This is a genomic window from Sphingomonas sp. Root710 (genome assembly GCF_001429065.1).
GTDB lineage: Bacteria > Pseudomonadota > Alphaproteobacteria > Sphingomonadales > Sphingomonadaceae > Rhizorhabdus.
In genome coordinates, this window is the sequence record NZ_LMIB01000015.1 from 168623 (window position 1) to 283706 (window position 115084).

The following is a 115084-nucleotide window of genomic DNA, read 5'->3' on the forward strand; positions in this document are numbered from 1 at the left end:
CCCAGGAGGCGCCCGCCGCGATCCCCGATCAGGTCGAGGCCTTCCCCGACAGCGGCAACACGATCGACACCGTGATCCCGTCAGAAGAGACCGGCGTCGCGGCCCCCGCGCGCACTGGTGACGCCGTCCTCGATCGCCTCAACGCGCTCGAAGCCAAGATCAGTGCGCTCGAAGCCCGCAACAGGCAGCTCGAAGAGGAAGCCGCCGCGACACAGACCCGCGTCGAAAAGGTCGAGGTCCGCGCGGCCCGCGCCGTCCAGGCCGGCCCCGCGCCGACCTTCGCCGATGTCGGCGGCAACTTCACCTTCAAGCCGCGCGGTACCTTCCAGATCGATTATGCCGGCTACAACCGCCGTGGGGCGGGCACCTATGACTATAACAGCGGCACCGATATCCGCCGCGGCCGCTTCGGCTTCGACGGCACCTTCTTCAAGCACTTCAAATATCGCATCGAAGGCGAGTTCGTGAAGGGCGCGACCAACCTGCTCGACGCCTATGTCAGCTATGGCGGCATCAAGAATTGGGTGTTCACCGTCGGTCAGCAGAAGGCCCCCTACGGCCTCGAAGCCAACACTTCGGACGCGTTCAACAGCTTCCTCGAGCGCGGCATGGCGAACGTCGCCTTCGGCGCGGTCGGCGCCGAACGCCGCGTCGGCGTGACCGCCGCCTATCAGACCGACAAGATCAATGCGACGGTCGGCCTGTTCGGCAGCGGCGAAGCGGTTCAGCGCAACGAATCGACGCCCGACGAAGGCTATGGCGTCAACGCCCGCGTCACCTGGGACCCGATCCTCGACACCGGCAAGGTCGTCCATGTCGGCGTCTCGGGCTTCAAGGCCGCAGGCTTCCCGGCGCACAGCATCTCCAGTCTGGGCGATCGTCCGGGCAGCCGCGTCGACGGCGGCCGTCTGGTCTCGATCAATATCACCGGCACCGCCCCCAATGGCGGCGTGCCCACGGGTGCCCGCAACGCCACCTATCTGGGCGCGGAAAGCGCGGTCGTGTTCGGTCCCTTCTCGGTGCAGGGCGAATATAGCAAGCTTAAGGTCGACCGTTACGGCGCTGCGCCGACGGTCAATTTCGACGGCTATTATGTCTTCGCCAGCTGGTTCCTCACCGGCGAGTCGCGCAGCTTCAAGAACGGCAATGTCGATCGGGTGAAGCCGTTCAGCGACTTTGCGCCGGGCGGCGGCTGGGGCGCGTTCGAAGTCCTGGCGCGCTACGATGTGCTCAATCTCACCGATGGCGATTTCCAGAGCATCGGCGGCGCCGCCGTCAACCGGAAGGGGCAGACCTGGACGCTGGGCCTCAACTGGTACCTCAACCCGAACGTCAAGTTCGTCGCCAACTATATCCGCTTCAAGGGTCAGAATTCGCCGCTGGTCTTCCCGGCGATCCCGGCCGCGGCGCTCAACGGTCCGAACACGACCGCCAAGGGCGATATCTTCGGCACGCGACTGCAGGTTGATTTCTAAGCGAAGTGCAGTGATGTGGGGGCCGGGCGTCGTCCGGCCCCTTTGTCGTGCGTACGCGTATCTCGAATAAGGTGGGCAAGATATGACAAGCAGGGCGATGGGCCGCCCGGCGATGCGGATATTGCCGGGCTTCGGATTGACCATGGGGCTGACCATCACCTGGCTCAGCCTCATCGTGCTCATTCCGCTGAGCGCGGTGTTCATTCGTTCCTTTGGCCAGGGTTTCGACCATTTCCTATCGGTCGCCTTCTCGGAGCGCGCGCTGGCGAGCTACCGCGTCACCTTTGGCGCGGCGGCGATCGCCGCGCTGGTCAACGCTGTGTTTGGCCTGCTGATCGCGTGGGTGCTGGTCCGCTACAGATTTCCGGGCCGCCAGCTGCTCAGCGCGGTGATCGACCTGCCCTTCGCGCTGCCCACCGCCGTCGCCGGCATCGCGCTCACCGCGATCTATGCCGATACCGGCTGGCTGGGTAAGCCGCTCGCCGATCTCGGCATCGCGGTAGCCTATCATCCGCAGGGCATCGTCGTCGCGATGACCTTTATCGGCCTGCCCTTCGTCGTCCGCACCGTCGAGCCGGTCCTCGCCGATCTCGGCCGCGATATCGAGGAGGCGGCGATCACGCTGGGCGCGCACCGGTCTCAGGTGTTCCGCCGCGTCGTCCTGCCGGAGATCACCCCCGCGCTCGTCACCGGCACCGCGCTCGCCTTCGCGCGCGGGGTCGGCGAATATGGCTCGGTGATCTTCATCGCCGGCAACATGCCGATGATCTCGGAAATCTCGCCGCTGCTGATCATCACCCAGCTCGAACAATATGATTATGAGGGCGCCGCCGCGATCGCGGTGGTGATGCTGCTCATCTCCTTCACGATGCTGCTGATCATCAACCGCATCCAGGAATATAACCGCAGGAAGGCCGGGCTATGAAACGCGCCGATCCGCTCCAGGCGCCCCGCCCTGTGATGCTTGGGCTGGTCGCCCTGGCCGTCGCCTATGTCGGCGTCATGCTGCTGCTGCCGCTCGCGGCGGTTTTCGTCGAGGCGCTGCGCAACGGCTGGGAAGCCGCCGAGGCCGCGATCGTCGAGCCCGACGCCTGGGCCGCGATCAAGCTCACCCTGCTGGTCGCGGGCATCTCGGTGCCGTGCAACCTGATCTTCGGCATCGCGTCGGCCTGGCTGATCGCCAAGCATGATTTCCGCGGCAAGGAATTCCTGCTGACGCTGATCGACCTGCCCTTCTCGGTCTCGCCGGTCGTCGCGGGCCTGATCTACATCCTGCTGTACGGCGCGCATGGCTGGTTCGGCCCCTGGCTGGAGGCGCACGACATCAGCATCGTCTTCGCGACCCCGGGCATCGTGCTGGCGACGATCTTCGTCACCTTCCCCTTCGTCACCCGCGAACTGGTGCCGCTGATGATCGCGCGAGGGCGCTCGGAAGAGGAAGCCGCGCTCTCGCTCGGCGCGAACGGCTGGCAGACCTTCATCCGCGTCACCCTGCCCAACATCCGCTGGGGCCTGCTCTACGGCGTGCTGCTCACCAATGCCCGGGCAATGGGCGAATTCGGCGCGGTCTCGGTCGTCTCGGGCCATATCCGGGGCGAGACCAACACCATGCCGCTCCACGTCGAAGTGCTGTACAACGAATATAATTTCGTCGCTGCCTTCGCCGTTGCGGCGCTTCTTGCGTTGCTTGCACTGGTAACGCTCGGCCTCAAGACCTACCTCGAATGGCGTCACCACGATGCCCTTGCTGCTTCGGGACACTGACCATGACGATCACGATCGACAATATCTCGCGCCGCTTCGGCCAGTATCCCGCGCTCGACGGGGTTTCGCTCGACCTGCCCGAAGGTGAATTCGTCGCGCTACTCGGACCATCGGGCTCGGGCAAGACCACGCTGCTCAGGATCATCGCCGGGCTCGAATATGCCGAGCAGGGCCACATCGCCTTCGGCAGGGAGGACGTCACCGACATGCCGGTGCAGGATCGCGGCATCGGCTTCGTCTTCCAGCAATATGCGCTGTTCCGCCACATGACGGTCGCGAAGAACATCGCCTTCGGGCTCGACGTACTGCCGCGCAAGCAACGCCCGTCCAAGGCCGACGTCACCGCCCGGGTCGATGAACTGCTCGAACTCGTCCAGCTCCCCGGCCTCGGCAGCCGCTATCCCTCGCAGCTCTCGGGCGGCCAGCGCCAGCGCGTCGCGCTTGCCCGTGCGCTCGCCCGCAATCCGCGCATCCTGCTGCTCGACGAACCCTTCGGCGCGCTCGACGCCAAGGTCCGCCGCGAGCTGCGCAGGGCGCTGCGTCAGATCCACGACCGGCTCGGCATCACCTCGATCTTCGTGACCCACGACCGCGAGGAGGCTTTCGCGCTTGCCGACCGGGTGGCGATCCTCAACCTCGGCAAGATCGAGCAGTTCGCCTCCCCCGCCGAGATCGAGCGCTCCCCCGCCAATGCCTTCGTCCGCGACTTCATCGCCGACGATGTCGAGGAGAAGCCCGCCCTGGCGCTCGCGGCCAGCCGGACAGCGTCGCTGGTCAACGGTTAGCTTGCCAAGCCTGTCCTACACCCGCGTCGGCGTCCTGATGGGCGTCGGCGCTTATACGCTGTGGGGCGTGCTGCCGCTCTATCTCAAGGCACTGCTGCCGCTGTCGTCGAGCGATATCCTCGCCCACCGCATCCTCTGGTCGCTGCTGCTGCTCGGCGCGATCAGCCTGCTCTACCAGCGCTGGCCCGAGGCGCGGGCGGCGATTACCGCACCGCGCACCGCGCTGGCGCTGGTCGTCTCGACCGTGCTGATCGCGGCCAACTGGCTGCTCTACATCCATGCCGTCAATAGCGGCCACGCGATTCAGGGCAGCCTGGGCTATTTCATCAACCCCCTGGTCAACATACTGCTGGGAATGATCTTCCTGCGCGAACGGCTCGGCAGGCCGGAGACGATCGCCGTCCTGTTCGCGGCGGCGGGGGTCGCCGCGCTCGCCATCGCGCAGCACGCCATTCCCTTCATTCCGCTGGTGATCGCGCTGACCTTCGGGCTCTACGGCCTCGTCCGCAAGATGATCGGGGTCGGCCCGGTCGAAGGGCTGCTCGTGGAGACGGGGCTGCTTGCGCCCTTCGCGCTCGGCTGGCTGCTGATGGGCGGCGATCCGCCCCCGGCCGGATCAGGGCCGCTGCCCGCACTCTGGCTGCTCGCGCTCGGCGGCATCATGACCACCGTGCCGCTGCTGCTGTTCAACGGCGCGGCACAGCGCATCCGCTATTCGACCCTCGGTCTGCTCCAATATATCGGTCCGACCATTACCCTGTTGATCGCGATCTGGGTGTTCGGCGAGCCGCTGCTGCCTATCCACATCCTCACCTTCGGCCTCATCTGGACCGGCCTGATCATCTACGCCACCGCCACCTGGCGCCGCGGCCGCGCGGCGGTGGTGGTGCCTGAATAAGCATTTCAGCAAAGCTGAAATGCGCGGTGCCAGCCCGCTCCCCCACCCAACCTCCCGATATCGTACACTGGATCGGGAGGTTGGGTGGGGGAGCGGGCTGGCACCGACTATCCGCGTGAGCGGATCAAATCAGAGAACCAACTTCCCCCGCACCAGCTCCGAATAATCCTTCTGGATCTGGCGGGTCATGTCGCCCACTTCGAAGTTCCACGGGCCCGCCGAACCGACCGGGACGATCTCCGCCGCCGAGCCGGTCAGGAAAAACTGCTCGAAGCTTTCCAGCTCTTCCGGCCAGATCGCACGTTCGATCACCTCGATACCGCGCTTGCGGGCGAGCTTGATCACCGTCTGGCGGGTGATGCCGTTCAGGAAGCAGTCCGGGGTCGGGGTGTGGATCACGCCGTCCTTGATGAAGAAGGCGTTCGCGCCGGTCGCCTCGGCCACCTGGCCGCGGAAATCGAACATCAGCGCGTCCTGGAAGCCGCGCGCCTCGGCATGATGCTTCGACATCGTCGCGATCATGTAGAGGCCCGCCGCCTTCGCCTGGACCGGCGCGGTGTACGGCGCGGGGCGGCGCCACGGCGCGATGTCGAGCTTCAGCCCGCCCGCGCCCGGATCGAGATACTGACCCCAATACCAGCAGGCGATCGCCATGTGCGGCTTGGTCCGCTGCGCCGACACGCCCATCTGCTCCGAACCGCGCCAGGCGACCGGGCGGACATAGGCGTCCTTCAGGTTGTTCGCCTTCATCGTCTCATAGCAGGCCGCGGTGATCTCCTCGACCGACCAGGGCAGGTCGAAGCCCAGCATCGCCGCGCTCTCGCGCAGGCGGCGGCTGTGCCAGTCGGCTTCGAAGATATTGCCATCATAGGCGCGCACGCCTTCGAACACCGACGAGGCGTAATGCATCGCATGGGTCAGGACATGGACCTTCGCATCGCGCCACGGAACGAGCTTGCCGTCGTGCCAGATAAAGCCGTCGCGATCGTCGTAGGTGGGTTCGTCAGCCATGTCGTAAGTTCCTGCTGCTGCGCGTGCCTATTTGTAATTTTTCGCCAAAGACCCGATAGCGGAGGACAGAATCAATCCTCCGGCCACGTTTCGGCGTTGCGTTCGGATAATCGCGATGGCAAATTACGTCAACATGGCTGTCCAAAATTCCTCCGACCCGTTTCGCGCCGCGTCGCCGCTGTTCCTGCGCGAGCCCGAGATACGCCGTGGCGCGGAGCTGCTCTATTTCGGCTATAGCCACATGTTGCGCGGCATCGACGAGGGGCTGGCGGAACAGGGCCTGGGCCGCGCCCACCATCGCGCGCTCTATTTCATCGCGCGCAACCCTGACATCCCCGTCAGCGATCTGCTCCGCATCCTCGGCATCACCAAGCAGTCGCTCGGCCGTGTCCTCAACGAGCTGAGCTCGCGCGGGATGATCGAGACCCGCCCGGGCCGCGAGGATCGCCGCCAGCGGCTGCTGCGCGTCACCGAGTCGGGCGCGGCGCTGGAGGCTTCGCTGTTCGAAGGGCTGCGCGAGCGGCTGTCGGCGGCCTATGCCCAGGCCGGGCAGAATGCGGTGACGGGTTTCTGGGCGGTGCTCGAAGGGCTGGTCCCGCCCGGCGAGAAGAACCAGATGCCGCACACGCGGAAATAGGGGTAACTATTCACCGCTCATCCTGAGTAGGGACTGAGCTTGGCGAAGGCCCGTATCGAAGGGCCCGGTGCGTCCTTCGAGACACCACTTCGACAAGCTCAGTGGTTCCTCAGGATGAACGGATATGAGTGATGCTTCATGATCGAAGGGCAAAGCGCGATGAGCACGGTCTACGACTTCTCGGCGAAAGCCATCGACGGCAGCGACGTGCCTCTCGACAGCTATCGCGGCAAGGTGCTGCTGATCGTCAACACCGCCTCCAAATGCGGCTTCACCCCGCAATATGAAGGGCTCGAAACCCTCCACGAACAGCTGTCGGACAAGGGTCTCACCATCCTCGGCTTCCCCTGCAACCAGTTCGGCGCGCAGGAGCCCGGTGACGAGGCCGAGATCGAGAGCTTCTGCAAGCTCACCTATGACGTGCAATTCCCGATGTTCGCCAAGGTCGAGGTCAACGGCCCCAACGCCCACCCGCTCTACGCCTGGCTGAAGAGCAATGCGAAGGGCATCCTCGGCACCGAGGGGATCAAGTGGAACTTCACCAAATTCCTGATCGATCGCGACGGCGGCATCGTCTGCCGCTATGCCCCGACGACGAAGCCCGAGGCGATCCGCGGCGACATCGAGGAACTGCTCGAAACCGCCTGACGGCGCCACGATCGGACTGATCTAAGTTAAAGAGATCATTTATTTTCCTGCGGCGCGGACCTGTGCCGCGGCTGGGCCGTTCCTGCTCCACACCGAGGAGGGCGACATGGCCGACAGCATCTACACGAAACGCAACCCGGGCCAGGGCGGCGAGACGCATCAGACGGCATCGGGCGATGACCAGCCGCCCCTGACCACCCAGCAGGGCGTCGTCGTCGCGGACGACCAGAACACGCTGCGCGTCGGCGATCGCGGCCCCGCGCTGCTCGAGGATTTCCACTTCCGGGAAAAGATCTTCCATTTCGATCATGAGCGCATTCCCGAGCGGGTCGTCCACGCGCGCGGCTATGGCGTCCATGGCCGCTTCACCCTGGCCAAGTCGCTGGCGAAATACACCACCGCGCGCGTGCTGAGCGATGTCGGGGCGGAAACCCCGATGTTCGTGCGCTTTTCCACCGTCGCGGGAAACAAGGGCTCGTCCGATCTCGCGCGCGACGTGCGCGGGTTCGCCGCCAAATTCTACACGCCCGAAGGCAATTGGGACATCGTCGGCAACAATATCCCGGTGTTCTTCATTCAGGATGCGATCAAATTTCCCGATCTGATCCATGCCGCCAAGCCCGCGCCCGACCGCGAATTCCCCCAGGCGCAGACCGCGCACGACAATTTCTGGGACTTCATCAGCCTGACGCCCGAAAGCATGCACATGGTCATGTGGACGATGTCGGACCGCGCGATCCCCCGCTCCTTCCGCTTCATGGAGGGGTTCGGCGTCCACAGCTTCCGGCTGATCAACGCGAAGGGCGAATCCACCTTCGTCAAATTCCACTTCAAGCCGCGGCTCGGCCTGCAATCGGTGATGTGGAACGAGGCCGTCAAGATCAACGGCGCCGACCCCGATTTCCACCGCCGTGACCTGTGGGACGCGATCGAGGCCGGGGCTCCGCCCGAATGGGATTTCGGCGTGCAGCTGTTCGACGAAGCCTTCGCTGAACAGTTCGAGTTCGACATCCTCGACCCCACCAAGATCATCCCGGAGGAACAGGTGCCGGTCGAGATCATCGGCAGCTTCGTGCTCGACGGCCTGGTCGACAATTTCTTCGCGGAAACCGAACAGGTCGCCTTCTGCACGCAGAATGTCGTCCCCGGCATCGGCTTCTCCAACGATCCGCTGCTCCAGGGCCGCAACTTCTCCTATCTCGATACCCAACTGAAGCGGCTGGGCTCGCCCAATTTCACTCATATCCCGATCAACGCGCCGCGCTGCCCGATCCACAATCATCAGCAGGACGGCCATATGGCGATGCGCAATCCGCGCGGCCGGGTGAATTACGAACCGAACAGCTGGGACGCTGGCCCGCGCGAGGATCCGAAGACGGGCTACCGCCATTTCGCGGCGGCCGAGGGCGGCCCCAAGGTCCAGCTGCGCCCCGAAAGCTTCGCCGATCATTACAGCCAGGCGCGGCAGTTCTTCGTCAGCCAGACGCCGATCGAACAGAAGCATATCGGCGACGCGCTGGTCTTCGAACTCAGCAAGTGCCAGCGGCCCGAGATCCGCGAGCGGATGGTCGCCCACCTGCTCAACATCCATCCCGATCTCGCCCAGACGGTGGCGGCCGGGCTGGGCCTGCCCAGGCTCCCCAAGGCGCATGATCCCGCCATCGCCCCGCTGACCGATCTGCCGCCGTCCGACGCGCTGTCGATCGCCAAGAACGGGCCGCAGCGGTTCGAGGGCCGCAAGCTCGGCATCCTCGTCAGCGACGGCGCCGACGCCGCGATCGTCGACGCGCTGATCGCCGCGGTCGGTGCGGAGAAGGGCGTCTACGAGATCATCGCCCCGCACATCACCGGCGCGACACTGTCCGACGGCGCCCTGCGCGTGGCGCATCAGAAGGTCGATGGCGGCCCGTCGGTGCTGTACGACGCCGTCGCGATCGTCCTGTCCGAAGCCGGCGCCGCGCTGCTCGCGCGCGACAAGACCGCAAAGGATTTCGTCTCCGACGCCTTCGCCCATTGCAAGTTCATCGCCTATACCGATCCGGCGAAGGCGCTGTTCGAAAAGGCCGGCATTGCGCCCGAGGACATGGACGAAGGCTTCATCCCCCTCGCCGAGAAGGGCGATGCGAAGACCTTCCTGAAGGCCTGCGCCCCCCTGCGCGTCTGGGACCGCGAACTGAAGGTCGACCTCGACGCCGCCGCCCCGCCGCCCGCCTGACGCACGCGCCGCGGCAGCGGAATTACAGCGGACCGGCATTCTGGCCCAGGCCGGGCCGGTCCGCCTGCGCAATGCCAGAGCTTCGTTTCGGCAAAGGCAGGAAATAGCGGTTTTTCGTGCCCCAAGGCGCGGCCGGCTCAATCTACCTGATCACCGGAGGCACGCGAAACCGCTATTGGCAGGCCGCTATTGGCCGGATGTCGATCCGCTCTAGTCGTTGGAACTTCCCGAAATAGAAAAACCGCCCTATAGAGCGTGAGAATAGGCAGCATGTCCTTGCCTTCATCGCCACATCATGTGGTCGAACATCTGGAGTCTATATGGCTGACATCGACGCGACCGACCTCACGACACTTACCGTCGACCTGCTGAGCGCCTATTTCGCCAGCAACAGCGTTCCGAGCGAGCAGCTTTCGAGTCTGATCCAGTCCACCCATGCCGCGCTGACCCAGATCAACAGTCCCGCGCCGCCCGAACCCGAAGTACCGGTGCATGTACCGGCGGTCGGCATCCGTAAAAGTCTTGCGTCGCGCGATCATATCATCAGCCTGATCGATGGTAAGCCGTACAAGACTTTGAAGCGCCACCTCGCAACCCACGGCATGACTCCCGCCGAATATCGCGAGCGCTACAAATTGCCTGCCGACTATCCGTTGGTGGCCCCTGCCTATTCCGAACGCCGCCGCGCCGTCGCCCAGAAGCTCGGGCTCGGACGTTCGCCGACGAAAGGCGCGCAGGCAAAGGCTGCGGCGACCAACGCTACGCCCGCCACGGCTGAAGCGCCCGCCAGCCCGGCCAAGCCCGGTCGCAAGCCCCGTGCGGCATCCGCCGCCGCCAAGCCGAAGCTGAAGCCGGCCGCGGCCGCCAAGGCCCCAGGCCGCAAGCCCCGCGCGGCGAAGGCCGACGGCGCCAAGGCAAACGGCACTGCGGCTTCGCCCGCCGCTGACGGCGCGCCGGAGATGTCCGGGAAGCGGAAGCTCTCCATCGCCGGCCCAAAGGCCGACGACGCTCCGGCCAAGCAGGCGGGACCGGGCCGGCCGAAAAAGTCCTAGTCGCCGCTTCGCCTATCGTACCGAACTGTTCCGGTCGCCTTATTCGCTGAAATTTGGCGCTAAGGCGTATCGGCATTCAGTTCAGACCGAGCCGAAAATGGTGATTTTTCGTGACCCGGAGCGCAGCGTACTCAGATGTACGCGAGCACCGGAAGCGCGGGAAAGCGCCATTTGCAGGCCGGTGTGGACTGAATGCCGATACGTCCAGCCTCGTCTTCAGTTGTCCAGCCAATCCGCTATGGTCTCGCCCCTATGCCCTTCCGGCGCCAGCGCGCCGCGAAGGGCTTCCAGCAGCGGCGGCAGCGCCTGCGTGAAGGCATAGGGCGGATTGACGATGAACAGGCCCGCTCCGTTATAGATGCCGGGCTGATCGGCATCATAGAGCCAATGCTCCACCGACAGGAATTTCGGGATGCCGAGCTTGCGCAACGCCTGCTTCCACCGTTGATGCGTCGCGCGGTCTTTCAGCGGATACCAGATCACCGTCACGCCATGCGCCCATTTGCGGTGCGCCGCGGCGAGGGTGGCGGTGATGCGGGCGCGCTCGTCGGTCTGCTCATAGGGCGGATCGACCAGCACCACGCCGCGCCCGGTGCGGGTCGGCAGCATCGCCAGCCAAAGCTCATAGGCATCGCGCTCATGCACGGCGGCAGGCGTACCGCGCATCGCGCCGCGCAGCGCACGGGCGTCCTCGGGATGCTTTTCATTGAGGATCAGCACATCCTGCGGGCGCAACAGCTGCGCCAGGAACTGTGGCGAGCCGGGGTAGAGGCGCGGCTCCGCCCCGGCATTCACCGCCCGCACGGCGGCGCGATAGTCGTCCAGCAAGGGGTTCGCGTCGGCAAAGGCCCGCACCACGCCCTGCGCGGCCTCGCCGGTGCGCTGGGCCTGCTCGCCGCCAAGGTCATACAGCCCGCAACCGGCATGGGTGTCGATCAGGGTCAACGCGCCCTCTTTTTGCTGCAAGGCCCGAACAAGGGCGATCAGCAGGCTGTGCTTCACGACATCGGCGCTGTTGCCGGCATGGAAGGAATGGCGATAATTCATGGAAAATCCAAAACCCTGTCGATGTGCCTTTAGACGCCGCCGCTGATCCTGCCCGGGCTGGAGACCTCCTCATACTGGCCCGGCGCGATCCCGGCGACAGTCCAGTCGCCGATCGACCAGCGCACCAGCCGCAGCGTGGGCAGGCCGACCGCCGCCGTCATCCGGCGCACCTGCCGGTTGCGCCCTTCGCGGATGGTGATTTTCAGCCAGCTGTCGGGAATGGACTTGCGCTCGCGTATCGGCGGATCGCGCTCCCACAGCTCCGGCGCGTCGATATGCGCGACCTCGGCCGGCAGGGTCATGGCATCCTTCAGCCGGACGCCCCGCCGCAGGCGCTCCAGCTCCGGCGCCTGCGGATCGCCTTCGACCTGCACCAGATAAGTCTTGGGCAGCTTGAAGCGCGGATCGGCAATGCGCGCCTGCAACCGCCCGTCATCGCATAACAGCAGCAGGCCCTCGCTATCCCGGTCGAGCCTCCCGGCGGGATAGACGCCCTTCACGTCGATGAAGTCCGACAATGTCGACCGGACCGTCGGCGATCCGCGATCGGTGAATTGCGACAAGACCCCGAAGGGTTTGTTGAACAGGAGCAGCCGAGCCATGCTGCCGCTCATATCGTCCAGCGGCCGATATGTCTTCCGGCGCATGCCGCCGCCGGATCGGCTGCGCAAACCGCTTTGCCAGCCCCCTTGTCAGACCCATCACGATCGTTGCCCTGATGGGGTTTGGACCCTAGAGCGGCGGATATGTCAAAGTCTCAAAGCACTGGCGGCGCCATCCAGGTCGATGGCCTGATCTACGACTGGCGCCTTCAACGAGAGCCGCATCTGTCCGATGACGAGGGCTGGAAGGGCATGACGATTTCGCTGATGCAACGCGATGCCAGACGCGAGGCGCTGGTGGAATTCCCGCCCCCCAAGCGGCTGTTGAAAGGCTTGCCCCGCGGCCGCCTCCAACTCGACGACGCGACGATCTCGCGCTGCGTGCGCGCAGCCTTGTCGGCGGGATGGGAACCGATGACGCGCGGGAAGCCGGTGACATTCGTGGTGGATTCAGAAGGGAACTGACGTGGCTGGCGCAGCTGCGCGCCGACACTCGACAGGCCACCGATAATACCGACGCCCAACTTGGCAAGGAATAGGCGCGCTACGACCAGCCCTCGCCGTTCATATCGGTTCCGGTAAACATCCGCTCCCGATGGAATCACCCGTTCAACCTGAGCGAAGCTGCTGATCGGCATTGCGCCCGAATAGCGGCCGCACCGCCGAAGCGTCACGCTTGTTATAATCCGCCATCGATAGGCGCAGCGGAAGTTAGCCGCTAAGCTTAACCGTGCCAGGAATGCTTTTTCTAACCCGCCGATCATCTTCAAGGTGACCGAAACAGGCGACGTTTTGTCAACGTTGCGTGACGAAGCAGGTTAGGCCAGAACATGCATCGCACATCAGGAACCGCCGCATGAAGCTGACACCCACTGAGCCGGATATCCGGACCATCGTTGACCGTATTGACCGCGGTGACATCGACCTTCAGCCAGATTTTCAGCGTCAGGAGGTTTGGGCCACCAAAAAGCAGAAGCGCTTGATTGATACGGTGTTGCGAGGATGGTCAATTCCGCCAGTTCATTTGGTGGAAACCAGTGACAAGCGACTTGAAGTTTTAGACGGTCAGCAGCGTTTGGCCGCGCTACGTGACTTCGTAAATAATCGCTTCTCGATAGACGGTCGCATCACGCCTGCCGACGACCGAGTAGAGGCTCTGCACGGAAGATTCTATCGGCAGTTAGACGACGTTACCCGGCGCGTTGTTGACCAATACCCGTTGCGCTGTTTTAGGATCACAGATTACTCACCCGAAGAACCAAATGAGCTATTTTACCGCCTGAATCAACCGACTATGCTCACTGCAGGGGAGCAGCGAAACGCCCTTTTTGGGCCAGCTAGACAGCAGCTCAAATCGTTGGTCAATAAATTTGTTGAATACGGCAACGACAGGGAGACGCTCGGATTTTCGAATTTACGACTCGCGTATGATGACGTTTTAGCGCGACTTCTTTTCTTCCTCGAAGCTGGCAACTTTGGCGCAAAAAGCACAGAGGGCCGTATTTCTGAGCGGTTTAGATCGCAAGAACCATTCAGCAATCAAGTACAGAGTAGAGCCGAAGGAGCGGTCATTTTTTTCTCAAATGCGCGTGAGCACGCCGAGCCGTTCCGCTATAATAAGGCTAGCTTGCTATCGTGGCTCTTATTTTTCAGCCGGTTCCACGATCACGCTGAGAATATTGACCTCTCGGTCATAGCCCGATTTATAGAAGCTTCACGCGGCCGTTACGGCGCGAGCTTCGTTAGTGAAGCCGTTGAGGTTTTCACGGATCGCGCGAGTTTAAGAGTTACTGACGTCAGCTCTGTAGTCTATCGCGATTTTGTTCTTTGCTATCTTTACCATTTTTTATGTAATGGCGAGGTACCCGAGAGCATAGATTTATCCATCATAAAAAATGTTGAAAATTTACTCAGTTCTGATGAGGAACTCAACTTCGAAGACGCACTTGGCGAAGTCATCGATATTGACACCTGGAGTCACTCACTGTGAGAGACGCCAAGGCAGCAGATTGGCTGCGACGACTTAAAAACAAGCAAGGTCGCTGGACAACGAAAATCCATCGCATTGCTTTGAAGGGCACTGCAAGCATAGGTGAATTGGAACTGCCGATCCAATCACCTTTAACAGTCTTGGCAGGAGCCAACGGAGTAGGAAAAACTACCATACTCAGGGCGATTTGGGCAGGGCTCGACCCGAGCGGTGCCGCTTCAATCATAGCATCGAGTAAGAAGCTTACTACCGGCTCTATCACAATAGATATAAGTGTTGCAGAAAATAACGAGGTCGCCGAAGCTCGTTTTAGCGAAGATGATATCATCCGAGAAAGCTCTAGTAGCGTTACTGTACAGCACATCGATAGTGCTGCATTCGTTGCTACCTATCAAGCGGCCTTCTGTGACTTTCAAAGTTCTGAGGAGATTGTAAACGGCGTCAGTCCTCGTGAACTAGGTGACGCCGAGCTTGCTGAAATAAGTTTCATCCTTAACAGGGATTATAGGCGAGTAGTTGCCTACGAAGTTGAGCTAGATACCGTCGTTCCATTCTTCGAGGTTGCTTACGGGAACGATACCTACGACAGTCGGACGATGGGTGCAGGAGAAATGGCCGCTTTGTATGTATGGTGGAGTGTACGGCGCGCTGAATCTAACTCAATCATCCTGATAGAAGAGCCGGAGGCTTATCTCTCTTATAATTGTCAAACTGCCTTAGCGAAGTCTCTTGTTAGGAGCATTGTCGATAACGGCATTGTTTGCATTGTTAGCTCGCACGCTGCCGCGTTTATATATCCCTTACCTAGGAATTGTGTACTTTTTCTATCTCGAGGTCAGGGCGGTTTAGCCCTTGTGGCCGACAGCCCGCCCCCCGTTTTATTGCAACAGCTTGGGATCGAACTGCCTATAAAGGCTGTTATGTTCGTTGAAGACTCCATAGGCCGCCTAACATGTCGCGCAATTTTAGAGCATCTCGATCCCCTTCTGTCTCGTCAGATTCATATCGAACAGAAAAATGGTGACGGCGATGTGATAGGCTCCTTGCGACCTTTGATGTCCGTTGAAGGTCCAATCTTGTTTATTGGCATGTTCGATGGCGACGTCAGGTCTAGCGTGCCAAAGGAGCTTTTGCCTCATAGCGCCTTCCTCCCTGGCGACTTACCGATGGAGCGCGCTTTTCGCGCGATTGTGTCCGATCCAGATTGCCCAGCCAGAAAGGATTATCCCAATTTGGAGACGATTTCTGCGGCGCTCGAAGGAAAGGACCATCATGACTGGTATGAAGAAACAGCAAAGGGTTTAGGTCTTTCTCGAGACCAGCTGTTTTTCGTGCTCTTTGAAGCTTGGTTCAAAATGCCGGGGAACGCTGAAGCGTGTTCGACGACGTACGATGAAGTACTTAAGGCTCTTCAGCCTGCCTGATCCCTTCGGGTTTAGCCGACGCAGTTAGCCAACGGATAGTGCCTGTATAATTGAAGTAAAGTTCATCAAGTCAAACCGGGGCTTGGAACTGCTGCTATCCACTAGACGGATTGCGTGAGGTTCAATCCATCCCATATTTGGTAAATTGCTAGGTAGCTAGGCTGCTGATAGCTCAGTCGTAGTCGATGCTTCGGTCGGCGCGATCTGTCCGCTTTCGCGACACACATGCCGAAAGCCGCTTTTTCGCAACCGGCCCAGAGGCAGACGCGAACCATCCTGGCTTCACCATTCTATGTACCTCATTTGTTCTTGCAATGTAGGGGCGATTACGTATTTCACAAACCATCTTCTCGTTGCGGGTGTGTGGCGCTATGAAGGCACCGCAAGCGAGGGATGTAGAATGTGGCCTAAATCGATGCGCGACTGGTTCGCTACATTTGGCCTGTGGTTTGGCGCGCTGATCATGGCAATCAAGGCAGCTAACGCAGACTTGTGGACGGGAATGCCCTCTTGGCTGACGGCGAACTGGTGGAGCTACGTACCGCTTGCCCTTATCTCGATCTACGTTGTCCTCGCGATCTGGCGGTTTTTTCGACCTGAAGCGGAGCCCGCAGTAGCCGAATATGGACCTTTTCTTGCGCCTCCCCCGAAACAAAATGAGCAACACCGCGCCTTGCAAGGGCTCCAAAACGTAAAAATGACTGCAGATAACGCCCTCTCAATGAACAACGATAGAGCGGTAGGTGCGGAACTGGCAAAAATGAGAGCAGTTCTCATGACAGCGAGCAAGCAATTCGGAATCCCGCAGATGCCCAATATTGGCGACGCCAAAGCAGAACTGCGATTTTCATCGCAGCTAATCGAGCAAGTGCTTCCTTATCTTATAGAAGGCCATCTTGATCACGCAAAAAATGAAGCGGAAGCTTACGTTAAGCCTTTCCGTGACGTGCAAGATCTAATCTAACTGGAGGTCACTCCGGCTTCCCCGGCTGCCCCGGCTCCGGCTTCTTCTCCACCAGCTTCTTGACCCTCTCGTCAAAGCGCGCCTCGTCGTCGTCGCAATCAAGGTCGCGCGCGGCTTCCTTGAACTTGTCGAGTTGGGATTGCTTTTCCGTCATCACAGCACCTTCTTGAGTCGGTTCCCGGCGGTCACTCGATAGATAAAGGGTCGCTTCTCGGTGTCGCAAACCTTTTTGATCTTATCATAGTTATGGGCAAGGCTCTTCATCTTGAAAAAGCCGATGGAACTCGCGCCGTGGAGATAGAAACAGCCGATCTTGTGCTGCTCAATAGCCTTCCTGGCCAATGCCTCGTTCTGCCACTTCGCGTCATGGCTACAAACGACCCAGCCCTTCTCTCCGACAATATGCAGCCATTCGTCATCGGGCATTTTATCAGGGAATCCCTCACCATCGTGAGAGCGCACTTCGAAAGGGCACTTCAACGTAATGAGGGCTTTCGGGAATTTCTTCCCAAAGCACCGATCAAAATACAGAGTTAGTCCCGCAGGTTCCTCCCGCCCTCCAAATCGACGCCTTCGAAGCGGAGAGCGGCCAGCACCGCCGAATTCGACACCCCGAAATCATCCGAGATGTCGTCAAGCTCTTCCCCTGCCTCCCAACGCCCCTTGAAAATCCAAGTCGCGACGCCCTCGATCGCTGGCGCGCCGAACTGAACGCGAGGGTCAATCATGATCTCACTGTCCATTCCAGCGACATGCCACCGAACGGCTAGGCCATCATCTTCGTATTCAAACTCTTGTAAGCGCCCTATAATGTCGGACCAAGCCAACTGCCCCGCGCGGGATGCGACAAGCAATTTTTTGTCACCCGCATCTGCTTCGAATTGGGCGTAATCCATCCAAAGGTCACGACCGTCCGTCTTGAACCGATGTTCGGCGAATGGGAATTCGGCCTCAAGCTGCTTGCTTACATACTCTCGGGCCGCCCGGATTTTTTGCAAGCTCACACCCGCTTTACGAAAAGTCGAAACGACGGCTACCTCGATCAGTTGTAGGTAGGAAAGGGCGTCGCCCTTATCCTTCGAACTGAGCGTACCCTTACGGTTGCTGGTTAGCGGCTTGTGCCAGCTTGCAACCGTCTGCGGCGTAATCCGAGCATAACGAGCCACTTCCCGAATCTTGTAATTCGGAATGAATAGGCGAGAGCGCCACAAATCGCTGGGGCGGACAGGCGCATTCACTGTTGCCGGAATCTCCTTCGGCCTTTGGTTATCCACCTGCTTCGATGTCGTCGTATCATGGATGGATTCGCTTGTGAATCGATCAAAACGAACGACATCTCATATTGGTGCCCGATCTTCGGTTCAGGTTTAGCGGTAAGCTGTTTGATAGGTCAGGCGCTTGCCAACGATGCCCTTGATCGCATTGTCAGCGCGGGCCTTGTCATCAATGCCGAGCTTGGCGCGGTTGCAGTACCGGAAGTCGAACTCGGCAAGGTAGCGGTGCAGATGCTGCTCGCCGCAATGCTGATAGACGCCCTTCATGCCGCGCTTGAAGATGGAGAACGAGCCTTCGACGGTGTTCGTGTAGACATCGCCCCGGCCATATTCGCCGATGGAGTGATTTACCGTTTCGTGGCTGGCGAAATCCTTGCCGAGCATCTTGTAGAGGCGGGCCTGATCGGTGATCAAACGGGCTTCCTTGGCAATGTTGGCTTTCACGATGGGCTCAACATAGGTGCTGATCATCTGATCGAAGTTGAACGACCGGATCTGGCCGCTGGCGCGATCAACAAGGCTGATGACCTTCATCTTGTGCGCGCCGCTCTGGCGGATGGGCTGACCCTTGAGAACGCCGATGTAGGTTTCGTCCACCTCGACCGCACCACCACCCGAACCGAACGGGACAGCAAGCTCGCCGGAGCGCAGGGCTTCACGGATGCGGTGGGCGAGAAACCAAGCCGAATTGTACTGCACTTCGAGGATGCGGCTAAGCTGGTGGGCGCTGATGCCCTTCTTGCTCGACATCATGAGGTGAACGGCCTGGAGCATCTTGTGGAGGGGGAGCTTGGCGTCCTCAAACACGGTGCCGACCTTGGCGGTGAACTGCTTACGGCACTCGCCACATTTCTTGAGGCCGTGGCGGACGATGCCCTCGGGGTTCTTCTTGCTGGGCTTCGAGCGGACGCCTTCCAGCTTGTACACCCGGCCACCGACAACGCCGCAGTGCGGGCAGACAATTCCATCGGCCCAGATCATCGCTTCGAGATATTCGAAGGCGGCGGCCTCATCGTGGAAACGGGGCTGAGAGAGAACGGACATTCGGTAGGCTCCTTATACCCCTGTTCCTAGCGTGTTCCGTTGGGTTTGTCAAATACGTAATCGCCAATGTAGGGTTCCAAATTCCAGCATCCCGGCCCCCTTCGCCAACCGCAGGCCGAATATGCCCCACCCTGTCACCAAAGCCACACAGCCCGACATCCTCGCCGCCGCCCCACGCTGCGGCGCGCGCACCCGATCCGGTCAGCCCTGCCGGTCGCCCGCCGTCAAAGGCAATGGCCGTTGCCGCATGCATGGCGGCAAGGGAAGCGGCGCGCCGCGCGGCAATCGCAATGCTTGGAAGCATGGCTGGCACTCCGTCCGGGTCGGGGCGATCGTCCGCTATGTGCGAGCGATGAACCCCTCCGCCATCGCCCGGTTCGCCGAGGCGGCGATGCCCGATGCTGTTCGGGACGTGCCGTCTATTCCCGCGGGCCCGACCGTCCAAAAAAGAAAAAACAAAAAAATGGCACATCAACCCCATGCACCCGAAATTTCCGCGAATGGATCGCAACTGGAGAACGCCCTGTCACCGCGTGGCATTCGTCCCGCCCCACGATCGACGCAGGCCTGTCGTCAATTGGCTCAGGGCGAGCCGAAAATGGTGGGGTTCGAGAACCGGCGCGCAGCGTACTCAAATGTACGTGAGCACCGGAAGCGCAGAAACACGCCATTTGCAGGCCGGCCTGGGCCAATTGGCGACAGGCCCCCAACGGGCAAAGAAAACTTGGTCTGCCCCCAAACTTCCTTGATTTGCGCAAAGCGGCGCCGGTCGCCATGTGGCATCCATGACATCCCTGCTTGATCCCGAAGCGCGCGGGCGCGTCATCCTGGTCGGCGCCGGTCCCGGCGACCCCGGCCTGTTGACCGTGCGCGCGGTCGAGGCGCTGCGCGTTGCCGATGTCGTCGTACATGACGGGCTGATCGACATGCGCGTGCTCGACCATGCGCCTGCGAGCGCGCAGCGCATCTCGGTCGCCAAGCAGCGCGACCGCCACACCCTGCCCCAGGAAGCGATCAACGCGCTGATCATCGCCCATGTGAAGGCGGGATCGGTCGTCGTCCGGCTCAAGGGCGGCGATCCGTTCGTCTTCGGGCGCGGCGGCGAGGAGGTCGAGGCGGTGCGCGCGGCGGGCCTGCCGGTCGAGGTCATACCCGGCGTCTCCTCGGCGCTCGGCTGCGCGGCGGAGGCGATGCTGCCGCTAACCCATCGTGACTGGTCGAGCGCGGTCAGCTTCGTCGCGGGCACCTGCAAGGGCCTGAACGAACAGAACTGGGCCGGCCTCGCGGGTCAGGGCCGCACGCTGGTCATCTATATGGGCGTCACCTGCTCCTCGGCGATCGCCGACAAGCTGATGGCGGACGGGGTCGCCCCCGACATGCCGGTCGCGGTGCTCGAACGCGGCACGCTCGACGGGTCGCGCGCGATGCGCACCCTGCTCGCCGATCTTGGCGACATGATCGTGCGCGAGAAGGTGGTCAGCCCCGCGATCATCGTGGTGGGTGAGGTCGTGCTGCTGTCCGATGCGGACGACCGCCTCGCCGCCTTCGCGGCGCAGGCCGAACGCCAGACGCCTGTGACGGCGGATAATATGGAAGACGAAGCGTGAAGATATTGACGGGGAATGATCTGGTGACCGGCGACGTCATCTGGTGGACCGGCGAGGGCTGGTCGCGCCATGTCGAGCATGCCGTCGACGTCGATCATCAGGGCGAGGCGATCGCCGCGCGCGAGGAAGCCGCGCGCCGCGTCAACAGCCCCTATGTCATCCAGGCCGAAATGACCGAAGCGGGCCCCCGCCCCGCCCATATCAAGGACCGCATCCGCGCGGTGGGCCCCACCGTGCGCGTCGACCTGGGCCTCAAACCCGCCGATCCCGCGATCGGCGAATGGGTGATCTGACATGTACCGCTACGACCAATATGACCAGGCGATCGTCGACGCGCGCGTCGAGGAATTCCGCGATCAGACCCGCCGCCGCCTCGCCGGCGAATTGTCGGAGGACCAGTTCAAGCCGCTGCGGCTGATGAACGGCCTCTATCTGCAGCTCCACGCCTATATGCTGCGCGTCGCCATCCCCTATGGCACGCTGTCGGGCAAGCAGATGCACATGCTCGCGCATATCGCCCGCACCTATGACAAGGATTACGGGCACTTCACCACGCGGCAGAACCTCCAGTATAACTGGATCAAGCTCGCCGACGCGCCCGATATCCTGGAAAAGCTCGCGACGGTCGAGATGCACGCCATCCAGACGAGCGGCAATTGCATCCGCAACATCTCGTCGGATCAATATGCCGGCGCCGCGGCCGACGAGATCGAGGATCCGCGCCCCTGGGCCGAGCTGCTGCGCCAGTGGAGCACCTTCCACCCCGAGTTCATCTTCCTGCCGCGCAAGTTCAAGATCGCGGTGATCGGCACGGAAGAGGACCGCTCGGCGATCCAGCTCCACGACATCGGGCTTCAGATCGTCCGCAACGATGCGGGTGAGGTCGGCTTCCGCGTCTATGTCGGCGGCGGCATGGGCCGCACCCCGATGATCGCGCCGGTGATCCGCGACTTCCTGCCCAAGGCGGAGCTGATCAGCTATCTCGAGGCCTGCCTGCGCGTCTACAACCGCTTCGGCCGCCGCGACAATATGTACAAGGCGCGGATCAAGATCCTCGTCCACGAACTCGGCGCCGACGAATATCGCCGCCAGGTCGAGGAGGAATTCCTCCACACCCGCACGCTGGGCCTCGACGCGCCGCAGGCCGAGGTCGATCGGATCGCCGCGGGCTTCGCGCCCCCGCCGTTCGAGACCGGCCTGTCCGACGAAATCAACCGCAGCGATCCCGATTTCGCCCCCCCCGAATTCTGGGCGTGGGTCGATCAGCAGGTCGCCGCGCACAAGGCGCCCGGCTATGCGATCGTCAATATCAGCCTGAAGCCGGTCGAGGGCATCCCCGGCGACGCCTCCTCGGACCAGATCGACCTGATGGCCGACCTCGCCGAAGCCTACAGCTTCGACGAACTGCGCATCACCCATGCCCAGAATGTCGTGCTGCCGCATGTGAAGAAGGCCGATCTCTACGCGATCTGGCAGAAGCTCGACGCCGCCGGCCTCGCCTCGGCCAATCTCGATCTGGTCGGCGACATCATCGCCTGCCCCGGTCTCGATTATTGCAGCCTCGCCAACGCCCGCTCGATCCCGCTCGCGCAGAAGATCGCGACCCGTTTCGGCGATCCGGCGCGGCAGCGCGACTTGGGCGAGCTGAAGATCAAGATCTCGGGCTGCATCAACGCCTGCGGCCATCACCATGCCGGGCATATCGGCATCCTCGGCGTCGACCGTAAGGGCGAGGAGAATTACCAACTCTCCTTCGGCGGATCGGGGGCGGAGGACGCCAGCCTCGCCAAGATCATCGGCCCCGGCTTTTCCGAGGACGGCGTCGTCGACGCGATCGAGAAGGCGGTGAATGTCTACACCGCGCAGCGTAGCGACGGGGAACGCTTCCTCGACACCTATCGCCGCATCGGCGACGCGCCGTTCAAGGAGGCGATCTATGGGTGAGTCGCCCTTCTTTGTCATCCCGGACTTGATCCGGGATCCCGCTTCTTCTTCGTCGCCCCTCTCTGCGTCATCCTCGCGAAAGCGGGGATCCACGGACGGCGGCACGTCGAGCCTCTTGTCCTCCGCAACCATGGATTCCCGCTTTCGCGGGAATGACGAAACGGCAGTCTGGAGCGCATTCCATGGGTGATCTGGTCCGGTTCCGCGACGACGAGGCGCATGAGGAGCCCGCGGTGACGCTCGACGGCTTCCTCAAACAATCGAACGCGACCGCGGTGCGGCTCGAGCCGACCGACGATCCGCGCGCGCTGATCCCCTATCTCGACCGGCTCTCGCTGATCGAGGTCAGCTTCCCCAAGTTCCGCGACGGGCGCGGCTTCTCGATCGGCAGCATCCTGCGCGAGGCGGGCTATGCCGGTGAGCTGCGCGCGGCGGGCGACATCCTCGTCGATCAGATCGTGCCGCTGCGCCGCTGCGGCTTCGACGCGATCCTGACCGAGGCGGAGATCGATCGCGACACGCTCGGCAAGCTCGCCGGGCTCTACGCCAATGTCTATCAGAAGACCGTCGACGGCCGCGCGCCGGTCTGGGCTCGCCGGCATGGCTGAGACCGCGCGCCGCATCGACCGGATCGACACCGCGCCCCGCTTCACCGCGGCGGATGTCGCGCGCCTCAACGCGCGCTTCGAAGGCGTCGGGACCGAGGATGTGATCCGCACCGTGCTGGCCGAGAAGCTGCTCGGCGAGGTCGCGGTGGTCTCGTCCTTCGGCGCCGAGTCCGCGGTGCTGCTCGATCTGGTCGCGCGCGCCGATCCGTCGACCCCGGTGCTGTTCCTCGAAACCGGCAAGATGTTCCCCGAGACGCTCGGCTATCGCGACCTGCTCGCCGAGCGGCTGGGGCTGACCGATCTGCGCAACATCACCCCCGATCCGGCGGTGATCGACGCGAAGGACGCGACCGGGCTGCGCTGGTCCTATGATCCCGACGGCTGCTGCGAGATCCGCAAGGTGATCCCGCTCGCCGCCGCGATGAAGGGCTTCGACGCGTCGATCACCGGCCGCAAGGGCTTCCAGGCCTCGACCCGCACCGGTATCCCGCGCTTCGAGCTCGACGGCGACCGCATCAAGTTCAACCCGCTCGCCGACTGGACCAAGGCCGATCTCGACGCCTGGTTCGAGAGCCGCGACCTGCCGCGGCATCCGCTCGAGGCGCAGGGCTATCTGTCGATCGGCTGCGCGCCGTGCACCAGCGTCGTCAAGCCGGGCGAGGATCCGCGCGCGGGCCGCTGGCGCGGCTGGGACAAGGTCGAATGCGGCATCCACGGCGAACCGATCGTCCGCCCGGGAGAGGAGCCGGTCTTCTGATCCTCAATAGAGGAGGAAGCTGCCGATCTTGTAGAGGATGTAGAAGGGCGCGACCATGATCGCGCTGACGAGAATCCCGTCCATCACCTGGTCCACGCGCTGCATGACCATCTCTCCCCCGGACGCGCCGCTTTCTGCGGCGTCATCGGGGCGTAACACATCACAAATCGGCGATGCTGTCACGCGGCTTATTCATAGTCGTCATGCCCGCCATAATATTCGTCGGCGAGGTCGGAGAATTTGGTGAACTTGGCCTCGAACTTCAGCGGGATCGTCCCGGTCGAACCATGGCGCTGTTTGGCGATGATCAGGTCGGCGCGGTTGTGGGCGCGCTCCATCTTGATCTTCCAGTCCTCGAACGCGGTCACCTCGACCGCGGTGTCGCCCGCCTCGATCGACGCCGCCTTGGGGCTCGTCAGGTTGAGGTAATATTCCTCGCGATAGACGAACCAGACCATGTCCGCGTCCTGCTCGATCGAGCCGGATTCGCGCAGGTCGGACAGGACGGGCTTCTTGTTCTCGCGCTGCTCGACCTGACGGCTGAGCTGCGACAGCGCGATCACCGGCACGCTCAGCTCCTTGGCGAGCTGCTTGAGGCCGCGGCTGATCTCGGAGATTTCCTGGACGCGGTTGGCGTCGGTGCTGCGCCCGGATCCCTGGAGCAGCTGGAGATAGTCGACGATGATCGCACCGATCCCCTTCTGCCGCTTGAGCCGCCGCGCGCGGGTGCGCAGCGCGGCGATGGTCAGGCCGGGCGTGTCGTCGATGTAGAGCGGCAGATTCTCCAGCTCCTGCGCAGCGCGCGCGAAGGAGGTGAACTCGGCATTGCTGATCTTGCCCATGCGCAACTGCTCGCCGCTGATCTCCGCCTGTTCGGCAAGGACGCGGGTCGCAAGCTGGTCGGCCGACATTTCGAGGCTGAAGAAGGCGACCGGCGCGCCGACCGACCGCTCGATCCCCGCCTCCTGATCGCGGACGTAGCGGTTCGCGACGTTGAACGCGATGTTGGTGGCGAGCGAGGTCTTGCCCATGCCGGGACGCCCGGCGAGGATGATAAGGTCCGAGGGATGGAGGCCGCCGATCTTGGCGTTGAGCCGTTCGAGCCCCGTCGTCAGACCCGCGACGTGCCCGCCCGAGTTGAGCGCCGCGCTCGCTGTCTCGATGACCATCTTGGTCGCCTGGGCGAAGCTCTTGACGCTGCCCTCCTCGCCGCCTTCCTCGGCGACGCGGTACAGCGCGACCTCGGCCTGCTCGATCTGGGTCTTGGGATTGACCTCCTCGGACGTGTCGAGCGCGGTTTCGACCATGCCGCGGCCGACGCCGACCAGCGCGCGCAGCAAAGCGAGATCGTAGATCTGGCTGGCGAAGTCGCGCGCGCCGATCAGCGCCGCGCCGCTACCGGTCAGCTGCGCCAGATAAGCGGGCCCGCCCAGCTCTCGCATCCCCGCGTCGCCCTCGAACAGCGGGCGCAGCGTCACCGGCGTCGCGAGCATGTTGCGGTCCATCAGCCGCAGTATGGCGTCGTAGATACGGCCGTGCAGCGGTTCGAAGAAATGTTCGGGCCGCAGCTTGATCTGGATGTCCTCGACCAGCCGGTTGTCGAGCATCATCGCACCGAGCAGCGCCGCCTCCGCCTCGACATTCTGAGGCAGGGACTGGGGTTCCGCCGCAGGGGCAGGATAGGCTCGGACCGGTTCAACCATAGCGCGATTATCCGCCCGGGATGCGCCAACCGCAAGCGGTGCAGGAAAAAGAAGGCGGGGACCGATCTGTGGATATTCCGCGCTTGCCACACTCACTGCAAGTGATCATATTGTAAGCATGCCTACAGATACGAGTCGGCGCGTGCCTTTCCTGATGCACGACATAGCGCGGCGATCGCGCTACTGGTTCGATGCGCGCGCTCGCTCGGCCGGGTCGACGCGCGCGCAGTGGCGCGTCCTGTTCAACTTGGCGCGCGTCGACGGTCCAACGCAAAGCGAACTGGCCGACCTGCTCGATGTCGAGCGGATCACATTGTGCCGCATGGTCGACCGGCTTGCCGAGGCAGGGCTCGTCGAGCGGCGCGCCGATCCGGCTGATCGCCGCGTCTGGCGGATTCACCTTACCGAACGCGCCGCTCCCGTGATCGACGAACTCACCCACATCGCCGATGAGATGGAAAACAACATCCTCGAGCCGCTCTCGATCGAAGAGCGCGCCACGCTGACGGATCTGCTGATCAAGGTCCGCAACAACATGCGGGACAGGGACGAGCTGCCCGAACAGATATCCGCGGGCGCCGGCCAATGAACGACATGAGCAGCATCACCGCCGAGGCGATGGCCGAGACTCCAGCGGCCGAGCAGCGCAAGCTCGGCCGGCTGGCGCTGATGTTCTCGGTTCCCGCCATGTTGCTGGCGGTCGGTCTCTATTTCTGGCTGACCGGCGGGCGGACTGTCTCCACCGACAACGCCCAGGTGAATGCCCATGTCGTCGAGATCAGCTCGGAGGTCGCGGGCCGGGTCGTCGATGTCTACGCCGTGGAAAACCAGACGGTGAAGAAGGGCGATCTTCTGTTCCGGGTCGATCCCGCCCCCTACCGGATTGCGTTGATGGAGGCGGAGGCCGCCGTCGGCAACGCCCAGCTGACAGTCGCGCAGCTTCAGAGCACCTATCACGCGAAGCAGGCCGATACGCAGAAGAGCGTTTCGGACGTCGGCCTGGCGCGCGACACCTTCCGCCGTCAGCAGGAGTTGCTGGCACGCGGCTTCACCACCCGCGCCAGCTATGACGCAGCGAAGGCGGGCCTCGCCGCCGCGGTGGCGCAGGAAGCCTCCGCCGCCTCCGAAGCCGAATCGGCGCGCGCGGTGCTGGGCACGTCAAAAGCAGGCGGGCATCCGCAGGTCGAGGCGGCGATGGCGGCGCGCGACAAGGCACGGCTCGATCTGGCACGCACCGAGATCCGCGCGCCGATCGACGGGATGATCAGCCAGGCCGAGAAGCTCCAGCCCGGCACGATGGCGATCCAGATGCTGCCGCTGGCCAATATCGTCAGCGACCATGGCTATTGGATCGACGCCAATTTCAAGGAGACGCAACTCGACAAGATCCGCATCGGCCAGCGCGCCGAGATCAAGGTCGATGCGCTTCCGGGACGCACGCTGAAGGGCCATGTGATCGGAATCAACGCGGGTACCGGCGGCCAATTCTCGCTGCTGCCGCCGCAGAATGCGACCGGCAACTGGGTGAAAGTCACCCAGCGCGTGCCTGTTCGTATCCAGATCGACGACAAGCTCGACCGGCCGCTCGTGGCCGGTTGGAGCGCCCATGTCACGGTGCATGTGGCCGCCGATTGAGTTCCTCCCCCCGAGGCAAACTGGAAGCATGCAGAATAAGTTCTGCATGCTTCATTTTTTTCGGGCGGCAGAGTGGCGCAAAGCGCCTCAACCTCACCCGTTGCCCTGACTGGGTTTGAACCCTAAGAGCGGAACGTCCATGTCCGATCCGCGCATCATCGCCATCGATCTCGACGAAAAGACGATCATCTGGCGCAATGCCGATGTCGAGCAGGAGCGGCGCGTCGCGATCTTCGACCTGCTCGAAGCCAATTATTTCAAGCCGCTGCGCGCTTATCCGGAAGATTATGCCGGCCCCTATCGCGTCAAACTGCGCGTCGAGGAAGGGCGGCTGGCGATCGACATCAACGCCGAAAGCGGCGAGTTGCTCGAAACGCTGATCCTCGGGCTCGGCAGCTTCCGCCGTCCGATCAAGGATTATTTCGCGATCTGCGACAGCTATTTCGCGGCGATCCGCACCTCGACCGCGCAGCAGATCGAGACCGTCGACATGGCCCGGCGCGGCATCCACAACGACGCCGCGCAGTTGCTCAAGGAGCGGCTGGAAAACAAGATCGACGTGGATTTCGATACCGCACGCCGCCTGTTCACCCTGATCTGCGTGCTGCACATCCGTGGCTGAGCCGGTCGACATGCGCGAAGTGGCGGGCCGCGTCCTGATCGACGCCGCACGCGATGCCGCCGTCCACGCCCATGCCCCCTATTCGCATTTCGGGGTCGGCGCGGCGGTGCTGCTGGAAGACGGGCAGATCGTCACCGGCGCCAATTTCGAGAATGCCAGCTACGGCCTATCGCTGTGCGCCGAGACGGTGGCGCTGGCGACCGCCAACAGCCAGGGCCATTTCCGCGATATCGTCGCGATCGGCGTGATCGGCGGCAAGCTGGGCAAGGATGGTTCGCTGGCAGGATCGGCGCTGGTCACGCCCTGCGGCCGTTGCCGCCAGATCATCAACGAGGCGGTCCAGCTGGGGGGCCGCGATATCGACATCTATTGCGGCTCGGCCGATGGAGAGGACTTCGCCCATTTCCAGGCGTCCGAATTGCTGCCACATGCATTCGGGCCCGCCGATCTGGGCATCAGATAATCGGGATCACTCCGGGATCATCCTAACCTCTTTACCCGCTCATCCTGAGGAGCCATTGAGCGAAGTCGAAATGGCGTCTCGAAGGATTCTCGCGTCCTTCGAGACAAGGCTTCGACAAGCTCAGCCTCTCCTCAGGATGAGCGGTTGAGGTCAGAGGGGAATAAGCGCGCAATGTCGATCATGTCGGACAAGTGGATTCGCGAGCAGGCGCAGAAGCATGGGATGATCGAGCCCTTCGTCGAGGCGCAGCGCCGCGACGGCTGCATCAGCTATGGCCTCTCCTCCTATGGCTATGATGCGCGGGTCTCGCCCGAGTTCAAGATTTTCACCAACGTCGATTCGGCGACGGTCGATCCCAAGAATTTCGCGCCGAACAGCTTCGTCGATCGCGAGACCGACGTCTGCGTGATCCCGCCGAACAGCTTCGCGCTGGCCCGCACGGTCGAATATTTCCGCGTGCCCCGCGACGTGCTGGTCATATGCCTCGGCAAGTCGACCTATGCGCGTTGCGGCATCATCGTGAACGTGACCCCGCTCGAGCCCGGCTGGGAGGGCCATGTCACGCTCGAATTCTCCAACACCACGCCGCTGCCCGCGAAAATCTACGCCAATGAGGGCGCGTGCCAGTTCCTGTTCCTGCAGGGCAACGAGCCCTGCGAGACCAGCTATGCCGACCGCGCCGGCAAATATATGGGCCAACAGGGCGTAACGCTGCCCAAGCTTTGAACGCCGGGGCGGCTACCAGGGTTTGAGCAGGTCAGCCCGCGCGTCTTCATATTGGCGCGCCAGTTGCGCGACCCGTTCGGCGGCGGGAACGATATCCTTGACCGCGCCGACGCCCTGACCCGCGCCCCAGATGTCGCGCCAGGCCTTGGCGTCGCTGCCGCCCATGTTCATCGCCGAAGGGTCGGATACCGGCAGATTGTCAGGATCGAGCCCTGACGCCGAGATCGACGCGCGCAGATAGTTGCCGTGGACCCCGGTAAAGAGGTTGGAATAGACGATGTCCGCGGCGCCGCTGTCCACCACCGCCTGTTTATAGGCCTCAGCCGCATTGGCCTCGTCGGTCGCGATGAAGGCCGAACCGGCATAGCCGAAGTCCGCGCCCAGCGCCTGCGCCGCCAGGATCGACCGGCCATGGGCGATCGCACCCGACAGCGCGATCGGTCCGTCGAACCAGGCGCGGGTTTCCTGCACCAGCGCAAAGGGCGATTCCACCCCGGCATGGCCGCCCGCCCCCGCCGCAACCAGGATCAGCCCGTCGGCGCCCTTTTCGATCGCCTTGCGGGCGAAGCGCTGGTTGATCACATCGTGGAAGACCAATCCGCCATAGCCGTGAATCGCATCGTTCACGTCGGGCCGCGCACCCAGCGAAGTGATGATCAGCGGCACCTTGTGGCGCACGCAGCTCTCCACGTCCGCCGCCAGCCGGTCGTTCGACTTGTGGACGATCTGGTTGACCGCGAAGGGCGCGGCCGGGCGATCGGGATGCTTCGCGTCATGCTCGGCCAGTTCGGTGGTGATCCGGTCGAGCCATTCGTCGAGCAGGCTTTGCGGCCGCGCGTTCAGCGCCGGGAAGGCGCCGATCACGCCCGCCTTGCACTGGGCGATCACCAGATCCGGGTTGGAAATGATGAACATCGGTGAGGCGATGAGCGGGAGACGGAGGCCTCGCCGCAACTGTGCCGGAATTGCCATGACTTGCTTCCCCTTTACCGCCGCTTGCCCTTATGGCGGATATTCGCCGGGCGGCCACGACGCCCCATCATAGGCCGCCCCTTGCCGCCGCCGCGCGCGCCGCGCGGCCCGCCCCGCATCGGCAGATGGCTGGCACCTTCCTCGAGCTCGAACCGCAGCGAGCCGCTGATAGGATTGGCCTCGACCAGCCGCAACCGCAACTTCATGCCCGAGGTGTAGCGCTCGCCGCTTTCCTCCCCCTCCAGCGCGCGCGCCGCCTCGTCATAGCGGAATCGCTCGGCGCCCAGGGTGGAAACCGGCACGAGCCCATCGCCGCCGAGACCTTCTACGGTCGCGAAGAAGCCGAAGGACTGGACACCGGTGATCCGCGTATCGAGGACATCGCCGATCTTGGTCGACAGGAAGGCCGCGACATAACGGTCGACCGTCTCGCGTTCGGCCTCCATCGCCCGGCGCTCGGCCTGGCTGATCAATTCGCCGATCGCGGTCATCCGCTCGGCCTCGTCCTGGGTCAGCGCGGTGCGGGCGGGGATGTCGGCGGACTTGCCCGGGCCGTTGAGCTTCGGCTTGCCGCCTTCCAGCCCATAGGCGCCCACCAGCGAGCGATGGACGAGCAGATCGGCATAGCGACGGATCGGGCTGGTGAAATGCGCATAGCTGCCCAGCGCCAGACCGAAATGGCCGGTGTTCGCCGGGGCATAATAAGCCTGGGTCTGGCTGCGAAGCACCTGTTCCATGATCTGTGGCTTCGCTGTCTCGTCGGTGACCTTGCTGATGATGTGGTTGAAGGTCGCCGGGCGGACGACCTGCCCCAGCGCGAATTCCATATCGAAGGTCGCCAGATAATCCTTGAGCGCGACCAGTTTCTCGCGGCTGGGCGGCTCATGATCGCGGTACATGACTGGGGCTTTCTTCGCCTCCAGCGCCTTGGCGGCGGCCACGTTGGCGGCGATCATATAATCCTCCACCAGCCGGTGGGCATCGAGCCGCTCGCGCGGCGCGACCGACAGGATGCGTCCCTTCTCGTCGAGCACCACGCGCCGTTCGGGCAGGTCGAGGTCGAGCGGCTCGCGCGCCTCGCGGGCCCTGAACAGCGCCTTCCAACAGGACCAGAGCGGTTTCAGCGCGCTATCGGTCAGCGGATGGTCGATCGTGCCGTCGATCGCCGCCTGCGCGTCCTCATAGGCGATATTGGCTGCGATACGGACCACCGCGCGGGTAAAACGCCATTTCGCCAACGTGCCGTCGGCCTTGACGGTCAGGTGGCAGACCATCGCCGCGCGATCGACGCCCTCTTTCAGCGAGCAGATATCGGCCGACAGCGCTTCGGGCAGCATCGGCACGACCCGGTCGGGGAAGTAGACGCTGTTGCCACGCTTCTTCGCTTCGCGGTCGAGCGCCGATCCTGGGCGGACATAGAAGGACACATCGGCGATCGCGACGATCGCCTGGAACCCGCCCGGATTGACGGGATCGTCATCGGGCGCGGCCCAGATCGCGTCGTCGTGATCGCGCGCGTCGGCGGGATCGATCGCCACGATCGGCAGGTCGCGCAGGTCCTCGCGCCCCTCGCCCAGATCGAGCCGGGGTACCAGCTCGGCCTCCTCGATCACCGCTTCGGGGAAGATGTCGGGAATGCCGAATTTGTGGATCGCGACCAGGCTGAAGGCGCGCGGCGCGAAGGGGTCGCCGAGCCGTTCGGTCACCCGCGCGGTGATACGCGGCGGACGGCCCGCCTTTTCGGCAAGCACCAGATCGCCCGCATCGGCGTCGCCGGCATCGGACACCAGCGTATCGCGCTTCTCGCGCTTGTCGACCGGGCGCAGCCACAGCTTGTCGCCCTCGCGATGGAGAACGCCGAGCATCAGCTCCTCGCCACGCGCGAGCTTCTTCATCGGATGAGCGATCCAGCCCTTGCCCGCCTCCTCGGTGCGGGCGAGGATCCGGTCGCCGACGCCCAGCGCCGGGCCCTTGCGGCCGCGCACTTCCTTGACGCGCAGTTGGGGCGGCGGGCCATTCTCGCCATGCCAGGTCTCGGGCACGGCCAGCGCCACGCCCTCATCGGTGATATCGGTCACGCGCAGCACCGTGACCTTGGGTATGCCGCCCATCTTGTGAAAGGCGCGGCCCCGCGCGCTGTCGATCAGGCCTTCGTCGGCCATGTCCTTGAGCAGCGCCTTGAGCGCTATCTTCTCATTGCCCTGCAAGCCGAAGGCGCGCGCGATTTCGCGCTTGCCCGCGGGCACGTCGGACTTGGCGATGAAATCGAGGATCTGCTCGCGGCTGGGCAGACCCGGTGAGGATGGACGGCGCATTTTCGACACATAGGGATGGGTGGCTCCCGAGTCACCTCCCCGAATTCCGGCCCGCCTTGATCCCGGTCAACGCTATTGCGATTGATTTGCACTAATAATAGCGCTAGCGCAGTTCGTACAGGGAGTCGTCGACGTGACCATGCACGGGACTTTGGATCGGAATATCGAGGCGGACGCCGACGCGCTGTTCTTCGCCGATCCCGCCATGGCGCATGCCGGGGCGCACGTCATCGCTGCGCCGAGCGCCGAGCCGCGGTCTGCCTATGGCGCGAACCAGCGGACCAACTGGGGTTCGATCGGCGCGATCCTGCTGGCGCATGTCGCGGCACTCTATGCGCTGGTCGTGTTCGACGTGATCCACGTCGCCCCGAAGAAAAAGCCGCTGGTCGTGGACCTGATCGCCGAGCCCCCGGCCCCGCCCGCCGAAAAGCCGAAGCCGCAGCCGGTGGTGGTCGAGAAGGTTCAGCCGATGGCGGTCGCCCCGCCGCCGATCGTGCAGGCCGTCGCGCCGCCCCCGCCGCCGATCGCGGTGACGACGGCGCCCCCACCCCCCAAGCCCGCGGCTGCACCTGCGCCGCCCGCCGGCCCCGTGACGGTCGGCAATCTCGACGAAAGGCTGCTGGAGGGCCGACCTCCGCGCTATCCGATGGAATCGCGCCGCAAGCGTGAGCAGGGCACCGTCGTCGTGCGGCTGCTGATCGGCGTCGATGGCCGGGTCGCGCAGATATCCATCGCGCAAAGCAGCGGGTTCGAGCGGCTCGATCAGGCGGCGGTCCAGGCGATCCGCGGCTGGCGCTGGCAGCCGGTTATCCGCGATGGTGCGCCGGTGGAGGTGCGCGGCCTCTATAGCATGCCCTTCACGCTGCAGGGCTGACCCCATGATGCTCGCCATTCCGGGCGTGCTCCAGGGCAGCACGCTCGATCATGTCCGTGCGCTGCTGCGCGATGCCGAATGGATCGACGGCAATGCGACTTCGGGCCATCAATCGGCGCTCGCCAAGAAGAACCGTCAGCTGCCGGAGGATTCCCCAGCCGCGCGCGAGGCGGGCAACATCATCCTCGACGCGTTAGGCGCGACGCCCCTGTTCATCGCCGGTGCGCTGCCGCTCAAGGTTTTTCCGCCCCTGTTCAACAGCTATGGCGAGGGCGACGGCTTCGGCACCCATGTCGACAACGCCATCCGCATCAAGCGCGGCAGCGACTTCCGTATCCGCTCCGACCTGTCGGCAACGCTGTTCCTGACCGATCCCGCCGATTATGACGGCGGCGAGCTGGTGGTGCAGGACACGCTGGGCACCCACGCGGTCAAACTCGCTGCCGGGGACATGATCCTCTATCCGGCATCGAGCCTCCACCACGTCACCCCCGTGACCCGCGGCGAGCGGGTCTGCTCGTTCTTCTGGATACAGAGCATGGTCCGCGACGACGGAGCGCGCCAGCAGTTGTTCGAGCTCGACAGCGCGATCCAGACGATCGCCGCCGATCGCGGCCAGGACGATGCCGCGATCATCCGGCTGACCGGGGTGTATCACAATCTATTGCGGCGCTGGGCCGACGCCTGACCACATCCGCCGTCATCCTGAACCAAGGGCGTGTCATCAGTTGACATTTGAATGCGTGAGAAATCGCGAATTTTAGCCGTCATGCTGAACTTGTTTCAGCATCCACTCCTCCTCGGGAGCGCCGGAGCAGGTGGCATGGTGGACCCTGAAACAAGTTCAGGGTGACGGTAACCTGTTGGAAGTCGTACCAATCTTCAACCAGCGACGCATTGACAGGCCCTTGTTTCAGCATGACGATCGATCGAAGTGACGAAAGCTTAAGCCGCGCGCCTTGCCCGGCGGGCCTTTTCGAGCTTCTTGAGCACCATGTCGCGCTTCAGGCGCGACAGGTGATCGATGAACAGCACGCCTTCGAGATGGTCCATCTCGTGTTGGAGGCAGGTGGCGAGGAGGCCTTCGAGCTTCTCCTCATGCTTCACGCCCTTCTCATCCAGCCAGCGGGCATGGATCACCGCGGGCCGCTCGACCTCGGCATATTGATCAGGGACCGACAGGCAGCCTTCATTATAGACCGACTGGTCCTCCGACGGATCGAACAGCTCGGGATTGACGAAAACGCGCGGGTTGCGGATCGGCTTGCCCTCCGCATCCTCTTCTTCCTGCAGGTCGATCACCAGCACGCGCTTCGGCACGCCGATCTGGATCGCAGCCAGGCCGATGCCCGGCGCGTCATACATCGTCTCGAACATGTCGTCGATCAACAGGCGCAACTCGTCATCGACCCCGTCGACGGGGGTCGAGATGGTGCGCAGCCGCGGATCGGGCGCCTCGAGAATGGGACGTATGGCCATAGACTTCAGCTAGGTAATCGGGCCCGAATCGTCAAGGTCGGGCGGTTTTGGCTCAGGCGACCGGCCGCCGCGCGCGCAACGCCTGCGCCAGCGTGCCTTCGTCGAGATAGTCGAGCTCACCGCCGACCGGCAGGCCATGCGCGAGCTGGGTCAACCGCACCGGCAAGCTTTCGAGCCGGTCGGCAATATAATGAGCGGTGGTCTGCCCCTCCAGCGTCGCGTTCATGGCCAGCACCACCTCGTCGACTCCGCCCGCCGCGACGCGGCCGATGAGCAGGTCTATCGATAGGTCCTCCGGCCGGACCCCCTCCAATGCGGAGAGCCGTCCGCCAAGCACATGGTAGCGCCCTGGGAACAGGCGCGAGCGATCGAGCGCCCAGAGATCGGCCACCTCCTCCACCACGCACAGCATCCGTGCGTCCCGGCGGGGGTCGTTGCAGATGCCACACGGATCACTGGTGTCGACATTGCCGCAGACATGACAGCTGGTGAGCTTTTCGTTCACCGCCTCCAGCGCGCGCAGCAGCGGGGCCATCGCGGCCTCGCGCTTCTTCAGCAGATGCAGCACTGCCCGCCGCGCCGAACGCGGGCCGAGACCCGGCAGTTTCGCCAAGGCCTGGGTGAGGGTTTCGATCTCCGGGGAAGCCATCCTTCATCGATATGGGCTTGCATAGTTCCATGGCAAGCGTTTCAGAGAGCATATGCGCATCGCCTTCATGGGAACCCCCGACTTCGCCGTACCGACGCTCGACGCGCTGGTCGCGGCTGGGCACGACGTAGCCGCCGTCTATTGCCAGCCGCCCCGCCCCGCCGGGCGCGGCAAGGCGCTGATGCCATCCCCCGTCCAGAAGCGCGCCGAGACGCTGGGGGTCGAGGTGCGCCATCCGGTCACGCTGCGCGATGCGGAGGCGCAGGCGGCCTTCGCCGCGCTCGGCCTCGATGTCGCGATCGTCGCGGCTTATGGCCTGATCCTGCCCCAAGCGATCCTCGACGCGCCGCGTCATGGCTGCCTCAACGTCCATGGCTCGATCCTGCCGCGCTGGCGCGGGGCGGCACCGGTGCAGCGCGCCATCCTGGCGGGGGACGATATAACCGGTGTCACCATCATGCAGATGGAGCGTGGTCTCGACACCGGGCCGATGCTCGCGAGGGTCGAAACGAGCATCGATCGCAAGACCGCGGGCGAGCTGACCGACGAGATCGCGCGCAGCGGCGCGGCACTGATGGTGGCGGTGCTCGCCGACCTGCCCGGCTATCCGCCGACGCCGCAGCCCGAAGCGGGCGTCACCTACGCCGCCAAGATCGACAAGGCCGAGAGCAAGATCAATTTCCATGAGCCCGCGGGACAGGTCGAACGCCAAGTGCGCGCCTTCAATCCAGCACCCGGCGCCTGGGTGCAATATCAGGGGGAGCGCATCCGCATCCTCGCCTGTGACGTCATCGACAGCCAGGGCCTCGCCGCGCCCGGCGAAGTCATCGACGACCGGCTGACGATCGAATGCATGCGCGGCGCGATCCGCCCTACCCGCGTGCAGCGCGCGGGCAGGGCGGCAATGGACGCGTCAGAGCTTCTGCGCGGCTTCGTGATCCCGCCCGGCGCGCATCTGGAATGACCCGCTTTCGCCTGACCATCGAGTTTGACGGACGACCCTATATGGGCTGGCAGCGCCAGGCGCATGGTCCCAGCGTCCAGCAGGCGATCGAGGAAGCCATCGCCATAGTGACCGGCGAAGAAGCGACTCTCCACGCGGCGGGCCGCACCGACGCGGGCGTTCATGGCAAGGCGATGGCTGCGCATGCCGAGATCGCCAAGCCGATCATGCCCTTCCGACTCATGGAAGCGCTCAACGCGCGGCTGCGCCCCAACCCGATCGCGGTCCTCGCCTGCGAAGCCGTGCCCGACGACTGGCACGCCCGCTTCTCCTGCATCGGGCGGCGCTATATCTACCGCATCGTCAACCGCCGCGCGCCGCTGACCTTCGAAGCCGGTCTCGCCTGGCAGGTCGCGGCCCCGCTCGACGCGGCGGCGATGCACGAGGCGGCGCAGCGCCTGGTCGGCGCGCATGATTTCACCACCTTCCGATCGGCGCACTGCCAGGCGCAGAGCCCGCTCAAGTCGCTCGACCGGCTCGATGTCCGTCGCGACGGCGAGGTGATCGAGGTCGAGGCGGCGGCGCGATCCTTTCTCCACCATCAGGTGCGGTCAATGGTCGGCTGTCTTGCGCTGGTGGGGCGCGGGAAATGGACCGCCGACGATCTATCCGATGCACTGGAAGCGGCGGACAGGAGCCGTCTCGGCCTGAACGCGCCGCCGGACGGGCTCTATTTCATGGAAGCGGTCTATCCGCTCTAGCGCCCCGCGCCGAACAGGCTCGACAACGACCGGTCGAGCATCATCAGCTGCCACAGCAGCCGTCCATAGTCCGAGCGTCCGCTCTGGTGCGCGGTGACGATCGCGTCGAGCGCCTTGCCATCGAACCAGCCGGTCTCCGCGAGCGCCGATCCCCGCCCGATACGCCGCGCTTCTTCGGCGAGCGGCCCGCGGAACCAGGCGCTGATCGGGGTGGAGAAGCCCATCTTCTTCCGAAACAGGATGTCGTCGGGCAGATAGCGGCGCATCGCCTGTTTCATCAGCCATTTGCCGGTGCCCCGCCGTACCCGCATCGCCGTTGGCAGGCGCGCGCCGAATTCGATCAGGCGATAGTCGAGCAGCGGTTCGCGTGCCTCCAGGCTGACCGCCATGCTGGTACGGTCGACCTTGGTGAGAATGTCGCCGGGCAGCCAGATCTTGAGGTCGGCATATTGCGCGCGATCGAGCCCGTCGCGCGCGGGCGCGGCGCGCATCGCGGCGATATAGCGGTCCTCGGCGCGGTGCCCCTGCAGGTCGCGGCGGGCGCGGTCAGAATAGAGGCGCTGGCGGAGCGGGCGCGGCGTGACGCCGACGGCATCGGCATAAGCCTCCTCACCCGAGCGGCCGAGCTCCTGAAAGGTGGTCTTGGCGCGCAGCATCTGCGGCGCCCAATCGAGCTTGGGATAGATGCGGCCCAGCGTCCCGAATATGCCCGCGCGCACGCCGAGCGGCAGAAGACGGCGGAGGCGCTCCTCGGCGTTGAAGAAGGTGAGCCGCCTGTAGCCCGCGAAGGCCTCGTCGGCGCCGTCCCCGGACAGCGCGACGGTGACCGTCTCGCGCGCCAGTTCGGAGACGCGGTAGGTCGGCAGCGCCGAGGCGTCGGCAAAGGGTTCGTCGAAGGCACGGACCAGCGTATCGATCAGGCCATAGTCGTCGGCGGAAACGACGCGGGTGCGATGATCGGTGGCGAAACGCGCGGAGACGGCAGCAGCGTAACGCGATTCGTCATAGTCGGGATGATCGAAGCCGATCGAGCAGGTCTTGACCGCCTTCGCGCTCGCCTCCGCCATCAGCGCGACGACGGCCGAGCTGTCGACCCCGCCTGAGAGGAAGGCCCCGAGCGGCACGTCGGCGATCATCCGCGAGGTGACCGCGGCGCGCATCTTGTCGATCAGCGCGTCTTCCAGCGCGGCTTCGGACCCGCGCTCACGATCCGCGAAGCTGACGTCCCACCATTGCACGGGCTGCGGCAGCGGATGGCCGCGCCGCAGCAGCAGGCTGTGCCCCGCGGGCAGCTTCTTCACCCCGGCGACGATGCTCGCGTCGTCGGGGACATAGCCAAGCCCCAGATAGTCGTCGACCGCGCTCAAATCGGGCGCGCGGCGAAGCAGGGGATGGACGAGCAGCGCCTTGAGTTCCGAACCGAAGACCAGGCTGCCGTCCGAAAGCTCCGCATAGAAGAGCGGCTTCACCCCCAGCCGGTCGCGCGCCAGGAACAGGCAATTCCGCCGCGCGTCATGGATCGCGAAGGTGAACATGCCGTTGAGCCGCGGCAGGCAATCGGGCCCCCAGCGCAGCCAGGCCTGGAGAATGACCTCGGTATCGCTATGGGTGTGGAAGCCGTGGCCGAGCGCTTCGAGTTCGGCGCGGACATCGAGGAAATTATAGATTTCGCCGTTGAAGATCAGGACGACCTGGCCGTCACCGCTCGCCATCGGCTGAACGCCGCCGGCCAGATCGATGATCGACAGGCGGCGATGACCGAAGCCGACCCCGGGCGCCGTCCAGACGCCGTCACCGTCGGGTCCGCGATGCGCGATCGCGTCGGCCATGGCGCGGACCCGCGCCTCGTCGACCGGCTTCGCGGTCTGTAGATGATAGATGCCAGTGATGCCGCACATGGGATCAGACGAAACCCATCATCATATCGAGCTTCGCCAATTGCGCGTCCCAGCCATAGCGTTCGATCATATGCGCCCGCGCTACCTGTCCCATGGCGTCGCCTTCTGCGGGGCTGGCGAGGAGATGGCTGACTGCATTGGCCATGTCATAGCCGTTGGCGACCATCAGGTGCACCCCCGGCGTGGCGTCTATTCCTTCGAATGCGGCAGGCGAGGCGACCACCGGCCGCGCCATCGCCATCGCCTCTAGCACCTTGTTCTGGACACCGCGCGCGATGTCCAGTGGCGCGACCACGACCGCCGCCGCGGCGATCCAGGGGCGGACATCGGGCACCTCGCCGGTGACGATGACGTTCTTGAGCCTGGCGAGCTCCTGCACCGCCGGGGTCGGGTCGCGGCCGACGATCGCGAACAGCGTCGCCGGGTGCTTGGCACGGATCGCCGGGAAGGTCCGTCGTGCGAAATAATCGACCGCATCGGCATTGGGCCGGTAATCCATCTGTCCGGTGAAGACGATCATCGGCTCGGCGCCGTCGACGCGCGGGAAACCGGCGGGATCGAATCGAACGGTGTCGATGCCGTTGTCGAGCGCGCGGACATGGTTGGCGGCGAGCCCGGCGCGCTGGCGGAACAGCGCCGCTTCCGCCTCGCTGACGAACAGGTTGATGTCGGCCCACAGGCCGATGTCCTTCTCATAGGCGGCGAGCAAGCGCGCCTCGCGGCGGTGGATCCAGCCCATCACCCCCTTCTCGGCGGCGCCATAAGCGGCGAACTTCTCCGAATCGATATCGACGAAGTCCATGATGAAGCGCCGCCCGGCGCGGTCGTCGGGCACGAACTGCGCCATCTGGCCCGAATAGGCGAAGATCGTGTCGACCGGCCGTTCGGCCAGCAGCTGATCGACCATCCGCATGATCCGCCGCGAGCCGAAGGCGGCGATCGACACGGGCTCACCGAGCATCAGCGCTTCGACACCGGCGCGCAGCTGCGACTTGCGCCGCACCTCGATATGCAGCGAGGCGAGCATCGGCAGCAATTCCTTGGCCGCCTTGCGGTCCTCCTCATGGTCGACGAAGCCGAGCAGATGGACGGGCCGGTGCCGGGCGAGATGCCGCAGGATGTGGAAGCTGCGGATGCGGTCGCCGCGGTCGGGCGGGAACGGGATGCGGTGCGCGAGGAAGATGATCTCGTTCATCAGCCGAGCCCCTTCGCGATCCAGGGGCCGATCCGGTTGGCGATGCCGAGCGGCAGCTTTTGCCACAGCGCGACCTGAAGCCGGTAACGCGGGCTGAGCGGGTTGATCTGGCGCGGTTCCTGCCCATCGGCGGTGCGGATTGCATAAGCCAGCGGCTCAGGCTCGAAACCCCAGTTCTTCTTGAAGGCGAAGGCCCCCGTGCCGAATTTCGAGCGACCGAAGTCGAAGGCCGTGCAGCCGCGCCCGCGCGCGTGGAGCATCAGCGCATAATACATCATGTCGTTGGCGCGCCACGTCCGCGCATCGCGCGTGCCGCCGCCCCAATAGGGCATCACCACGCCCTTGTGGTACAGGCTCAGCACGCTCGCCAGCGGCCGGCTGCCATGGCTGACCGTCAATATGTCGGCATCGTCGCCGAGCCGGTCCAACACCGCGTCGAACAGGCTGCGCGGGAAGACCGGGGTGCCGAGATTACGCACGCTTTCCGCGTAGACCGCATAATGATCGGCGCGATCCTGCTCGCTCCGTCCCGTGCGCACCGCCAGGCCGAAGCCTTGCGCCTTGCGTACCTCAGCACGTTGCTTGCGCGGGATCGCCAGCAGTTCGGCCTCGTCATCGGCGGCGAGCCGCCGGGAGAAACCTGCATAGGTCCCCTCCTCGACATGCCAGCCACCCGCCGACGGCAACGCGCCGCCGCGCAGTTCGAGCGACGGACAGCTCAGCCGCCCGGCCAGATTCCAGGCCGCATCGGCCAGCGCGTCGACCGTGAGCTGATCGTCACCGATCGGCCCGCCGCCAACTGCGAAGCCCGCCGAAGCCAGCGCACGGCCGAACAGCGGCGAATGGACTTCGGTCAGCGGCAGCAAGCCGCGCAAGCTGCCATCGCTACCCGCCACCAGATAATACGCGGTCTGGCCGCAACCCTGCTCGACCGCCTGGCTCCAGGCCGGTCTGTGGAAGGCGCTGCCCTGCCGATGTGCCGCGGCATAGGCGTCGATTGCCCGGACATGCGCGGCGTCGGAGAGATCAGCGCGGCGGATCGACAGCATCGATCAGGCGGCCCCCACGGCCTCGGCGGCGGCGACTGCGTCGACCCGCCCCCAGCGGAATTCGCCGATCACCCGTTCGAGCTTGCCTTCCATCGCGGCGAGCCGCGTATAATGGCGCAGCTTCGACTTCAGCGGCGCATTGGCGACGCGCGGCTGACCGGGGTCGATCTCCCACGGGTGGAAATAGAAGATTGCGGGCCGCTGCTCGGCATTGACCTGCCGGATAGCCCAGCGCGAGAAAGCGTAAGGAAACAGCCGGAAGAAACCCCCGCCGCCCGCCGCGATAGTGCGCCCGCGCAGCTTCGCGGTGGTGACGGGCAATTCGATCAGCGGGCTGTCGGCAAGCGGCCGGAAAGCGAAACGCGGTGCTTCGGGCCAGCCATAATGATCATGCGCCACCGGCGCGACGCTCGACGAATAGGCATAGCCCTCCTCGGCCAATATATCGTGCGCCCAGGGCGTCCGCTTGTCGATCGAGAAGCTCGGCGCACGATAGCCGGTAACCTTCTGGCCGCCCAGATCCTCCAGCACGGCGCGGGTGCGGCGCAGATCCTCACGGAACTGATCGGGGGTCATCGTGAAGACGCGGACATGGTCCCAGCCGTGGCTCGCGAGCTCATGGCCCGCATCGACGATCCGGCGGATCAATGCGGGGTAGCGCTCGGCGACCCAGCCAAGGGTGAAGAAGGTGCCCTTGGCGCCCGTCCGGCCGAACAGATCGATCACGGCGTCGCTGTTGCGTTCGACGCGCGGCGTCAGGCCTTCCCAGTCTTCCCGCCGGATCGTGCGTTCGAATGCGCCGACCTGGAACCAGTCCTCGATGTCGACCGACAGGCCGTTGATCACCATCGGTCGGTCAGGCCGCATCCTGATTGCCACCGCCCTGGGGCCCTTGCGGCGCGGGCGGATCGGTTTCGACCAGCTCGACGAGCAGCGACAAGGTGCGGCGGAGCATCGCCTCCTGCTCGGCGAGGCGAGCCTCCAGCTCGGCATTGCGCGCGGCATAATCGATGCTGTCGCCCTGCTGCGCCGGCGGCGCAGCCGGTGCAGGCGCCGGCGCCGCAACCGGCGGCGGCAGATCAGCCGGCGCGGGCTGGACCGGCGTAGGCGGCTCCGCCGCGAAGACAGGCTGCGGCGCTGGCGGCTCGGACGGCGGCTCGACGATACGCAAAGGCGGCGCCTGGGGTGCTGCCTCCGGCGGCACATAGCCGTCATAACGCGGGGGTTGTTCGATCGCCGGGGGCGGAATGTCTGCCGGTAGCGCCGCGAAGGGATCGGGCGGCGGCGTATAGCTGGTCGTGCTATAGTTGGCCGGCGCAACAACGTCGGGTTCGTCGTCGGCGGGCGCGTAGCGGTCATAGCTGGGCAGGCCCGGCGCAGGCGATGGCGCGGCAGGCGGCGCGGCAGGAGCGGCTGCTGGTGAAGCCGCGGGCCCGGGCACGGCCATTCCGCCGGCCGGCATATCGGGATAGGCGGGCATTGCCTGCGCCATCGGCTGCGGACCTTCGGCAGGCATGATGCTTTCGCTCGCCAGGTCGGCGGCGACATCCTCGACGACCTCGCCATCGATGTCGGTCAACCGCTCGATCGCGCCCTGGAGCATCACGCGGCCCGCCAGCATGTTGAGCCGGCGGGGAATGCCGTCCGAGAGACGATGAAAGGCCTCATAGGCGCTTTGGGTGAAGCGCGGCGTACCCTTCCAGCCCGCACAGGCGAGCCGGTGCATGATATAGGGCGCCGCCTCGTCCGGGTTCATCGCGGTCAGATGATGGGTGGCGATGACGCGCTGGCGCAACTGTTCGAAGCGCGGCTGGGCAAGCGCGTCGCGGAACTCGGGCTGGCCGAGCAGGAAAATCTGGAGCAGCGCCTGTCCGCCGAACTGGAAGTTCGACAGCATGCGCAGCTCCTCAAGCGCCGAAATCGGCAGGTTCTGCGCTTCGTCGACGATCAGCAGGGTGCGCTTGCCGCCCCGCGCCTGTTCGTGGAGGAAGCGTTCGATCCGCGCGAGAAGCTGGCCTTTGGCCGCGACGTCCGTCGCGACGCCCAGCGCCAGCGCGACGATACGCAGGATGTCCTCACCTTCGAGCTGGGTCGAGACGAGGTTGATCGCGGTCAGCCGCGAGCGGTCGATCGTCGCCATCAGTCGGCCGACGAGCATGGTCTTGCCGGTGCCGACCTCGCCGGTAACGACGATGAAACCTTCGCCTTGCGCCAGGCCGTAGCCCAGATAGGTCATCGCCTTGCGGTGGGTCGCACTCTCGAAATAGAAGCGTGGGTCCGGCGTGAGCTGGAACGGCCGGTCCGTCAGCCCATAGGGATCATGGTCCAAAGCGACCCTCCCGGCTATGTGGCGCGACGTTCGGCATCTCAGAACTTATATTGCAGGCCAAGCTGCGCACGCCCGGAAACATCGGCTGTGATCCCATCCTGTTTCGAGGCATCCACCGCCAGGGTGGCGCGCGCACTGATGCTTCGCCCAAAGGTCCGGTTGTAATTGGCGCTGAACGAACCAGACATCACATCCGAAGCTCCGACCTGTCCATTCTTAAACAAACTGCCCGCAAAAGAAAAGGAGACGCCAGAGACGCGCGAGAGTTGCCCAGCGAACGAGAGATTCCCGAAAAAGCTCTGATCGACAACGCCGTTCAGCGAGAAAGGCGCGTTTGGATCGTCGATATAGGTACGATGGGTGTAGCCGAACGAGCCGCTGACCACCCACTGCCGTAAGGCGCGGGTGACGATGATCGTCGCCGCCCGCTCGCGATAGGCCTCCGCCGAAGCATTGCCGAGCGCCCCGCCGAGGCAGCGGCCCGTCCCCGCCGTCGCGCCGAACAAGCAATCCTGATAGGATGAACCGGGGTCCGGCGACGGCTTGACGTCGAGATTGGCGGGGGCGCCAGCCAGGCTGCCCGACACGCTTTGCCCGAAGGTCTGGATCTGATCGGTCACCGCCAGGGTCAGGCCCGTCCGGTCGCTGGGGTGCATCTCGATGAGCCCGGTGACCGAGAAGCCGCCATAGCGATAGCCCGCCCGCGCCTCGAAGCGCGAGCGGCGGCTGGGCTTCCAGATAAGCCCGGCATCGCCGATGAAACCGTCCATGTCATAGGTCAATATCCGCGGGCTGGCGGGATCGACGACGAACCGCCCGCCCTTGCCCAACACCGGAAACCCGGTGAGCGGATCGACCAGCGCTTCACGCTCGGACGTCTGCGTCTTCTCATAACCGCCGCTCACGACGGCCGCCACGGTGCCGGCGATCGGCTGCTTGACTTCACCCGTGATTTTCAGGGCGCGGAAATGCTGGGCCAGATTGCTGGTATTCTCCCGCCGATACTGCCCGCCCACCGTCCAGTCGAACGGGAGCGCACTCTGCTGCATGCCGAATCCGGCCGTCACTTCCTGCGAAACCGAGCTGTCGAAGCGATCGTTCGGCGGTCCCACCACCACGCCGGTCTGCCCGCTTTCGTTGCGCGTATAGGCGTAGCGATAGGACGCGTTGACGCCGAGATCGCCGATGCGATGCGACAGCGTCGGCTGGATATAGATCGAATAGGTCTGGGCGAGATTGTCCGCATTAGCGGTGTTGGATTGCGGCGCGGCTCCGCTGGCGCTGATCCGGCTATGCGTGATGATCGCGCCGGTATCCGCCGTCAGCCACTCGTCGATGACGTTGGCCTGGAGGCGCATCGCGCCGTCCTGATTGACGTTCTTCGATATGTTGCCGACCTCGGGGATGCGATAGGACAGCCGGTAGGTGGCGGTGGCGACGATCCGGCGGTTACGGATCGAGCCGGCCAGGCTACCGGCGACTTCGGTGTAGGTGACGATATCTTCGCCTGGCCCCTTGAGCTGCGATTCGGCGACCTGCTGCAGATCGAAGAAGGCGCCCAGTTCGGGCCGGTCGGCGTGCGCCACGCCACAGAGGGCGCTCCCGGATAAGAGGCCCAGCAAAGCGCGCGCCGTGAAGCCCCTCATCGCGGTGCTTCATATCCGTAATAGCTGCCGAAGCGGCGGGCGTTCGGTGCGAAGCGTGCCCCGTTGAGGAGAAGCTGGATCTCCTCGCATCCACCCAGCAGCAGCACCGCGTCACGCAATTCGGCCTCGGCGGTCTTGTCGGCGCGCACCACCAGCAGCACCTGACCGACATGATAGGCCAGCACCGACGCCGGCGAGGCAGCCAGCGCCGGCGGGCTGTCGAAGATGATGATGCGGTTGGGCTTGGCCGACAGCCGCTCGATGATGACGCGGGTCCGGTCTGCCGCGATCAGCTCGGTCGCTTCATTGGTGTATTTACCCGAGGGAAGTACCGAAAGATTGCCGACATCGGTCTTGATAACCAGCGACTCGACGTCGATGTCGGTGTCCGCCAGCGCGTCCATGAGGCCGATCGGGCCATCGATGCCCAGCGTCGACAGCACGGTCGGCTTGGCGAAGTCGCCGTCGATCAGCAGCACCTCGATATCGCGCTCGTTCGCCATCGACAGCGCCAGATTGACCGCGCAGAATGTCTTGCCCTCATTGGCCTGCGCCGAACAGATCAAGATCCGCCGCCCATTGGGCAGTGCGGTCGGCCCGATCGCGTTGAGCAGCAAGGTGCGCTTGACGATGCGGAACTCTTCGGCGAGCGCCGTGATCGCCGCGTCAGGCATCACGAAACCCTGGTCGATCAGGTCGGCGCGATTCACCTTGGCGGTGCGGTAGACGACCTCGGGCGATGGCAAGGCCGCGGGCTCGGCGGGCGTCGCCACCACGGGAATGCTGGAGGGCGGCGCGCCATCCCCGGCGCCGCCCGCCTGCGTCTCCGGGGCGGAGATCGTCGTGATGCCCGCGGCCTGATAGACCGGCTCGGGCGTGAGGGTCATCTGGGGCGTTAGCGTGGGTTGCGGCGTCAGCGTCGGCTGGGGCGTGACCGGCGTCAGCGGCACGTCGATCGTCTGTCCTGGCGCGGGGCCCTGATCGGGCATGACGACCCGGGCGCGCAGCACCGCCTCGAAGTCGTAGACCGATCCGGCCCGCTCGATCAGCGAACCGCGGCCCCGACGTTTCCTGGGCGGCTTCGCGCCTTTGTCCTGATCGTCCATCCGCTCAGGATACCATGATACGTTTGACGAATTCGATCAGCATCAGCAGCATGAACATGCCGGGCAAACCGGCCGCTGCAGATGAGAACCACATCATCTGTTTCCGCCGGATCGCGCGCGTGTCGGCGGTGATGACCTCGGAAATCGACCCCAGCACCGGCAGGCCGCTCGCCTTGGCCAGCTGCTGGGTGGTCGTATAGACGTTGGCAAGCTGGCTCTTTGCGAACGCCACGCCCGCACCAACCACGACCCCCGCGATCAGCACACCGGTCAGCAGCATCGTCCGGTTCGGTGCAGCGGGCTGGCGCGGCAGCGACGGCTGATCGATCACGCGAAAGCGCACGCCGTCGGTCTTGCCGCTGGCGTCCGCGCGCAGCTTGGCGCTCTCCCGCTGGGTCAGCAATTTGTTATATTGCTCGCGCAGCACGTCATAATCGCGGTCCAGCCTGGCCTGGTCGATCTGCGATCCCGGTGCGGACAGCTGTCGCTGCGCGATCCGGGTGACGTCGCCGGTGAGTTGCGCCTTGCGCGCTTCGAGGGCCGCGACATTGCCCTGGCGCTCCGCCTGCATCGACCGGATCGACACATAGACCGGGTTCGGCGCCATCGGCACCGACCGGCTGCCACCCCGCGCCCGTTCGGCACGAAGCTGACTCAACTGCGCGCGGATCGCGATGACGTCCGGGTGCTTCTCGGTCCAGCCGCGCGAAATCGCCTCGGACAGCTGCCCTTCGAGCTGGCTGATCCGCTGGTCGATCGTATCGATTCCGCCCATGCCGCCAGCAGCAGGAATCTGCGCCGGCGTCGCGGCAATCTGGCCATTCATCGCAGCCAGCGAGCTGCGCGCCGACATCAGACTGGATTCGATCTGCATCAATTCGTTGCGCGCGGCATCCATGCGCTGCTCGAGCGAACCGGTGCCGGGCAGCGACCCCATCGTTTCCTGCACGATCTGGGCGCGCTGCCGGTCGACATCGGCGAGTTCCTTGGCGCGGCGGGCAAGTTCCTGGTCGAGGAAGGTGAGCGCTTCCGCATTGTTGGTGCGATTGCCGATCAGATTTTCCTGGACGAAGATGTCGATCAGCTTCTGGGTGACGTTGCGGGCGATGAACGCGGTCTGCTGCTCGGAAACGCCCTTCAGGCTTATCCGCGTCTTGATCTCCAGCAGATCCTCACCCTGCGCGGTGATCGAGATGCCGCTGCGCAGCGCGCCGATCAGCGACAAGGACTCCGCCGAGGTCAGCGGACGCTCGCCGTTGGAAACGGTTCGGACGACCTTCTTCAATATCTCGGTCGAGGTCAGCGACTGGCGGACCCGATCGATGCCTTTCTGAACATCGCCCTCGCTACCGTCACCGAGCAGCGACTTGACCTGCACCGAGATGCGCGCGCTGCTCTCATAGGCGGCGGGGACGCGCATCACCATGACCCAGCCGATCAGGCAAAAGGCCCAGGCCACCGCGAGCGCCAGCCAGCGCATACGCCAAATGGCGTAGAGCGCGATCCGGATCTCGGTGTAGATTGCTTCCATTGGCCTGGTCCGCCGCCCCCACGGTTAGCCTAGAACACGCTTTCGGGGATGATGATCACATCGCCCGGCTGCAATTTGACATTGGCCTTGATATCGCCGCGCTTGAGCAGGCTGTCGATACGAAGCTTGAACTCCTGCTGCTGGTTGGTCACCGGATCGTGGCGGATCAGCTTGGCGCGGTTGCCGGCGGCATATTGCGACAGCCCCCCGACCGAGATCATCGCGTCGAGCAGCGTCATGTCCGAGCGATAGGCGACCGCGGCCGGCTTCTCCGCCGCGCCGACGATACGAATCTGCTGCGCGAAGGTGCCCGAGAAATTATTGATGATGACCGAGACGATCGGGTCCTTGATATAGGTCGACAGCGCGTCGCGAATGTCGTCGGACAGCTTCGCGGGCGTCTTGCCGACCGCGACCATGTCGCTGATCAGCGGCAGGGTGATCCGGCCATCGGGACGGACCTGGACCTGAGCGCCCAGCTCGGGATTGCGCCATACGAAGACCGTCAGCGCGTCGAGCGGGCCGATCGTATAATCCTCGCCCGCCTGTGCGCCCGACGGCACGAAGGGCGCGGGCGGCAATTCCTTGGCCTTCTCATCGGCGCGCGCGGGCGCGGCCACAAGGACGCTCGCAAGCATCGCCATGCCGACCAGTCTTTTCAACGCACCCCACGACATCTGCATTCCCTCCAGGCATCGCCCGATACGGACACCCCAACGTCCGCAAACGCTAATCCCCGCTCCATGCACCATAACCGATGAACATAAGCTTAGGAATCACAGGATGTCCGTCCCGTCTATGGTTAATTCATGCGGGGCCGGATGACCAAGGAAAGCCTGGGGGCTCGCGCTGGCGCCATAGGCCCCCGCCAGGAACAGCACGACGACGTCGCCGGGTTCGGCATGCGGCAAGCCGACATGATCCCCGAGCCGATCGATCGGCGTACATAGGCAGCCCACCACGGACACATCTTCCACATTGCCCGATTGCGGCAGTTTGGTCAATGAAATCGGATAGTTACGGCGGACGACGGTTCCGAAATTGCCACTCGCGGCAAGCTGATGGTGCAGCCCGCCATCGACCACCAGAAAGGTCTCTCCATGGCTGGTCTTCCGGTCGACGATGCGCGTCAGATAGACCCCCGCCTCTCCCACCAGCCAGCGGCCGAGTTCAATTGTAAATTCTGCGTCACGCAGGATCGCGGGCCGCGCGGCGAGGGCCGTCGCCAGCGCAGCGCCCACCGCCGCCACGTCAAGCGCGGCATCCTGAGCGAAGTGGGGAATGCCGAAGCCGCCGCCGAGATTGACGTGCGGCGGGGCGACGCCGGCCTCTTCGCTCAGCCGCGCGGCGAGAGCCAGCGCCGATGCCTGCGCCTCGATCAGCGCCGCGGGATCGAGTGCCTGCGAGCCCGCGAAGATATGGAGACCACGATATTCGGCACCCGCCCCGGCAACCTGGCTGATGACCGCCGCCGCCTGATCGGCATCGACCCCGAAGGGTTTGGCGCCGCCGCCCATCTTCATCCCCGAGCCCTTGAGTTCGAAGTCGGGATTGATGCGCAACGCCAGGCGCGGGGTCCGGCCGATGCCGCGCCCGATCGCCAGCGCGCGTTCGGCCTCGCCAGCGGATTCAAGATTGAGGGTGATCCCCGCCTCGATCGCCGTCGCCAGCTCGCGGTCGCGCTTGCCTGGTCCCGCAAAGGAGATTCGCCGCGCGTCAACACCCGCGTCGAGCGCGAGGCGCGCTTCGCCGGCCGACGCCACGTCGATGCCGTCGATCAGCGGCGCGATCGCCCGGACCAGCGGCGGATGCGGATTGGCCTTGACCGCATAATGGAGCGACACGCCGGGAAAGGCCGCGCGGAACCGCGCGATGCGGTCGCGTATGATGGCCATGTCATAGATAAACAGCGGCGTGTCCCCGGCGGCTTCGATCCAGGCATCGGCGGTGCGCCCGCCGATCATCAGTTCGCCGTCGCGCCAGCGATAGTCGGGGGGGATAGGCCCGGTCGGTTTCATGCCTCCGCCTCCGCCTTCAGCGCCACGCGGTCAAGCTTGCCATTGGCGTTGCGCGGCAATTCGTCGCGCCACACCACCCGCGCAGGCTGCATGAAACCAGGCAGGTTGCGCTTGAACCAGTCGCTCAGCCGCTCTCCGGCATCCTCCGTGGCGGGACGCGCAAAGAGCAGGATCGCCTGTCCCAGCCGATCGTCGGCGATGCCGAGCGCGACCGCCTCCGCCGCCGCGCCGCTGGCGATGGCGGCTTCCTCGATCTCGGTCGGGCTGATGCGGTTGCCCGAACTCTTGATCATCTCGTCATCACGGCCGACGAAGCGCAGCAGCCCGGCGGCGTCACGTACCACCGTGTCGCCCGACCAGACCGCCCGCCCGCCATAGACGGATGCAGGCGGGGCGGGGCGAAAACGCTGGGCGGTGCGCTGCGCATCTTCCCAATATCCTTGGGCGACGAGCGGCCCGGCGTGCACGAGCTCTCCCGGTTCGCCGTCATCGGTGACGCTGCCATCGGGGCGGACGACGAGGATTTCGGCGAAGGGGATCGCCTTGCCGATCGATTCGGGATGCGCGTCGATCAGCGCCGGATCGAGATAGGTCGATCGGAACGCTTCGGTGAGCCCGTACATCGAGAAGAGCCGCGCCTGCGGAAACATCGCGCGCAGGCGGCGCACCAAGGGCACGCTCATCCGCCCGCCGGTGTTGGTCAGCCGCCGCAGCGGCGCAATGCTCTCGGGCGGCCATTCGCTTTCGGCGAGCTGTATCCACAGCGGCGGCACTCCCGCCAATGTGGTTATACCGTGCCGCCCCACCGCGCGAACGACGTCGCGTGGGGTAAGATATTCGAGCGGGTGGACGCAGCCCCCCGCCGCCCAGGTCGAGAGAAGCTGGTTCTGGCCATAATCGAAGCTGAGCGGCAGTACCGCGAGGGTGCGGTCGTCCGGTGCCAGCCCCAGATAGTGCGCGACGCTGATCGCGCCGAGCCAGAGATTGGCGTGGCTGAGCATCACCCCCTTGGGCCGCCCGGTCGAACCCGAAGTGTAGAGGATCGCGACCAGATCATCGGGACCGGCCGAGGATGGGGGCAGCGGCGCGATGGGGGCGAACAGCGCCGTGCCCTCCTCTTCCTCGACAAGCAGCGCGCAATCCCGCGGCCGGTCGCCCGGCTCGAAGCTGTCAGAGCGGCCCTTGCCGGTGATCAGCAGCCGCGCGCCGCTGTCGGCCAGGATATGCGCGACCTGTCGGTGCTTGAGCAGCGGATTGACGGGTACATGGACCAGCCCCGCCCGCGCGGCGGCGAGCGGCATCAGGCAGGCGATCCTATTCTTGGGCAGCCAGCTCGCCACCCGGTCGCCCGGATTCAGGCCACGCGCCAGCAGGCCCGCCGCGAGCAGACCGACCGCATGATCGAGTCCGGCATGATCGAGCACGCCCGCCTTGTCGGCCAGCGCGGGCGCATCGCGTGGCCCGGTCAAGGCGAGATGATCGAGCGGCCGGGGATTGGGATCGAAGTGCATCGGCGCAACAGCTAGCCCATTTCTCATGCGAATCCTTGTCCCGATTGCGCGACCCGTCTAGGGGAGCCGCGATTTCGCCACCGGCAGGGATGATAAAGTGAGCGCAGCCGATCCGACCAGCACCGAGGATGTGGTGCGCGCCGTGCTGGTGGACGTCCTCGCGCTCGATCCCGCGCGCGCCGCCGCGTTCACCGCCGACACCGGGCTATTCGGATCGCTGCCCGAGCTCGATTCGATGGCGGTCGCCGGGTTGCTGACCGAGCTGGAGGATCGCCTCCACATCATCATCGACGATGACGAGGTCGACGGCGAGATGCTCGAGAGCTTCGGCGCGCTGGTCGCCTTCGTCCAGGGCAAGATGGCCGGCTGATCGGGCGTCAGGCGTCGACGGTCACGCGCGCTTCGAAATCCGCTTCCGCCAGGAAGCGCTCGGCGTCGAGCGCGGCCATGCAGCCCATGCCGGCGGCGGTGACCGCCTGGCGATAGGTCTTGTCGGACACGTCGCCCGCGCCGAAGACGCCCGGGACATTGGTGCGGGTGCCGCCCTTCTCGACGATCAGATAGCCGTCCTCGTCAAGGTCGAGATGCCCACGGAACAGCTCGGTCGACGGATGGTGGCCGATCGCGACGAAGCCGCCGTCGACCGCAAGGCTCGACGCCTCTCCGGTGACGGTGTCCTTCAGGTCGATCGCGACGAGGCCCTGGCTGGCATCGCCGCCGACGAAGCGCTCGACGCTCTTATTCCAGAGGATCTTGACGTTCGGATGGGCGAACAGCCGCTCCTGCAGGATCTTTTCGGCGCGCAGCGAATCGCGGCGGTGGATCAGGGTCACGTCCTGGCTGTGGTTGGTCAGGTAGAGCGCTTCCTCGACCGCGGTATTGCCGCCGCCGATCACCGCGACCTTCTTGCCGCGATAGAAGAAGCCGTCGCAGGTGGCGCAGGCCGAGACGCCCTTGCCGCCCAGTTCCTGCTCCCCCTCGACGCCCAGCCACTTGGCCTGCGCGCCGGTCGCGACGACCAGCGTATCGCAGACATAGATGGTGCCGCCGTCGCCCTTCAGCCGGAATGGCCGCTCGCTCAGGTCGACGTCGACGATCGTGTCCCACATCATCTGCGCGCCGACATGTTCGGCCTGGGCCTGCATTTCCTCCATCAGCCAGGGGCCCTGGATGACGTCACGAAAGCCCGGATAATTTTCGACATCGGTGGTGATGGTGAGCTGGCCGCCCGGCTGGATCCCCTGCACCACGATCGGCGCCAGCCCCGCGCGCGCGCCATAGATGGCGGCGGACAGGCCGGCGGGGCCCGAACCCAGGATCAGCATGCGGGTCGAATGGGTAGCGGTCATGGGTCGGCGAACTCCGGAATCGGTACGGTCGAATCTTCGATCTTCAGATAGGGACGCCGCCCCCGGCTTGGCAACCGCCCCGCCCTTTACCGGACCTTAGGCTTCGGTCGTTACGGAACTCGAAAATCTATGGCGCGACAAAGGCGGGATTGAACGCGACGATGGCGAACCTATTGCAAAGGCTGCTCCGCGACGAGAGCGGCAAGCTGCCCGTCAAGCTGGTGTTCGGGAGCTGCGTGCTGGCCATCGCGGTCGCCACCTCCTCGCCTGCCTTCGAAGCGAACCCGCTGATCAGCAAGACCATCTACGAAATGCGCCAGCATCTTCCCGCCACGCTGGACACGATCACGCGGGCGATGGGCGGCTGATTTGCCGCCTAGATGCGAGTGATTATCAAAATAAGCATTGACTCTGTTGCGAGTGATTATCAATAGCCCCCTCAACTGACGAATGCCGTCGCAAAGAGGGGACTATCCTTGTCACGTACCGACGCCCGTCCGGGCTCCGCGCTCAACGCACCGGCCTTTCTGGCACTTGGCTGCATCGGCTTCATCGCCTCCGCGCCGGCCATGGCGCAGGACAGCGGCCAGCCTGCGGACGGCGAGAAGCGGCTCGGCGGCATGACCGTAACCGACACGGCGATCGACGAAGAAGGCTACAAGGCCGAGCGGATCGAGAGCCCCAAGGCGGTCGCCCCGCTGCTCGATACGCCGCGCTCGATCGTCGTCGTCGACAAGCAGGTCATCAAGGATACCGGCGCGGCCACGCTGGTCGACGCGCTGCGCACCGTTCCGGGCATCACCTTCGGCGCGGCCGAAGGCGGCAACCCGATCGGCGACCGTCCCTTCATCCGAGGCTTCGACAGCCAGGGCTCGACCTATCTCGACGGCGTTCGCGACATCGGCGCGCAGACGCGCGAGGTCTTCGCGGTCGAGCAGATCCAGGTGGTGCGCGGCTCGGACTCGACGCTGGGCGGGCGCGGCAGCGCGGGCGGGTCGCTCAACGTCATCTCGAAACTGCCGGAGCGCGACACCGCGGCGTCGGTCTCGGCCAGCTACGGCACCGCCGACTACAAGCGCATCACCGGTGACGTGAACGTCCGGGTCAACGACCTGATCGCCTTCCGCCTGACCGGCATGTGGCATGACCAGGACGTCGCCGGCCGCGACCAGATCTTCCAGAAACGCTGGGGCTTCGCGCCGTCGGTGACGATCGGCGTGGAAAGCGACACGAAGCTGACGCTGTCCTATTATCATCTCGACACCGACGAACTGCCCGACAGCGGCATTCCGTTCCTGTACACGCAGAACAACGCTCCAACGCTCGGCTTCAGCTATTCGAAGCCCGTGCTGGGCGACATCACCACGATCGGCGGCCTTACCGGCCATGTCGGGCGCGACACCTTCTACGGCATCAAGGAACGCGACTTCCGCGACAGCAAGACCGATCAGGCGACGATGCGGTTCGAGCATGACTTCGGCAACGGCATCAAGATCCGCAACACCTCACGCTATAGCCATAGCTATCAAGCCTATAGCTTCCTGCTGCCCGACGACAGCCAGGGCAATGTCTATGGCACCAGCGCGACCGCCAGCCCGGCCAACCTCGCCGCGCAGGGCGGCTATGTCTGGACCCGGTCGAACAACCGCTACGGCTATAGCGACAGCTATGTGAACCAGACCGACCTCTACGGGACCTTCGAAACCGGTTCGATCAAGCACAGCTTCGCGATCGGGGCAGAGCTGTCGCTGGAGAAGGCGCGGCGCGGTACTTTCGTGACCCGCGGCTTCTTCAGTCCCACCAACGGCCTGGAAATCCTGTCGACCGGATCGACGCTGAGCCCGCGCTGCACGGCAGCGGCGATCGCCCGCGCCTATTGCGTGTCGCTGTTCGATCCGCAGAACCGTCCGACCTGGGTCAATTATGCCAGTGACACATCGAACGTCGTCGCGCCGATCGTGAAGAGCCTGCCGCAGAACGAGACGCAGAACGACGGCAACACCAAATCGATCTACGCTTTCGACTCGATCACGCTCACCGAACAGCTGATCCTGAACCTCGGCGCGCGCTATGATGTCTTCAAGACCCGGCAGACCCTGCCGCTGGTGTTGAACATCCAGCCGGTCGTGCGCCGCAAGGACGAGCTGTTCAACTATCAGGCCGGCCTCGTGTTCAAGCCGACGCCGAACAGCAGCGTCTACGCGTCCTATGCCACCGCCGCGACGCCGCCGAACGCCCTGCTTGGCGAGGGCCAGGAGCAGAATGGCTTCGGCAGCGTGAACCCCAATGTGTCGCCCGCACAGGCCGCCGCACTGATCGCGGCGCTGCAGACCACCGCGAGCAACCTGCTCAAGGTGGAGAAGACCAAGTCGATCGAAGCCGGCGCCAAGGCCGAGCTTTTCGGCGGCGGTCTGTCTATCTCCGGCGCGCTATTCCAGACCAAGACCAGCAACCTGCGCGCCACCGGCCCGGGCGGCGTGATCGAGTTCATCGGCAAGCGCCGCATCCGCGGCTTCGAACTGGGCTGGACCGGCAACATCACCGACGAATGGAGTGTCACCGGCGGCTACACCTATCTCGACGCCAAGATCGTCGACGGCGGCTTCACCGCCTTCACAGTCGCCGCCAACGGTCCTGCTCCCCAGCAGATCGTCTATGTCCGCAACGTCACCACCGGCCAGCAGGCTCCACAAACCGCGAAGCACAGCTTCACCCTGTGGACCAGCTATCAGGTGACCCCCGCGCTCTCGGTCGGCGGCGGAGCCTTCTACATGAGCCGCCAGTTCGGCAATTATGCCGAGGGCGGAAGGGTCATCACCCAGTCGACCACCGGCGTGATTTCCGATTCGGGTCCCGCGCGGGTCGTCGCCCGCGTCATCCCCAAATATTGGCGCTTCGATGCGCGCGTCGGCTATAAGGTCAGCGACCGGATCGATCTTTCGGTCAACATCCAGAACCTGACCGACAAGACCTATTTCAACCAGATCTACACGTCGCATTACGCGTCGATCGCGCCGGGCCGCTCGGCCTTCGCGACGCTGAGCGTCAAATATTGAGGCGGCCACGCCAGGCCTCCGGAGAAAGGCCCGTCCCTTAGGGGGCGGGCCTTTCGCGTTGGAACAACGATGACCGAAACCCTGACGATCGAAGCGATATTGGCGATGGACGCCGGCGAGGTCGCGCGCCGCATGGCCGCGCCGCCCGAGGAGCGTGCCGCCTTCGTCCGCATCGCGGCCGAGGGCGGGGTCGCCGAGGCGCAGGCGGTCTATGGCCAGATGCTGCTCGACGGGGTCGGTATGCCAGCCGACCAGCGCGCGGCTGTGCTGTGGTTCGACAAGGCCGCGCGGCAGGGCCACGCCATGGCGATCAACATGATGGGCCGCTGCTATGACCTCGGCTGGGGCGTGCCGGTCGACAAGGCCCGCGCCGCCGAGTGGTTCAAGGCCGCGGCCGATCGCGGGCTCGACTGGGGCCTCTACAATTACGCGACAGCGCTCGCGCTGGGTCAGGGCGTCGCCGAGGACAAGCCCGCCGCCCTCGCTCTGTTCCGCCGAGCCGCCGCTATGGGCAACGCCAAGGCCGCCAATTATGTCGGCAGCTTCCATGAGGATGGCTGGGTGGTCGATCGCGACATGGCCGAAGCCGCGCGCTGCTATGCCATCGCCGCGGAAGGCGCGGATTTCCGGGGCCAGTTCAACCATGCCCGGATGCTCGCCGACGCGGGCCGGATCGACGAGGCCCTTGCCTGGCTTGGCAAGGTGCCCGAAACCGCGACGGACGCCTTCATCGCCAAGGCCCGCGCCTGGCTGGAACGATCACCGATTGCCGAACTGCGCGAAGCGGCGGCGCGCTTTGATGCCTAAGGCCCCGACTTCCCGAACAGCCGGCTGAACCGTGCGCGTGCCGCCTTGTCGGCCTTTTCGAGTAGGCTTTCGTCATGCGCCGCGCGGACAGCGGCGGTGGTTTCGCGGAGGCGTTCGGACAGGAAGACGGCGAGCGCGCGATAGAAGCGCGCGGCGAAGACCGGCTCCTGCTCGAACCGCTCGAGGATCAGCTTGCGGGAGATCGCCAATATCTCGGTGCGGTGCTCGGCCACCACGGTGACGAGGGGCGAATGGCGCTCGACGAAAGACATCTCCCCTACGACGTCGCCCTGATGAAGTTTGGCGACAATGGAGCCGTCGTCGAGCTTAACCGCGAGCGTCCCGCTGGTCACAAAGAACAGGTCGTTCACCGGCTTGCCTGCCGCCACCAGCACCTCGCCGGCCTTGAGCGCACGCAGCTTGCCCATCGACAGCAGCCACAGCATGTCGGCGTCGCTGAGACCGGCGGCGATGTAGCGGGCGTTCTGCATCAGTGTTTCAGCACCATCGTCCGAAGATAGACACCATAGGCGCTCTTGCCCAGCGCATCGGCGAGCCGCTCGACCTGTGCGGCGTCGATGAAGCCCTGATCATAGGCGATCTCCTCGGGGCAGGCGATCTTGAACCCCTGCCGCTTCTCCAGCGTGCGGACGAACTCGGCGGCTTCGATCAGGCTGTCGGGGGTCCCGGTGTCGAGCCAGGCATAGCCGCGTCCCATCAGCTCGACCGACAGTTTGCCCGCGGCGAGATAGGCCTTGTTGACGTCGGTGATCTCCAGCTCGCCGCGCGCCGAAGGCTTGAGGTCTCGGGCGATGCGGACGACATCGGCGTCGTAGAAATAGAGGCCGGTGACCGCCCAGTTGGACCGCGGCCGGGCAGGCTTTTCCTCGATCGATATCGCGCGCATCGCATCGTCGAACTCGACCACGCCATAACGCTCGGGATCGCTGACATGATAGGCGAAGACGGTCGCGCCATCGCCGCGCCCCACCGCGCGCTGGAACAACTCGGTCGCGCCATGGCCATAATAGATATTGTCGCCGAGGATCAGCGCCGACGGTGCATCCGCGACGAAATCCGCGCCGATGATATAGGCCTGCGCGAGGCCATCGGGGCTGGGCTGCACCGCATAGCTGATCGCCATCCCCCACTGGCTGCCATCGCCGAGAAGCGCCTGGAAGCTGGGCGTATCGCGCGGCGTGGAGATGACCAGCACCTCGCGGATGCCGGCGAGCATCAGCGTCGTCAGCGGATAATAGATCATCGGCTTGTCGTAGACCGGCAGCAGCTGCTTCGACGTCACCATCGTCATCGGATGGAGCCGCGTGCCCGAGCCGCCCGCCAGGATGATCCCCTTCACTGCGCTACGCTCCTGTCTGGGGAACCGGCCCCACCAGTTCTTCGATAATCTCGCGCACCGCCGCGCGCCAGTCGCGCGGATGGATGCCATAGTTGGTCGCGATCTTCGAGGTCGAAAGCCGCGAATTGGCTGGGCGCTTCGCCCGGGTCGGATAGTCCGCCGTGGTGATCGCCTCGACCTCTGCCGATGGGCCGCCCGCCGCCGCGCTGAGCGCGAAGATTTCGCGCGCCAGCCCGCACCATGTCGCCTCGCCCGCATTGACGAAATGGTGGATTCCGGTCGGCGCGCCGCTGTCCTCGATCAGCCTCAGCGCGATCGTCTTGACCGCCCCGGCGATATCCTGCGCCGAGGTTGGGCAGCCGCGCTGATCATCGACGACGCGCACCGTCGGATTGCTCGCCGCCACCCGCAGCATCGTCTTGAGGAAATTGGCGCGCTGGGACGAGATCACCCAGGCGGTGCGCAAGATCACCGAGCGCGACTGCCCGGCCTTCACCGCGCGCTCGCCCTCCAGCTTCGAGGCGCCATAGACGCCGAGCGGGGCGACGGGATCATCCTCGGCATAATAGCCATGCTTCGACCCGTCGAAGACATAGTCGGTCGACAAGTGGATCAGCGGAACGCCGGTGTCGGCGAGCCAGCCGGGCGCTTCGCCGTTGATCCGAAAGGCCGCCTCGCGATCCTCCTCGGCCCTGTCGACCGCGGTGTAGGCCGCACAGTTGATGATCGCATCGAAGCTGTACGAGCGCAGATAGTTGAACAGGCTGTCGGGCGATCCGATGTCGCAGGTCTCCCGCGTCGGATAATGCACAACGACATCCGAAGGCCAGTCCTGCCGCGCGAGTTCGAGGCCGACCTGCCCCTGCCCGCCCGTGACGAGGATATGGCGGGTCACGCCTTCGCGAGCCCCAACCGTTGGGTGTCGTAGCGCCGGGCGAGGATGTCGCCCCACCAATCACGGTTGTCGAGAAACCAGCGCACGGTGCGCTCGATGCCCTGTTCGAAGGTCACCTGCGGCTCCCAGCCCAGCGTGTCGCGGATCTTCGCCGCGTCGATCGCATAGCGGTGGTCATGGCCGGGGCGATCGGTGACAAAGCTGATCTGATCGGCATAGGGCCTGCCGTCGCCGCGCGGGCTCAATCGGTCGAGCGTCGCGCAGATCGCCTTGACCACGTCGAGATTCCTGCGCTCCGAATTGCCGCCGACATTATAGGTTTCGCCGGGCACCCCGCCTTCGAACACCGCGCGCAACGCCCGCGCATGATCCTCGACGAACAGCCAGTCGCGGACGTTGGAACCGTCGCCATAGACCGGCAGCGGTTCACCCGCGAGGGCGCGGATGATGATCAGCGGGATCAGCTTTTCGGGGAAATGATAGGGCCCGTAATTGTTCGAGCAGTTGGTGACGAGCACCGGCAGTCCATAGGTATGCCCCCAGGCGCGCACCAGATGGTCCGATCCCGCCTTCGACGCCGAATAGGGCGAGCGCGGATCATAGGCTGTGGTCTCTGTAAAATAGCCCTCCTCGCCCAGCGAGCCGAACACCTCGTCGGTCGAGATATGGTGGAAGCGGAACGCCGCTTTCCGCTCGCCGTCCAGCCCCTGCCAATAGCCCAGCGCCTGCTGGAGCATGTTGAAGGTGCCGACGAGATTGGTCTGGACGAACTCGCCCGGCCCGTCGATCGAGCGGTCGACATGGCTCTCCGCCGCGAGATGCGCGATCACATCGGGTTCGAACTCGGCGATCAGCCGCGCAACGAGCGGCGCGTCGCAGATGTCGCCATGGACGAAGCGGTAGCGCGGGCTGTTGTCGATCGGCGCGAGCGAGCTCAGCACCCCGGCATAGGTCAACTTGTCGAGGTTGAGCACCTGATGCCCGGTCTCGCCGATCAGGTGGCGGATCAGCGCCGATCCGATGAAGCCGGCGCCGCCGGTGACAAGGATACGCATCGTCTCTTCCGTTCAGGGCACGAGCGGCCGGAGCGGCTCGCCGTCATAGGCGAAGGGGCTAGTCCACTCCGCCAGCACCGGCAATGTCCCATCCTTCGCCGACAAGGTCGGCCCCTCAGGCGGCAGCGGCCAGTCGATCCCGATCGCCGGGCAGTCCCAGCGGATGCCGCCATCGGTTTCAGGGGCATAGACGTCGGAGACCTTGTAGATCACCTCGCAATCGGGCTCGAGCGTGACGAAGGCATGGCCGAAGCCGACCGGTACATAGAGCTGGTCGCCATTGTCCGCCGACAATTCGGCCACGACATGCTGCCCATAGGTCGGCGATCCCGCGCGCAGGTCGACAGCATAGTCCAGGATGCGGCCATGCGTGCAGCGAACGAGCTTGGCCTGGGCATGCGGCGGCGCCTGGAAATGGATTCCCCGGATCGTCCCGGCTAATCTCGACAGGCTGTGATTGTCCTGGACGAATTCATCGGTGATCCCCAGCGCGGCAAGGCGCGGACGATGATAGGTCTCCGAAAACCATCCGCGATCGTCGCCGAAGCGCCGCGTGTGGATCAACCTTACGGGCAAATGCCGAACCTCCCAAAACCCGGACATCGCCGATTGCAGGGCTGGCGCCGTCTGTCCAGCCCGATCCGAAGCGGCGTGGCCGCCAATCCCCTGTTGCGGTGCGTGTTTCCCTTCTCTACCACCCCGCGCGTTGGGGCCTTCAAGACAGTTGGACGATGACCTGCAAGCACGGCCGGATGGCGGCTTCCGCATGATGCGCAAGATCCTGAAATTCTATGCCCGGCTGTTTGCCGTGCTGTTCCCGCGCCCGGAGACACCCGCCCGCAAGGCAGTCAAACTCGGTGACGCGGCGCGCGGACGGCGTGACTGGCCTGCTGCGGCGGAGGCTTATCGCACGGCGGTGCGCGAGGATCCCAAGCTCGGCCATATCTGGATCCAGCTCGGCCATGCCCTGAAGGAAACAGATGACCTGAGCGGCGCGATCGAGGCCTATGAAACTGCGGCGGTTCAGCGGCCCGACCTGTCGGAAACCCACATCTTTCTGGCGCACATCTACAAGCAGCTCGGCCGGATCGAGCCTGCCATCACCCATTTCCTGATGGCTCTTCACATCGGCGAGCAAACGTCGGGCGAGAATGACGAACTGCTCCGCCTGCTCGCCCAACAGGGCGACAAGGGCCGCGCGGCGCTGACCGGACTGCTCGGCGACGTGCTCCACCGCCTCCCCCCGGCCAAAGGCGAGGCGCGGCTGCTGACCCAGATTCGCGGCGTCATAACCGAAAGCTCAGCACCGCCGCCGCCGTCCGCGACGACCGATGGCCGCACCGCGCTGGTCTTCGATATCTCCGACCTGATCGGCTATTATGCCAATGCCCGCCTGCCGACCGGCATCCAGCGCGTCCAGCTGGAGACGATCGAAGGGGCGCTGTTGCGCGGCGACGGGCGCGAAATCCGGCTGTGCTGCTTCATCGACGGGCGGGAAGAATGGCTGGAGCTGCCGCTGGAGCGGATGCGCGCGATCGCCCAGCTCAGCATTTCCGGCGGCGACCGCTTCGATCCCGAATGGACCGAGGCGGTAGCGGGCCTGCGGCTGTTCCTGTCGCTGACCCATGGCTTCGAATTCCCGCAAGGGGCTTCGCTGATCAACCTCGGCACGAGCTGGTGGCTGCAGAATTATTTCCTGTTCGTCCGCGACGCCAAGGCGCGGCGCGGCATACGCTATATCCCCTTCGTGCACGACATGATCCCGATCATGACGCCTGAGCATTGCACGCGCGGGCTGACCCAGGATTTCATCAGCTGGGTCATCGGCGTGTTCGACCATGCCGATCATTTCCTGTGCAATTCGGAAGCGACGAAGCGCGATCTGCTGTCGGTCGCGGCGACCCTGGGCCATGAACTCGACGCTGCCGACGTCGCGGTAATCCCGCTCGACACCGATTTCCGCAAGCCGGGGGTCGTCGAATTGCCCGACGCCGCGCTCGATCGCTGGGGGCTGAACCGCGACGGCTTCGTGCTGTTCGTCTCGACGATCGAATCGCGCAAGGGGCACCTGATCGCCTTCGACGCCTGGGCCGATCTGATCGCACGCCATGGGCCCGACGCGGTACCGCACCTGGTGTGCGTCGGCAATCGCGGCTGGCTGAACGATCGCATCTATGAGCGGCTGGCGAATGATTCCGTACTGGCGGCGAAAGTCTCGATGCTGTCGCGGCTGTCCGACGAGGAGTTGTCGCTGCTCTATCGCGCGTGCCGCTTCACCCTTTATCCCAGCACCTATGAAGGCTGGGGCCTGCCCGTCACCGAATCGCTGTGCTGCGGCAAAGTGCCGCTGATTTCGGACGCGGCTTCTTTGCCCGAGGCAGGCGGCGACTTCGCGGTTTACGCCCCCGCCGGGTCCGTCCCCGCGCTGGCGGATGCGGCGGAACGGCTGACCCTGGACGACGACTATCGCGCCTCGCTTGAAGCGAAGATCAGGGCCGGGTTCCGGCCCCGCGCATGGAGCGACCTCGCCCGCCAGATCGCCGACGAGCTCGACAGCTTCGCTGCGCGCGACGCAGGGTCGGGGACTTTCGTCATGCCGCCTCCGCTGGGCGCGAAGATCGGCGCCTGGCACCCGATGACCCGCAACGATTCGACCCGCATCTGGCGGGGGATGCGGACCGGCGAGGGGTTCCGCTCGAACCTCGGCTGGTACTGGCCCGAAGCACGGGGTTGCCGCGTCAGGGCGGAAGGCGGCGATCTGCTGATACGGCTGGATGGCCCGCATTCGGCTTTGCGGATCCTGTTCCAGATGGTCGGCGACGACCATGGCGATGCGCTATGGTCGTTGCGCAGCGGTGCAGTGGAGCAGAGCGGCGAGCTGCGCCGGAACCAGCGCGGCTGGGCGGTCTTCACGATCGACGCCGCAGCGGCTGCGCATGACGTTGCGGTACGCTTCGAGGCGCTTTCCGCAACGGGGGGCCCGCCGATCACCTATTTCGTCGCGGGCTTCTTCCTCCATGCCGCCGACGACCTCGCGGCGCGGCAGGATTTCGTCGAGGCGGTGGCGCTGCAACGGCTCGACTCGCTCGACGCCTTCGGCGGCAGGTGACGCCGCGCGCCATCCGCGATAAAGACCGCGCATGTTGACCACGGCGGGCGCCGCATCATCCTCACTGCTGCCGGCCGGAGCGGAGATCATCCTCGATCTGTCGCGGCTGCTGTCGCGCGTCCTGCACCCGATGCCCACCGGCATCGACCGGGTCGAGCTGGTCTATGCCCGCACGCTACTGGAGCTCGCGCCCGAACGGCTGCACTTCGCCGCGGTCAATCCGTTCGGTTTCTACGGCCGGCTGCCGCGCGCGGCGGTCGTCCGCTTCCTCGACGAGACCGAAGCGCGCTGGGCGCATCAGACCGCGCCGGCGCGGCCGGCGATGATCGCCGCGGCCGCCCGAACCCTCACCCGCTTGCGCCCACGCCGGGTTCCGCAACCGGCCAGCGGCGTGCGCCGCTATTATCTCCAGGCGTCGCCGCACCATCTCCACGACGCCCGCCGCGTCGAGGCCAAGCTGCGCGCCGAAGACGCCCGCTTCGTCGCGCTGGTCCACGATTTGATTCCGATCGAATATCCCGAATATGCGCGGCCCGACGGCGCCGAAAAGCATGTCCGTCGGATGAGGACGATGGGCGGGCTGGCCAGGGGCCTTATCGCCAATAGCGCCGCGACCGCGGAATCGATGGAGCGCTTCCTGGCCGGGTCGGGGGCGGCGCCGCTGATCCGCGTCGCGCATCTGGGGAGCGACGCGCTACCCGGCGGGGGCGCGCTTCCGTCGATTCCGCAGCCTTATTTCGTCGTGCTCAGCACGATCGAGCCGCGCAAGAACCATCTGCTGCTGCTCAACGTCTGGCGGCGCATGATCGAGACGCTGGGGCCCGAACGCACACCGCATCTCGCGATTGTCGGGCGGCGCGGCTGGGAGAATGAGAACGTCATCGACATGCTCGAGCGCAGCACCGCGATCCAGGGCCATGTCCACGAATTTTCCGGGCTTTCCGACCGCGTGGTGGGCGCGCTCTTGCGAAGCGCCCGCGCGCTGCTATGCCCTTCCTTCGCGGAAGGATTCGGCATGCCGGTGACCGAGGCGCTCCTGTGCGGGACGCCGGTGATCTGCAGCGATCTGCCCGCCTTGCGTGAGGCCGGCGGCTCTGTCCCCGACTTCATCGACCCGCTGGACGGACCGGAGTGGATCAGGGCGATCATGGACTATAGCGCGAACGACAGCGGCCCGCGCGAACGGCAGATCGAGCGCCTGGCGGGCTGGACGCCGCCCAGCTGGCAAGGGCATATCGAAACCGTGCTGAAACTGATCGCCGACATCGACCTGAGCGGAGACGCGCGCGCATGAGCACCGCACCGCGCACGAACTTCTATCACCAGCTGACGCTGCAACTCGACGTGATCGGCGCGCTGGTACTACGCGAGTTGCACAGCCGGTTCGGCCGCAACAATATCGGCTATCTCTGGCTGATCGGCGAGCCGTTGATGCTGGCGACGGTGATCGGCGCGCTGCATGCTTTCCAGCCGGGCCATCTCGGATCGACGATGCCGCCGGTTCCTTTTGCACTGATCGGTTACTGCGTCTTCATCGTCCTCCGCGGAGTCATCAACCGTTCCGAGAGTCTTCTCGAGACGAACGTTCCGCTGATGTATCACCGGATGATCTCGGTTCTGAATCTGTCGATCGCCCGCGTGGTGATCGAGGCCGCCGGCTGCTTCTGTTCCCTCGTCATCCTTCTCGGCCTGGCGATCCCGGCTGGCTATGCGGATATGCCTGCACGGCCGCTCTACCTGCTGGCAGGGTTCGGTTGGATGGTCTGGATATCCTTCGCGCTGGGCCTCAATGTTACAGCGGTGACGTTCGGCAAGCCGACTCTGGGCCGGCTGGTCCACCCCATAACCTATTTCATGATGCCGCTGTCGGGCGCTTTCTTCGCGGTCGAATGGCTACCCTATTCGATTCAGCAGGTTGCTGACTGGAATCCGCTGGTGACGATCTTCGAATATGCGCGCTACGGGATGTTCGAAGTGGCCTCGGACGAGCACTTATTCCCTGGCTATCTCAACAGCTGCTGTGCCATTTTGACCTATACGGGCCTGATAGGTATCCGCCGGGTGCGCCATAAGCTGCACATTCATTAATCAGACTGCCCAGATATCATTGGACGATCAATGCACGGAATTATCAAGCCATTATCCTCACTCGACGCTGATCAGGACGATTGGCGTCGCTCGGCGATCGGCTGGAGCCGCAGGAACAAATGGTTCCTCATCCTCGTGGCTCTCCCCGCGCTGCTGGTCGCGCTATACCAATATCTGTTGGCGTCGGATCTTTATCAGTCCGAAGCCCATTTCATCGTCCGCACCGCTGACAGTTCACCGATGCCGTCGAGCGGCTTCAGCCAGCTGCTCGGTCTCTCGGCTGGCCCCTCGCAGTCGCGTGGCGATGCGATCAGCGTCAATGATTATCTGGACTCGCAGCAAGCCGTCCTGAGGATCGACCGGTCGATCAACCTCGTCGAGCGATTCCGCAGACCGGAAGCCGACATAGCCACACGGCTATGGTTTCCGGCGCCGACCCCGGAGGCGCTCCTCAAATATTATCGCAAGCGCGTCGATGTGAAATATAATCAGGAAACCGGCATCACCACGCTGAAGGTGCGCTCGTATCGCCCCACCGATTCCTATGCGATCATCAACGCGATGCTTCAGCTGGGTGAAGAGCGCGTGAACCTGCTCAATCGTCGCAGCCAGGATGACGCCCTGAAAACCGCCCGCCGCCAGCTGGGCGAAGCCGAACAGGCGCTGGTCGGCATCCAGTCGCGAATGACGGCCTTTCGCCAGCAGCGCGGCGATCTCGACCCCGAAGGTTCGGGCAAGGCGCAGATCGGACTGGTTGCGACATTGCAGGGTCAGCTGACCAATGCCCGCGCGCAATTGAGCGCGATGCGCGGGATCATCTCGCCGAACAGCCCGCAATATGTCGCCACGGCGGCTCGGGTGCGCGCGCTGGAAGCCCAAGTGGCGGGACAGGCTGGCAAACTTACCGATGGCGGCAGCGCGATCGCCGCGCGTCTCGGTAATTATCAAGACCTGCAGATCCGCCAGCAATTTGCCGCGAAGCGTTATGAGGTCGCGGCCGCCAATCTAGAAAAGGCGCGTGACGCGGCGATGAAGCAGCAGCTTTACATCGTCCGCGTGGTCGATCCGAACATGCCGGTGAAGTCGGAATATCCCGAGCGCGGCAAACTGCTGTTCACCGTCTTCCTGTCCCTGATGGTTGCCTATGGCATCGGCTGGCTTCTGGTCGCGGGCGTGCGCGAGCATTCGCTTTAGAGAACAGTTCCTGAGTAGGTGAAGCAATCGGCCGGGCTGCCCCGCCTTTTGATGCGCGACTACACGTGCATCCCCAAGGGCGGGGCCAGAAGGCCGAGTTCGCACCTCGGCATTACCGGACAGCTATCTTTTGCTTATCAACGATATGAAATAGCCATTATGCCATGCGCTGTCTTGTTGCTGCGATTTTACGGGATGACTGTCGTCCTGGGTCGTTCGGATTTCAATTGAGCATAGAATATCGGCATTTATGTCCGAAATAGCATCCAAGGTCCCGGCACGGACATAAGGCCAATTCCAGTCATCTACAATTTGGACGTATAAATCGTCCAATGCAGGCTGGGCAATTTTGATACCATCATATTGGTCTTCATAACTATGAGGACCGTCATATAAATATATATTGAATTTTCCTAATTTTTCGTAATCTACGTTACGAAAATCGTTTTCTATAAATTTGAAATTCGTAATATCAGACTTTGCAAGCGAGATGTTATTCTCAAAAACTTGCTTAGGGCCGCCAAATTCGGACCAGTTATCGATACATACTATGTCGATATCATTGCCATATATCGCTGAGCAGGCAGTGGATCCCGCCCATGACCCAATTTCAAGATACCGTGCACTCGGGATGTTACCGACAAGATTATTTATAAATCGTCTGTAGAGGCGGCCGGACATTCCGTGGAGTTGCAAAATCCAGTCCGGAACCTTCGAATCCAGCGCCAGTGCAGAGGTAAACGACGCCAACATTGCAGCGGCGATCGGCTCGTTGAAATCGCCCTGGTACCGAATTGACGTTTCTTCCATAAACTTCTCCAGTCACTAGCGCGTTTATCGGGAAGCGCGCTCGGTAGCGTCCGCGGCCGCAAAGGCGGTGATCGCTGCGCGAGACATTTCCTCTGAAAATTTCATATCGAGGGCGAACTGCCTGCCGCTCGTTGCAATTGCCGAGCATTCCGCAGGATTGGCGAAGCACCATTCCGCCCGTTCTGCCAGATCGGAGAGATCCGCCGCAATCGGGATATAATGCCGCCAGGCGATCAACCTGTCCGAAAACCACTGCTGCCAGTCGCTCTCCACGCGCAGCACGCAGCAGCCGAGGCGAAGTTTCTGCATGAAATTCCAGCTGTTCGAATTGCCGTCGATGTCGAGCATGAAGCAATGCCGCGCCATCTCGGCCATCGGCACGAACGGCTTTAAAAGGCCTTCGCGCGTCAGCCTCTCGCGGATCAGCGCGTCGTCCTCGGGGCCGGCCGTCTGAACGACGTCGGTAAGACCGACATCCGCCTTGGCCCCCAACGCCGTAGCAAATTTGCACATCCGATAGCGCGGGAGATCGTCGAGGTGGTCCCGTGTCTGCAGCAGCCGGGGCAATCCGGTGGACGATCCGCGCCAGACGATCGAAGGACGGCGATCTTCCCAGCGTATGAGTTCAGGGTCAAAGGATTCATATCCGCCGGCCATGAAATAATAGAGGTCGGGTATCAGACGAATCCCGTCCCAGCCCTTCTGCACCTCCCAGGAAACGCTGGAGTAATGCAGCGGATTGTCCTCGAGCTGAAAGACGATCTGCGCATCGCGGCGGACCGGTTGACCGCTGCTCCGCATCAGGGCGCGCAGATGCTCGACATAAGGCAGAGTGGCGATCACCCGGTGATGCGGGCCGACCTGCCAATTGCAGATAAAATAGCGAAAGTCGGCATGCCCCGTGCCAGGGCGCGCGATGATCGTCACGAACGGGTTCACCGGGGCACCGGCCATCGCCAGCAGCCCCTGTTCGGGGACGATCGTCACGATGTCACGCAACGCGGGGTCCAGCGGCTCCGACATGCGTTCAGCCCTCAGCCACGCGTGCGGACGATGCCTTCGAAATAGCGGATCGCCTCGCGCAGGCCCTTTTCGAGCGGCACCGTCGGCTCCCAGCCCAGCCTGTTGCGGGCGAGCGTGATATCAGGGCAGCGCTGCGTGGGGTCGTCCTGCGGCAGCGGCTCGAAGACGATCTCGGACTTGGAACCGGTCAGTTCGATCACCCGCTCCGCCAGTTCACGCACCGAAATCTCGTGCGGATTGCCCAGGTTGATGGGCCCGGTGACGTCGTCGCCGGTGTCCATCAGCCGGATGAAGCCCTCGATCAGATCGTCGACATAGCAAAAGGCGCGCGTCTGCGATCCGGTGCCGTAGAGCGTGATCGGCTGACCGGTCAGCGCCTGCATGATGAAGTTGGATACCACCCGCCCGTCCTCGGGATGCATCCGCGGGCCATACGTGTTGAAGATCCGCGCCACCTTGATCTTCACGCCGTGCTGGCGGTGATAGTCGAAGAACAGGGTCTCGGCGGCGCGCTTGCCTTCGTCATAGCAGGCGCGCGGACCCAACGGATTGACGTTGCCGCGATAATCCTCCGACTGCGGGTGGACCTCGGGATCGCCATAGACTTCGCTGGTGCTGGCCTGGAGGATTTTCGCCTTAACCCGCTTCGCCAGGCCGAGCATGTTGATAGCGCCGACGACGCTCGTCTTGGTCGTCTGGACCGGATCGAACTGGTAATGGATCGGCGATGCCGGACAGGCGAGATTGTAGATCTCGTCCACCTCGACGAACAAAGGGAAGGTCACGTCTTGCCGCATGGCCTCGAACCGCGGATTCGACAGAAGATGGCTGATATTCTCCTTGGTGCCCGTGAAATAATTATCGGCGGACAACACGTCATGGCCTTGCTCGACCAGACGCGTGCAGAGGTGCGACCCCAGGAATCCGGCACCCCCGGACACAAGAATCCGCTTTCGGGAAAAGCTCATCGATACTTCCTGGGATTGGATGGTTGGAGACAGGTTCCTGACCTCGCGCTCTCAGCCGATCGAGCCCTGCATGTCAAGCTAAGCAGCCCGGAGCGGTCCCATGTGCGCGATCGCCCGGCTTTCCCAGCCTCCAGGCTTATCTCGGTCGAAAGCAAGCTGAGTTGAAGGGTTTTGTGTTGAACCCGAACCTGACTAGGCGATAAAGTAGGTCCCCGCAGTTTTGGCCATTCCGGCGAGCTGCCCAGCGAGGTTGCCGGGACAGAATATGGCCAATCCCTACAGCGACAGCCCGGATTACGCCTTTTGGGAAAGGGCGATTACCAACGTCGCCGAAGCACATCTTGATCTGGTAACCAACCCGCCTTTCGCCATCGGGCCGGGCGATGCCGTCGCCACCGCGGGGAGTTGCTTCGCACAACATATCGCCCGGACGCTGTCAGCGCAGGGTTTCAACTATCTCGTTACCGAAACCGAACCATCTACGCCAGGCGCCGTCGATGAGGGTTATGGGCTATTTTCCGCGCGTTTCGGTAATATCTATACGGTGCGGCAATTGCTCCAGCTGTTCGACCGGGCCTACGGATTGTTCAAGCCTGCCGATCGTTGGTGGCATGGGCGCAAGGGCGGCTTCGTGGACCCCTTCCGCCCGCGCATCCAAGAGGGAGGTTTCGCCTCAATCGACGATCTCGAGGCCGACCGGACGGCGCATCTCCTTGCCGTCCAGCGCCTGTTTGAAGACTGCCGAATATTCATTTTCACGCTGGGCCTCACCGAAGGATGGATATCGACCCGCGATGGCGCGGTCTTCCCGTTAGCCCCAGGGGTTGGCGGCGTTCCCGAGAACCCGGAATATTACGCTCCGCACAATTTTCGGGCTGCGAGCATGATCGCGGACATGGAAGAATTCCTGACTAAGTTGCGCAGTGTCAATCCGGCGGTGCAGGTCATCCTGACCGTCTCCCCCGTTCCGCTAATCGCCACGTTTGAAGATCGCCACGTTGCGCTCTCCACCAGCTACAGCAAGTCGGCGCTCCGGGTGGTGGCCGAGGAGGCCAGTCAGGACAAGGATTGGGTTGCCTATTTCCCGTCTTATGAGCTCGTGACCGGGCATTATTCGAGCGGCTTTTTCGAAGAGGACTTGCGCAACGTGCGGCCCGAGGGGGTCAGCCGCGTGATGCAAATGTTCCGGACACATTATCTGTCGGGCGAAAGCAGACCCGTGAACGCCGCGCCCCGCGAAAATATTAAGCTTTCGGAAGAAGACCGGCAGCGTTTCCGTGCTGTCGAAGGCATCGTCTGTGACGAGGAAGCCATTATCAGCGAGATGGACAAGCGGTGAGGATCGGAATCGTCGGCAATTGCCAGAGCAATGTCATGGCACGCTGGTTGGAACAGATGCTGCCGGGGCACACGATAGTCCATCATAGCATCGCCAAGCCTGCCGAAACCTATGGGCCTGCTGCCCGCGATCTGGGGAATTGCGACGCCATTATCTCACAATGGATTGGCCCAGGGCATGGCCCCCTTGAAAGCGCCGTCCTTCGCCTGAGCAGCCCGGCATTCATCCAGGTGCCAAACCTTGTGTTCACTGGGTTCCAGCCCGACATGGTCTATCTTCACGATCGTGAAGGGAACGTTCTGCCTTCGCCACTTGGCGCCTATCATTCGCGCATCGTTGCGGCCTGCTTCTATCTCGGGCTAGGCCCCATCAGGACGAAGAGTTTGTTCAACAGCTATATCTATGGCCAACTCGGCTATTTCGACGAGTTCGCCAAGGCCCGACTAAACCTCGACGATGCCCTGGACGGGTGTGGCCTTCCCATCAGCACCGCGGACTTGGTCGAGCAAGGCGCGTTCATGCACACGATCAACCACGCCAATATCTCCGCAAACCGCCTGGTTACCGCTGCCGCGGTGCGCAAGGTTGGTTTGACCCCGCTAACCGACATCGAGGATATTTCTGACGAGCTCTTGGAAGATACGGTCTGGCCGATCTACCCTCCGGTCGCCCGCCAGATCGGCGTTGGCGATGGCAGCATGACCTATCAGCGCCCTGCGCATATGGTTGGTGAAGGGCAGCCGCGCGAGTTAAGCCTTGATCAACTGATAGAACGCTCCTTCGAAATCTACGGCCGCGATAAGACCATCATCGATTTCGATCCCGTCCATAACGACGGTCAAATCATCAAATCAGCGATCAAAAAGAAATATAACTAAGGACGCTGCCGATCAGCTGACTGTTGTCTTGGCACCTACAGACAGGATGCGCACATAGCGATCACCCTCTCATTTCGCCATGCGCGGAAATGGTGATCCGATACAGTTCTTCCACATGGCCCGCGCGCAGCCAGTGGCGGTGGCGCGACACGAGCGCATAACCGCCCGCCAGGTGAACCAGATCGGCTACCGGCGTCTGGTCGGCAAGCCTGGCCTCCTGGTTGATGCTGAGCAGGTAACCGACGCCGAGACGCCGCGCCTCGGCGAGATGAGCGATGGCTTCGGGGCGGTCCATGCCCGACAGCGAATCGACGCTGAGCAGCAGATCGATCGAAGCCGGTTTCGCGGCTCCGAGCTCGCGCGCGTCGAGGATCGCCAGCCCCCGGGCCGGCTCGCCGGGCAAGGATATGTCGAGGCCCGAACCCTTCAGCACATAGGCCTGCACGACGTTCATCGCGGAGGAGTCGAACAGATGGTAGCGGCCAATGCCGAGCCGCGCCGCATAATAGGCGATCAGCCCTGCCCCGCCGCCGATCTCCGCGATCCGCGCCCCCTCGCCTGGGCCGAAGCACTGGACGATCTGGCGGGCCCGCCAGGCCGCATGGATCGCATCGAGCATCCGCATGTGGACGATCCGTCCGCCGCCGACCTCAATGCCCAGATAGCCGCCGATCGAAGCGGGCGGGCTCAGGTTGGCGTCGAGCACCGCCTCGATATCGCTGAACAGCCGCGCTGGATCGAGCTGTGGCGTTGCGCCCCACGGTCCGTTTTCCGGGTTTTCCAGCCGCACCGCGCCCACCGCCTCGGCCAGCGACAGCAGCTTGTCATAGGTCCAGCGCGCGAGCCGATCGGCGAAGACGCGATCCTGCGCCCGCTTGTGCTGGCGTGCCCCGCCGAGAAAGCCCTGGGCGATGCCGGAGCGGCCCAGACCGGCCATTTGGGCGGCGAGAGCTTCGGCGTCCTGCCGCGCGAGCGCTTCGGTGAAGTCACTCCAAAGTGGATCAGTCTCTTCCGGCCGGGGAACGGCGCTCCAGGCGGCGATGATCGTCGGGAGCAGATCGGCCCGTGCCGCAGGGACCGGCGCCTCCACCAGCGCCAGCGACCGCGCGCCGGCATGCGCAAAGCGCGCCGTCCAGCGCTCCTCCTCGGCCGATGGCCGGGCGACCGCGATGCGTCCATCCCGGCGGAAGACCATGTTCACCGCTTCGGCCACCGCGTTCAGCCGGCTGTCGAAAGCCGAAACGTCGCGCGAAGGCCGGCGGACGAAGCGCGCATGGACGCCATCGATCAGGCCGCTCCGCTCGATGAGAAGCGCATCGCCGATCACGGCGGACGATCGCGCGGCCCATTCGCGGCCAAGCGGATGGCCGAGATTGATCAGCGCCACGCCTTCAGGCTCGCCAGTCTGCGGAGCCGGGACGATCGCGGCGCGGTCGCCATGCTCGGCCAGATAGGCGGCCAGATCGAAATCGAGATCCTCGAACCAAGCATCCGCGCCGAGGCACAGCGCCCACCCGCCAAAGCCCCGCGCCGTCAGATCCGCGAGCAACGCGGCGCGGCTGGAACCCGCCTGCCCGGTATCACCGACCCCGCCGCCGATGCGGCTTTCGTAGCCGAGGCCGTGACGGCGGCAATATTCGCGGACGTTGGGGGCGCTGACCGCGAGCACGGGCGCATCGCGCTCGGCGTCGGCGGTCTGTAGGACAATCACCCCGTCGCCCGCTGCACGCCGGACCGCGCGTTCGCGCGCCGCCGGGGCGAGGCGCAACACGGCGCAGAATTCATTTCGGCCCTGCGCGGAATCGTAGACGCCCGCCACCTCCAGGCCGGTGAGGTTCAGCGTTCCCAGCGCCTCGATGATCTCTGAGAAGCTGGCCGGCGTGAAGTACCAGGCGTGAACGTCGATATATCCGCCCCCGCTGGTGTCGAACGCGCTGATCGCGTTGCGCAACCGTTCGGCGCGGTCGGGCGGGACGCTGGGCCCGTGATCGCCCGCCCAATGGCGCGCCGAGTCATTATGCGTCGTCAACGCGACATGCTCGATCACGCTGGCCAGGCTATGCGTGCCGCGCCGGTCGCGGTGCGCCTGCAACACCCCTGCGATCGTGCTCTCTGCGATATAATGGTCGAAGCAATAGCGCTTGTCGGGAATGATGAGACAGAACAGCCCATCGGGTTCGAGGATGCGCTCGACCTGTTCGAGATGGTGGATCAGATCGGGATTGTGCTCGATCGCATGGCTGCTGATCACCGCGTCGAAGCGGCGGCGGACCTGCTCGAGCCCGCCGACATAGTCGATCCACGCAGGGCACTGTGCCGGATCCTTGCCGATTTCCCTTGCGCGGGCGCGCAGCTGCTCAGCGTCGAGCACGTCGAGATAAGCGACGTTGGGCCCGCGCAGCAGCGGATCGCAGAACGGCCCGATCTCCAGCACCGACCGGCCGTCGTCGATCAGCCTGATGAGATTCTCGCGCAGCGCCAGCGGCGACGCCACACGCCCTTCGGCGCGGCCGACGCGTTGATAATGGCCGGCGGCCTCGTCGCGCGTGATCGCAAGATCCGGATTGGCAGCCAGATAATGATCGGCATCGAAGGCGGGCGGAAGCCCGGGGGTAGCGGTCACGGTCAGGCCCCCATCGCCATGGGCGGCGTTTCGCCTTGCGCGATCCGCGCGAGCTGCGCGGCGATATTGGCCTTGTTGCGTTCGATGAGCCGCGGATCGATACCGCTTTCGTTCGGCCGGATATGCGGGAAAGGCGCGTCTGGCACGTCACACCCGAGGAAGGCGCATAATTCGGTCCAGCCATCGCCCCGCTCCCAGCACAGCTCGATGAAGCGGGCGCGCGGACGGGCGGCGAAATAGGCGCGCACCGTCGCATTATGCTCTTCATATTTCCGGATATGCTCGGCCTCATAGCCATGCGGATATTTGCGGCCGAGCGCTACCGTGCGCATCGGTCGGTCCGGATTGGTGGTCAGCGAATGCTTCTTCAGCGATTCGAGCCATATCTCCGGCGACGCCCGCACGGTCAGGACATAGTCGGCATCGTCGCCATATTCGGCATAGAATTGCCGGAACATGAGCGGCCAGGGCCAATCTTCGAAGCTGTCATATTTGCGTGTTTCGGCGATCACCCGGTCGAAATCCGCCCGGCCATAGGCGTCGAGCATCGGCCCGTTGTGCGAGACATGATTATAGCCGAGCTGCCGCAGGCATGCGCCCAGCGTGCTCGTGCCCGTCTTGTTATAGCCTATTCCGAAGAGCTTGCGCTTCACCATGGCGACGGGTTAGCGGCTCGCCGGACGCCAGAAAAGCGACAAATGCCGGTCAGCGATACCAGGCGCTCCCATCATCGGCCGGCGTCACCTCGAACAGGTCGCGGCGCAGACCCGGATGCCAGGACGGGTCTGCGTTCAGCCAGCCTATCCAGCGCTGGTGGAACAGCGCATATTGATCCCCCCCGGCAGGCATGTCGCCCCGCGACGCCTTTTCGGCATGGACCATCTCCGCCTCCGGCGTGCAGATGATGCGGTAGCCCAGGGCGCGCAGCCGCAGACACATATCGACATCGTTATATTCGAGGGTGAAGCGTTCGTCGAAACCGTCGATTTCCTCGAGCAGGGACCGGCGGGTGGCGAAAAGCGCCCCCGTCACCATCGACCATTGGCGCTGGACGAGCGCCCAGTCCTGATAAGTGCCGCCCGCCTTCGCCCGGCCCGCCCAGGCATGGGCGATCGCCGCGAACAGCGGGGCGATTCCGGCATGCTGCAACCGGCCATCGGCATAGAGCAGCCGCCCGCCGACACCGCCGACCGTTTCGTCCATTGCGAAGCCAACCAGCGCCTTCAGCCAGCCCGGATCGGCGGGTGTCAGGTCGTCATTCATCAGCACGATCTGTTCGGTTTCCGCGGCGCGCCACAACCGGTTCATCTTCGCGGCATAATTGAACGGCTCGTCAGCGCCGCGCGGCGTCTCGATCCGCCGCAGCGCAAAGGGCCAGGCTCGCGTGGCCCAGGCCGGTTCGCCGGCAATGTCGTCACCTACGATCACGGTCAGCCGTTCCATCGGCCAGTCGGCGGCGGCGATCCCCTTCAGCAGACTTTCGACATAGGTCGTCCGCGCGCCCGGGATCTTGCTGCGCCGGGTCGGGATGATCAGCGAGACCGCTGGTAAGTCGCCGCCGAAGTCGCGCCACTGCGCCAGGCTGCCGGAAACGCGCCCCGGCGCGAAACGGTAGTGCGCGAACAGCGGCTGCCGCTCGAGCATCGCCTTGCGGACTGTCGCGTCGACGCGCGGCCGCTCGCCCGGATAGGCCAGCAGCACCTGCGTTATCCGTTCGATCGACACGCCGGCATGGTGCGCGCGAAGGAGTAGGTCGTCGAGCAGCGCCGCGCCGGTTTCCGGCCGCAGGCCAAGTTCGGCGAGGATCGAGGCGCGGACGATGAACGGCGCGCCGATATAATCCTGCGCGGCCAGCAGGGTCAGGTCGAAGGCGGGCTTCAGGCGAAGCTGGTCGAGACCCTGCTCCGCAGCGGCGGCGAAATCGTCGCCGTAGAAGATGCCGACGTCGGGGCGGGCTTCCGCGGCCTCGCGCCAGGCCCGCTCGAACAGCGGGGCCAGCACCGCGCCGCGGGGCGCCAGCACGATCCAGTGATCGCGGTCGGCCGGCAAATCGTCGGGCATGGCGGTATCGAGCGCCCCGTCGGGCGCCAGGGCGATGATCCGCAGCGTCTCGCCGAGCACGGCGCGCTCCACGGGCACGCCCAGGGAAAGATTAGCGGTGACCGGAACGCCGCCGGGGTCGGCAGGCGCTTCGACCGTCGCGGCGAAACTCGCCGAAACCTTTTCAGCGACGGCCTCCAGCGACAGCAGCGCGCCGATCCGTGCGCGCGCCGCCTCGCCCTTCCCGTCGTTGCCCGCTTCGATCGCATCGGCGGCGCGGATCAGCACCGCACTGAGCGCCGGCTCATCGATCCGCGCCCAATCGCCTCCCTCGGTGTAATGACCGAAATCCTGTTCGAGCCGCCAGGGATGCCATTTCACCGGCCAGCCGACATTGGCGTCGAGAAAGTCGCGGCTCCCGCCGAAATCGGTCGCGAGCACCGGCTTGCCTGCGGCCATGGCCTCGGCGATGGTCAGGCCGAAGCCTTCCGAACAGTGCGGCGAAGCATAGAGGTCGGCGAGCGCGGTCAGTTCGGCCAGCTCGTCGGCCGCCATGGCGCGGTCGACCAGCACCACGCCGTCGGTCGCGTCGGCAAGCGCCTGGAAAGCCGCGCCCTCCTCGGGCCGGTCGTTGAGATGCTTGGTCTTGAGGACCAGCGACCAGCCGCGCGCGGCCAGTCCAGACGCCGAAAAGGCGCGGACCAGCGCGGCCGGATTCTTGCGGACCAGATAGCTCGATCCGTCGAAGATATAGAGCATGACGCGACGATTGGCGGGCAGGCCCAGCCGGGCGAGCGCGGCGGTGCGATCGAGCGGCTGCGGCTCGGGCAGCGGCACGACATGCGGCACGACGTCGACCGGGGCCTCGCCCTGCGCCGCGAACAGGTCCGCGCAATAGCGGCTCGGCGCCCAGATCCGGTCGACCGCGCCGAAATTGCGCCGCCAGGCGGGCGGGATATGTCCCATCTCCCACACCCAATAGCCGATCCGCCGCCCGGCCTCGGCGATCGCGCCGCGCTGCCAGTCGGTCAGCAGATGCCAGCTGTCGGGGTTGAGGTGGATCACCGCAATATCCGCTCGTCCCTCGAAATCGACGATATCGACCGGCGGCGCCAGCGGCTTATGGACATGGAAGGGCAGCTTGATCGGGTGGAGATTGACCAGCGCACCGGTCCGCCGGATCGCGCCGATGATCCCCCGGCTGGCATGGCCGAGACCATTGTCGTAATTCCACGGCCCGAAGAAGGCGACGCGCAACGGCGCCCCGGCCTGGACCTCGCGGGGCAAGCGGCGGGCGAGCAGGCGTCCGCCATCGTCGACCGGCCCGGTTTCTGCCGCCGCCGCCAGCGTCGCCTCGGCCAGTCCGACGTCGAAGCCCGCCTCCGCCAGCGTCTCGCGCCATCCGTCAATGTCGGCTTTCGCGAACTCGCCGCGCAGCAGCAGCAGCTTCACGAAAGGCAGGCCATCGGCGATCAGCTGCCGCCAGCCGAACAGCGTCGGATTGATGGCGGTGGCGCTGGGAAAGAGAATGTCGACCGCAAAGCCGTCGCGTTCCGCCATCTCGCCGAGGCTGACCTCATAGGCACGGATGACGTGATCCTTGCGGGTGAGCAGCCGCAGATCGTTCATGAAGCCGTGGAAGCCGCGCGAGCAGAGCAGGCGCGACTTGATCGCGAGAAAGTAGCTCTGGACATGCCAGCGCCACTCATGGCTCTCGGTCAGCCCGATCAGATCGGCCGTACTCGCCCGTACCCGATCGACGATCGCGCCGATCCGCGCCTCGTCGGCCGCCGGAAACACACTGTCGTTCACCAGATAGAGCGTCGCCGCGCCATAGAGTTGCGGATAGAGCTTCAGCGCGTGGCTCCACGCGCCAAAGTCATAGCCTGCGTTGCGCCGCACGATCAGCGCGTCAGCCTCGGCAATAAGATCTGCGGGCAGGTCGACCGGCCGGTCGACCGTGGCGATCAGGACGATGCCGAGCCCTTTCGCCTTCAGCGCGCGCAGATAGGGCAGGACGTGAGGCTTGATCTTGCCGCTGCGCGAATGGGTGACGAACAGCGCGATCTCGCTGTCTCCCGACAGCGCTAAAGGCTTGACCACCTCGCAAGGCACGCTCCACGCGACCGGATGATCGGCGGGATGGCGCGACGGCGGGAAGAGCTCGACGGGAGAGGATTCGAGTTCGACACCGTCGGGCATCCGGCGCGCGACCACCTCCACCCCTTCGCCATCGTCGCCCAGATCGATGTCGAGGATCGCGCGAAAGACCAGCGCGCCCCCCTCGTCGGGCTCCGGCACCGCCTGTCCGACGAGCCGCCCGCCCGCCCGAAATTCGACCCAGGCCCGATCGTCGTCGCCGTACAGCAGGCCCGATACTTCGCGCTGGTACCAGCCCTGCAAGACGCCGCCGCGCGGGGCCTCCGCAGGTTCCGCCCCGGGCAAAGCCGCGGCGTCCGCTTGCTCCGCCGGGGTGGCCATGCCGGCCAGCGCCAGCGCCGCCTGTTCATTGCCGTCGAGCGCCACGCTTTCGCGATATAGCGCGGCCGCCTGTTCGCGTTCGCCGCAGCGCATCGCGAGATGCCCGCGGCACAGGGCTAGGTCGGAATCGGCGGGGTTGAGCGCGTGGGCGGTGCGATAAGCCTGATCGGCACCGCCGGCGTCGCCCAGTTCGCTCAGCATATGGCCGAGCTGGACCCATATCCCGAAGTGATCGGGCTGATAGCGCAGGAAGCGGCGATAATGTTTGGCAGCGGCATGCCATTGCCGCGCGTCGCGGGCGGCATTCCCCCGGGCATAAGCGCTCTTCATCGCCCGCCGTCGCCAAAATCCCCCCGTCATGCGAAGCTCGCTACCATGCCGGGCGATATGACGAAATAGCGACGGGCATGCGGGCGGATCCTGCCGGACAAAGGCCGCGTGACGCGACATGGGAAGGCGGCTTCTTAGGAAGAAGAGCGGTTTAAGCGCAAGTCGTTAAGCCTCCAGCAAGGAGAGGATCGCGATTGACAGCCGCGCACAGGCGGCTATGGGGCCCAACCGGCATGAAGCGCATGCCTGGTTGGGAGCCGCCGGCGTTTTATGGGGCGGCGAATTGGATGACCGTTATCATCGATCCGATCACCAGCAGTAAAGCTCGCAACAGGCCGCGTGGCTGGACGCTGCTGCTGGGCGCGGCGACGGCGCTGGTCGCGACGGCGCCGGCTTCGGCCGAGACGCTGATGGATGCGGTGGCGTCTGCCTATGCCACCAATCCGACGCTGACCGAGCAGCGCTACCGGCAGAAGAGCGTCAACGAGACCTATGTCCAGACGCGTTCCCAATATGGACCGACTCTGTCGGTCAACGCCACGGCGCAATATCGATATACGAAGGAACGCATCAGTCCTACGCGAGTGATCGAAAACAATGACAGGACTGGCGATGCGACACTCAACCTGCGACAGCAGGTCTACAGCGGCGGCCGCGTTCGCGGCGCGTTGGAAGAGGCCCGCGCCAATGTACATGCCAGCGAGGAACAGCTCCGGCGCGTCGAGGGCGAGGTCATCCAGAATGTGATAGCCGCCTATGCGGCAGTGTTGCGGGACCAGCGTCGCCTGATCGTAACGCGCGAGAATGTCGCGGTGCTGCGCGAGCAGCTGGATGAACGGCGCACCCGCCGCAAGGTGCGCGACGTCACCATCACCGATGTCGCGCAGGCGGATGCCCGCCTTGCCTCAGGCGAGGTCCAGATCGCAAATGCACAGGCGCAGCTTGCGGTCAGCCGCGGCGACTATCTCCGCATCGTCGGCCATGAGCCAGGCGAACTCCAGCCGCTGCCCGAGCTGCCTGGCCTGCCCGAGACGATCGACGAAGCCTTCACCGTGGCCGATGCGGAAAATGCGAGTTTACAGGCGGCACGGCACAGCGAAGTGGCCTCGCGCGCCAATATCGCCGAACAGCGCGGCGCGCAGCGGCCCAGCGTGACTATCTCGGCCCAGGCTGGCAAGTCGGGCGATCTGCGCGATCCGAGCTTCCGCGACTACAACACCGACGTCACCGCGCAAGTCACGCTGACTCAGCCGCTGTGGCAGGGCGGCGCGATCCGATCTCGCATCCGCCAGGCCCAGGACCAGAACAACGCCGCGCAGGCGGTGGTCGACAGTGAACGCCGCCAGGCCTTGCAGGATGTCGTCCTCGCCTGGAACCAGCTCGCATCCGCACGGGTGGGTCTCGTGTCGGGCACGCGTCAGGTGGAAGCGACCCAGATCGCCTTCGCGGGCATGCAGCGCGAGGAGAGCTACGGGCTGCGTAGCCCGACCGAGGTGCTCAATGCCGAGCAGGAACTGGCGAGCGCGCAGCTCAATCTGCTGTCGAGCCGCTACACCGAATATGTCGCGCGCAGCGCGCTGCTGCTGGCGATGGGACGCCTCGACGCGCGCACGGTCAATTCGGCGATTCCGGCCAAGGACCCCGAGGCCGAGTTCAAGAAGGTCCGCTGGCGCGGACTGTTTCCGACCGATCCGGCGATGATGCTGCTCGATCATGTCGGTTCGGCGCCGATCGTCGGCAAGCGCAAGCCCGATCTCCGCCGCGCCGATCAGCCGAAACCGACCGGTTCGCCTGCGATGCCGGCCACGCCCGACAAGCGCTTCACCAGCGCGCCGCTGGTCCCGATCAAGGAAAGTCCGCTGCGCGAAGCCGGCAAGCTTCCGCCATCGTTGCAATATTATGAGACCGCGCCCGGCGACGAGAAAGCGCCCCAAAAGGCGCCCCAGTGAAAAGCTTTCGCCGCCCGTCAGCCACCATGATAAGAGGCGCCCGCCCATTAGCCCGCCGGCGGCCACCATATTCAGGATCCGAACTTTCCCGATGAAAACCGCCTCCTCCCAGAAAGAAACGGCGCCGCTGGCCGAAGCGCTCGCGCTCGGCAAGCAGTCCTTTCTCTTCGTCGGCCTGTTCAGCCTGGCAAGCAATCTATTGTATCTGGCCCTGCCGATCTACACGAACCAGATCTACAGCCGCGTTCTGACCAGCCATAGCGGTTCGACGCTCATCGTGTTGACCGTCGGCGCAGCATTGGTGTTCCTGGTGTCGGGCATCCTGGACAATTTCCGCGGCCAGGTGCTGATCAACTATGGCATCGCCTTCGATCGCAAGCTGGCCAGCGGGACCTTTGCGGCGCTGTTCGACCTCGTAGTGCGACGCAAGGGCGGATCACAGGCTCAAGCCCTACGCGATCTCGACACGGTCAGGTCGCTGATATCCGGCCAGGGCGTCGCGGTTCTGCTCGACCTCCCCTGGATTCCGGTGTTCATGGGCATATTGTTCGTGATTGATCCGTGGATCGGTGCGCTGACCTTTGTCGGCGGGGCGATATTGCTGCTGCTCGCTTTTCTGCAGGACCGCGCCACCCATGACGCCCTGAAGCAGCAGAGCCAGGCGGCAATAAAGAGCTATTCTTTCACCGACCAGGCGTTACGGAACGCGGAGATCGTCCGGGCACTGGGCATGCTGCCTACGCTGGGCGCGGCGTGGGCGCATTATCGGCAGGTTTCGCTGCAGATGGGCGTGGTCGCGGGACAGCGGTCGAGCTTCTACAGCACATCCATCCGCTTCGTCCGCATGATGATCCAGATCGGCATCATCGCGCTCGGCGCATGGCTGATCATCATCGGCAACATCGCCTCGGGGCTGCTGTTCGCGAATATGATCCTCTCGTCGCGCGCGCTGGCGCCAATCGACCGCATCATGGGCTCTTGGAAAAGCCTGCTCGACGGGCTTCAGGCCTATCGGCGCCTCGAGGAGGTTCTTGACAGCTATGAGCCCCCGGTCCCCGCGACCCAGCTGCCGACCCCCACCGGCAATATCGGCTTCGAGAATGTCAGCTTCGCGCCCGCCGGCGCGCCCAACCTTGTGTTGGTCAACCTTCGCTTCCAAATCCTGCCGGGCGAGATGGTCGGCATCATCGGGCCGTCCGGCGCCGGCAAGTCGACGATGCTGCGCCTGATGTGCGGCATCTGGAAGCCGAACAGCGGCACCGTCCGCCTCGATGGCGCCGACGTCTACAGCTGGGACCGCGCCGACTTCGGGCGCCATGTTGCCTATCAGCCGCAGGATACTGAATTGTTCGCGGGCACCGTGCGCGCAAATATCTGCCGTTTTTCGACCTCAGCCGACGATGCCGACATCGTGGCTGCAGCAAAGGCGGCGGGGGCGCATGAGTTGATCCTGCGCTTGCCGCACGGCTATGAAACGCAGCTCGGCGAAGCCGGTACCACTTTGTCGGCGGGCCAGCGGCAGCGCGTCGGACTGGCACGCACCCTCTATGGCAACCCCAAGGTGATCGTCCTCGACGAACCCAATGCCAATCTTGACGCGGACGGTGAGGCCGCGCTCCTCAAGGCGCTGGAAGGCGCCAAGGCGCGCGGCGCGACAATAGTCATGGTTTCGCACAAGCCGAGCATGTTCGCCATCGCGGATAAGCTGATGGTGCTGCGCAGCGGCCAGATCAACAGCTATGGCCCGCGCGAAGAAGTGCTTCGGGCGTTGCAGGGGAGCCAGCGCCCCGCCCTTGCGGAGGCTCAGTCGTGAAACTGCTCCATGATTTTCGCCGCTTGATCACACGCTCCGAACCCGAGATCGATCCGGATAGCGACGAGGCCGCCGTCGCCTATATCGCTCCGCAGGCCGATGATGAGGCGGCACTGCGTCGCTCTGTGCGTCGGCCGATCATCGGCGGATTGGTGATCGTAGGCCTGCTGGTCGTGACCCTGCTGCTATGGGCGCTGCTGTCGATCTCGGGCGCCGTGCTGGCGCAAGGCATCGTCCGCGTCGAGAACAACAGCAAGGACATCCGCCGGCTGGAAGGCGGCATCGTGCGTCAGATCCTGGTCCGCGAGGGCCAGCGCGTGACCAAGGGCCAGCTACTGATCCGCTTCGACGATACCCAGAGCAAGGCCGTGGTCGACGTCTATCAGAACAATGTCGACAGCGCCCGGGCGAATATCGCGCGCTTCCAGGCCGAGGCCGCCAACGCCTCGGACGTTCAGTTTCCCTATGAGCTCACCAGCCGCTCGGCCGATCCGCGCGTCGCCGCGCTGATGGAGGCGCAGCGATCGCTGTTTCATACTCGGATGCTGCTCTACCGGAGCCAGGCGCAGGTGCTCCAGTCGCAGGCTCAGCAGCTTTCGACCCAGCTTTCGGGCCTGCGCATCCAGGCGCAATCGATCGACGACCAGACCGATCTGGTCCAGCAGGAATTGCGCGACGTCCGCGAGCTGAGCCGGCAGGGTTACGCACCTGAGAGCCGACGGCTGGCGCTGGAACGCAACGCGGTCAGCATCCGTGGCCAGCGCGGCTCGATGACCGCTGAAATGGCCCGTGCCCGCCAGTCGATCGGCGAAATCCGGCTGCAGATCGCGCAGCTGGAGAATAAGCATCAGACCGAAGTCGCCGATGGCATCCGCCAGGCGCAAGACCAGCTTTCGGAGAATGAGCCGAAGTTGCGCTCTACTCTGTTGCAGGTCACCCAGACCGAACTGCGCGCTCCCGTCACCGGCTATGTCTTCGGCCTGACTCAATTCACCGAAGGCGGCGTCGCGACCCAGGGCCAGCTCCTGATGCAGATCGTCCCCGCGAATGCCAAGATGATCGTCGCGGCCGAAATAGCGCCGAAGGACATAGCGGACGTGAAGGTGGGGATGCCGGCCCGCGTCACCCTGACCGCGTACAGCACCCGCACGACGCCGCCAGTCGAGGGACATGTCATCCTCGTGTCCGCGGATGCAAAGGTAAATGAGAAGACCGGAGGCTCTTACTTCCTGGCCGAGGTTTCGATCACACCGGAAGAGCTCGCCAAGGCTGGTCCAGACGTGAAGCTCACACCCGGCATGCAAGCCAGCGTCGCCATCGTGACGGGGTCACGGTCGATCATGGCTTATCTCGTGCAGCCCTTCACCAACGCTATCCATGACTCCATGCGCGAGAAATGAACGGGGGGCGCAAAGTCGAATTTCTCGTCGCGGGGGTCCAGAAGGGTGGCACCACCGCATTGTTCGAATATCTGCGTGATCTGCCGGGCCTGCAGCTCCCGGACGTGAAGGAGGCGCATTTCTTCGACGACGAGGAGCGCGTCGATTGGGACCGGCCCGATTACGCGCCCTATCACGGCCTGTTCGTCGATGACGGCAGGATATGGGGGGAAGCCACACCAATCTACAGTTACTGGCCGAACGCTGTCGAGCGGATCGCGGCCTATAACCCGGCGATGAAGATCATCCTCGTGTTCCGCGATCCCATCGAGCGCGCCTGGTCGCACTGGAAGATGGAATATGCGAAGGGTAAGGAGAAACAGCCCTTTCAATGGTGCATCCGCGAAGGCCGGGAAAGGCTCCACTCCGGCGATCCATCCGCACCCGGACATCATCGCGTGTTCAGCTATGTCGAGCGGGGATTTTACGGTGCGCAGGTGAAGCGCCTGCTTTCGGCGTTTCCGCGCGAGCAATGCCTGTTCCTGCGATCCGAGGATCTTCGCGACGAACCCGGCGCTGCACTGCGACGAGTTGCCTCCCTTTTGGAGCAAACGCCGCCTGATTCCATCGCGCCGCGGCTCGTTCATGCCGCGCGGGAGCAATACTATCCGTCGCAGCTGCTCCCTGCGGACATTCGCCTACTTACCCAAATCTATACCGCTGATTTAACTCATTTTTCCCAGCTGACCGGCATAGACTTGGAAGACTGGAGAGGCAGTTGGACGAAATCAGCAGCATCGGCAAATGCCGTAAAGTAGATATGTTTCCGCTACTTTAGCTATAGTGACCGCTTAGGGGCGCTTTGTTCTTGGATATCGCCACCATGAAGCGCCGGAATGACCTAAAATCATTGGATGGCGGCGGCTTTCCATCGATTTTTGCCGAAAAGGGCATGTTGATATTAAATTGGCGAGTACCCCGCAGCTTTATAAATCGCACATCGCCAATGCTGCGGTGCGCTTTTTGCCTGTTGCGTGGTTGAGAAAGCTTGGCTAAGCAACGAACTGGGCTTGCTCGTCGAACCATGCCACGGGGGATCGGTTCGCGGGCGGCAAGGGGCGCTTCCCGCTCGTGTAAACGGGAGGTGGCACGCTGCTTGCCCGGGTTAGGTTCAACTGGAGGTTTCTAATGGCTACTTATATTTTCGAAGAGATGACGAGCGAGGATGCGGAAAACTTCGCCCCCGGCGACATTCTGCGCTTCTCGTCCGCCGCGGCTACTCCGGCGAATGTTTCGGTTTCGAGCACGGGCCTCGACATCACTTTTGTGACCTCGGGCGGCAAGACTCTGGCGTTCACGGGCGCTGACCTCGCTGGCGCGGGCAGCATCGATTTCGTCAGCTCGTTCATCGCTGGCACCGATTCCACGATCGTCCTCGGCGACGGCACCGACAACGACTTCGCGTTCACCACGAACGCCGATGGCAATTATGCTTATGGCTTCGCTGGCGATGACTCGATCCAGGGCGGTTCGGGCGCTGACAACATCTTCGGCGGTACCGGCGACGATTCGCTGGTTGGCAATGATGGCCACGACAACCTGTTCGGTGGTGCCGGTGACGACACGCTCGAGGGTGGCGACGGCAATGATCACCTTTACGGCTTCGGCTTGACCGGCGATCCCAGCACCGACACCGACGACGAAATCAACGGTGGCAGCGGCAATGACTACATTCAGGGCAACGCTGGCGAAGACCAGCTCTATGGTGACGATGGTTCGGACCGTATCAACGGCGGTGGCGACAACGACTACATCCAGGGCGGCAGCGAGAACGACACCGTCAACGGCAACAAGGGCGAAGACACCATCTACGGCGAGAACGGCAACGACTCGCTCCGTGGCGGTGCCGACAATGACCTCGTTGGCGGCGACGCCGGCAATGACGTCATCCTGGGCGACCTCGGCGACGACACCATCGATGGCGGCGACGGCATTGACATTCTGACCGGCGGCGCTGGCGCAGACGTGTTCGTTTTCGATACGCTCGACGCTCCGATCGCAAGCACCGATGAAGAATCGGACGTCTTCGGCCTGGTCGATACGGTTACCGACTTCACTGTCGGCACCGACGTGCTGGATATCACCCTCACCGGTCTGAACGCGGCGAGCGATATCGTTCTCCAGGGCGACGGCGTAACCTTCAGCACTGCCGCGGCAGCGCAGACCTATGCTAGCTCGCTCCTTGTGAACCATGCGACTGGCGCGATCGCGGCCATGCAGGTTGGTGCCGACACCTACCTGTTCTATGACAGCGACGGTGAATATACGGTCGACACCACGATTGACTCGGCTATCAAGCTCACTGGCGTCACCGCTGCTGACCTGACGACCGACGATTTCGGTATCGTCGTTGCACCGTAATCGATAGCATATCGATTTGGGGAAGGGCCGGCTTTGCCGGCCCTTTTTCTTTGTTCGGAAGCTGTTGTTCGATCTCGCCGAGCGCGCCGCGAGACTTCGGTAATCGACGCCTGCCAAACGAATTTAAAGCGATAATCCACCGCGATCCTTTTGCCCCGGTATGAAACAAGAGCCTATCGTCACATGGATTGGCTAGCGATAGGCCTGAGGATGCGCTTACGAGAACGGATTCCGCAGCGCGGACCGGTTATTCGTGCGACCAGTTTGGAGTTGTCGGCTGGCTTCAAAGCAGTTCCGCGGACGGACCTATTTTGCCCTGCACCTATGCAACGACAAATCAAGGCATGGCGCGGCTTCGCGTGATCGAGATTGAGGCGTGAAACGTCGACGGCGGCGAACGGTGCGATCAAGTAACTATATTCAGAGTGGTCAGGCGCTTGCCCCTGACAAGCGATTATAACCGTATCTGCCCATGAGCTTGCCGCACTGCTGCTCGATAATCTCCAACGCGCGTTGGTCCAACCGGCCTTTCCAGTCTCCCGCGACGCCCTTTCGGAAGAACGATGCAGGGTCCTCATCGCCCTGCTTGCGCCCGGACAGCTGTTCGAAGTCAGTTTCGCTGCGCACCTTGGCGATAACGGTTGGACCATGATCGACATCCAGAAAGGCGAACAACTCGGCCGCTACTCTGTCAAAATCGCTCAGCAGTCTTTCATAGCCTATCTGGTGAAGCATCTCCGCGTTGGCGGGGGCCAAGGCCACGAACGCCGCAACATTGCCATTATGCTGCGCCCAGGCAGCAGCGGCGTTACCGACCATTTCGTAATAAGTGTCGGAACCGGCCGTCAACGCGTCATCATAACCGGCACGCTTCGCATGATGAAGCCGCGACACGGCAACATCGCGGGGGTCGCGGACGATGTGGATGAAGCGGGCGGCCGGGAACAGAATTTTCAGTTCCTTGAGCCCTTCGGTGTAGCGCGGCGTCTTGTCTCCTAGCCACAGGGTTCCCGCCGGCGGCTGCTGGCGCAGCATCAGCCTGACGATCATCTCGCGCGCAATCTGGATGATTTCCGCTTCGGCGAGCGGCTGATAGGGGGCCCTGCCCTGGAAGACACGTTCGTCGACCTGCTTCAGCTTGGCATTGTAGCCACGCAGCAGACGGACCATCGGATTGGCGATCTGCTCAATGAAATGCCCCTCGCCCGCACAGGCTATCTGGGAGTGGGCGTCGAGGATCTTCTGCAACCAGGTCGTTCCCGACTTGGGACTGCCGCAGACGAACAGCGGCCTGAAACGCGCCTGCGGCACCGTCATCCCACCGAACCCCCAGCCAGTACTTCATCAACCATCGCCAGCCAGCCCGGCACACCAATCGATTCCCGATCGAACCGTTCGAGCGCCGTGAGCCTGGCCTGCCCGCGCAGCGCGGCATAGCGATCAGGATGGCGCACCGCGTCGATCATCGCCTGAGACAATGCTCCGACATCGAAGAAATCCAGCAGCAACCCATCCTTGCCGTTGGTGATGGCATCGCGCACCGGCGCGGTGTCCGATCCGATGATCAGGCTTTCGCATGCCATCGCTTCGACCAATGACCAGGACAGCGTGAAGGGATAGGTATAGTAGACATGCGCCGCACCGATCGAGAATATGTCGATCATCGTCTCGTGGGGCACCCGGCCGACGAAATGGACGCGATTGCGCTCCAGTCGAGGGCCCAGTTCGGCGAGCATTGCCTCGCGCCACCCCTTGCCGTCGCTTCGGTCCCCGCCATAACCGGTCCCATCCTCGCCGATCGCAACGACATGGGCCTCGGGCACCGCGTCCAGAAAGGCGGGCAAGGCGCGCATGAAGATGTGGAAGCCGCGTAACCGCTCGAAGTGGCGGTTGATGAAGGTTATCACCGGTGTCGACCGGTCGAGTATCTTCCCATCGGGCAATGTCACGCGCGCATCGCGTTTGGCGCGCGCGCGCGACAGGTCGATCCCCTCGTGGAGGATCCTGATGCGGTTGCGGATGACATCGGGGAAAGTCGAAGCCTGGAAAGCTGTCGGGCTGACGATCATGTCCGCCATCACATAAGCGAGCGACTGGGTCGCGTTCTTCCCGTTCGTCCGCATGGCCCGTTCGAGCGTCGGGGTCTCGAACTCCCGATCGAAATTCACATCGGCGCCGAACTGGCGATAATAGAATTCGCCGAACAGGATGAGCCGCGCCTCCGGAAAGATATCGCGGAGGTGGATCGTCTCGCCCCAGCCAGGGTGGCCGATGATCAGGTCGGGCACGAAGCCGGTCTTGCGCAACTCAACGGCGGCGGCGGCGGCGGCACGCGCGCGGATGAGATCCGCCTCGGCGCGCGTCGCCGCGTCGAAGATTCCCGGTGTCGATCCGCGCTTATTGTCCCACCGCACCAGCTTCACGCCGGGACGGTCCTTGGCGGTCTTGCCGCCGATCGCGGCGACCTTGTCGCCCCGCGCTACGAGAGCGTCCGCGATATGGGGAAACTGACCCGGGAAATTTTGGTGGACGAATAAGACCCGCCTGCTCATCGACATTCCTCTAACCGCCGGCCTTCGCCAGGAAACGCGCCAGACCGTTCAAGGATTCGATCTCCTGAATTTCGACCTCGGTGACCTCGATACCCTTTTCGAGTTCGAGCCAGATGCTCAGTTCCATTCCCGCAAGCGAGTCCATCCCCAGATCGGCGAACGTAAGATCGAAATCTGCATCGTGGAGTTTCGCCTCATAGCCTTCGGGAAAAAACACCAGCGGATTGCTGCGCAGCGCGGTGAGCGCCTCGTCTCTCAGCTGCATATGTTCCGGCACGCGGTCCTCCATCGTCACCCCACCGTTTCCGACAAAAGAATCCGGCTGAAAAAACTCGATAGCGAACCCTGCTCCAGCAGATAAGCCAGGGCATTGTGCTCCGCCAGAGCGGCAATGGTCACCGGTTTGAGCTGGGGCAAGACCTTCTCGAGCGATCTGGCGCCTTCAGTGTCGCGCTCGCACTGTGCACCGAACAGATTGATGAGTTCGGTGCTGCGCGGTGCGAGGTTCTGCACGAACTTGTCCAGTTCGTAGCCGGTAAACTCACCATCGCCCGCGGCCACCTTCTTCGAAAGCGATCGGTGCCTGCCCCCGACCGACACCGCGCGGCGCGCATCTAGCAGCAGCCCCATATAGAGCGCCACCTGTCCGCCCCCACTCGTGCCGACGCATCGCACTTCGCGATAGGAGCCGAGATCGACATGGCTGCGGATCGCGTCCGCCATCTTGACCAGATCGTCGCCGAAACCGGGTACCCCCCGCAGATAGCCCGACCGCGTCGGATCGCGGAGCAGAAGCATGTCATAATCGGCGTCAGGGACGAACTGAAGGAATATGGCGGTCGGCAGCATCAGCCTGTTCACATTTCCGCCAAAGCCGATCAACAGCGTCTTTTGCCCGGCGCCCCCCGCCCCCCGGTAGAGGAACACGTTCTCGGACAGCGTCGTCCGTTCGAAGCGGCGCAAGTCCTTTGCTCCCAGCATCATCATCTTGATCGTTCTGCCCAGCGGCGCGATGATGGCCTCGGGCAGTTCTGCCCGGCGTTGCCAGAGGTCCCAGATTTCCAAAGGAGAAAGCTCGTTTTCGAGGTCGATCAATCGCCGCAGATATTCGGCACGCGCCCTACAGTCGGCGAATGGATTTGCGGTCATGTCCGCTGATTCCCCCCGGAATTTCCTTGATCGCTGCGCGATGCACGCACAGGGCGTATCAGCGCGAACCGCGATTGTCACCGACAGTGTGGAGATCGATTACGCAACCCTTTCAGAACTGATCGCCGAAGGTGCCGCCTATCTTGAAGCGGCGGGTGTCGGGCAAGATTCGGTCGTTGGACTGCTGATAGCGGACGAGGTTCAGCATCTGATCGCCTCGCTCAGTCTGCTGGCCATCGGCGCGGGCCAGATCACCCTGGCGACCCATGATCAGCCGGCAATGCGCGACGAACTGGCGGACCGGGTGGGCGCGACCCATGTGCTCGTGGGGCAGTCCGAGCAGGAGGCGGCAGACCGCGTCCGGATCTGGCCCGCCGACCGGCAGGCCAGGCGCGCCTCGACGCATTGGCGCCGCGACCCCGCAAGCAGCGGGCGGCTTTTCCTCCGCACCTCGGGAACGACCGGCAAGACCAACATCCTCGCCTTCTCCGAAACCCAGATCGGCCTACAGGCCGAACGTCATCCGGAATATGCCGACGAACGGCTGTTGCGGCTGGCCGGCATCGAACATAACAATTCCAAGCGCCACCGGCTCTATTGCGTGTGGAATGGCGGCACGAACGTCTTCATCGACCACGGCCATGCCGATCTGGTCGGGTTTGTCCGCGCCAAGGACGTGACCTGTCTCGACATCTCGCGGATGCACGCCGAAGGACTCCCCCATCTGAAGGATGCGGCAGCGCTCGGCGGCATCAAGATCCGCACCGGCGGATCGGCCGTGCCCTATGCGACCCGCCAGGCGATCGAGCGAGCCGTCTCGCGGCACCTCTTCGTCCGCTACGCGTCAAGCGAGACCGGCGCGATCGCGATGGCCATGCCGGGAGAACATGACGACGACGAATGTTCTGGGCGACCCATCGACGGAGTCGAGCTTAAGATTTTCGATCAGGCGGGCGCGCCGCTGCCGCCGGGCGAAACGGGCGAGATCGCATTGCGCACGCCGGGCATGGTCGAGGGCTATTTCGACAATCCCGAGCAGACCGCACTGCGCTTCCGCGACGGTTGGTTCCACCCCGGCGATATCGGCTATCTCCGGCCGGACGGCCAGCTGGTCGTCCAGGGCCGCAAGGACGAGATGATCATCATGAACGGCCTCAACATCTTTCCCAAGGAGATCGAAGCGGCGTTGGAGAGCCATCCCGAGATCGCCTATGCGGCCGCGCTCGCCCTGCCCTCGCGCATCCATGGCGATATTCCCGTCGCAGCGGTCGAGCTCGCCGGCGCAAGCGCACTAACACCGCCCGAAATACAGCGCTGGGCACACCCTCTCCTCGGGCTGCGCGCGCCCAAGCGCGTCGTCATCGTCGATAGCCTGCCGCGCAACAGCCAGGGCAAGGTGACCAAGCGCGCGCTGCTCCCGCTGTTCGAGCGGAAATAGGCGATCAATCCGATGGTCAGAGCGTGATCGCGAAACGGCGATCGATCACCGTCCGTCCGCCGCGCTCGACCGAATAATGCGCGACATAGCGGCCAGCCGGCCAACCCGCGGCCGGCCTCTTCTTGCCCGCGAAGAGGATCGTCTGCGCCTTGTCGCGATCGAGCGGCTGAGCCCGGTTCTCGGCGAAGCCGGCCCCGCCCGGCGCGGTCACCGACAGCCGCTGCACGTCACCCTGCTGCAAGCCGATCGACTGGACGAAAGCCACAAGCGCCGGGCCGGAGCGCGACGGGCGCGGCTCCTGACTCTCCCCTCGCTCCATCGCCATCGCCATCGTCACCGGCCCGGTAGCGAAACCGGCGTTGAGCACTTGCCCCCCCTGATAGCCGGTGTTCAGGCCCGAAGAAGCCGCCCAGATATTGCGGCCGCCATCGCATTGGCCGGGCTTCGCGCCCAGCGCGAAGGGATCGGCCCTCGCGCCATCCTTGCGCACGGTGATGTGAAGGTGCGGATATTCGGTGTTGCCCGACAGACCGACCTTGCCGATCGGCGCGCCCGCCGCAACCTTCTGGCCCGGTTTTACGCTGATGCTGCCCTTCGCCATGTGGCAATATTGGGTTTCCAGCCCGCCCGCATGCGCGATGACGACGCCGTTTCCGCATTCGGCATTGTCGACCGACGCCTGCCCGCGCTCCTTCACCGAGATGTCGGGAACCCCGTCACGCACGCGCAATACGGTCCCTGTGGCGGCGGCAAGAACCGCGACACCGCTCTTCTGCTGCGCCATGCTCTGCAGGCGGATGTCGGTGCCGCCATGCTTGTCATAGGTCCGCTGGCCGCAGTGGAAATCCTTCACCCCCGGCGACGGATCGACGTCGACATAATTCTGTACCGCGCAGCTCACGCCCAGCTTGCAGGCGATCGGCAATATAAGCTCGGGGACATCGCCCGCCGCGCCAAGCAATAGCGGCAACGCCGCGACGAGGATGAGGCCGCGTTTCACGATGTACGTCTCCTAGCTGCGAAGCGCCTCCAGGCGTTCGACCAGCATGGCTGCAATGCCGGAGACGCTGCGCCGGTTCCAGACATGCTCCTCCAGCGCCTTCGCGCGGCGGGCCGCAGCGGCGCGATCGTCGAGCACTGTCCGCAAGGCATCGAGCCAGCCGTCCGCGGTGGCGAACAGCGCATGCGCGCCGAGCAACGGATCGGCCCGATAGGCCGGGCCATCGCTGAGCAGCGGCAGGATTGCGAGCGCGGCATAATCCAATGCCTTAATATCCGACTTGCAGGCGTTGAACGCATTGTCGGCGAGCGGAGCCAGCCCCAGGTCGAACGGCCCCTGCGCGCGCAGCCAGCGCACGAAGCGCGGATAGCTGACCGCGTCGGCGGGCGGCGCGAGCCGGCGCAGCCAGGCCGCGGGCGCGAGATCGGGATCGACGCCGATCACCGTCAGGTCGAACGCATCGCCCCGCTCGGCATGCAGCGCGTCGAGCGCGGGGCGGATCATCGCCAGATCGGGGCCATGGGTGTGGGTGCCCATATAGACCATGCGCACCCTGTCCCCACTGAACGGCGCGGGCCGGCCATGCCGCCAGTCGCGCCACAGCCGGGGGTCGACCGCATTGGGCACGATGGCGCTGCGCGGGCCCAGCCCGGCATAGGCCCCCGCCAGCTCGGCGGTCGAGAACCAGGTCTCCGCCGCCGCCGCGACGGCGCGGTCCAGCGCGGCGTTCAACGGGCGATAGAGATCATGCTCGGGATGGTCGGGTCCGATCAGCGTGAAGGCGTCGTCGACATCGACGACCAGCGCCGCCCCCATCTCGCCCAGCCGCCGTACCAGCGCGTCGACCGCCTCGATCGTCGGCAGCGCGGTTCGCTGGACGATACAGACGTCGCAGTCCGGGACAGCGCCCTCAGGGGCACCCAGGGTCAAACGCACCCGGCCGGTCACGCTCTCGTCGGTCAGCGGCGCGACCAGCCTTATATAGGCCGAGCTTTGCGGACCGATCGCACTGTGCTTTGCGATGATGTGGACCGTCAGCCGATTGTCGAAGTCGGGCTCGGGCACAGCGAAGGGTGCGGGCAGGCCGAGGATCGCGAAGGCATCGGCAATGAAGGTCCGCGCTCGCGCGTCGAAGCTGTGCTCGGCATGGACATAGTCGGCAGCAAGCTTCGCTGCCGGGCCACCGCGCGGCCGGGCGGCCATCGCCTCGATCGCCTCTGCCAGTTCCGCAGGCCCCGAGACCTGCGCCACCGCGTCACCGAACACCGACGCCATTGACGGCACCCGATCGGAAATCGCCCTGCCCCCGCTGCCGACCACGTCGAACAGCCGGTTCGAGAGCAGGCCGAAGGCGCGCATCGACGGCCAGTGATCGTTGAGCACGGCCCCCGCCCCCGCATAGAGCGCGCCGAGTTCGCGATTGTCGACATTGGCGGCCCTGACCAGATCGGCGGGCACCCGCCCGTCCCAGCCGTCACCATAAATGACCGGCGGGCGCCCCGCCTCGATCGCCCAGCGAACGATCTCACGATCGACCCCGCGCGAATTTCCGACAAACAGGACCTCCGGGCCCGTTGCCCCCTCGATCGGATGGAAGCGCGACGGGTCGGTCGCCTGCAGCATCGCCGCCACCGGCGGACGGACGATATGATCGAGCAGCGCGGTGTGCGATTCCGAGGCGGCATAAACCCGGCTGTAGCGGTCATATTCGTCGAAGCCGACCTGATCGGGATGGCTGATGTTCCACAGGAAACACATCTGCCCTGGGCGCGGCTCATAGGCGATCAGCCCGCGCAGGACGATGACGAGGTCCTCGCTCGCGATCGAATGCCCATACCATTGCCCGCGAAAATCGATCCGCGCCTTGTGCCCCAGCCGCTCGATCGCGGCGGCCAGGCTCTCGGCGAAGTGGAAGTCGCCCCAGGCGGCCTTCTCCTCCTCGGGCGCGGCGATCTTGATCGCGATATTGAGCTTCAGTTTCGCCGCCAGTTCATGCGCGTCGCGCCCGGTGGGCAGGCCCAGATGGTTCTTGGCGCGGACGAGCGCCTGGAAGGCGGCAGGCTCGCTAACCGTGATCCGCCCGGTGTCGCTCTTGGCGTCATGATATTCGCAACCGACGAAGGGCGCATAGCCGACCGGCCGCCCCTTGGCGTAGCGCAGGATCAGGTCCCAATCGACCATCCGCCGCAGGTTGCGGTCGAACATGCCAAGCTGATCGGTCAGCGTTCGCCGGTGGCAGAAGGCGTTGAGATCGACATAATTTTCGGCGAGGCAGGCACCCCAGTCGAAATCGTCGCCGCGATAGCCGGTCAGCTGGTTGAGCTCGTCGCGCAGCGCGATTCCCGAATAGGCGGTGTCGAGCCCTTCGGAGGTCATGAACAGCGCCATCACGTCGAGGAACCAGCTCTTCCAGCTATTGTCGCTGTCGAGATAGGCGACGATCTCGCCTTTCGCCGCTTCGAGGCCCAGGTTGCGCGCCGCGCTCACCCCGCCATGCGCACCCTGGATTACGCGGACGCGCGGGTCGCTGGTGAAAGCGGCGGCGATCTCTGCGGTGCCGTCGGTCGATCCATCGTCGACGACCAGCAGTTCGAACTTGCCGTGGCTCTGCGCCAGCACCGAACGGATCGCGGCGGCAACGCGGTCGCGCCGGTTATAGGCGGGCATGATCACGCTGATCAGCGTCTCGTCGGCTGTGCGGTGCGCGGCCTCAGGCAATTCGGCCAGCCTCCGCAGGAAAGCCGCTTCGCGCGCGATATCGAAGTGGCGATAGAAGCGGCGCGGTCTTTCATCCGAGGTCTCGTAGCGCGGACGGCTGATCGGGATAGCAACCCGCCCCTCGCCCGCGCCTACCTCCAGGAAGTGGCGCAGCGGATCGCCCGTCACATCGTCATGGGTCTTGCGGTAATAGGCCCCGTCGAACAGCGGCCCGGTCGATCGGCCTTCGGCAGCGCCATAGTGGATATAATGGTGGAGCGGATGCATCCCTGCAGCGTGCACATCGGCATGGATGCTATTGTACCAGCTGCTCGAGAAATAAAGATTGGGGTCGAGCGCGTCAGCCTCGCGGCCATGGCGGATATAGTCGATCAGCGGATTGTGGCTCGCGATCAGCGCTGCCAGTTCGTCGTCGACCGGGCCAACGCCGAGCCCCGCAGCATCCACGAGCGTCTGGATCACCGGCTCGTGCGAGGGGACGCCCGGCGCGTTGATGATCGCGATCTCGCAAGCCTCGACCAGCCCGACCTTGCCGCCCAGCGCGAGCGGGGCGAGCCCGAACAGCCGCTCGACCGCGTGGCCGAGCGCACCGTCGCGCTCCTGGCTGATCGTCCCCGTATCGCCGAAGTCGGCCAGCGCCGCGACCTTTTCGAGCAGGCTGCGCCGCGCCCAGAAGAAGGTGCCCGCGAAGAAACCCCAGTCGGCGGGCGGATAGGCCGGGACGACCAGCGCCGGGGCCAGATCGGACAACAGCTCGGCATTGCGGAAAAGGTGGCTCGCCACCGACTTGTAGAGCGGCGCGGGGCCGAGCAGCGACAGGTCGGGATGCGCGTCGAAAGCGCTGACGATGTCGCCGACCAGCGCTTCGGAGGCGATCATCCCGTCATAGGCGAGTTGTCGCCATTCGGGCGCATAGCCCGACCCGCCCTTCTTGGTGTGCAGCTTGCCGATCAGATCATAACCGCGCTTAGCCAGCAGCGGCAGCAGTTCGAATAATGGGCCGATATCCCAGCCGCGATTGGCGACCCGAATGATCTCGGGTTCACGCGGCAGCCGCTTCAACGCGTCGAGCACGCTGGCGTCGAGTGGCACGCTGTGTGTCACGAAGATATCGACCGGTGCACCGATCGCCGCGACCCGGTCGATCAGCTCGACCGCCACCTCGGGATAGAAGAGGTGAAGGACCAGCGCTGCCTTCACTGACCGCCTCCGCCCGCCGCGATCCGCCGCGCCATCTGCCGCGCGTAGAAGCCGGTATCGAACAGCGGATTGGGGTTGTAGCCTTTGGCCGCGCCGATCGTCAGATAATGCTCGACCGGATCGAGGCCGCTGTCCGCGGCATCGCCATAGCGGGCAAGATACCAGGCCTCGTCGAACAGCCCGCTGTCGCGGATCATCGCCACCGCCTCGGCATATGGTGGAGTCGGCGCGGGCATCGACTGGCGGGGTGGTACCGGCACAGCCTCGGCAGGCGCGGCTTCCGGTTCTGCCGCCACGCCGATCCGGCGGTGGCGCAGCTCGTCGTGGATGATGTCGTCCGTCAGCCACGGCGCGGCATCGAGCCGGGCATAAGCCGTATCGAGCGCCGCGCGGGTCTCGGCATCGTCACGCGCGGCCAGCGTCTCGAGCCCTTCGCGAACCGCCTCGACGATGCCTGCCAACGGCTCTTCCAGCCCGTCCGATGCGGCATTGCCATGATGCCGCAGCGCCGGATCGAGAAAGCCGTCGATCGCCGCCGCCGTCTCGCCATCGGGCATCACCCCACCGGTCAGCGGCAGCAGGCGGCGCGTGGCATCGCGCCAGTCGGCCAGCATCGCGTCGAAGCCGATCACCGCGCGCATCAGCCCACGGCTGTTGCGCTCGGCATCGATCATGTGGCGCAACCACAGCAGATGCGCGAAAGCCGGCGTCGTCCCGTCGCGGCTGGCGATCGAGCGCGCCACCGCCTGCGGGCTGCGCAGCATCAGCACCGCGCGCGCCGCGACGCCATGTTCGGCCAGCGTCTCGACGATCGTGGGCACGAAGCGGCACTGGCGCGGGTCCTTGATCGCCATCAGCCGCGCATCGCCGAACGCCGCCGTCACCGCCTCCCAGATCCGGTCCTTGCGCGACCGCAGCGCCGAGGCTTCGAGCCGGGACAGATCGAGCGGACGCGGATCGAACCAGCTCGAACGCGCGACGCGCAGCAGCTGGTCATCGGCCTTGACGATTGCCGCCGATTCCCAATAGCCGCGCGCATTGTCGGCATGGGCATCGATCGCGTCGGCGGGCAGCGCTGCACCAAGATAGCCGATCAGCCGCGCAAGCGCGGAAGTCCCGCTCCGGTGCATGCCCAGCACCAGGATAGCGGTGCGCGCTTGGCTGTTAGCGGCTTGCCCCAATCTTCACTCCGCTTCGCTCTGCTTGGCTCCGGGGGCGACGGTTAGCCGCTCGCCGGAGAAAAGCCCATAGTCGTCCACCGCCTATCATTCCGGTGATCGCCCGGCGGCCTAGCGAGTGAGTCGCCGATACAATATCTGGCTCGCGATGAACGCGTCGGCGTCGAAGGGGATGTCGTGCACCGCGTCGAAGGCGCCCAGCCGGAGCCGGTCGATATCGCCACCAGCGACGAACAGGTTCAATATGTCATTGAACAGCGGGCCATTGTCCCCCCCGGCGCGTTGCTTGAGCGTGGATTCCAGCTGGGAATGGACGCCCAATATATAAGGGAACGCGAACTTGGCCTTCAGTGTGCCCGCATTGATGGCGTTGAGATAGGTGATATCGACGGGTTTGGGGTAATTGTCCTCAGCCGTCTTCCGCAATATCGCCGCGACCTTGCCGGCCGCGCCGGGGCGGATCAGGTAGGCGCCGGCGCCCGATATGTAGAGGCCCTTGCATTCCTCTATAGAGAAGTTCCGGAACTGGTCAGAATAGATATCCCCGGCCGCGCGCTTCTTGCGGATCATCTGATAGACCGCGCGCATGTCGGTGAAGCTGATCATCTTGTTCAGGAAAAGGATGTCCCATTCATGCCCGGCGCATTTCTCGAGGATGATGGATAGATACTCCTCGAAACGCGGAGGGAAATAGATGTCGTCCTCGAGGATCAGCGTCGGCCGGTCATCGGCAATGGAATCGACGATCGCCTGATGCGACAGGAAGCAGCCGAGCTCGTTCGCACTGATGCCCTTCGGCCGGTCGTCGCCCTGCCGTGCGGAAAATCGCGTGATCGCTCCGCCGAGGCCGCATCGCGCCAGCCCCTCCTCCATCAACGCCCGCCGCTCCGGCGACCGATCGAGGTTGATATAGAAGCCCCTGATGTCTGCTCGCTGCATATGCCGATCCGAGTAATCCGATATTGCCACGCCCCGCCTTTTAAGCCACCTGCGGATCAGAACCAGCGCCACATGGGGTTTCGCGCGCGATGATGGCCTGATCTGTTCGGCCTGCTCAGGGGGAATCGGAAAATCCGATGAATATCGCCGTCGTCCTGGCCCATAACTGGGCGAACACTGGAATGTATTCGGTCGATCTGGCCGCCTTCAGGCTGTTCGAATCGCTCGGCCATACCGTCGATTATTTCGTGGCTTCGGGCGGGCGCACGAACAGCCTGTTCAAGTCCGGACAGGTGCCGATCTACCGGATTTCCGACGCCGGGCCGCTGATGCGATACGATCGCGTCGTCTATTGGGGGGACTTTACGACCAGCCCCTATTACGCCTTCGACGATTTCGCCTCGCAGCTGAACTCGCACGACGGCCCCCTGTCGAAGAGCGAGGTCTTCAACATCTGGCTGGATGTGTTCATGATGCGCGGACGCAAGGCATCGGGGCCTCAGCTTTTTTCTTTCGCCCAGAACTTCCAGACGCTCGGAGCGGTCAAGGGCAAGATGAACCTCGCATCGCTGGCACCGCTCTATGAGCGTTTCACCTCGATCATGCCCCGCGATTCGGTGTCGACCCGGGAGCTGCGCAGCCACTTCCCGTCGCTCTCGGCCAATATGGTAACGCAGGGTTGTGACGCGGCCTTCCTCCTGCCGGACCTGCCCATCGGAACAGCGGAAAAGAATCTGAAGCAGATCGGAGTGTTTCTTGAGCGGACGCCGATCGCGAACAAGCAGGACCTGACGGCCGAGCTGACGCGTCGCGGATATAAGCCGTTGTTCCTGAACAAATGGCTGGCGCTGCCACGCAACCGTTTCCACGAGAATTTCCTCGGGCTCTGTACTCAGATCCGCGATTGCGGCGCGATTCTTACCGACACCTATCATCTGGCCGTCAATGCGATCCGGATCGGCACGACCCCAGTGGTGATCGGCGCTGATGAGAACGCCCAGACCTCGACGGTCAGCGACTTCAAGAAGCGCGTGATGTTGCGCGACCTCGATTCCGAGGATCTCTATGCAGCTATCGCATCGAAGCTCCTGTCGCCTGAACACGTCGGGCGGATCATCGACAAGGTGGAGACGGCGGCGAACGCCCGGGATGTTCACCCGGTCCATGCGCGCAGCCGAGATGCCGCCGCGGCGGCGCTGTCCACCTTCAAGACCGCGCTTCTCGCCTAGTTGCCGACATCGCGCACAAGCGGCGGCACAAAGCTTGACCTGTTGTTTCGGATTCGTAACTTTTGGTCTGAATCCAAACGACCCACGTTGAGAAAAATTGAGTGGCCTGGCCGGAGATGAACCGAAACCAGATCGACATTTACTGCCCGAACTGGAGCAAGGGGCTGTCGCGGTGCGCTTCGCTTCTTGCCAGCGCCTTTGAATGGGCTTCTTCCGGAGCGGTGAAAGCGCGGCTGCTCTGGCGGGACGAGGGCTTTTATAGGCCGGAGAATGCCTGTGAACCAAGGTCGGGCGACCCCGATGAAGTGGGCGTGGTCGCCGTCATGATCGAACGCATGTTCCATCGCGAGTATCTCGATCGGTATGAGGTACGCGCGCTGCTGCCCAATCCCGAATGGCTCGATCCTCGCGATATCGAGACGAAGGGAGGAGCGATCGATGTCGTGCTTCACAAGACCCGCTTCTCGATTGGCTGCCTGCAGCCGCGCTTCGCGAAGGCGTCGCATCACTTTCTCGGTTTCACCTCGGCTGATCCCGGCAAGACCGTGCAAAACTATGATACGTTTTGCCATTTCAGGGGGAAGGCGAGGACCCGGCACACGCAATTGTTGATGAACATATGGCAACGGCGTCCGGACCTCCCGCGGCTGATGCTGCAGGCATATGGTCCGGATATGGCGCTACGTACCGGACGATGGCTGACCGATGAAAACATCAGCTGCCTGTTCGATTTCGTCAAATCGGACGAGCAGTTCTTCGCGGACCTGGCGAGGGGCGGGATTCACCTCTGCCCATCGGGGACGGAAGGTTTCGGCCATTATATCAACGAGAGCCGGGCGATGTCCGCGTTGGTGCTCACCCTGGATGCGCCGCCGATGAACGAGCTCGTCACCTCCGATAGCGGCATTCTCATCCCCGCCACGAGCAGCGAGCCGCTGATGGCAGGCACCAATTTCACCACCACCGAACTGCTTATCGAAGACGCCGTCGATAGGGCGCTGAGCCTGAGCCACACCGACCGGCAGGAATTGGGCAGAGCCGCGCGGCGTGCCTTCGAGCGCGAGAGAAGCTGCTTCCTCGACAATGTGCGAGCTTTTCTAGCCGATCATCACCTGCCGCATTGAACCTGCCGGGCGACGCCCTGTGTCATTCGTCCTCAGCGTCGAGCATCGCCTCATCGCACATGACTTCGACCCATTGCTTCGCGGCGGCGATCGTTTCGTCAGGAATTTCCGGGGAAATCTCGGGCATACTGGCGCTCTCGATTCCGGCGGCATGGCGCAGGAACACCGCCATGACATGCGCCACCCCCTCTTCGGTCACGTTGCGCATGTCGTCGGCGAAGAAGCGAGCGCCGGCGGGGGCACCCATGATCATCTCATAAGAGGGGAAGTAGAAGACCCCGTCATGCGTCTCGACCAGTTCCTGCGCCGCGGCGCGCAGCACCGACTTCGAATAGGTCGTGGCGGCAAGGACATGATGACCGCTCATCGTCGCGGCGAGCGGCACCGGCGAGACGGTGAAGATGATCCGCGCGGCCGGATTGATCGCGCGCAGCCGCGCGACGAAAGCGTCGAGATCGGCGACGACCTCGCTCACCCGGAAATTGTGAAAAGCGTGGCGCGCAGGTTCAAAGACCCCGCCCGATACGCCCGGGCACAACGGAAAGACCGCGCTGTCGACGGTCGACTCCCAGCCCTCGGTGAGGCCCAGCGTGAAGACGAAGATGTCGAGCGTCTCGAACATCTCGCGCACCCGCGCGAGATGGTGGGCGCGGTCGGCGCGCAGCTCGGCCTCGCTGGCGAAGCCCTCGGGCTCGATGGTGGGGCGGAAGGGATCGACGACGCGCACGCCGTTGGGCGCGGGCCAGATATCCTCGGCGGGCGCGAATGTCCCGAACGCGCGGTCGAACAGCTGGAGCAGCTGCCGCGCGGTGTAGATATTGCCGTAGCGCGCGCTGTACTGCCCATAGCCATGGCGCTCGGCGTCGGCGGCGGGAATGATGGGGTGCGCGCCCTCGGTGACGAGAAAGTTGAACCCGCTCTTCTTCAGGTGCCGGGCGATGTTCTGGGCGAAGCAGCTGCCCGCCGTCGCCACCTTGTCTTCGCGCGCCAGCGTGAGGAAATCGCCCGCGAGCGGGTCGATCACCGGCCCCTTGCCGACGATCGACCGCCGCCAATAGGCGCTGTCGGGCAGGTCGCGATAGGGATGCGGCATCACAGTGCCTCCAGCTGGCGGATCACGGCTTCGCCATAGGCCTGGTTGCCGTGGGTAGCGTCGCCGGCGAATTCGGACCGCAGGAAGCCTTGTGCATCCTGCGCCTCGCGCGGCACGGGCAGGAAGCGCATGCCGAGCGCGGCGCAATAGCCCGCGACGATGCGCGAATGCAGCCGCCATATCTTGTAGCGCAGCCCCGGCGAGGCGACGCCGAGATCGCCGATCGCGCGATTCCTGAAATAGGCGTCGGCCTGTTCGGCAATGACGGCATTGTCGGCCAGCGGCGGCGGCGATTCGAGCTGCACCACGTTAACCGCTATCCGCGCGATCTCACGCAGGCGGACGCGGTCGCGCGCCAGCCCGTCCTCCAGTGCGGCGCGCACCAGTGCCTCGGACAGCGGCTCGGCCTCCGGATCGAGCGGCGGCCCCGCCTCCGCCGACAGCAGGAAATCATAGGGCCGCGGATGGCGGATCAGCGCGAAACCATTGTGGACATTGCCGCCGCTCACGGAGACGACCAGCGGGGCATGGCGATCGATCTGGTCGCGGATCGTCTCGACCAGGGCAGCTGCAAACCCCGCCTCGTCGCCCTCACCCACGACCTCCGGCGCATATTGCGGCTCCATCGTATGGATCACCCGGGTACGCGGGCGATCGGGGTCGGCCTCGCGCCGTGCCTTCGCCGCCGCGCGGATCGCGGCGACATGGCTCTGTCCGATGACGAGGATCGCGCGGTTCACAGGGCGATCTCGGGGGTGGCCATCACATGGTCACTGTCGAATGGCGCGATTGCCACCTGCACTCGCGCAGCGCCGCCCGCTGCCGCCCGCAAACGATCGCGGGGAATGCCGAGCGAGAAACCATGCCGCCCATCCCCCATGCCGTGCGGGATCAGGTCGGGCCGCTCGCCATCGGCGGCGACAATGCCGAGCGAGACACCGTCCAGCCGCGCCTCGACCGCGACCTGCGCCGCCGGGAAATCGCGCGCATGGGCCCAGCCGTCGAAGATCAGCGCGTCGCCCGCGGCCCGGATCGCGTCGAGATGCCCGGTGATCGCGGGGCGGGGATAATCGGCGCAAGCCGCCCCTGCGGGAACCGCATCGCCCGTGCCACCGATCTTCGTCGGCTGAACCAATCCGCTTTCCTGGAACATCGCCACCACCAGCCCGAGCATGCTTATCCCGTCGAAATAGTCCAGCCGGCGGTTGCGCAACCGGTCGAGCAGCACGGCGCGATCGATCGACCGCCACAGCGTCAGATCGGGCCGCGCCTCGACCTCGGCGGCCAGCGCCGCGCGGATCGCGGCATTATGGTTGAGCGAGAATTGCCAGTTGCCGAAAACCGGCGGCGCGTCCGCGCCGGGGAGGACCGGATCGGTTTGCGGCGCTCCCGGCAGCCGCGCGTCCCAGCGCTGCATGGCGAAGGGCAGACCGAGCAGATCCGGTGCGCAACGCTCGACGATCTTGTAGTGGAGCAGTTCCGCCTTGCGTTCCTCGGCCGTCAGCCGGAAGGCCAGCCCCAGCAGCGCCGGCGCGCCGAGCGGGACGACCGGCTGGCGCTCGAACGACTTGATCGCCCGGATCGCGCCGAGCCAGTTGGGGATACGGTTGCGATAGTAGAAGATGTCGGGAAGATCGGCCTCGCCGGCCCCGTCCCGGCGCGCCAGCTCCATCTGATCGCCTAACTGCTCGCAAAGCCGTTCGCGGGCCTCGGGCAGCAACAGCCCCATCGGATCGAATGGCGCCTGCAACCGGACCATCGCCACGGGATCGAGTATTCCCTCGGGCAGCGGCCTCTTCGAATAGGCCTTGAGCACCTCGCCCATATGACCGGTAATCAGCGTCTCAGCCGCAACGCGTTCGCCCAGGATCAGGTCCCAGCCGCCGACCATGCCATCGGTCTGCCAGGTCTGCGCCATCAGCTTCCCGAAAAAGTGGGCACGGCTCCAATAAGCGGGTTCGTCACTGCCGTGGGGCGGTTCGCGCCGGTGCGGCAGGCCCAGCGCTTCGGCGATCCCCTGCCCCGCGATCACGTCAGGATGCCCGGCATAGCCGCGCGTGAACAAACGCAACCGGTCGCGCAGTCCCTCCGCCAGACACAGGGCAAGGATGACCCGGCTGTCCTTCCCCCCGGTGATCGGCAGATCGATCGGCCCATCCGCGCCGACACCGAGGCGGATCGCCGCGCGCGCCTGCACGATGCCTTTGTCGAGCACCGCATCGAGCGCCGGGGAATATCCCCGATCGGCGGAGAAGCCGATGACGGGCGAGGACGCGGGCCGGATCGTCTGATGATCGGGCCCGATGGTCAGAACATGCCCCTGCGCCAGCTGGGTGACCGCGCGATAGGCCGTCGCCGTGCCGGCCCGGTAGCCCATTGCCGGCAGCCAGGAGAGGCCATCCGGATTGGGCGTTCGATCGCCGGTCACCGCCGCCACCAGCGCTGCGCGACTGGCTGCGACATAGGATCCCGCCGAACCATGAAAGAGCTGGTGGAGCCCGGCGCGATCCGAAAAGGCGATGAGCGTACCGTCGGCGTGGAGCCGCGCGACCGCATATTCGCCCGAAATATCGTCGGGCCAAGCGGCGTCTGGCCGGTCGAGCAGCGCGGCGACGTCAGCCGCGTCGAGCAGGCGAGGGCCATCGGCGGCGATCCGCCAGATCAAGCCGTGGATGACGCACACGCCCTTGCCATCGGCCTGCCAGACCTGACGCTCGGCGGAGTAGAAGTGCGTGGTCGTCGCAAAGGCCATGAAGTGCCAGCGCCCCGCCGGCGTATCGACACTGCCGCGACTCGGCTGTTCGGGCACGATATGGGATTCGCCGGGCAGGCAGGCGTCGAGTTGTTCGGCAGCGCCCGGCCCCGCGCCCTGTTCCCCCCAGAAGACAAATAAGGCCATCGCCAATGCCTTAGCATCGCGATTTCAGGGTGGCGAGCGGCGGGAGCAAGTTCAGCCTCTCCCAGAATCGAATAACCCGGCTTTTTGGGCCGGGTTATTCTCTGGAGGATTCTGACTAATGACCTTCCCGGTTTAGCCGAACGGCCCGACAAAGCAAGCCGAAAGAGCACTTCCAGACAAACTTTCGTCTAAGCTTCCGGCACGGTTCGGCGCTGCGGCGCGATTATGGCGAGGCTTAAAATAAACCCGCAATGGAGACGAGAGCGCCGGTCACGAAGCCCGGTCCGCCGCGTCCTCGCCTCCCTCTTCAGCTATTGCCGCCGCCAGCCACCGTGTCAGCGCCGCCGCAGGCATGGGCTTGGCCAGAGGAAAAGCCTGTCCCGCCCAAAGCGGGCTGTAATCACCGCGCCCAGCCGCCTCGGCCGCGGCCCGAAGCGGCCCGACGAGGCTCGCCGCCGTCGGATAGGGCGGTGCCAGATCCGACATCAGTCCAAGCTCCGACATCAACCGGTTCACGATGCCGCGCGCGGGCCGCCCAGTGAAGACATTGGTGAGCGCGGTTCCCTTGCCCTCCGTCAGCGCCTGCCGATAGACCGGCGCGATCCCGGCCTCCGGCGTGAAGAGATAGGCGGTGCCCACCTGCACCGCAGATGCGCCGAGCGCGAACGCCGCGCGCACACCCCGCTGATCCGAGATGCCCCCCGCGGCGATAACGGGAACCGACACGGCGTCGACGATCTGCGGCACCAGCGCAAATGTACCCAGCTGCATATTCATGTCGTCGCTCAGGAAATTGCCCCGATGTCCCCCCGCCTCGGCTCCCATCGCGATCACCGCATCTACGCCCCGCGCTTCCAGCCAGCGGGCTTCGGCGACGGTGGTCGCCGACGAGATCAGCTTCGCGCCGACGCGCCGGACCCTTTCGAGCAGTGCGGGATCGGGCAGGCCGAAATGGAAGCTCGCCACTTCAGGGCGATAATGTTCCACGACCTCGCACAGCGCCTCATCAAACGGCGCACGGCCGCCGGACGGAACCGGCATGGCGGGATCTAGCCCAGCCTCGACATAATAAGCGGCAAGTCGCTGACGCCATGCCTGCTGGCGAACGGGATCATCGGGCGAAGCCCTATGGCACAGCAGATTGACCGCGATGGGGCGGCACGTAGCGGCCCGCACCTGTTCGATGGCGGCGGCGAACTGATCCGGCGAGTATAGCCCGCTCGGCAGGGAGCCGAGGCCGCCCGCATTGCTCACCGCCGCGACCATGGCAGGGGTGGTCGCACCCGCCATCGGCGCCTGGATCACTGGCAATTCGATGCCCAGAAGCGTGACCAGCGCTTTAGCGTCCGCCTTGTCCATCGTTATGCCTCCCGGCCCGATGCGCGAAGTGCATAGCATGTTTCTTGCCGGGGAAAGGGCGATGCAGGCCGATCGACAGTGATGTTTGGCATCCGGCTTCATGCATTAGCAATCGATTGCTACTGGCCGATACGTAATTTTCCTTATACGAGTCGGCACGGGGCCTCGGGCCGCAATGTTGGGGAAGGCACGATATATGGGCGATCAGCATAATGGCGTTCCCGCTTGCCTGATCCTGGTCGTTGAGGACGAGCCGTCTGTCCGGCAATTCGCGGTCGATGCGCTCGAGGGCTTTGGCTACCGGACATTGGCGGCCGCCAGTGCGGTCGAAGCGCTCGAACATCTAGCCCAGCGGTCGAGTGACATCGACCTCGTCTTCACCGATGTAAATATGCCCGGTGAGATGGACGGCGCGGAGCTCACTTTCACCGTCCGCAGCCGCTGGCCTACCATCGGACTGGTCGCCGTGTCGGGCTATTTCGATCCTAAAGTGTCCCGCCTGCCGATCGGCTGCGCCTTCCTGGCCAAGCCGTACCGGCTGTCCGAGCTCCAGCTCATCATCGATCAGCAACTTGGTTTCCTGGGGAGCGCCAGAGCGGCCTCGCAGCGCGGCTGACGGCTGGGCTATCCGATCGGAAGTTGGTGCGGGCGGTCGGGCTCGAACCGACACTCCTTGCGGAACCGGATTTTGAGTCCGGCGCGTCTACCAGTTTCACCACGCCCGCACGGCGCGCAGCTATAACGCCTGGCTCACCGTGTGCAACCGCTCAGACGCGGAAGATGCGGCGGATGATGTCCTCATAGATGTCGCTGAGCTGGTAGAGGTCCGGCACCGCCACCGCCTCGTCGAGCTTGTGCATCGTCGCGTTGCACAGCCCGAATTCCACCACCGGGCAGATGCGCGACAGGAACCGCGCGTCGGAGGTCCCGCCCGTGGTCGACAGTTCGGGCACGAGCCCCGTCACCTTCTCGATCGATGCGGCGATCAGGCCCGAGAAGTCGCCGGGCGGCGTGATGAAGCTTTCCCCCGATATCACCGGCCGGATCGTCGCGTTCGGCGCATGGGCGACGACGGTCGCGCGCACCAGTTCGACCAGCTTCGCACCGCTATGCTCGTCGTTGAAGCGGATGTTAATCCGCGCCTTCGCCACCGCCGGGATGATGTTGGTCGCGCCATTGCCGACGTCGACCGTGGTGATCTCCAGGTTCGACGGCTGGAACCAGGCATTGCCGTCGTCGAGGTGGAGCGCCGCCAGCGCGTCGAGCGCCGTGATCAGCGCCGGAATTGGATTGTCGGCGAGATGCGGATAGGCGACATGCCCCTGCGCACCCTCATTCTCGATCCAGATATTGACCGACCCGCGCCGCCCGATCTTGACCATGTCGCCGAGCCGGTGGGTCGAGGTCGGCTCGCCGACCAGGCACAGGTCGGGCCGGACGCCGCGTTGATTCATCCAGTCGATCAGCGCGACGGTGCCATGGGTGGCGGGGCCCTCCTCGTCGCCCGTGATGATCAGGCTGAGCGTGCCCGCGTGCCCCTGGGTACGGGCTGCCGCGGCGATGAATGCGCCGATCGCGCCCTTCATATCGACCGCGCCCCGCCCATAGAGCAGATCGCCGCGCACCTCCGGCACAAAGGGATCGCCCTGCCAGCCCTCCCCCGGCGGCACGACGTCGCTATGTCCGGCGAAGGCGAAGTGCGGCCCACCGCTCCCGCGTGTCGCAAACAAATTCTCGACCGGCCCATCGGGAGCCTCCCCCGCCGCGAAGCGATGCACGGTGAAGCCGATACCCTCCAGCGCCTCGGCTATCACCGCCATGGCGCCGGCGTCGGCCGGGGTCACGCTGGGGCAGGCGATCAGGCGCTGGGTCAGCGCGACGGGGTCGATTGCATCGGTCACGACGCCCGCCTAGCTTGGCCGTCCTTCGATTGCAAAGGAGAGCGCACCCGATGCCGAAAATCGACCTTGATGCGATCCCGCTCAACAACAGCACCGGCTACCCCGCACCCCATGATCGGGCGGTGCAGGGGCGATGGAAACGCGGGCTCGCATCGGTAGCGGGGATCAGCGATTTCGGCGTCAACCATGTGACGCTCAAGCCCGGTGCCTGGTCCAGCCAGCGGCACTGGCATGAAGGCGAGGACGAGTTCGTGGTGATGATCGCGGGCGAGGCGACGCTGATCGACGACAAGGGCCGGACGCCGCTCGTCGCGGGCGATTGCGTGGCCTTCCCCAAGGGCGAAGCCAACGGCCATCACATCGCCAATGAGGGCCAGGGCGACTGCACCTTCATCGCGATCGGCCGCCAGCCGCAGAGCCCCTGCCATTATTCGGACATCGACCTAATGTTCGACTGGCAGCGCCAGGGCTATTTCCACAAGGACGGCACGCCCTTCTGAAGCCCGGGGAGACTGGAATCAGGCCTGCTCGGCGGCGCGTTCGAACTTGTCGATCACCCAGCTCTCACCCGCGGCACCCTCGCTCCATTCGATCATGAACGGGTGGTTCCACACCGCCTCGCAATAATCCGACGCCAGCGACGGCAGCGCGATCGAATAGGTACGGAATCGCGTGACGACCGGCGCGAACATGATGTCGACCGCGCCGAACGCGCCGAACAGATAATCGCCGCCCTGCCCGAACCCGCGCTTCGCCTGATCCCAGAGCGAGGTGATCCGCTGGATGTCCGCGCTGACCTCGGGGGTCAGCGGCTCGGGCGGATAAACCTTGCGCAGGTTCATGCCATGCTGCTGGCGCAGCGCCGAATAGCCGGCGTGCATCTCGGACGCGATCGAACGCGCCAGCGCGCGGGCCTTGTCCTCGGCGGGCCAGAAGCGGTCGCGGCTGGTCTTGTCGGCGAGATAGTCGATGATCGCCAGACTTTCCCAGATCGCCGCGTCGCCGTCCCACAGCACGGGCACCTTGCCGTTCGACGCGGCGAACTCGGGCGCCTCACGGCGCGTCACCCATGCCTCATCATAAAGTGAGACGACCTCTTCCGCGAACGGCAGGCCAGACTGCTTCACCGCCAGCCAGCCGCGCAGCGACCAGCTCGAATAGACCTTGTTGCCGATATAGAGCTTGAGGGTCATGCGCGCCTCCCGGGGTTGATGGGGCGGCTTTAGCGGAAGCATTTCCGCTTTCCCACCCACTCCGCTCATCCTGAGTAAGGAGCGAAAGCGAAGGCCGCATCGAAGGACGTCCTTCGATACGTCACTTCGACAAGCTCAGTGGCTACTCAGGATGAGCGGGAGCGGAGCGTTCAGTTGGACTGGATCGATTCCAGGATCGCCGCACGCAGTTCGGCGATGCCGAAGTCCTTCTCGCTCGACGTCACCAGCAGCTTCGGATGCGCGGCCACATGCTTGCGGCCTTCGGCCTCGGTCGCCGCAGTCACTGCCGCAAGCTCGCTCGCCTTGATCTTGTCGGCCTTGGTCAGGACGAGGTGATAGGTCACCGCCGCCTTGTCGAGCATCGTCATGATCTCGCGGTCGACATCCTTGATGCCGTGGCGCGCATCGATCAGCACCAGCGCGCGGCGCAGCACCACGCGGCCGCGCAGATAATCGTTCACCACATGGCGCCACTTGCGGACGATGTCCTTGGGCGCCTTGGCGAAGCCATAGCCGGGCATGTCCACCAGCCGCAGCACCGGCACCCCGCCCTCCTCCGTCGCGCCGACGTCGAAGAAGTTGAGCTCCTGCGTGCGGCCCGGGGTGTTCGAGGTGCGCGCGAGGCCGCTGCGGTTGGTCAGCCGGTTGAGCAGCGACGACTTGCCGACGTTCGATCGGCCCGCAAAGGCCACTTCGGGCGCGTCGGCGTCAGGCAGGAAGCGCAGGTCCGGTGCAGACTTGAGGAAGCTGACCGGGCCCGCGAACAGCTTGCGCGCGGGCTCGATCAGATCGATCTCGGGGCCCTCGCCTTCGGTCCGGCCGTCACTCACTTCTTCTTGGTCGCCGCTACGGTTACGGTCTTCGCCGAGGCGGGAACATCCATCACCGGATATTGGCGATAGAGCCAAGCCTGCTGCGCGATCGTCAGGAAGTTGGAAGTGATCCAGTAGATCAGCAGGCCCGCCGCGAAGGGCGCCATGATGAACATCATGATCCACGGCATCAGCGACATCACCTGCTGCTGCGCGGGCTCCATCGGGGTCGGGTTCAGCTTGAACTGCAGCCACATCGACACGCCGAGCAGCAGCGCGAGGATGCCGATGCCCAGAAAGGCCGGCGGGGTGAAGTCGAGCAGCCCGAACAGGTTCAGGATGTGGAGCGGATCGGGCGCCGAGAGATCGCGAATCCACAGCGCGAAGGGCTGGTGCCGCATCTCGATCGTCACCATCAGCACCTTGTACAGCGCATAGAAGACCGGGATCTGGATCAGGATCGGCAGACAGCCCGCGAGCGGATTGACCTTCTCCTCCTGATAGAGCTTGAGCAGCTCCTGCTGGAGACGCGGCTTGTCGTCCTTATGCCGTTCCTGCAATTCCTTCATCTTCGGCTGGACGCGGCGCATGCCAGCCATCGAGCGGAACTGCTTCTGCGCGATCGGGAACATCAGCCCGCGCACCAGGAAGGTGAGGATGATGATCGCCACGCCGAAATTGCCGACCAGCTTGAAGACCTGATCGAGCACCCAGAAGATCGGCTTCTCGATCACCCGGAACCAGCCCCAGTCGATCGCGCGGCTGAACATCTGCACGCCGCCTTGGGCTTCATAGCGGTCGAGCAGCGCGACTTCCTTGGCGCCCGCGAAGAAGCGCTGCGATATCTGGCCGCTCTTGCCGGGCGCGATCACCAGCGGCTTGCCGGTCTGCACCGCCTGATAGACCTTGGGCGCGGTCGACAGGAAACCCGCCTCGACCGCCGACTTGCCGTCGGGGACGAGCGCGGTCAGCCAATATTTGTCACCGAAGCCGAGCCAGCCGCCGGTGCTGGCGAAGCGGGTGCCCGCCTTGCCGGCCTCGTCGAGCTTGTCGAAGCTCAGGTCATAATTGGCGGCGTCGTTGAACACACCGATCGGGCCGGTGTGCAGCGTCCAGGTCGAATGGTCCTTCGACACGCCGTCGCGCGACACCAGGCCATAGGGCCGCGCCGAGACTGCGCCGACGCCGCTGTTCGACAGTTTCTGGGTGACGGTGAACATATAATCTGCGTCGACCGTGAAGACCGTGTCGAAGCGCTGGCCGCGCTGGTTGGTCCAGCTCAGCGTAACCGGGGTGGACGGCGTCAGCGTCGTGCCCATCGCGGTCCACACCGTGTTCGGCCCCGGTGCGTCGACGCCATCGCCGGTCCAGCCGAAGCCGGCATAATAGGCCTCGGGCGACCCGCTGGGCGACAGCAGCCGGATCGGCGGCGAGTTCTTCTTCAGCGTTTCCTTATAGGATTTGAGCACCAGATCGTCGATCCGCGCGCCCTTCAGGTTGATCGAGCCGGCGAGCTTGGGGGTGTCGATCGCGACACGCGGGGTTTCGCCGAGGACGACGTTGCGCGCGCGAATAGCGCCCGGGCTGTCGGCGGCGGGGTCCGCGCCGGGCTGGGGCAGGACCTGCTCCTTGCCGCCCTGAATCTTGGTAACGGGGGGTTTGGCAACCGGGAAGAATCGGTCGCTGAGCGCCTGCCATCCGAACAGGACGATCGCCGACAGGACGATCGCGAGGATCATGTTGCGCTGGTTATCCACCAAAAACTCCCGGAAATCCTAGGAAAGATCAGGGCACCGGATCATAGCCCGAGCCGCCCCAGGGGTGGCATCGGCAGATCCGGCGGAGCCCAAGCCACCCGCCTTTGAGCGCGCCATAGCGCGAGACGGCCTCGATCGTATAGGCCGAACAGCTCGGCATATAGCGGCATGTGGGCGGCAGGATCAGCGACGGGCCCTTCTGCCAGGCTTTCGCCAGCAGGATGATCGCCCGGCCAATCATTTCACGACCTTGCCCAAAGCCTTGAGGAGATGGGCGCGCAGCTCGGCGAAATCCTGTTCGATCCCGCCCGCGCGGCCGATCAGCACATGGTCCGCCCCGGCCACGCCGGCCTGCGGCAGCAGCTCTCGTGCGAGCGCGCGGAAGCGCCGCTTCATGCGGTTGCGGACCACCGCATTGCCGATCTTCTTGGTAACGGTGATGCCGAGGCGCATGACGGGATCGTCATCGCCACGGGGCCGGACGAGCAGGACGAAGCCGGGCATCGGCGCGCGCCTGCCGCTGTTGGCCGCCAGAAAATCCGCGCGGCGCTGAAGCACCGCGTAGGGACTCGGGCTCAGGCCGACAGCTTGGCGCGGCCGCGGGCGCGGCGGGCGGCCAGAACCTTGCGGCCACCAGGGGTTGCGCTGCGCGAACGGAAGCCATGGCGCCGCTTGCGGACCAGGTTGCTCGGCTGGAAAGTGCGCTTCATCGTCTTTGCCTCAAATTCAAAACAAAAGGGCCGCCGAACCTGCGGCAGCCGCTAACAGGGGGTGCGCCTACTCAAAAGGCGGGTAGGAGTCAATCAATCTGCGGCCCGCAACTTCGGGAAAGTGCCCGCCGCCTGTCGTCATTCCACCGAGAGCTGTCACTCCTACGGCGGGGACGAGAATCGTTTCGCTCCATGGCTCGTTTTCGTTTCACATGCGTTCGGAGCGCCAATGAGGGTTTCAAGGAGGACATCATGCGCCGCCCCGCCATCGCTCTGCTTCTGCTGCTGCCCGCGCTCAGCGCCTGCAATTCGAAGACCGATACCCGCCTGAAGGCGATCGAGGAGCGGCTTGCCAAGGCCGAAGCCGCAATCGGTGAGCACAAGGCGATCACGCTTAAGCCCGGCGATACCGGCTATGGCCTGATCGACACCGATGTGGGCAGGTTGCCGGTGGCGATCGCCGATATCCAGCCGCAGGCGGGGGGATCGCGGGTGATCCTCGACTTTGGCAATCCCAGCACCGCGCGCCTCACCGGCATGACCGCCAAGATCGAATGGGGCGGCAATGACAGCAAGGGTCTGCCGCTGCCTGCCAATGGTTCGCACAGCCTGCACTTCGCCGCGCCGCAGCCGCTGCTGCCCGGCAGCTGGCGGCAATATCCGATCGATCTCGCCGGCTTCCCGCCCACGCAACTCGGCTGGGTGCGGATATCGAACTTCGACAGCGGCACAGTCGACCTGCTCAGCCAATAGCCAATAAGCTCTCGACATTCGAAATGCCTCCCGATTAGAACAGGCCAAGAACATCGAGGGCTGATGAATGGTTTCGCATGTCGCGACGGTCGCGTTTCTCGGGCTGGAGGCCCGCGCCGTCGACGTGCAGGTGCAGATCGCGCCGGGCATGCCAAAGTTCCTCGTCGTCGGGCTGCCCGACAAGGCGGTGGGCGAGAGCCGCGAGCGGGTCCATGCCGCGCTGTCGGCGATCGGGCTCGCGCTGCCGCCGAAGCGCATCACGGTCAACCTCTCGCCGGCAGATCTGCCCAAGGAAGGCTCGCATTACGACCTGCCGATCGCGCTCGGTCTGCTTGGCGCGATGGGAGTCATCGATGCCGAGACGCTGGCTTCCTATGTCGTGGTCGGCGAACTCGGGCTCGACGGCCGGGTCGCGCCGGCGCCGGGCGTGCTGCTCGCCGCGCTCCATGCTTCCGAACGCGATCTCGGCCTTGTCTGTCCGGCATCACAAGGGCCCGAGGCTGCCTGGGCCGGCAACATTGAGGTGCTGGCCGCGCCCGACCTCCTCTCGCTGATCGGCCATTTCAAGGGCGGCGCGCCGCTCACCCCGCCGCAGCCGGGGAGCGCCGACGCGCCCGTCATCCTCGCCGATCTCAAGCAGGTGAAGGGACAGGAGACCGCCAAGCGCGCGCTGGAGATCGCGGCTGCGGGGGGCCACAATCTTCTGATGAGCGGGCCGCCCGGCGCGGGCAAGTCGCTGATGGCGGCTTGTCTTCCGGGCATATTGCCGGATCTCACTCCCGCCGAAGCTCTGGAAGTTTCGATGGTCGCCTCGGTCGCGGGCGAATTGCAGGATGGCAGGCTGAGCCGCGCCCGCCCCTTCCGCAGCCCGCACCATTCGGCGTCGATGGCGGCGCTGGTTGGCGGCGGGCTGAAGGTCCGCCCCGGCGAGGTGAGTCTCGCCCATCTCGGCGTATTGTTCCTCGACGAACTTCCGGAGTTCCAGCGCACCGTGCTCGATTCGCTGCGTCAGCCGCTGGAGACTGGGAAGGTCTCGGTCGCGCGCGCCAATGCGCATGTCACCTTCCCGGCGCGGGTGCAGCTGATTGCGGCAATGAACCCGTGCCGCTGCGGCCATCTTGGCGACGCCGCCCTCGCCTGCTCGCGCGCGCCGAAATGCGCCGTCGACTATCAGACCAAGCTGTCGGGCCCGCTGCTCGACCGCGTCGATCTGCATGTTGACGTCGCCGCGGTCAGCGCCGCCGACCTCGTCCTGCCGCCGCCCGCCGAGGGCTCGGCCGAGGTCGCCGCCCGCGTCGCGGCGGCGCGCGCCATCCAGACGGAGCGCTATGCCGGCCATGGCGTCCGCACCAATGCCGAGGCCGATGGCGACCTCCTCGACCAGGCAGCGACGCCCGACGAGCCGGGCCGCAAGTTGCTGGCCCAGGCTGCCGAGGCAATGAAATTGTCGGCGCGCGGCTATCACCGCGTGCTGCGAGTGGCGCGGACGATCGCGGATCTCGCCGGATCGGACTCGGTGACCCGCGTCCATATCGCCGAAGCCTTGAGCTACCGGCGACGTATGCCCGCAAATTGAAGGGGAGCAAGCGCTGCGATGCGACCGATGAAGGGACTGCTTGCCGGGCTGCTGTTGTTATCCGCCGTCGCCAACGCCTCGGTACAAAAGGATTTTCTGCGCGCCTGCGAAGAGCGGGTCGAGCAATATAGCGCGCAGCGTGTGAACGCCGAAAACCGCACGCAGCAATCCGCCGCGCGCGCCGTGGCCTCGATCAATGCGGCGGACCCGTCCGCCGGGCAAGCGCTCAGCACCGCACTCGGCGACACCCGCCAGCTTTCCACTCTCTATGGCCGCTATGAGATGCTGTCGCAGTTGCAGCAGTTCATGCAGAAGAAGCCCACGCCTGCTGCCACCGACGCCTGG

At 64.6% G+C, this 115084-nt stretch carries 105 protein-coding genes and 1 tRNA gene (2 of these 106 cut by a window edge); 51 read left to right on the plus strand and 55 right to left on the minus strand.

The window, feature by feature from the left end:
• The 5 genes from ASE00_RS15900 to rarD form a co-directional block, all read left to right on the plus strand.
• Positions 1-1475, plus strand: partial view of a porin gene (locus ASE00_RS15900; RefSeq protein ID WP_056382086.1) — the 3' portion only. 61 nt of this gene lie to the left of the window's left edge; the window shows 1475 of its 1536 coding nt (coding positions 62-1536); the start codon falls outside the window, past its left edge; the stop codon is at positions 1473-1475.
• Positions 1476-1557: 82 nt separating this feature from the next.
• Positions 1558-2400, plus strand: coding sequence for a sulfate ABC transporter permease subunit CysT (gene cysT / locus ASE00_RS15905; RefSeq protein WP_056382088.1), 843 nt, complete (start codon positions 1558-1560; stop codon positions 2398-2400).
• A complete protein-coding gene (gene cysW / locus ASE00_RS15910) occupies positions 2397-3239 on the plus strand; it encodes a sulfate ABC transporter permease subunit CysW (protein WP_056382090.1) in 843 nt (280 codons plus the stop codon). The genes cysT and cysW overlap by 4 nt, the downstream gene beginning before the upstream one ends.
• Positions 3240-3241: 2 nt before the next feature.
• Positions 3242-4024, plus strand: coding sequence for a sulfate/molybdate ABC transporter ATP-binding protein (locus tag ASE00_RS15915; RefSeq protein ID WP_056382093.1), 783 nt, complete (start codon positions 3242-3244; stop codon positions 4022-4024).
• 1 nt (position 4025) lies between these two features.
• Positions 4026-4922 (plus strand): EamA family transporter RarD, encoded by an 897-nt coding sequence (gene rarD, locus ASE00_RS15920; RefSeq protein WP_235538708.1) that lies wholly within the window; start codon positions 4026-4028, stop codon positions 4920-4922.
• A 129-nt stretch (positions 4923-5051) separates the two neighbouring features.
• Here rarD and ASE00_RS15925 read toward each other — a convergent pair whose 3' ends face one another.
• The gene (locus ASE00_RS15925; RefSeq protein WP_056382097.1) at positions 5052-5933 is read right to left on the minus strand and encodes a branched-chain amino acid aminotransferase; all 882 of its coding nucleotides are present in this window, start codon (positions 5931-5933) and stop codon (positions 5052-5054) included.
• Positions 5934-6066: 133 nt separating this feature from the next.
• Here ASE00_RS15925 and ASE00_RS15930 point away from each other — a divergent pair, with 133 nt between their 5' ends.
• From ASE00_RS15930 to ASE00_RS24260, 4 genes are all read left to right on the plus strand, one after another.
• A complete protein-coding gene (locus tag ASE00_RS15930; RefSeq protein WP_056382617.1) occupies positions 6067-6570 on the plus strand; it encodes a MarR family winged helix-turn-helix transcriptional regulator in 504 nt (167 codons plus the stop codon).
• A 159-nt stretch (positions 6571-6729) separates the two neighbouring features.
• Positions 6730-7218, plus strand: a complete 489-nt coding sequence (locus tag ASE00_RS15935; RefSeq protein WP_056382619.1) for a glutathione peroxidase — start codon at positions 6730-6732, stop codon at positions 7216-7218.
• A 106-nt stretch (positions 7219-7324) separates the two neighbouring features.
• Entirely contained in the window at positions 7325-9433 is a 2109-nt protein-coding gene (locus ASE00_RS15940) for a catalase (protein WP_056382099.1), read from the plus strand.
• A gap of 320 nt (positions 9434-9753) precedes the next feature.
• The gene (locus tag ASE00_RS24260; protein ID WP_082594751.1) at positions 9754-10485 is read left to right on the plus strand and encodes a MucR family transcriptional regulator; all 732 of its coding nucleotides are present in this window, start codon (positions 9754-9756) and stop codon (positions 10483-10485) included.
• 216 nt (positions 10486-10701) lie between these two features.
• Here the strand turns inward: ASE00_RS24260 and ASE00_RS15950 are convergent, their stop codons facing one another.
• Together ASE00_RS15950 and ASE00_RS15955 are read right to left on the minus strand one after the other, a co-directional pair.
• Positions 10702-11532: a 23S rRNA (adenine(2030)-N(6))-methyltransferase RlmJ gene (locus tag ASE00_RS15950; protein ID WP_056382102.1), complete on the minus strand. Its 831-nt coding sequence runs from the start codon at positions 11530-11532 to the stop codon at positions 10702-10704.
• 29 nt (positions 11533-11561) lie between these two features.
• Positions 11562-12134: a pseudouridine synthase gene (locus ASE00_RS15955; protein WP_056382621.1), complete on the minus strand. Its 573-nt coding sequence runs from the start codon at positions 12132-12134 to the stop codon at positions 11562-11564.
• A 144-nt stretch (positions 12135-12278) separates the two neighbouring features.
• Between ASE00_RS15955 and ASE00_RS15960 the strand changes: the two genes are divergently transcribed.
• The 4 genes from ASE00_RS15960 to ASE00_RS15975 all read left to right on the plus strand — a co-directional run bounded on the left by ASE00_RS15960 (position 12279) and on the right by ASE00_RS15975 (position 16512).
• Positions 12279-12599: a hypothetical protein gene (locus ASE00_RS15960; RefSeq protein ID WP_056382104.1), complete on the plus strand. Its 321-nt coding sequence runs from the start codon at positions 12279-12281 to the stop codon at positions 12597-12599.
• 391 nt (positions 12600-12990) lie between these two features.
• Positions 12991-14124 (plus strand): DUF262 domain-containing protein, encoded by a 1134-nt coding sequence (locus tag ASE00_RS15965; RefSeq protein WP_056382106.1) that lies wholly within the window; start codon positions 12991-12993, stop codon positions 14122-14124.
• Entirely contained in the window at positions 14121-15548 is a 1428-nt protein-coding gene (locus tag ASE00_RS23075; protein WP_162256472.1) for an ATP-dependent nuclease, read from the plus strand. The genes ASE00_RS15965 and ASE00_RS23075 overlap by 4 nt, the downstream gene beginning before the upstream one ends.
• A gap of 415 nt (positions 15549-15963) precedes the next feature.
• Complete coding sequence (locus ASE00_RS15975; protein WP_056382110.1) at positions 15964-16512, plus strand: hypothetical protein; 549 nt, start codon at positions 15964-15966, stop codon at positions 16510-16512.
• 7 nt (positions 16513-16519) lie between these two features.
• On the opposite strand, the gene ASE00_RS23885 is transcribed toward ASE00_RS15975, so the two are convergent.
• From ASE00_RS23885 to ASE00_RS15990, 4 genes are all read right to left on the minus strand, one after another.
• A complete protein-coding gene (locus tag ASE00_RS23885; RefSeq protein ID WP_200957960.1) occupies positions 16520-16666 on the minus strand; it encodes a hypothetical protein in 147 nt (48 codons plus the stop codon).
• Entirely contained in the window at positions 16666-17043 is a 378-nt protein-coding gene (locus tag ASE00_RS15980; protein WP_162256488.1) for a hypothetical protein, read from the minus strand. The genes ASE00_RS23885 and ASE00_RS15980 overlap by 1 nt, the downstream gene beginning before the upstream one ends.
• 2 nt (positions 17044-17045) lie before the next feature.
• Positions 17046-17750, minus strand: a complete 705-nt coding sequence (locus ASE00_RS15985; protein ID WP_156405466.1) for a hypothetical protein — start codon at positions 17748-17750, stop codon at positions 17046-17048.
• A gap of 129 nt (positions 17751-17879) precedes the next feature.
• On the minus strand, positions 17880-18830 hold the full coding sequence (locus ASE00_RS15990) for an IS1595 family transposase (RefSeq protein ID WP_056382117.1): 951 nt from the start codon (positions 18828-18830) through the stop codon (positions 17880-17882).
• A gap of 121 nt (positions 18831-18951) precedes the next feature.
• Here ASE00_RS15990 and ASE00_RS24500 point away from each other — a divergent pair, with 121 nt between their 5' ends.
• From ASE00_RS24500 to ASE00_RS16015, 6 genes are all read left to right on the plus strand, one after another.
• Positions 18952-19632 carry an HGGxSTG domain-containing protein gene (locus tag ASE00_RS24500; RefSeq protein WP_414819862.1) on the plus strand — a complete coding sequence of 227 codons (681 nt, stop codon included), beginning with the start codon at positions 18952-18954 and terminating at the stop codon, positions 19630-19632.
• Positions 19616-20437 (plus strand): uroporphyrinogen-III C-methyltransferase, encoded by an 822-nt coding sequence (cobA, locus tag ASE00_RS15995; RefSeq protein ID WP_056382119.1) that lies wholly within the window; start codon positions 19616-19618, stop codon positions 20435-20437. Before ASE00_RS24500 ends, cobA begins: the two co-directional genes overlap by 17 nt.
• Positions 20434-20730, plus strand: coding sequence for a DUF2849 domain-containing protein (locus ASE00_RS16000; RefSeq protein WP_056382121.1), 297 nt, complete (start codon positions 20434-20436; stop codon positions 20728-20730). Before cobA ends, ASE00_RS16000 begins: the two co-directional genes overlap by 4 nt.
• A gap of 1 nt (position 20731) precedes the next feature.
• Entirely contained in the window at positions 20732-22381 is a 1650-nt protein-coding gene (locus tag ASE00_RS16005; protein WP_056382122.1) for a nitrite/sulfite reductase, read from the plus strand.
• 182 nt (positions 22382-22563) lie between these two features.
• Entirely contained in the window at positions 22564-22989 is a 426-nt protein-coding gene (locus tag ASE00_RS16010) for a DUF934 domain-containing protein (protein WP_056382123.1), read from the plus strand.
• Entirely contained in the window at positions 22982-23746 is a 765-nt protein-coding gene (locus ASE00_RS16015) for a phosphoadenylyl-sulfate reductase (protein ID WP_056382124.1), read from the plus strand. The genes ASE00_RS16010 and ASE00_RS16015 overlap by 8 nt, the downstream gene beginning before the upstream one ends.
• A 188-nt stretch (positions 23747-23934) precedes the next feature.
• On the opposite strand, the gene ASE00_RS16020 is transcribed toward ASE00_RS16015, so the two are convergent.
• Positions 23935-25449, minus strand: coding sequence for a replicative DNA helicase (locus ASE00_RS16020; RefSeq protein WP_056382125.1), 1515 nt, complete (start codon positions 25447-25449; stop codon positions 23935-23937).
• Positions 25450-25603: 154 nt separating this feature from the next.
• Here ASE00_RS16020 and ASE00_RS16025 point away from each other — a divergent pair, with 154 nt between their 5' ends.
• The 5 genes from ASE00_RS16025 (at position 25604) to dcd (ending at position 28895) form a co-directional block, all read left to right on the plus strand.
• A complete protein-coding gene (locus tag ASE00_RS16025) occupies positions 25604-26038 on the plus strand; it encodes a MarR family winged helix-turn-helix transcriptional regulator (protein ID WP_082594755.1) in 435 nt (144 codons plus the stop codon).
• Positions 26039-26043: 5 nt separating this feature from the next.
• Positions 26044-27084 carry an HlyD family secretion protein gene (locus ASE00_RS16030; protein ID WP_235538710.1) on the plus strand — a complete coding sequence of 347 codons (1041 nt, stop codon included), beginning with the start codon at positions 26044-26046 and terminating at the stop codon, positions 27082-27084.
• A 139-nt stretch (positions 27085-27223) separates the two neighbouring features.
• Entirely contained in the window at positions 27224-27706 is a 483-nt protein-coding gene (locus ASE00_RS16035) for a UPF0262 family protein (protein ID WP_056382133.1), read from the plus strand.
• A gap of 10 nt (positions 27707-27716) precedes the next feature.
• Positions 27717-28169 carry a cytidine deaminase gene (locus ASE00_RS16040; protein ID WP_056382623.1) on the plus strand — a complete coding sequence of 151 codons (453 nt, stop codon included), beginning with the start codon at positions 27717-27719 and terminating at the stop codon, positions 28167-28169.
• Between the two features lie 171 nt (positions 28170-28340).
• Positions 28341-28895 carry a dCTP deaminase gene (dcd, locus tag ASE00_RS16045; RefSeq protein ID WP_056382134.1) on the plus strand — a complete coding sequence of 185 codons (555 nt, stop codon included), beginning with the start codon at positions 28341-28343 and terminating at the stop codon, positions 28893-28895.
• A 12-nt stretch (positions 28896-28907) separates the two neighbouring features.
• Here dcd and ASE00_RS16050 read toward each other — a convergent pair whose 3' ends face one another.
• Together ASE00_RS16050 and ASE00_RS16055 are read right to left on the minus strand one after the other, a co-directional pair.
• Positions 28908-29867, minus strand: coding sequence for an NAD(P)H-dependent flavin oxidoreductase (locus ASE00_RS16050; protein WP_056382135.1), 960 nt, complete (start codon positions 29865-29867; stop codon positions 28908-28910).
• 14 nt (positions 29868-29881) lie between these two features.
• The gene (locus tag ASE00_RS16055; protein WP_056382136.1) at positions 29882-32182 is read right to left on the minus strand and encodes a ribonuclease R family protein; all 2301 of its coding nucleotides are present in this window, start codon (positions 32180-32182) and stop codon (positions 29882-29884) included.
• Positions 32183-32321: 139 nt separating this feature from the next.
• Between ASE00_RS16055 and ASE00_RS16060 the strand changes: the two genes are divergently transcribed.
• Together ASE00_RS16060 and ASE00_RS16065 are read left to right on the plus strand one after the other, a co-directional pair.
• Positions 32322-33056 carry an energy transducer TonB gene (locus ASE00_RS16060; protein WP_056382137.1) on the plus strand — a complete coding sequence of 245 codons (735 nt, stop codon included), beginning with the start codon at positions 32322-32324 and terminating at the stop codon, positions 33054-33056.
• A gap of 4 nt (positions 33057-33060) precedes the next feature.
• Positions 33061-33744, plus strand: a complete 684-nt coding sequence (locus tag ASE00_RS16065; RefSeq protein ID WP_056382139.1) for a Fe2+-dependent dioxygenase — start codon at positions 33061-33063, stop codon at positions 33742-33744.
• A gap of 257 nt (positions 33745-34001) precedes the next feature.
• Here ASE00_RS16065 and def read toward each other — a convergent pair whose 3' ends face one another.
• Together def and recR are read right to left on the minus strand one after the other, a co-directional pair.
• Positions 34002-34535: a peptide deformylase gene (gene def, locus ASE00_RS16070; RefSeq protein ID WP_056382141.1), complete on the minus strand. Its 534-nt coding sequence runs from the start codon at positions 34533-34535 to the stop codon at positions 34002-34004.
• Between the two features lie 52 nt (positions 34536-34587).
• Positions 34588-35184, minus strand: coding sequence for a recombination mediator RecR (gene recR, locus ASE00_RS16075; RefSeq protein WP_056382143.1), 597 nt, complete (start codon positions 35182-35184; stop codon positions 34588-34590).
• Between the two features lie 52 nt (positions 35185-35236).
• Between recR and fmt the strand changes: the two genes are divergently transcribed.
• Complete coding sequence (gene fmt / locus ASE00_RS16080; RefSeq protein WP_056382145.1) at positions 35237-36148, plus strand: methionyl-tRNA formyltransferase; 912 nt, start codon at positions 35237-35239, stop codon at positions 36146-36148.
• Complete coding sequence (gene truA / locus ASE00_RS16085; RefSeq protein ID WP_056382147.1) at positions 36145-36888, plus strand: tRNA pseudouridine(38-40) synthase TruA; 744 nt, start codon at positions 36145-36147, stop codon at positions 36886-36888. Before fmt ends, truA begins: the two co-directional genes overlap by 4 nt.
• Here truA and ASE00_RS16090 read toward each other — a convergent pair.
• The 11 genes from ASE00_RS16090 to ASE00_RS16140 all read right to left on the minus strand — a co-directional run bounded on the left by ASE00_RS16090 (position 36885) and on the right by ASE00_RS16140 (position 51198).
• Positions 36885-38786, minus strand: coding sequence for an XrtA/PEP-CTERM system amidotransferase (locus ASE00_RS16090; protein WP_056382148.1), 1902 nt, complete (start codon positions 38784-38786; stop codon positions 36885-36887). The genes truA and ASE00_RS16090 overlap by 4 nt on opposite strands.
• A gap of 4 nt (positions 38787-38790) precedes the next feature.
• Positions 38791-39981, minus strand: a complete 1191-nt coding sequence (locus tag ASE00_RS16095) for a TIGR03087 family PEP-CTERM/XrtA system glycosyltransferase (protein ID WP_056382150.1) — start codon at positions 39979-39981, stop codon at positions 38791-38793.
• Complete coding sequence (locus tag ASE00_RS16100) at positions 39981-41030, minus strand: FemAB family XrtA/PEP-CTERM system-associated protein (RefSeq protein WP_056382151.1); 1050 nt, start codon at positions 41028-41030, stop codon at positions 39981-39983. Before ASE00_RS16100 ends, ASE00_RS16095 begins: the two co-directional genes overlap by 1 nt.
• A gap of 3 nt (positions 41031-41033) precedes the next feature.
• Entirely contained in the window at positions 41034-41879 is an 846-nt protein-coding gene (locus ASE00_RS16105; RefSeq protein WP_056382153.1) for an XrtA system polysaccharide deacetylase, read from the minus strand.
• A 7-nt stretch (positions 41880-41886) separates the two neighbouring features.
• Positions 41887-43359, minus strand: a complete 1473-nt coding sequence (locus ASE00_RS16110; RefSeq protein WP_056382154.1) for an ExeA family protein — start codon at positions 43357-43359, stop codon at positions 41887-41889.
• A gap of 38 nt (positions 43360-43397) precedes the next feature.
• A complete protein-coding gene (locus ASE00_RS16115) occupies positions 43398-44945 on the minus strand; it encodes a hypothetical protein (RefSeq protein ID WP_235538711.1) in 1548 nt (515 codons plus the stop codon).
• Between the two features lie 56 nt (positions 44946-45001).
• On the minus strand, positions 45002-46111 hold the full coding sequence (locus ASE00_RS16120) for an AAA family ATPase (protein ID WP_056382158.1): 1110 nt from the start codon (positions 46109-46111) through the stop codon (positions 45002-45004).
• Between the two features lie 4 nt (positions 46112-46115).
• The gene (locus ASE00_RS16125; RefSeq protein ID WP_056382159.1) at positions 46116-47642 is read right to left on the minus strand and encodes an XrtA system polysaccharide chain length determinant; all 1527 of its coding nucleotides are present in this window, start codon (positions 47640-47642) and stop codon (positions 46116-46118) included.
• Between the two features lie 29 nt (positions 47643-47671).
• The gene (locus ASE00_RS16130; protein ID WP_056382626.1) at positions 47672-48319 is read right to left on the minus strand and encodes an XrtA/PEP-CTERM system exopolysaccharide export protein; all 648 of its coding nucleotides are present in this window, start codon (positions 48317-48319) and stop codon (positions 47672-47674) included.
• A gap of 99 nt (positions 48320-48418) precedes the next feature.
• Positions 48419-49660 carry a pyridoxal-dependent decarboxylase, exosortase A system-associated gene (locus ASE00_RS16135; RefSeq protein ID WP_056382162.1) on the minus strand — a complete coding sequence of 414 codons (1242 nt, stop codon included), beginning with the start codon at positions 49658-49660 and terminating at the stop codon, positions 48419-48421.
• Positions 49657-51198 carry an acyl-CoA ligase (AMP-forming), exosortase A system-associated gene (locus tag ASE00_RS16140; protein ID WP_235538712.1) on the minus strand — a complete coding sequence of 514 codons (1542 nt, stop codon included), beginning with the start codon at positions 51196-51198 and terminating at the stop codon, positions 49657-49659. The genes ASE00_RS16135 and ASE00_RS16140 overlap by 4 nt, the downstream gene beginning before the upstream one ends.
• Positions 51199-51268: 70 nt before the next feature.
• On the opposite strand from ASE00_RS16140, the gene ASE00_RS16145 reads away from it, so the two are divergent.
• Entirely contained in the window at positions 51269-51541 is a 273-nt protein-coding gene (locus tag ASE00_RS16145; RefSeq protein ID WP_056382166.1) for an acyl carrier protein, read from the plus strand.
• 7 nt (positions 51542-51548) lie between these two features.
• On the opposite strand, the gene trxB is transcribed toward ASE00_RS16145, so the two are convergent.
• Complete coding sequence (gene trxB / locus ASE00_RS16150) at positions 51549-52520, minus strand: thioredoxin-disulfide reductase (protein ID WP_056382168.1); 972 nt, start codon at positions 52518-52520, stop codon at positions 51549-51551.
• Between the two features lie 161 nt (positions 52521-52681).
• On the opposite strand from trxB, the gene ASE00_RS16155 reads away from it, so the two are divergent.
• The 3 genes from ASE00_RS16155 to ASE00_RS16165 all read left to right on the plus strand — a co-directional run bounded on the left by ASE00_RS16155 (position 52682) and on the right by ASE00_RS16165 (position 56383).
• On the plus strand, positions 52682-52888 hold the full coding sequence (locus tag ASE00_RS16155) for a hypothetical protein (RefSeq protein ID WP_056382170.1): 207 nt from the start codon (positions 52682-52684) through the stop codon (positions 52886-52888).
• Between the two features lie 108 nt (positions 52889-52996).
• The gene (locus ASE00_RS16160) at positions 52997-55576 is read left to right on the plus strand and encodes a TonB-dependent receptor (RefSeq protein ID WP_056382171.1); all 2580 of its coding nucleotides are present in this window, start codon (positions 52997-52999) and stop codon (positions 55574-55576) included.
• A 69-nt stretch (positions 55577-55645) separates the two neighbouring features.
• On the plus strand, positions 55646-56383 hold the full coding sequence (locus ASE00_RS16165) for a tetratricopeptide repeat protein (RefSeq protein ID WP_056382173.1): 738 nt from the start codon (positions 55646-55648) through the stop codon (positions 56381-56383).
• Here the strand turns inward: ASE00_RS16165 and ASE00_RS16170 are convergent.
• Genes ASE00_RS16170 through rfbC form a run of 5 tightly spaced genes read right to left on the minus strand, consistent with a single transcriptional unit; the run spans position 56380 to position 60269 of the window.
• On the minus strand, positions 56380-56874 hold the full coding sequence (locus tag ASE00_RS16170) for a Crp/Fnr family transcriptional regulator (RefSeq protein WP_056382175.1): 495 nt from the start codon (positions 56872-56874) through the stop codon (positions 56380-56382). The two genes, ASE00_RS16165 and ASE00_RS16170, sit on opposite strands and share 4 nt — an antisense overlap.
• The gene (gene rfbA, locus ASE00_RS16175) at positions 56874-57743 is read right to left on the minus strand and encodes a glucose-1-phosphate thymidylyltransferase RfbA (protein WP_056382177.1); all 870 of its coding nucleotides are present in this window, start codon (positions 57741-57743) and stop codon (positions 56874-56876) included. Before rfbA ends, ASE00_RS16170 begins: the two co-directional genes overlap by 1 nt.
• A 4-nt stretch (positions 57744-57747) precedes the next feature.
• A complete protein-coding gene (rfbD, locus tag ASE00_RS16180; protein ID WP_056382178.1) occupies positions 57748-58638 on the minus strand; it encodes a dTDP-4-dehydrorhamnose reductase in 891 nt (296 codons plus the stop codon).
• On the minus strand, positions 58635-59693 hold the full coding sequence (rfbB, locus tag ASE00_RS16185) for a dTDP-glucose 4,6-dehydratase (RefSeq protein WP_056382181.1): 1059 nt from the start codon (positions 59691-59693) through the stop codon (positions 58635-58637). Before rfbB ends, rfbD begins: the two co-directional genes overlap by 4 nt.
• Before the next feature lie 12 nt (positions 59694-59705).
• Entirely contained in the window at positions 59706-60269 is a 564-nt protein-coding gene (rfbC, locus tag ASE00_RS16190; protein WP_056382182.1) for a dTDP-4-dehydrorhamnose 3,5-epimerase, read from the minus strand.
• Positions 60270-60459: 190 nt separating this feature from the next.
• Between rfbC and ASE00_RS16195 the strand changes: the two genes are divergently transcribed.
• The 4 genes from ASE00_RS16195 to ASE00_RS16210 are packed head-to-tail and all read left to right on the plus strand — an operon-like array spanning position 60460 to position 66084.
• Positions 60460-62802: a glycosyltransferase family 4 protein gene (locus ASE00_RS16195; RefSeq protein WP_235538713.1), complete on the plus strand. Its 2343-nt coding sequence runs from the start codon at positions 60460-60462 to the stop codon at positions 62800-62802.
• A gap of 31 nt (positions 62803-62833) precedes the next feature.
• Positions 62834-64096, plus strand: a complete 1263-nt coding sequence (locus tag ASE00_RS16200; RefSeq protein ID WP_056382184.1) for a glycosyltransferase family 4 protein — start codon at positions 62834-62836, stop codon at positions 64094-64096.
• Positions 64093-64890, plus strand: a complete 798-nt coding sequence (locus ASE00_RS16205; RefSeq protein ID WP_056382185.1) for an ABC transporter permease — start codon at positions 64093-64095, stop codon at positions 64888-64890. The genes ASE00_RS16200 and ASE00_RS16205 overlap by 4 nt, the downstream gene beginning before the upstream one ends.
• Before the next feature lie 30 nt (positions 64891-64920).
• Positions 64921-66084 (plus strand): lipopolysaccharide biosynthesis protein, encoded by a 1164-nt coding sequence (locus ASE00_RS16210; protein ID WP_056382188.1) that lies wholly within the window; start codon positions 64921-64923, stop codon positions 66082-66084.
• Between the two features lie 123 nt (positions 66085-66207).
• On the opposite strand, the gene ASE00_RS23575 is transcribed toward ASE00_RS16210, so the two are convergent.
• Genes ASE00_RS23575 through ASE00_RS16220 form a run of 3 tightly spaced genes read right to left on the minus strand, consistent with a single transcriptional unit; the run spans position 66208 to position 68885 of the window.
• Positions 66208-66894, minus strand: a complete 687-nt coding sequence (locus ASE00_RS23575) for a class I SAM-dependent methyltransferase (protein WP_156405467.1) — start codon at positions 66892-66894, stop codon at positions 66208-66210.
• A 24-nt stretch (positions 66895-66918) separates the two neighbouring features.
• Positions 66919-67917 carry a glycosyl transferase family 90 gene (locus ASE00_RS16215; protein WP_056382190.1) on the minus strand — a complete coding sequence of 333 codons (999 nt, stop codon included), beginning with the start codon at positions 67915-67917 and terminating at the stop codon, positions 66919-66921.
• A gap of 11 nt (positions 67918-67928) precedes the next feature.
• Positions 67929-68885 carry a UDP-glucuronic acid decarboxylase family protein gene (locus ASE00_RS16220; RefSeq protein WP_056382192.1) on the minus strand — a complete coding sequence of 319 codons (957 nt, stop codon included), beginning with the start codon at positions 68883-68885 and terminating at the stop codon, positions 67929-67931.
• A gap of 265 nt (positions 68886-69150) precedes the next feature.
• Here ASE00_RS16220 and ASE00_RS16225 point away from each other — a divergent pair, with 265 nt between their 5' ends.
• Positions 69151-70224 carry a GSCFA domain-containing protein gene (locus ASE00_RS16225; RefSeq protein ID WP_082594756.1) on the plus strand — a complete coding sequence of 358 codons (1074 nt, stop codon included), beginning with the start codon at positions 69151-69153 and terminating at the stop codon, positions 70222-70224.
• Positions 70221-71102, plus strand: coding sequence for a WcbI family polysaccharide biosynthesis putative acetyltransferase (locus ASE00_RS16230; protein ID WP_056382194.1), 882 nt, complete (start codon positions 70221-70223; stop codon positions 71100-71102). The genes ASE00_RS16225 and ASE00_RS16230 overlap by 4 nt, the downstream gene beginning before the upstream one ends.
• Positions 71103-71163: 61 nt before the next feature.
• Here ASE00_RS16230 and ASE00_RS16235 read toward each other — a convergent pair whose 3' ends face one another.
• Genes ASE00_RS16235 through ASE00_RS16245 form a run of 3 tightly spaced genes read right to left on the minus strand, consistent with a single transcriptional unit; the run spans position 71164 to position 78606 of the window.
• The gene (locus ASE00_RS16235; protein WP_235538714.1) at positions 71164-73725 is read right to left on the minus strand and encodes a class I SAM-dependent methyltransferase; all 2562 of its coding nucleotides are present in this window, start codon (positions 73723-73725) and stop codon (positions 71164-71166) included.
• Positions 73726-73727: 2 nt separating this feature from the next.
• Positions 73728-74381 (minus strand): sulfotransferase family protein, encoded by a 654-nt coding sequence (locus tag ASE00_RS16240; RefSeq protein WP_056382199.1) that lies wholly within the window; start codon positions 74379-74381, stop codon positions 73728-73730.
• A gap of 49 nt (positions 74382-74430) precedes the next feature.
• Entirely contained in the window at positions 74431-78606 is a 4176-nt protein-coding gene (locus ASE00_RS16245; protein ID WP_162256474.1) for a glycosyltransferase, read from the minus strand.
• A gap of 257 nt (positions 78607-78863) precedes the next feature.
• On the opposite strand from ASE00_RS16245, the gene ASE00_RS16250 reads away from it, so the two are divergent.
• From ASE00_RS16250 to ASE00_RS16270, 5 genes are all read left to right on the plus strand, one after another.
• Positions 78864-80525 carry a TolC family outer membrane protein gene (locus tag ASE00_RS16250; RefSeq protein ID WP_162256475.1) on the plus strand — a complete coding sequence of 554 codons (1662 nt, stop codon included), beginning with the start codon at positions 78864-78866 and terminating at the stop codon, positions 80523-80525.
• 91 nt (positions 80526-80616) lie between these two features.
• Positions 80617-82338 (plus strand): type I secretion system permease/ATPase, encoded by a 1722-nt coding sequence (locus tag ASE00_RS16255; protein ID WP_056382204.1) that lies wholly within the window; start codon positions 80617-80619, stop codon positions 82336-82338.
• Positions 82335-83738, plus strand: a complete 1404-nt coding sequence (locus ASE00_RS16260) for an HlyD family type I secretion periplasmic adaptor subunit (RefSeq protein ID WP_056382206.1) — start codon at positions 82335-82337, stop codon at positions 83736-83738. Before ASE00_RS16255 ends, ASE00_RS16260 begins: the two co-directional genes overlap by 4 nt.
• Entirely contained in the window at positions 83735-84535 is an 801-nt protein-coding gene (locus ASE00_RS16265; protein WP_056382208.1) for a sulfotransferase domain-containing protein, read from the plus strand. The genes ASE00_RS16260 and ASE00_RS16265 overlap by 4 nt, the downstream gene beginning before the upstream one ends.
• Before the next feature lie 394 nt (positions 84536-84929).
• The gene (locus tag ASE00_RS16270; protein WP_235538716.1) at positions 84930-86138 is read left to right on the plus strand and encodes a calcium-binding protein; all 1209 of its coding nucleotides are present in this window, start codon (positions 84930-84932) and stop codon (positions 86136-86138) included.
• A 429-nt stretch (positions 86139-86567) separates the two neighbouring features.
• Here ASE00_RS16270 and ASE00_RS16275 read toward each other — a convergent pair whose 3' ends face one another.
• The 4 genes from ASE00_RS16275 to ASE00_RS16290 are packed head-to-tail and all read right to left on the minus strand — an operon-like array spanning position 86568 to position 89785.
• Positions 86568-87455: a sulfotransferase family protein gene (locus ASE00_RS16275; RefSeq protein ID WP_056382212.1), complete on the minus strand. Its 888-nt coding sequence runs from the start codon at positions 87453-87455 to the stop codon at positions 86568-86570.
• Complete coding sequence (locus ASE00_RS16280) at positions 87452-88690, minus strand: glycosyltransferase (protein WP_056382630.1); 1239 nt, start codon at positions 88688-88690, stop codon at positions 87452-87454. The genes ASE00_RS16275 and ASE00_RS16280 overlap by 4 nt, the downstream gene beginning before the upstream one ends.
• A gap of 10 nt (positions 88691-88700) precedes the next feature.
• The gene (locus tag ASE00_RS16285) at positions 88701-88979 is read right to left on the minus strand and encodes an acyl carrier protein (protein WP_056382213.1); all 279 of its coding nucleotides are present in this window, start codon (positions 88977-88979) and stop codon (positions 88701-88703) included.
• Between the two features lie 2 nt (positions 88980-88981).
• A complete protein-coding gene (locus tag ASE00_RS16290) occupies positions 88982-89785 on the minus strand; it encodes a hypothetical protein (RefSeq protein ID WP_156405469.1) in 804 nt (267 codons plus the stop codon).
• Between the two features lie 52 nt (positions 89786-89837).
• Between ASE00_RS16290 and ASE00_RS16295 the strand changes: the two genes are divergently transcribed.
• Entirely contained in the window at positions 89838-91277 is a 1440-nt protein-coding gene (locus ASE00_RS16295; RefSeq protein WP_162256476.1) for a class I adenylate-forming enzyme family protein, read from the plus strand.
• A 16-nt stretch (positions 91278-91293) separates the two neighbouring features.
• Here the strand turns inward: ASE00_RS16295 and ASE00_RS16300 are convergent, their stop codons facing one another.
• The 4 genes from ASE00_RS16300 to ASE00_RS16315 form a co-directional block, all read right to left on the minus strand.
• Positions 91294-92277 (minus strand): M23 family metallopeptidase, encoded by a 984-nt coding sequence (locus ASE00_RS16300; protein WP_056382221.1) that lies wholly within the window; start codon positions 92275-92277, stop codon positions 91294-91296.
• A 12-nt stretch (positions 92278-92289) separates the two neighbouring features.
• Positions 92290-96195 carry a glycosyltransferase gene (locus ASE00_RS16305; RefSeq protein WP_056382223.1) on the minus strand — a complete coding sequence of 1302 codons (3906 nt, stop codon included), beginning with the start codon at positions 96193-96195 and terminating at the stop codon, positions 92290-92292.
• Positions 96192-97376 (minus strand): sulfotransferase family protein, encoded by a 1185-nt coding sequence (locus ASE00_RS16310; RefSeq protein ID WP_056382225.1) that lies wholly within the window; start codon positions 97374-97376, stop codon positions 96192-96194. The genes ASE00_RS16305 and ASE00_RS16310 overlap by 4 nt, the downstream gene beginning before the upstream one ends.
• 108 nt (positions 97377-97484) lie before the next feature.
• Positions 97485-98312 carry a glycosyltransferase family 25 protein gene (locus ASE00_RS16315; protein WP_056382227.1) on the minus strand — a complete coding sequence of 276 codons (828 nt, stop codon included), beginning with the start codon at positions 98310-98312 and terminating at the stop codon, positions 97485-97487.
• A gap of 137 nt (positions 98313-98449) precedes the next feature.
• On the opposite strand from ASE00_RS16315, the gene ASE00_RS16320 reads away from it, so the two are divergent.
• The gene (locus tag ASE00_RS16320) at positions 98450-99541 is read left to right on the plus strand and encodes a polysaccharide pyruvyl transferase family protein (protein ID WP_056382229.1); all 1092 of its coding nucleotides are present in this window, start codon (positions 98450-98452) and stop codon (positions 99539-99541) included.
• Between the two features lie 311 nt (positions 99542-99852).
• Positions 99853-100665, plus strand: a complete 813-nt coding sequence (locus ASE00_RS16325; protein ID WP_235538717.1) for a glycosyltransferase — start codon at positions 99853-99855, stop codon at positions 100663-100665.
• Positions 100666-100687: 22 nt separating this feature from the next.
• On the opposite strand, the gene ASE00_RS16330 is transcribed toward ASE00_RS16325, so the two are convergent.
• The 4 genes from ASE00_RS16330 to ASE00_RS16345 all read right to left on the minus strand — a co-directional run bounded on the left by ASE00_RS16330 (position 100688) and on the right by ASE00_RS16345 (position 106016).
• Positions 100688-101758 carry a GSCFA domain-containing protein gene (locus tag ASE00_RS16330; protein WP_056382233.1) on the minus strand — a complete coding sequence of 357 codons (1071 nt, stop codon included), beginning with the start codon at positions 101756-101758 and terminating at the stop codon, positions 100688-100690.
• A complete protein-coding gene (locus tag ASE00_RS16335; protein ID WP_056382235.1) occupies positions 101758-102498 on the minus strand; it encodes a hypothetical protein in 741 nt (246 codons plus the stop codon). The genes ASE00_RS16330 and ASE00_RS16335 overlap by 1 nt, the downstream gene beginning before the upstream one ends.
• Positions 102495-104657 (minus strand): hypothetical protein, encoded by a 2163-nt coding sequence (locus tag ASE00_RS16340; RefSeq protein ID WP_056382237.1) that lies wholly within the window; start codon positions 104655-104657, stop codon positions 102495-102497. The genes ASE00_RS16335 and ASE00_RS16340 overlap by 4 nt, the downstream gene beginning before the upstream one ends.
• Positions 104658-104927: 270 nt before the next feature.
• A complete protein-coding gene (locus ASE00_RS16345) occupies positions 104928-106016 on the minus strand; it encodes an NAD(P)H-dependent flavin oxidoreductase (protein WP_056382240.1) in 1089 nt (362 codons plus the stop codon).
• Between the two features lie 196 nt (positions 106017-106212).
• On the opposite strand from ASE00_RS16345, the gene ASE00_RS16350 reads away from it, so the two are divergent.
• On the plus strand, positions 106213-106632 hold the full coding sequence (locus ASE00_RS16350; RefSeq protein ID WP_200957950.1) for a response regulator: 420 nt from the start codon (positions 106213-106215) through the stop codon (positions 106630-106632).
• Positions 106633-106656: 24 nt separating this feature from the next.
• Here ASE00_RS16350 and ASE00_RS16355 read toward each other — a convergent pair.
• Both ASE00_RS16355 and dapE read right to left on the minus strand, forming a co-directional pair.
• A tRNA-Leu gene (locus ASE00_RS16355) sits at positions 106657-106741 on the minus strand.
• A 42-nt stretch (positions 106742-106783) separates the two neighbouring features.
• Positions 106784-107917 carry a succinyl-diaminopimelate desuccinylase gene (dapE, locus tag ASE00_RS16360; RefSeq protein WP_056382243.1) on the minus strand — a complete coding sequence of 378 codons (1134 nt, stop codon included), beginning with the start codon at positions 107915-107917 and terminating at the stop codon, positions 106784-106786.
• 50 nt (positions 107918-107967) lie between these two features.
• On the opposite strand from dapE, the gene ASE00_RS16365 reads away from it, so the two are divergent.
• Entirely contained in the window at positions 107968-108417 is a 450-nt protein-coding gene (locus tag ASE00_RS16365) for a cupin domain-containing protein (RefSeq protein WP_056382245.1), read from the plus strand.
• A gap of 18 nt (positions 108418-108435) precedes the next feature.
• On the opposite strand, the gene ASE00_RS16370 is transcribed toward ASE00_RS16365, so the two are convergent.
• The 6 genes from ASE00_RS16370 to rpmH all read right to left on the minus strand — a co-directional run bounded on the left by ASE00_RS16370 (position 108436) and on the right by rpmH (position 112410).
• Positions 108436-109110: a glutathione S-transferase family protein gene (locus tag ASE00_RS16370; RefSeq protein ID WP_056382247.1), complete on the minus strand. Its 675-nt coding sequence runs from the start codon at positions 109108-109110 to the stop codon at positions 108436-108438.
• Positions 109111-109280: 170 nt separating this feature from the next.
• Positions 109281-109961 carry a ribosome biogenesis GTP-binding protein YihA/YsxC gene (gene yihA / locus ASE00_RS16375; RefSeq protein WP_056382249.1) on the minus strand — a complete coding sequence of 227 codons (681 nt, stop codon included), beginning with the start codon at positions 109959-109961 and terminating at the stop codon, positions 109281-109283.
• A complete protein-coding gene (gene yidC / locus ASE00_RS16380; RefSeq protein WP_056382251.1) occupies positions 109958-111700 on the minus strand; it encodes a membrane protein insertase YidC in 1743 nt (580 codons plus the stop codon). The genes yihA and yidC overlap by 4 nt, the downstream gene beginning before the upstream one ends.
• Positions 111701-111728: 28 nt before the next feature.
• A complete protein-coding gene (gene yidD, locus ASE00_RS16385) occupies positions 111729-111941 on the minus strand; it encodes a membrane protein insertion efficiency factor YidD (protein ID WP_046192806.1) in 213 nt (70 codons plus the stop codon).
• Positions 111938-112258: a ribonuclease P protein component gene (rnpA, locus tag ASE00_RS16390; RefSeq protein WP_082594759.1), complete on the minus strand. Its 321-nt coding sequence runs from the start codon at positions 112256-112258 to the stop codon at positions 111938-111940. Before rnpA ends, yidD begins: the two co-directional genes overlap by 4 nt.
• Positions 112259-112275: 17 nt before the next feature.
• Positions 112276-112410: a 50S ribosomal protein L34 gene (gene rpmH / locus ASE00_RS16395; protein ID WP_056382253.1), complete on the minus strand. Its 135-nt coding sequence runs from the start codon at positions 112408-112410 to the stop codon at positions 112276-112278.
• Positions 112411-112662: 252 nt separating this feature from the next.
• On the opposite strand from rpmH, the gene ASE00_RS16400 reads away from it, so the two are divergent.
• The 3 genes from ASE00_RS16400 to ASE00_RS23890 form a co-directional block, all read left to right on the plus strand.
• On the plus strand, positions 112663-113163 hold the full coding sequence (locus tag ASE00_RS16400) for a DUF3251 domain-containing protein (RefSeq protein ID WP_056382634.1): 501 nt from the start codon (positions 112663-112665) through the stop codon (positions 113161-113163).
• 67 nt (positions 113164-113230) lie between these two features.
• Positions 113231-114739 (plus strand): YifB family Mg chelatase-like AAA ATPase, encoded by a 1509-nt coding sequence (locus ASE00_RS16405; RefSeq protein WP_056382255.1) that lies wholly within the window; start codon positions 113231-113233, stop codon positions 114737-114739.
• 27 nt (positions 114740-114766) lie between these two features.
• Positions 114767-115084: the 5' end (the start) of a hypothetical protein gene (locus tag ASE00_RS23890; RefSeq protein ID WP_056382258.1), read on the plus strand. It continues 576 nt past the right edge of the window; only the first 318 of its 894 coding nucleotides appear in the window; the start codon lies at positions 114767-114769; its stop codon lies beyond the right edge, outside the window.

What these genes read in the sequence shown, in the direction of transcription:
- cysT (WP_056382088.1), top strand. Translation starts at nt 1,558, where the DNA reads ATGACAAGCAGGGCGATGGGCCGCCCGGCGATGCGGATATTGCCGGGC.
- cysW (WP_056382090.1), top strand. Translation starts at nt 2,397, where the DNA reads ATGAAACGCGCCGATCCGCTCCAGGCGCCCCGCCCTGTGATGCTTGGG.
- ASE00_RS15915 (WP_056382093.1), top strand. Translation starts at nt 3,242, where the DNA reads ATGACGATCACGATCGACAATATCTCGCGCCGCTTCGGCCAGTATCCC.
- ASE00_RS15925 (WP_056382097.1), bottom strand. Translation starts at nt 5,933, where the DNA reads ATGGCTGACGAACCCACCTACGACGATCGCGACGGCTTTATCTGGCAC.
- ASE00_RS15930 (WP_056382617.1), top strand. Translation starts at nt 6,067, where the DNA reads ATGGCTGTCCAAAATTCCTCCGACCCGTTTCGCGCCGCGTCGCCGCTG.
- ASE00_RS15935 (WP_056382619.1), top strand. Translation starts at nt 6,730, where the DNA reads ATGAGCACGGTCTACGACTTCTCGGCGAAAGCCATCGACGGCAGCGAC.
- ASE00_RS15940 (WP_056382099.1), top strand. Translation starts at nt 7,325, where the DNA reads ATGGCCGACAGCATCTACACGAAACGCAACCCGGGCCAGGGCGGCGAG.
- ASE00_RS24260 (WP_082594751.1), top strand. Translation starts at nt 9,754, where the DNA reads ATGGCTGACATCGACGCGACCGACCTCACGACACTTACCGTCGACCTG.
- ASE00_RS15950 (WP_056382102.1), bottom strand. Translation starts at nt 11,532, where the DNA reads ATGAATTATCGCCATTCCTTCCATGCCGGCAACAGCGCCGATGTCGTG.
- ASE00_RS15955 (WP_056382621.1), bottom strand. Translation starts at nt 12,134, where the DNA reads ATGGCTCGGCTGCTCCTGTTCAACAAACCCTTCGGGGTCTTGTCGCAA.
- ASE00_RS15960 (WP_056382104.1), top strand. Translation starts at nt 12,279, where the DNA reads ATGTCAAAGTCTCAAAGCACTGGCGGCGCCATCCAGGTCGATGGCCTG.
- ASE00_RS15965 (WP_056382106.1), top strand. Translation starts at nt 12,991, where the DNA reads ATGAAGCTGACACCCACTGAGCCGGATATCCGGACCATCGTTGACCGT.
- ASE00_RS15975 (WP_056382110.1), top strand. Translation starts at nt 15,964, where the DNA reads ATGCGCGACTGGTTCGCTACATTTGGCCTGTGGTTTGGCGCGCTGATC.
- ASE00_RS23885 (WP_200957960.1), bottom strand. Translation starts at nt 16,666, where the DNA reads ATGACGGAAAAGCAATCCCAACTCGACAAGTTCAAGGAAGCCGCGCGC.
- ASE00_RS15990 (WP_056382117.1), bottom strand. Translation starts at nt 18,830, where the DNA reads ATGTCCGTTCTCTCTCAGCCCCGTTTCCACGATGAGGCCGCCGCCTTC.
- ASE00_RS24500 (WP_414819862.1), top strand. Translation starts at nt 18,952, where the DNA reads ATGCCCCACCCTGTCACCAAAGCCACACAGCCCGACATCCTCGCCGCC.
- cobA (WP_056382119.1), top strand. Translation starts at nt 19,616, where the DNA reads ATGACATCCCTGCTTGATCCCGAAGCGCGCGGGCGCGTCATCCTGGTC.
- ASE00_RS16005 (WP_056382122.1), top strand. Translation starts at nt 20,732, where the DNA reads ATGTACCGCTACGACCAATATGACCAGGCGATCGTCGACGCGCGCGTC.
- ASE00_RS16010 (WP_056382123.1), top strand. Translation starts at nt 22,564, where the DNA reads ATGGGTGATCTGGTCCGGTTCCGCGACGACGAGGCGCATGAGGAGCCC.
- ASE00_RS16015 (WP_056382124.1), top strand. Translation starts at nt 22,982, where the DNA reads ATGGCTGAGACCGCGCGCCGCATCGACCGGATCGACACCGCGCCCCGC.
- ASE00_RS16020 (WP_056382125.1), bottom strand. Translation starts at nt 25,449, where the DNA reads ATGGTTGAACCGGTCCGAGCCTATCCTGCCCCTGCGGCGGAACCCCAG.
- ASE00_RS16025 (WP_082594755.1), top strand. Translation starts at nt 25,604, where the DNA reads ATGCACGACATAGCGCGGCGATCGCGCTACTGGTTCGATGCGCGCGCT.
- ASE00_RS16030 (WP_235538710.1), top strand. Translation starts at nt 26,044, where the DNA reads ATGAGCAGCATCACCGCCGAGGCGATGGCCGAGACTCCAGCGGCCGAG.
- ASE00_RS16035 (WP_056382133.1), top strand. Translation starts at nt 27,224, where the DNA reads ATGTCCGATCCGCGCATCATCGCCATCGATCTCGACGAAAAGACGATC.
- ASE00_RS16040 (WP_056382623.1), top strand. Translation starts at nt 27,717, where the DNA reads ATGCGCGAAGTGGCGGGCCGCGTCCTGATCGACGCCGCACGCGATGCC.
- dcd (WP_056382134.1), top strand. Translation starts at nt 28,341, where the DNA reads ATGTCGATCATGTCGGACAAGTGGATTCGCGAGCAGGCGCAGAAGCAT.
- ASE00_RS16050 (WP_056382135.1), bottom strand. Translation starts at nt 29,867, where the DNA reads ATGGCAATTCCGGCACAGTTGCGGCGAGGCCTCCGTCTCCCGCTCATC.
- ASE00_RS16055 (WP_056382136.1), bottom strand. Translation starts at nt 32,182, where the DNA reads ATGCGCCGTCCATCCTCACCGGGTCTGCCCAGCCGCGAGCAGATCCTC.
- ASE00_RS16060 (WP_056382137.1), top strand. Translation starts at nt 32,322, where the DNA reads ATGCACGGGACTTTGGATCGGAATATCGAGGCGGACGCCGACGCGCTG.
- ASE00_RS16065 (WP_056382139.1), top strand. Translation starts at nt 33,061, where the DNA reads ATGATGCTCGCCATTCCGGGCGTGCTCCAGGGCAGCACGCTCGATCAT.
- def (WP_056382141.1), bottom strand. Translation starts at nt 34,535, where the DNA reads ATGGCCATACGTCCCATTCTCGAGGCGCCCGATCCGCGGCTGCGCACC.
- recR (WP_056382143.1), bottom strand. Translation starts at nt 35,184, where the DNA reads ATGGCTTCCCCGGAGATCGAAACCCTCACCCAGGCCTTGGCGAAACTG.
- fmt (WP_056382145.1), top strand. Translation starts at nt 35,237, where the DNA reads ATGCGCATCGCCTTCATGGGAACCCCCGACTTCGCCGTACCGACGCTC.
- truA (WP_056382147.1), top strand. Translation starts at nt 36,145, where the DNA reads ATGACCCGCTTTCGCCTGACCATCGAGTTTGACGGACGACCCTATATG.
- ASE00_RS16090 (WP_056382148.1), bottom strand. Translation starts at nt 38,786, where the DNA reads ATGTGCGGCATCACTGGCATCTATCATCTACAGACCGCGAAGCCGGTC.
- ASE00_RS16095 (WP_056382150.1), bottom strand. Translation starts at nt 39,981, where the DNA reads ATGAACGAGATCATCTTCCTCGCGCACCGCATCCCGTTCCCGCCCGAC.
- ASE00_RS16100 (WP_056382151.1), bottom strand. Translation starts at nt 41,030, where the DNA reads ATGCTGTCGATCCGCCGCGCTGATCTCTCCGACGCCGCGCATGTCCGG.
- ASE00_RS16105 (WP_056382153.1), bottom strand. Translation starts at nt 41,879, where the DNA reads ATGGTGATCAACGGCCTGTCGGTCGACATCGAGGACTGGTTCCAGGTC.
- ASE00_RS16120 (WP_056382158.1), bottom strand. Translation starts at nt 46,111, where the DNA reads ATGGACGATCAGGACAAAGGCGCGAAGCCGCCCAGGAAACGTCGGGGC.
- ASE00_RS16125 (WP_056382159.1), bottom strand. Translation starts at nt 47,642, where the DNA reads ATGGAAGCAATCTACACCGAGATCCGGATCGCGCTCTACGCCATTTGG.
- ASE00_RS16130 (WP_056382626.1), bottom strand. Translation starts at nt 48,319, where the DNA reads ATGTCGTGGGGTGCGTTGAAAAGACTGGTCGGCATGGCGATGCTTGCG.
- ASE00_RS16135 (WP_056382162.1), bottom strand. Translation starts at nt 49,660, where the DNA reads ATGAAACCGACCGGGCCTATCCCCCCCGACTATCGCTGGCGCGACGGC.
- ASE00_RS16140 (WP_235538712.1), bottom strand. Translation starts at nt 51,198, where the DNA reads ATGAGAAATGGGCTAGCTGTTGCGCCGATGCACTTCGATCCCAATCCC.
- trxB (WP_056382168.1), bottom strand. Translation starts at nt 52,520, where the DNA reads ATGACCGCTACCCATTCGACCCGCATGCTGATCCTGGGTTCGGGCCCC.
- ASE00_RS16155 (WP_056382170.1), top strand. Translation starts at nt 52,682, where the DNA reads ATGGCGAACCTATTGCAAAGGCTGCTCCGCGACGAGAGCGGCAAGCTG.
- ASE00_RS16165 (WP_056382173.1), top strand. Translation starts at nt 55,646, where the DNA reads ATGACCGAAACCCTGACGATCGAAGCGATATTGGCGATGGACGCCGGC.
- ASE00_RS16170 (WP_056382175.1), bottom strand. Translation starts at nt 56,874, where the DNA reads ATGCAGAACGCCCGCTACATCGCCGCCGGTCTCAGCGACGCCGACATG.
- rfbB (WP_056382181.1), bottom strand. Translation starts at nt 59,693, where the DNA reads ATGCGTATCCTTGTCACCGGCGGCGCCGGCTTCATCGGATCGGCGCTG.
- ASE00_RS16195 (WP_235538713.1), top strand. Translation starts at nt 60,460, where the DNA reads ATGATGCGCAAGATCCTGAAATTCTATGCCCGGCTGTTTGCCGTGCTG.
- ASE00_RS16200 (WP_056382184.1), top strand. Translation starts at nt 62,834, where the DNA reads ATGTTGACCACGGCGGGCGCCGCATCATCCTCACTGCTGCCGGCCGGA.
- ASE00_RS16205 (WP_056382185.1), top strand. Translation starts at nt 64,093, where the DNA reads ATGAGCACCGCACCGCGCACGAACTTCTATCACCAGCTGACGCTGCAA.
- ASE00_RS16210 (WP_056382188.1), top strand. Translation starts at nt 64,921, where the DNA reads ATGCACGGAATTATCAAGCCATTATCCTCACTCGACGCTGATCAGGAC.
- ASE00_RS23575 (WP_156405467.1), bottom strand. Translation starts at nt 66,894, where the DNA reads ATGGAAGAAACGTCAATTCGGTACCAGGGCGATTTCAACGAGCCGATC.
- ASE00_RS16215 (WP_056382190.1), bottom strand. Translation starts at nt 67,917, where the DNA reads ATGTCGGAGCCGCTGGACCCCGCGTTGCGTGACATCGTGACGATCGTC.
- ASE00_RS16220 (WP_056382192.1), bottom strand. Translation starts at nt 68,885, where the DNA reads ATGAGCTTTTCCCGAAAGCGGATTCTTGTGTCCGGGGGTGCCGGATTC.
- ASE00_RS16225 (WP_082594756.1), top strand. Translation starts at nt 69,151, where the DNA reads ATGGCCAATCCCTACAGCGACAGCCCGGATTACGCCTTTTGGGAAAGG.
- ASE00_RS16240 (WP_056382199.1), bottom strand. Translation starts at nt 74,381, where the DNA reads ATGGTGAAGCGCAAGCTCTTCGGAATAGGCTATAACAAGACGGGCACG.
- ASE00_RS16245 (WP_162256474.1), bottom strand. Translation starts at nt 78,606, where the DNA reads ATGACGGGGGGATTTTGGCGACGGCGGGCGATGAAGAGCGCTTATGCC.
- ASE00_RS16250 (WP_162256475.1), top strand. Translation starts at nt 78,864, where the DNA reads ATGACCGTTATCATCGATCCGATCACCAGCAGTAAAGCTCGCAACAGG.
- ASE00_RS16255 (WP_056382204.1), top strand. Translation starts at nt 80,617, where the DNA reads ATGAAAACCGCCTCCTCCCAGAAAGAAACGGCGCCGCTGGCCGAAGCG.
- ASE00_RS16265 (WP_056382208.1), top strand. Translation starts at nt 83,735, where the DNA reads ATGAACGGGGGGCGCAAAGTCGAATTTCTCGTCGCGGGGGTCCAGAAG.
- ASE00_RS16270 (WP_235538716.1), top strand. Translation starts at nt 84,930, where the DNA reads ATGACGAGCGAGGATGCGGAAAACTTCGCCCCCGGCGACATTCTGCGC.
- ASE00_RS16275 (WP_056382212.1), bottom strand. Translation starts at nt 87,455, where the DNA reads ATGACGGTGCCGCAGGCGCGTTTCAGGCCGCTGTTCGTCTGCGGCAGT.
- ASE00_RS16280 (WP_056382630.1), bottom strand. Translation starts at nt 88,690, where the DNA reads ATGAGCAGGCGGGTCTTATTCGTCCACCAAAATTTCCCGGGTCAGTTT.
- ASE00_RS16285 (WP_056382213.1), bottom strand. Translation starts at nt 88,979, where the DNA reads ATGGAGGACCGCGTGCCGGAACATATGCAGCTGAGAGACGAGGCGCTC.
- ASE00_RS16295 (WP_162256476.1), top strand. Translation starts at nt 89,838, where the DNA reads ATGTCCGCTGATTCCCCCCGGAATTTCCTTGATCGCTGCGCGATGCAC.
- ASE00_RS16315 (WP_056382227.1), bottom strand. Translation starts at nt 98,312, where the DNA reads ATGCAGCGAGCAGACATCAGGGGCTTCTATATCAACCTCGATCGGTCG.
- ASE00_RS16320 (WP_056382229.1), top strand. Translation starts at nt 98,450, where the DNA reads ATGAATATCGCCGTCGTCCTGGCCCATAACTGGGCGAACACTGGAATG.
- ASE00_RS16330 (WP_056382233.1), bottom strand. Translation starts at nt 101,758, where the DNA reads ATGCCGCATCCCTATCGCGACCTGCCCGACAGCGCCTATTGGCGGCGG.
- ASE00_RS16340 (WP_056382237.1), bottom strand. Translation starts at nt 104,657, where the DNA reads ATGGCCTTATTTGTCTTCTGGGGGGAACAGGGCGCGGGGCCGGGCGCT.
- ASE00_RS16345 (WP_056382240.1), bottom strand. Translation starts at nt 106,016, where the DNA reads ATGGACAAGGCGGACGCTAAAGCGCTGGTCACGCTTCTGGGCATCGAA.
- ASE00_RS16350 (WP_200957950.1), top strand. Translation starts at nt 106,213, where the DNA reads ATGGGCGATCAGCATAATGGCGTTCCCGCTTGCCTGATCCTGGTCGTT.
- ASE00_RS16365 (WP_056382245.1), top strand. Translation starts at nt 107,968, where the DNA reads ATGCCGAAAATCGACCTTGATGCGATCCCGCTCAACAACAGCACCGGC.
- ASE00_RS16370 (WP_056382247.1), bottom strand. Translation starts at nt 109,110, where the DNA reads ATGACCCTCAAGCTCTATATCGGCAACAAGGTCTATTCGAGCTGGTCG.
- yidD (WP_046192806.1), bottom strand. Translation starts at nt 111,941, where the DNA reads ATGATTGGCCGGGCGATCATCCTGCTGGCGAAAGCCTGGCAGAAGGGC.
- rpmH (WP_056382253.1), bottom strand. Translation starts at nt 112,410, where the DNA reads ATGAAGCGCACTTTCCAGCCGAGCAACCTGGTCCGCAAGCGGCGCCAT.
- ASE00_RS16400 (WP_056382634.1), top strand. Translation starts at nt 112,663, where the DNA reads ATGCGCCGCCCCGCCATCGCTCTGCTTCTGCTGCTGCCCGCGCTCAGC.
- ASE00_RS16405 (WP_056382255.1), top strand. Translation starts at nt 113,231, where the DNA reads ATGGTTTCGCATGTCGCGACGGTCGCGTTTCTCGGGCTGGAGGCCCGC.